This is a genomic window from Streptomyces sp. NPDC005423, from assembly GCF_040606415.1.
In the GTDB taxonomy this organism is placed as follows: Bacteria; Actinomycetota; Actinomycetes; order Streptomycetales; family Streptomycetaceae; genus Streptomyces.
The window spans coordinates 112,496-197,467 of record NZ_JBEXET010000008.1 but is presented as its reverse complement, the minus strand read 5'-3'; the positions used below and the strand labels follow the sequence as shown (position 1 = coordinate 197,467).

Here is an 84,972-nt window from a genome sequence, read left to right as displayed (position 1 = left end):
AGGTCGGGGTTGTGCACCTCGACACCGGCCGGCGGCGCGATGTCGGCGGCGGTGACCAGACCCGGGCCCTGCTTGCGCAGGTACATCACGACCGGCTCGTCGTGCTCCGAGGAGACGACCAGCTGCTTGATGTTGAGGATGAGGTCGGTGACGTCCTCCTTGACACCCGGCACGGTGGTGAACTCGTGCAGGACGCCGTCGATCCGGATGCTGGTGACAGCGGCGCCGGGGATCGACGAGAGGAGTGTGCGACGCAGGGAGTTGCCGAGGGTGTAGCCGAATCCCGGCTCCAGCGGCTCGATCACGAACCGGGAGCGGAACTCGTCGACGACCTCTTCGGTCAACGAGGGACGCTGAGCAATCAGCATGTTGCGATCCTTCAGTCAGGGGCGCCCGCTATTTGACGCCCTGCTCACCGGGCGGCAGCCCGGTGTCGTTCCTGCCGCAAGGCTACGGGCGGCACGGCCCCGAAAGGCCGTACCGCCCGGAACCCGAGACAACCGTGCGTCAGACGCGGCGGCGCTTGGGCGGACGGCAGCCGTTGTGCGGGGTGGGGGTGACGTCCTGGATCGAGCCGACCTCAAGACCGGTCGCCTGAAGCGAACGGATGGCCGTCTCGCGACCCGAACCCGGGCCCTTCACGAAGACGTCGACCTTGCGCATGCCGTGCTCCTGCGCGCGGCGGGCGGCCGACTCGGCGGCCATCTGCGCGGCGAAGGGGGTGGACTTGCGCGAGCCCTTGAAGCCGACGTGGCCGGCGGAGGCCCAGGAGATCACGTTGCCCGAGGGGTCCGTGATCGAGACGATCGTGTTGTTGAACGTGCTCTTGATGTGCGCGTGGCCGTGAGCGACGTTCTTCTTTTCCTTGCGGCGCACCTTCTTGGCAGCGCCCTGACGACCCTTGGGGGGCATCTATAACTCCTACGGGGAGGTGGTCGGTCCTACAGCGAAGACCGCTGATGAAGCGTTGTCCGCTGAGGACTACTTCTTGCCCGGCTTCTTCTTGCCGGCGATGGCGCGACGCGGGCCCTTGCGGGTGCGAGCGTTCGTGCTGGTGCGCTGACCGCGGACGGGCAGACCTCGACGGTGACGCAGACCCTGGTAGCAGCCGATCTCCACCTTGCGGCGGATGTCGGCCTGCACCTCGCGACGGAGGTCACCCTCGGTCTTGATGTTGGCGTCGACGTACTCACGGATCGCGACGAGCTGCTCCTCGGAGAGGTCGCGAACACGGGTGTTGGGGTCGATGCCCGTCTCGGCCAGCGTCAGCTGGGACAGCGTCCGGCCAATGCCGAACACGTAGGTGAGGGCGACCTCCACACGCTTTTCGCGCGGGATGTCGACACCGGAAACGCGTGCCATTCAATGGCTCCAGTTGATCTTCGGAGGTCTTCCGCAGCACCAGACCCCCGTCGCCCGCTCCGCGCTGCCCGGAGGGGCGGTCGGAAACGAAGGGCGAACCGGGTCCCCGGCCTCCGAGCCGGGGGTATCAGACGCCAACGGCGCCCGGATCCTGCGTATGAACATGCTTTGCTCGCGTCGCGCGAATCCCTGCGAACAGATGCAGAGGGACGGTCCTGCGTCAGCCCTGGCGCTGCTTGTGGCGCGGGTTCTCGCAGATGACCATGACCCGACCGTGACGGCGGATCACCCTGCACTTGTCGCAGATCTTCTTGACGCTCGGCTTGACCTTCATGGGGTGAGGTTCTCCGGGTCAGTTGCCTGCGGCCCCGCTCGCGCGGAACCCGGGCAAGATCTACTTGTAGCGGTAGACGATCCGGCCGCGCGTGAGGTCGTACGGAGACAACTCCACCACGACCCGGTCGTCAGGGAGGATACGGATGTAGTGCATACGCATCTTGCCGCTGATGTGCGCCAGGACCTGGTGGCCGTTCTGGAGCTCAACCTTGAACATGGCGTTCGGAAGAGACTCGACGACAGTGCCCTCGATCTCGATGGCACCTTGCTTCTTGGCCACGCTTCGCCCTTCGAATCGACTACCTTGATCGACTCCAGTGCATTCCCTGACGGGCGCATGCGGACATGCGGGTGCACGAGAGCCGACGAGTCAGTCTACGTCAGCACATCCTGAAAGACGAATCGAGGAAGGATGCCCCGCCCGCATGATCCTTAAGCGGGCGGGGCCGACGCGCTCACGATCCCGGCCCGGCCGACTTCGCCGCACCGCCGTCCGGAGCCGACACGGACAACGGGCCTCTGCGCGGGTCCGCACACCCAGGGCGCCCCACCTGCTTCGGGCAGCGGAAGCCGTCGTTACGCCAGCGGGTCCGGGGCCGCGCTGATGCCGTACTCCGCCAGCTTCGCCCTGCCGCCGTCCGGGGCCGTCAGGACGAGCGGGCCCGCCTCCGTCAGAGCGATCGAGTGCTCCCAGTGCGAGGACCACGTGCCGTCGGTCGTGATGACCGTCCAGTCGTCGGAGAGGACCTCCGTCCTCGGGGTGCCCAGGGAGACCATCGGCTCGATGGCCAGGCAGAAGCCGGGGATCAGTTTGGGGCCCTTGCCGCGGCGCTTCTCGACGTAGTTCAGGAGGTGCGGGTCCATGTGCATCTCGGTGCCGATGCCGTGGCCGCCGTAGTCCTCGATGATCCCGTACTTGCCGCCGCCGGGCTTCGGCTGGCGGCGGATGTACGTCTCGATCGCGCGGGAGATGTCGACGAGGCGGTTGCCCGGCTTCATCGCCGCGATGCCGGCCCACATCGACTCCTCGGTCACCCGGGAGAGCTCGATCAGCTCAGGGGCGTGGCCGGAGCCGACGAAGGCGGTGTACGCCGCGTCCCCGTGCCAGCCGTCGATGATCGCCCCGCAGTCGACGGAGATGATGTCGCCGTCCTTGAGGACGACCTCGTCGGAGGGGATGCCGTGCACGACGACCTCGTTCACGGAGGTGCAGATCGTCGCCGGAAAGCCGCCGTAGCCAAGGAAGTTGGGCTTGGCGTCGTGGTCCGCGAGGACCTTGCGCGCGACCTCGTCCAGATCCTTCGTGCTGGCACCAGGCACCGCTGCCTCACGCGTCGCCGCGTGAATGGCGGCCACGACCAGCCCCGCCTCACGCATTTTGGCGATCTGCTCGGGGGTCTTGATCTGCACCATGGGGGTCTGCGCTCTCCGTCTTCCGCGTCCAACCGTTTACGTACACAACAGTACGGCCGCGACGCCCCTGCGGGCACCGCGGCCGTACAGTCCGACGACTACTTGTCGGTGCCCTCGCGCTTCAGCGCCTCCAGCGCCCGCTGCGTGACGTCGTCCACCGGACCGAGCGCCGAGATCGTGACCACCAGGCCCTGGGCCTTGTAGTAGTCGATGATCGGCTCGGTCTGCGTGTGGTAGACCTCCAGCCGGGTGCGGACGGTCACCTCGGAGTCGTCGTCACGCTGGTACAGCTCGCCGCCGCAGACGTCACAGACGCCTTCCTTCTTGGCCGGGCTGTACGTCTCGTGGAAGACGTGGCTGGAGTCCTTGCGGCAGATGCGGCGACCGGCGATGCGCTTGACCACCTCTTCCTCGGGGACCTCCAGGTCGAGCACCGCGTCCAGCTTGATGCCCTCGGTCTTCAGCAGCTCGTCCAGCGCCTCGGCCTGCGACACGTTGCGCGGAAAGCCGTCGAGGAGAAACCCGTTCTCCGCGTCGGCCTGCTCCATGCGGTCCTTGGCCATCGCGATGGTGACCTCGTCCGGGACCAGGTTGCCCGCGTCCATGTACGACTTCGCCAGTTTGCCGAGCTCGGTCGCCTGGCTGATGTTGGCGCGGAAGAGGTCGCCCGTGGAGATGTGCGGAATGTGCAGCGTCTTGGCGAGGCGCACAGCCTGCGTTCCCTTACCGGCGCCCGGCGGCCCGACGAGGACGATTCGCATCAGCGGAGGAACCCTTCGTAATTGCGCTGCTGGAGCTGGCTCTCGATCTGCTTCACCGTCTCAAGACCCACACCCACGATGATCAGGATGCTGGTCCCGCCGAACGGGAAGTTGCCGGTCGCCCCGAAACCGACCAACGCCATCGTCGGGACGAGAGCGATCAGACCCAGATACAGCGAACCCGGCCAGGTGATCCGGTTGAGTACGTAGCTCAGGTACTCGGCGGTCGGCCGGCCGGCCCGGATGCCCGGGATGAAGCCACCATACTTCTTCATGTTGTCCGCGACTTCCTCGGGGTTGAACGAGATGGCCACGTAGAAGAAGGCGAAGAAAACAATCAGCAGGAAGTAGCTGATCAGGTAGATCGGATGGTCGCCCTTGGTCAGGTTCGTCTGCACCCAGGTCTTCCAGCCGGACGTTCCGCCGGAGAACTGGGCGACCAGAGCCGGGATGTAGAGCAGCGACGACGCGAAGATGACGGGAATCACACCCGCCTGATTGACCTTCAGCGGAATGTAGGTAGAGGTTCCGCCGTAGGACCGGCGGCCGATCATCCGCTTCGCGTACTGGACCGGAATGCGGCGCTGGGCCTGTTCGACGAAGACGACGAGGCCGACCATGACCAGGCCGACCAGGATGACGGTGCCGAACTCGATCCAGCCGCCGGCCAGCGTGCCCTGCTTCTTGATGGTCCACAGCGCGGACGGGAAGGTCGCGGCGATCGAGATGAACATCAGGATCGACATGCCGTTGCCGATACCGCGGTCGGTGATGAGCTCACCGAGCCACATCACGACACACGTACCCGCCGTCATGACGACGACCATGGTGATGGTGCTGAAGATGGCACGGTCCGGGACGATGCTCGTCGCGACCGTGCAGCCGGAGAAGAGGGCGCCGCTGCGGGCGGTGGCCACCAGGCCGGTGCCCTGCAGAATGGCCAGCGCCACGGTCAGATAGCGCGTGTACTGAGTGATCTTCGTCGTACCGGCCTGGCCCTCTTTCTTGAGGGCCTCCAGCCGGGGAATCACCACGGTCAGCAGCTGCAGAATGATGCTCGCCGTGATGTACGGCATGATGCCGAGCGCGAAGACCGTGATCTGCAGCAGCGCACCACCGGAGAACATGTTGACCAGACCGAAGAGGCCCTGGTTGCCGGAGGCCTCGGTCACACACTGCTGTACGGCCGTGTAGTTGACGCCGGGGATCGGAACGTGGGTACCGACCCGGTAGACCACGATGATGCCGAGCGTGAAGAGCAGCTTCTTGCGCAGGTCGGGCGTCCTGAACGCCCGGGCGAACGCGGTGAGCACGGTGCCTCCTGCGACCCCCGCGCCAGTGCGTCAAGGGTGACGGTCTTGAGGTTCGACGAATACGGAAGTGAACAGTGCAGGCCACCTTACCGGCGACACTGCCCCCGTGGAACGACCAACCGGGGATACCCCGTTATGGGGTATCCCCGGTCGGGATCGCTTACGTCACCGCGCTCAGATGAGCTCGTTGACGGTACCGCCCGCGGCGGTGATCTTCTCCTTGGCGGAGCCGGAGACGGCGTCGACCGACACCTGCAGCGCCACGGCGAGTTCACCCTGGCCGAGGACCTTGACGAGGCTGTTCTTGCGAACGGCGCCCTTGGCGACGAGTCCCTCGACGGTGACCTCGCCACCCTCCGGGTACAGCGCGCCCAGCTTGTCGAGGTTCACGACCTGGTACTCGGTCCTGAACGGGTTCCGGAAGCCCTTGAGCTTGGGAAGACGCATGTGGAGAGGCGTCTGGCCACCCTCGAAGTGCTCCGAGACCTGGTAACGGGCCTTCGTGCCCTTGGTACCACGACCTGCCGTCTTACCCTTCGACGCCTCACCACGACCCACACGGGTCTTGGCGGTCTTGGCGCCCGGGGCAGGACGGAGGTTGTGGATCTTGAGCGGCTTGTTCTCCGCCATGATCAGTCGACCTCCTCGACCGTCACGAGGTGGCGGACGGTGTGCACCATTCCGCGGAACTCGGGACGATCATCCTTGACCACCACGGTGTTGATCCCCTTGAGACCAAGCGACCGAAGGGTGTCACGGTGGTTCTGCTTGCTGCCGATGTACGACTTCGTCTGCGTGACCTTGAGGCGAGCCATTACGCACCCGCCCCGGCACGTGCACGAAGGAGAGCCGCGGGGGCGACGTCTTCGAGGGGCAGACCGCGGCGGGCCGCGATCTCCTCGGGACGCTGCAGGCCCTTGAGGGCCGCCACGGTCGCGTGCACGATGTTGATCGCGTTGGAGGAGCCGAGCGACTTCGACAGGATGTCGTGCACGCCGGCGCACTCGAGCACAGCACGCACCGGACCACCGGCGATAACGCCGGTACCGGGGGAGGCAGGCTTGAGCAGGACGACGCCCGCGGCCTTCTCGCCCGTGATCGGGTGCGGGATGGTGCCCTGGATACGGGGGACCTTGAAGAAGTGCTTCTTGGCCTCCTCAACACCCTTGGCGATGGCGGCCGGCACCTCCTTGGCCTTGCCGTAACCGACACCCACGGTGCCGTCACCGTCGCCCACCACGACGAGCGCGGTGAAGCTGAAGCGACGGCCACCCTTGACAACCTTGGCGACGCGGTTGATCGCGACTACGCGCTCAACGTACGCGGTCTTCTCGGCGGCAGCAGCGCCGCCGTCACGGCCCTTCCGGTCCCGCCGCTCGCCGCCACCGGCACCGCTTCCACGGCGCTGGGGTCCAGCCATTGGATTACCTCTCTCTGTTTCCGCTAGCTACGCAGCAACACTCAGTCGCTGCCGCGACGGGCGGCTTAGAACTTGAGTCCGGCTTCGCGGGCGGCGTCCGCCAGGGCGGCGATGCGCCCCGCGTACTGGTTGCCACCACGGTCGAATACGACAGCCTCGACGCCGACGGCCTTGGCGCGCTCGGCGACCAGGGCGCCGACCGACTTGGCCTGCGCGGACTTGTCGCTCTCGCCGCCGCGGATCGAGGTGTCCAGGGTCGACGCCGACGCCAGGGTGTGACCCTTGATGTCGTCGATGACCTGGGCCACGATGTGGCGGTTGGAGCGGGTCACGACCAGGCGCGGACGCTCAGCCGTACCGGAGATGTGCTTCCGGATGCGGACGTGACGACGCTTGATGGCAGCACGCTTGTAAGCGTCGCCCTTAGCGATCTTCGTACCGTATGCCATGGCTTACTTACCCGCCTTTCCGACCTTGCGCCGGATGACTTCGCCCTCGTACTTGACACCCTTGGCCTTGTACGGGTCGGGCTTGCGCAGCTTGCGGATGTTGGCCGCAACCTCGCCGACCTTCTGCTTGTCGATGCCCTCGACCTGGAAGCGGGTCGGGGTCTCCACCTTGAAGGTGATTCCCTCGGGGGCCTCGACCGTGATCGAGTGGCTGTAGCCGAGAGCGAACTCGAGGTTCGATCCCTTGGCCGCCACGCGGTAACCGACACCGCTGATCTCGAGCTTCTTCACGTAACCCTCGGTCACGCCGGTGATCATGTTCGCCACCAGCGTGCGGGACAGGCCGTGCAGGGCCTTGTTCTGACGCTCGTCGTTGGGGCGGGTGACGTTGAGAACGCCGTCCTCACCCTTGGCGATATCGATCGGCGCAGCGACGGTGTGGGTCAGCGAGCCCTTGGGGCCCTTGACCGCGACCGTACGGCCGTCGATGGTGACGTCCACGCCGGCGGGAACCGTGATGGGGAGCTTGCCAATACGCGACATAGCTGTTTCCTCCGTTCCCTTCCGCTACCAGACGTAGGCGAGAACTTCTCCGCCTACGCCCTTCTTGCCGGCCTGCTTGTCGGTGAGGAGCCCGTGCGACGTGGAGATGATCGCCACGCCGAGGCCACCCAGCACCTTGGGCAGGGAGGTGGACTTCGCGTACACCCGGAGACCGGGCTTGGAGATCCGCTTGATGCCCGCGATGGAGCGCTCACGGTTCGGGCCGAACTTCAGCTCGAGAACGAGGTTCTTGCCGACCTCGGCGTCCTCGACCTTCCAGCCCGTGATGAAGCCCTCCTGCTGGAGGATCTCCGCGATGTGAGACTTGATCTTCGATGCCGGCATCGTCACAGAGTCGTGGTATGCCGAGTTCGCGTTCCGCAGACGCGTAAGCATGTCTGCGATCGGATCAGTCATGGTCATGAATTGGCCTTCGGCCTCTCTCGCCGGGGTTTCCTGGTGCGCCATCCCTCTCCCCGATCCGAGACGGGGCGGGTGCGGCGCGGTGGACCTACGGCGTAGTAAGTCGTCTGGGCGTCAGGCGCCCAACCCTCCTAGCCTAAGCCATGGAGAGGTGGGCACCTGACCGAACCCTTTACTTACCGAGAGCTTCGGGAGTCCGGATTACCGGACTACCAGGAGCTCTTGGTCACGCCCGGCAGCTCGCCACGGTGAGCCATCTCACGAAGGCACACGCGGCAGAGGCCGAACTTGCGGTACACGGAGTGCGGGCGGCCGCAGCGCTGGCAGCGGGTGTAGCCGCGCACACCGAACTTGGGCTTACGAGCAGCCTTGGCAATCAGAGCCTTCTTCGCCATCTCGCTTACGCCTCCTTGAAGGGGAAGCCGAGGTGACGGAGAAGGGCACGGCCTTCGGCGTCGTTGGTCGCCGTGGTCACCACGGTGATGTCCATACCCCGGACGCGGTCGATCTTGTCCTGGTCGATCTCGTGGAACATGACCTGCTCGGTCAGACCGAAGGTGTAGTTGCCACGACCGTCGAACTGCTTGGGAGACAGACCACGGAAGTCGCGGATGCGCGGAAGCGCGAGCGACAGGGTGCGGTCCAGGAACTCCCACATGCGGTCGCCACGGAGCGTGACGTGGGCACCGATCGGCTGACCCTCACGCAGCTTGAACTGCGCGATGGACTTGCGGGCCTTGGTCACGGCCGGCTTCTGACCGGTGATCGTGGTGAGGTCGCGGATCGCGCCCTCGATCAGCTTGGAGTCGCGGGCGGCGTCGCCCACACCCATGTTGACCACGATCTTGACGAGGCCGGGGATCTGCATGACGTTCTCGTACGAGAACTCCTCACGCAGCTTGCCCGCGATCTCCTCGCGGTACTTCGTCTTGAGACGCGGAGTGGTGGTGGTAGTCATCAGATGTCCTCACCCGTCCGCTTGGCAACGCGAACCTTGTTGCCCTCGTCGTCGAAGCGGTAACCGACGCGCGTGACAACCTTGTTGCCGTCCTTCTCCACGACGAGCTGAACATTGCTCACGTGAATCGGGGCCTCGGTGGTCACGATGCCGCCGGCCTGGGAACCGCTGGCGGTCGGGCCGGCCTTGGTGTGCTTCTTGACCCGGTTGACACCCTCGACCAGGACGCGCTCGTCGCGCGGGTAAGCGGCAATGACCTTGCCCTGCTTGCCCTTGTCCTTACCGGTGATGACCTGAACCAGGTCGCCCTTCTTGATCTTCATGCTTACAGCACCTCCGGAGCCAGCGAGATGATCTTCATGAACTTCTTCTCGCGCAGCTCACGCCCGACCGGGCCGAAGATGCGGGTGCCACGAGGGTCGCCGTCGTTCTTCAGAATGACGGCGGCGTTCTCGTCGAAGCGGATGTACGAGCCGTCCGGACGGCGGCGCTCCTTCACGGTGCGAACGATGACCGCCTTGACGACGTCACCCTTCTTCACGTTGCCACCGGGGATCGCGTCCTTGACGGTGGCGACGATGACGTCGCCGATGCCCGCGTAGCGGCGACCGGAGCCACCGAGCACACGGATGCAAAGGATTTCCTTCGCACCAGTGTTGTCGGCGACACGCAGTCGCGACTCCTGCTGGATCACGTCTATCTCCTGATCGTCTGCCGGTTCCCGGCAGGGGCCTCAGTGCGAGGACCCCTGCCGAGCCTGGCGGAACTGACCTGCGGGATTGGTCCCGCAGGGCGTTTTCATGGAATTCGCTTGCGCGAATTGCCTACTTGGCCTTCTCGAGGATCTCGACGACGCGCCAGCGCTTCGTCGCGGACAGCGGACGCGTCTCCATGAGGAGGACGCGGTCACCGACGCCTGCGGCGTTCTGCTCGTCGTGGGCCTTCAGCTTGTTCGTACGGCGGATGACCTTGCCGTACAGGGCGTGCTTCACCCGGTCCTCGACGGCGACGACGACAGTCTTGTCCATCTTGTCGCTGACGACGAGACCCTCACGGGTCTTGCGGAAACCGCGGGTGGCGGTCTGCTCTTCAGTCACGTTGCTCTCGCTCATCAGGCGCTCTCCACCGTCTCGATGCCCAGCTCGCGCTCACGCATCAGGGTGTAGATCCGCGCGATGTCCTTGCGGACGGCCTTGAGCCGCCCGTGGTTTTCGAGCTGACCGGTTGCCGCCTGGAAGCGGAGGTTGAACAGCTCTTCCTTGGCTTCGCGGAGCTTGTTGAGAAGCTCCTCGTCACCCAGTTCGCGCAGCTCGGACGCCTTGGTACCGACCGACATCACGCTTCACCTGCCTCGCGCTTGACGATCCGGCACTTCATCGGCAGCTTGTGGGCTGCGCGAGTGAGGGCCTCACGGGCGATCTTCTCGTTGGGGTAGGACAGTTCGAACATGACCCGACCCGGGTGCACGTTCGCGATCCACCACTCGGGCGAACCCTTACCGGAACCCATGCGGGTCTCGGCAGGCTTCTTCGTGAGCGGGCGGTCCGGGTAGATGTTGATCCAGACCTTGCCGCCACGCTTGATGTGGCGGGTCATCGCGATACGGGCGGCCTCGATCTGGCGGTTCGTCACGTACGCCGGCGTGAGGGCCTGAATGCCGTACTCGCCGAACGAAACCTGCGTACCGCCCTTGGCCTGACCACGACGCTTGGGGTGGTGCTGCTTGCGGTGCTTGACCCTACGGGGGATCAGCATGTCGGTCAGGCCTCCGTTCCACCGGTAGAAGAGGGCGCAGCCTCGGCCGGAGCGGCAGCCGCCGGAGCCTCGGCCTTGGGGGCCTCGGCGGCGGGAGCCGACTGCGGCTTACGACCGCGACCGCCGCGCTCGCCACCACGGGCACCACCGCGGGCCGGGCGGTCGGCGCCGCCACGGGCCGGGCGGTTGCCGGCGCGGGCAGCGGCGTTCTCGGCGCGGACCTCGGCGATGTTCTTGACGTCGCCCTTGTAGATCCAGACCTTCACACCGATACGGCCGAAGGTCGTCTTGGCCTCGAAGAAGCCGTAATCCACGTTCGCGCGGAGGGTGTGCAGGGGCACACGGCCCTCGCGGTAGAACTCCGAGCGGGACATCTCGGCGCCGCCGAGGCGACCGCCGCACTGGATCTTGATGCCCTTGGCGCCGGCCTTCATGGCGGACTGCATGCTCTTACGCATGGCCCGACGGAAGGAGACGCGGGAGGACAGCTGCTCGGCGACGGCCTGGGCCACCAGCTGAGCGTCCGTCTCCGGGTTCTTGACCTCGAGGATGTTCAGCTGGACCTGCTTGCCGGTCAGCTTCTCCAGGTCACCGCGGATACGGTCGGCCTCCGCGCCGCGGCGGCCGATGACGATGCCCGGGCGGGCGGTGTGGATGTCCACCCGCACGCGGTCACGGGTGCGCTCGATCTCCACCTTCGAGATGCCGGCGCGCTCCATGCCGGACGTCATCATCCGGCGGATGGCGACGTCTTCCTTGACGTAGTCCTTGTACAGCTTGTCGGCGTACCAGCGGGACTTGAAGTCCGTGGTGATGCCGAGCCGGAACCCATGCGGGTTAACCTTCTGGCCCATTACCGGGTTCCTTCCTTGCTGCTGACGACCACGGTGATGTGGCTGGTCCGCTTGCGGATCCGGTAGGCACGGCCCTGGGCCCGCGGACGGAACCGCTTCAGGGTCGGACCCTCGTCGACGTACGCCTCGGAGATGACAAGGCTGCCGGCGTCGGTGTGGTCGTAGTTGTGCGCGGCGTTGGCAATGGCGCTGTCAAGCACCTTGCCGACCGGCACGCTCGCGGCCTGCGGGGCGAAACGCAGGACCGCCTGAGCCTCCGTGGCATCCATGCCACGGATAAGGTCCACCACGCGGCGGGCCTTCATGGGCGTGACGCGGATGTACCGCGCCTGGGCCCTGGCTTCCATGGTTGTCCTTCCAGTGTCTGTCATGGTCATTCCACCCCGCTGCTAGCGGCGCTTCGACTTCCGGTCGTCCTTGACGTGACCCCGGAAGGTGCGCGTCGGCGAGAACTCGCCGAGCTTGTGGCCGACCATCGACTCGGTGACAAACACCGGAATGTGGGTCTTGCCGTTGTGCACCGCGATCGTGTGACCCAGCATGGCCGGGATGATCATCGAGCGACGGGACCAGGTCTTGATGACGTTCTTGGAACCTGCTTCGTTCTGGGCGTCCACCTTCTTGATCAGGTGGTCGTCGACGAAGGGCCCCTTCTTGAGACTGCGCGGCATCTAAACCCGCTCCTAGCGCTTCTTGTTCGTCTTGCGGCGGCGGACGATGTACTTGTTCGAAGCCTTCTTCGGCGAACGAGTACGACCCTCCTTCTGACCCCACGGGGAGACCGGGTGGCGACCACCGGAGGTCTTGCCCTCACCACCACCGTGCGGGTGGTCGACCGGGTTCATCGCCACACCGCGAACGGTCGGGCGGACGCCCAGCCAGCGCTTGCGGCCGGCCTTACCCCAGTTGATGTTGCTCTGCTCGGCGTTGCCGACCTCGCCGACCGTGGCGCGGCAGCGCTGGTCGACCAGGCGGATCTCACCGGAAGGCATGCGGAGGTGGGCCATCGAGCCCTCCTTCGCGAGCAGCTGCACGGAGGCACCGGCGGAGCGGGCGAACTTGGCACCGCCACCAGGACGGAGCTCGATCGCGTGGATCGTGGTACCGACCGGGATGTTGCGGAGGGCCAGGTTGTTGCCCGGCTTGATGTCGGCCCCGGGACCGTTCTCCACCCGGTCGCCCTGCTGCAGGTTGCGCGGGGCGAGGATGTAGCGCTTCTCGCCGTCCGCGTAGTGCAGCAGCGCGATGCGCGCGGTGCGGTTGGGGTCGTACTCGATGTGCGCGACCTTCGCCGGCACGCCGTCCTTGTCATGGCGACGGAAGTCGATGACACGGTAGGCGCGCTTGTGTCCGCCACCTTGGTGGCGAACGGTCACACGACCGGCGTTGTTACGGCCGCCCTTGCTGTGCAGCGGGCGGACCAGCGACTTCTCCGGCGTGGACCGCGTGACCTCGACGAAGTCGGCGACGCTGGAGCCACGACGGCCCGGCGTAGTCGGCTTGTACTTGCGGATTCCCATTTCTCAGTCCTCGTCCGATATCGGACGATCCGACCCGCTTACGCGGACGGACCGCCGAAGATGTCGATACGGTCGCCCTCGGCGAGGGTCACGATCGCGCGCTTGGTGGAGGCACGCTGACCGAACCCGGTCTTCGTGCGCTTGCGCTTGCCCTGGCGGTTGATCGTGTTGACCCCGGTGACCTTGACCGAGAAGACCGCCTGGACGGCCTGCTTGATCTGGGTCTTGTTGGCGCCCGGGGCGACGATGAACGTGTACTTGCCGTCGTCGAGGAGCGCGTAGCTCTTCTCGGAGACGACCGGCTTGAGCAGTACGTCACGGTGGTCCGTGAACGACTTGCTCAGCGGCGTCTCGACGGTGTTCTTGCCCTCGGTCTCGTGGCGCTTCGCCTTGGCGAGGCGCGCGACCTTCTTGGCCTTGGCGGCCTTCGAGGCGATGCTCGGGTGACGCGTAGCCATCAGGCGTCGCTCCCTTCGGTGTCAGTGTTCAGCTCGGCACTCGGCGTGCCGGACACGAAGGACTCGAAAGCGGCCTGGGTGAAGACCACGTCGTCCGAGACGAGAACGTCGTACGTGTTCAGCTGGCCCGGCTCCAGGATGTGGACCTGGGGCAGGTTGCGGGCGGACAGCCACGCGGCCTCGTCGGCACGGTCGATGACCAGGAGCAGGTTCTTGCGCTCCGAGATCTTGCCGAGCAGCGACCTGGCGGCCTTCGTGGACGGGGAATCGCCCTCGAGGACGCCGGAGACGACGTGGATGCGAGCGTTGCGGGCTCGGTCGGTGAGGGCGTGGCGCAGGGCCGCGGCCTTCATCTTCTTCGGGGTCCGCTGCGAGTAGTCACGCGGCACGGGACCGTGCACGACGCCACCACCGGCGAACTGCGGCGCACGGGTAGAGCCCTGGCGCGCACGGCCGGTGCCCTTCTGACGGTAAGGCTTCTTACCGCCACCCCGCACCTCGCCGCGAGTCTTGGTCTTGTGCGTGCCCTGGCGGGCAGCGGCCAGCTGCGCGACGACAACCTGGTGAAGCAGCGGGATGCTGATCTTCTCGACGTCGAAAATCTCCGCGGGGAGTTCGACCGTCCCGGTCTTGTCGCCTGCCGGCGAAAGGATGTCAACAGTGCTCATCGGTACCTCAGGCCCCCTTGGCCGCGGTGCGGACCAGGACGAGGCCGCCGTTCGGACCGGGAACCGCGCCCTTGATGAGCAGCAGACCCTTCTCCGCGTCAACGGCGTGGACGGTCAGGTTCTGGGTGGTGACCCGCTCGTTGCCCATGCGACCCGCCATGCGGAGGCCCTTGAACACACGGCCCGGGGTGGCACAGCCACCGATGGAGCCGGGAGAGCGGTGCTTGCGCTGGGTGCCGTGTCCGGCGCCGAGGCCCTTGAAGTTGTGACGCTTCATGACACCGGCGAAGCCCTTGCCCTTGCTCTTGCCGGTCACGTCCACCTTGACGCCGGCCTCGAAGGTCGCGGCGGTGATCTCCTGGCCGAGGGTGTACTCGCTGGCGTCAGCGGTACGGATCTCGACGAGGTGACGACGGGGAGTGACGTCGGCCTTGGCGAAGTGGCCCTTGAGGGGCTTGTTCACCTTGCGCGGGTCGATCTCGCCGAAGGCGATCTGGACCGACTCGTAGCCGTCGGAGTCATTCGTACGGACCTGGGTGACGACGTTCGCGCTGGCCTTGACGACGGTGACGGGAACAACACGGTTGTTCTCGTCCCACACCTGCGTCATGCCGAGCTTCTCGCCCAGGATGCCCTTGATCTGCTTAGCCATTCTCAGATCACCGCCCCTAGAGCTTGATCTCGATGTCGACACCGGCCGGGAGGTCGAGTCGCATCAGAGAGTCAACGGTCTTGGGAGTCGGGTCGAGGATGTCGATCAGGCGCTTGTGCGTGCGCATCTCGAAGTGCTCGCGCGAGTCCTTGTACTTGTGCGGCGACTTGATGACGCAGTACACGTTCTTCTCAGTGGGCAGCGGCACCGGGCCCGCGACCGACGCACCAGTGCGCGTCACCGTCTCGACGATCTTCTTCGCCGAGGAGTCGATGACCTCGTGGTCGTAGGCCTTGAGCCGGATGCGGATCTTCTGTCCCGCCATGGCTACTCAGTAGTCCTGTCTCTCGTACGCTCTGGAACCCGGTGTTTCCCTGGTCTCCGCCGACCCACGCGGTCGGGTGTGTCGCGCTTCCGCCGACACAGATGTCCTGCTTCTGGACATCCCTGCTGGGAATGCGCGGCCCTTCCGGAACCGCAGGCCGAGGGCGAGAAGCCCACCGGATGCCTGGCCGGCGCCGCACTGACACTTCCCGAAAGATTCCCGTACGTCCGTCCCAGCGCTGCCCTGGGGGCAGTTGGAACGACGAGTACTGTGGGACTCGCTTCCGGTCCTCCCGGCGGGAGGCGCGCAGCATCGACAACTCGACCGAGCAACTCCGACAGTCTGCCATAAGCCCCGGGGGGCTGGCCAATCGGAGCGGAGACAATACCCCCGGAGTGACGTAGGTCAAACACGGGCGCGACTCGGCTCCGCCGACTGCCGGACGCTACCTGCACCCCAACGTCCTGAGCGTCGCCGGGAAGTAGGCCCGCATGAACCGCTCGATGTCCCCGCGGTGCGTCTGATCCGTCAACTTGATCCGCGGCACCTGAAGAGTCAGCGTGAAGTACTCCCCGCCGTTGGTCTTACAGGGCGCGATGGAGATGGCACCGTCCGTACCGACGAGGGTCTTGTAGGCAAAGTCGATGCCGCGTGGTTGCCTGACTCCCGAGATCGACCCGGTGCCCGTCGCCAGGTACATGAGGTCTCTTGCGGTGTCATCCCATGAGAAGCGGAAGCTGAGAACGGGATCGCGTCCATCCAGAAGCACGCAGGGGGCGGTGATTGCCTCGGAACGATCGACGCGGGTGAACTCGTGCAGGTCATCCGTGGATGTCACGAGCGGGCGGGTGACCGTGGGGTCGACGGGCGTGCCGCAAATAGTTCTTGGGAGCGCATGATCAGCGGAGGCTCCACAGGACACCGTAAGGATGGAAAGAGTCAACGCGACCAAGGACCAGCGAACGTTCACTTGGCTTGCTCTCCGGACATACCAGCCGCCTGCGCAATTCCGTCTCGTGCGGATCTGCTGATCTCAAGTTTGGGGTCGTAGTACGAGTTCCCGTCCGTGTGACGGGTCTTCTTCCACTCATCCGCAAGTGCCATTAGTTGGCCGTTCCTCTTGCTGTAGGCCTGGACGTTCGTGTCCGCCTGCTGGTCATCCAGCCTCTTCTGCTCGTCCGCGAGCCACCGCTCCGTCACATAGTCGAATCCGACCTGCACATCACTGCTCCCCACGGGCAGATAGCTGATCGCCTTGTCGAACATCGGCTTGGTCGCGAACTCCGCTGTCTTGGGATCGCCCGCGGCCTGCACCCGGGCCTCTTCCAGGAAGCCGACGGTCCGGCCGGCCCGGGTCAGGGAGTCGGTGGTGTGGGAGTGGTCGCGGTGGATGTCCGTGACGATGGAGTGGTTGAGCCCACCGTTCAGCACCCCGTACGCGCCCTCGTCCTTGGATACCTGCTTGACGACCTCGAACAACTGCTCCTGTTTGAGGGGCGAATGGGCGATGTCCACCTCACTCATGGCCGCATGCACCTTGTCCCCGTAATTGACCAGCACATTGGCCATCGGCTTCCGCAGTGAGGGCGGGAAGTCGTCGCCGCTGTCGGCCAGGTGTCCGAACGCCGATCGGAACACCGCCTCGTTCGCCTTGTCGTGGGCGACGAAGTGGGCGTGCCGGTCGGCCGGGTCGATTCCCGTGGCGGCAGCCTGGAGCGCCGCCCCGAACCCCGCCCGGTCGTCCGCGTCGGGGCCGGCCCGGTATTCCGCCGCCTTCGGCCCGTCGTGTTCGTGGAGGACGACGTTCCAGTCGCGGTCCTTCATGAGGTACTTCATGTGGTCGCCGGAGTTGAGGTAATGCGCCGCCGTGTCCGGGCTGTGGCTCATGAGGCCGAGCATTCCGTCCACGGGGTCGTTGGCGAACCAGCCGCCCCGTCGGCCGCCGTACTCCGTCTTCAACCGCCAGATTCCCGGTTCCCGTTTCTCCGTCGTGATCATGTCGTCGGTGAGGTCTTCGAGCATCGCCGGCGCGTACCCGTGCCCCTTCTGCATGAGCGTGACCAACGACTGGTAGCCGAGGGCCTTGTCGAGGTGGAGTCCCTGGGCGTCCGTCGCGTACCGTTCCGCGCCCACCTTCCGCATCCCGGCCCGCCACCGCCGGTACCACGCGGACTTCGTGTCCCTGGTGGCCGTGGCGAGGGCGTCGGCGAGGCCCCTCTCGATCGTGGAGCAGTCGCCGCCCCGGTCACCGGCGGGACCGTGGATCATGTCGTTCAGCTCGTTCGTGAGCCGGATCGTGCCGTCCGCGCCCAGCCCGTCCAGGACCGTCCGTGAGAACACCTCGTCGTCGCTGTTGTCGCGCAGCAGCCGTTCCAGCTCCGACAGTTCCTTGCCCGACAGGTGTTCACCCCGGCCGAGGCGCGCGAGGACGCCCTGCGCGTCTTCGGCCTCGTAGCGTTCGATGTCGCCTGTCGCTCGGCCGTTGAAGCCCCGGCCGCCGGCGATCACGTCGGAGTCGAGCACGACCGCGGCCAGGGCGACCCGGACGCCCGTGTCCGCGTCCGTCACCTCCCGCACCGCCCGGTCGATGCGTTCCTGCCAGTGGTGCGCGTCGTGCGCCGGGGCGCCGGGCGGTCTGGCCGGCTCGGCGCCGGAGTGGGGGTCCGGCGCCGGGGCCGGGCTCACCACCCCCGCCTCGGACACCCGCATCCCGGCCGCCAGCGCCTCCCGCCGTGCCGCCTCCACCCGGCCCCGGCCCTCCACGAACTGCTGGTGGGCGTCGCGGAGCAGCGACGCGACGGCCTTGGCCTCGGTCTGCGCGTACTGGAACTCCCTGAGCGTGATGTCGAACCGCGCGTGCGCGGCGTCCGCGCTCAGCCCCGTCCAGGAGGGGCGCACGGAGACGCCGTACACGTCCCGCCGGTACGCCGTCTCCTGCCGCCCGAACTCGCCCGCCATCCCGTCCCAGCGCTCGGCCGCCGTGGTCAGCGTGGCGAGGTCGGTGCTCATGATCTCGTGGTAGGTCGGCATGCGTCTGGTGACCCCGGCGTCTCAGTACCGGTCCAGCGCGGACGTCCGCCGCAGCGTCGACCCCACCGCCAGGTCCGTGCTCGTGAGTACGGCGTTCCCGCCGCGCAGCGCGTCCTTCTCCGCACCGAGCCGGTCCATCAGGTTCTTCACCTGGTCCGTCCAGGTCCCGTGCGCCTTCTTCAGGGCCGGCGACGTCAGCCAGCCGTCCCCGTCCTTCGGGCCGAACGCCTTCACCGCGGCCCCCGTCTCCTCGTCGGCCCAGCCGCCCGCGTCGCGGGTGTCCGGCTCGATGTGATCCTGGACGGCCCGTGCCGCCGCCCGCTTCTCAGCCGGCGAGGACGCCAGATCCGGGGAAGCCGCTCCGTTGGGTCCCGTCACGGGAGACGCCCGCCCTTCGCCGTACCGCACCTGTCGGATCCCCAGCGGACCCCGTGCCTTCAACCGACGGACCCGGCCGTTCGTCACGGAGTCTTTCCGCGCCGTCGCGTTGACGCGCCCCTCCCCCCGCCGGCCGTGGCGGGGAACAGCAAAGAGGCCCGTACGACCGAAGTCGTACGGGCCTCTTCGAGACCTACCGGTCAGAGACCGGACGGGTCAGTCCGAGATCACTTGTTGATCTTGGTGACCTGGCCGGCGCCCACCGTGCGACCACCCTCACGGATGGCGAACTTCAGGCCCTCCTCCATGGCGACGGGCTGGATGAGCTCCACCTTCATCTCGGTGTTGTCACCCGGCATGACCATCTCGGTGCCCTCGGGGAGGGTCACGACGCCGGTCACGTCCGTCGTACGGAAGTAGAACTGGGGACGGTAGTTGTTGAAGAACGGCGTGTGACGGCCGCCCTCGTCCTTGGACAGGATGTACGCCTGCGCCTCGAACTCCGTGTGCGGGGTGACCGAGCCGGGCTTGATGATGACCTGGCCGCGCTCTACGTCCTCGCGCTTGATGCCACGGAGCAGCAGACCGACGTTCTCACCGGCCTGGCCCTCGTCGAGCAGCTTGCGGAACATCTCGATGCCGGTGACCGTGGTGGTGGTCTTGTCCTGCTTGATGCCGATGATGTCAACGGTCTCGTTGACCTTCAGGACACCACGCTCGATACGGCCGGTGACGACCGTACCGCGACCGGTGATCGTGAAGACGTCCTCGACGGGCATGAGGAACGGCTTGTCGACGTCACGCTCGGGGGTCGGGATGGACTCGTCGACGGCGGCCATCAGGTTCAGGACCGACTGGCCCCACTCCTTGTCGCCCTCGAGCGCCTTGAGCGCCGAGACCTTGACGACCGGCAGGTCGTCGCCCGGGAACTCGTACTCGGAGAGGAGCTCACGGACCTCGAGCTCGACGAGCTCCAGGATCTCCTCGTCGTCCACCATGTCGGCCTTGTTCAGGGCGACAACGATGTAGGGAACGCCGACCTGGCGGGCCAGGAGCACGTGCTCCTTGGTCTGCGGCATCGGGCCGTCGGTGGCGGCGACCACGAGGATGGCGCCGTCCATCTGCGCCGCACCCGTGATCATGTTCTTGATGTAGTCCGCGTGACCGGGGCAGTCGACGTGGGCGTAGTGACGCGTCTCCGTCTGGTACTCGACGTGCGCGATGGAGATCGTGATACCGCGCTGGCGCTCCTCGGGAGCCTTGTCGATCTGGTCGAAGGCCGAGGCCTCGTTCAGGTCGGGGTACGCGTCGTGCAGCACCTTGGTAATGGCGGCCGTGAGGGTCGTCTTACCGTGGTCGATGTGACCGATGGTGCCGATGTTGACGTGCGGCTTAGTCCGCTCGAACTTCGCCTTCGCCACTGGGGCCTCCTGTGTGGTTCTGGTACGCCTTACTCATCGGCGCCAGGTGATCTTTGCTGGGATGCCGCCCGCCGGGGTATTCGCCCGGTTTCCGGGGACGATCTCTCGTCCCTCTGCCGGTCTTCGCACCCCGGCGGTCGGTGTCAAGCCTAAAGCGTGTAAACGGGGTGTGTTACTCGCCCTTGGCCTTCGCGATGATCTCCTCGGCGACGTTCCTGGGAACCTCGGCGTAGGAGTCGAACTGCATCGAGTAGCTTGCGCGACCCGAGGTCTTGCTGCGGAGGTCGCCGACGTAGCCGAACATCTCCGAGAGGGGCACGAGGCCCTTCACGACGCGGGCACCGGCCCGCTCCTCCATGGCCTGGATCTGGCCACGGCGGGAGTTGATGTCGCCGATGACCTCGCCCATGTAGTCCTCGGGCGTGGTGACCTCGACGGCCATCATCGGCTCAAGGAGCACGGGTGACGCCTTGCGGGCGGCCTCCTTGAAGGCCTGCGAGCCGGCGATCTTGAACGCGAGCTCGGAGGAGTCGACCTCGTGGTAGGCACCGTCGAGAAGCGTGACGCGGACGCCCGTCATCTCGTACCCGGCGAGGATGCCGAACTGCATGGCCTCCTGCGCACCGGCGTCGACCGAAGGGATGTACTCCTTCGGGATACGGCCACCGGTCACCTTGTTCACGAACTCGTACGAGGCGTCGCCGCCCTCGATGGGCTCGATCGCGATCTGCACCTTGGCGAACTGACCGGTACCACCGGTCTGCTTCTTGTGGGTGTAGTCCACGCGCTCGACGGCCTTGCGGATCGTCTCGCGGTAGGCGACCTGCGGCTTGCCGACGTTGGCCTCGACCCGGAACTCACGGCGCATACGGTCGACCAGCACCTCAAGGTGCAGCTCGCCCATACCACCGATGATGGTCTGGCCGGTCTCCTCGTCCGAGTGGACCTGGAAGGACGGGTCCTCCTCGGCCAGACGCTGGATCGCGACGCCGAGCTTCTCCTGGTCGCCCTTGGACTTGGGCTCGATGGCGACCTGGATGACCGGGGCCGGGAAGTCCATGGACTCCAGGATCACCGGCTGCTTGTCGTCGCAGAGCGTCTCACCGGTCGTGGTCTGCTTCAGACCCATCACGGCGACGATGTCGCCGGCGCCCACCGACTCGATCTCCTCACGCTTGTTCGCGTGCATACGGTAGATCTTGCCGATGCGCTCCTTCTTGCCCTTGACGGAGTTCAGCACGGCGGTGCCGGACACCAGGCGGCCCGAGTAGACCCGGACGAAGGTGAGCTTGCCCAGGTGCGGGTCGCTCATGATCTTGAACGCGAGGGCGGAGAGCGGCTCGTCGTCGGACGGCTTGCGCTTGACGACCAGCTCCGGGTCCTTGACGTCGTGGCCCTCGATGGCCTCGACGTCCAGGGGGGAGGGAAGGTAGCGCACGACCGCGTCGAGCAGGGGCTGGACGCCCTTGTTCTTGAACGCGGTGCCACAGAACACCGGGGTGACGGTGATGCTGTCGGACTTGCCGGACGCGATGGTGATGCGACGGATCGCGGCGTACAGCTGCTCCACGGAAGGCTCCTGGCCCTCCAGGTACAGCTCCATGATCTCGTCGTCGTTCTCGGCGACGGTCTCGACGAGCTTGCCGCGGTACTCCTCGGCAGCCTCGGTGTGGGTGGCCGGGATGTCGACGACGTCGTACATCTCGCCCTTCTCCGCCTCGGCGGACCACACGAAGGCCTTCATCGTGACCAGGTCGACGACGCCCTTGAAGTCGGCCTCGGCGCCGATCGGGAGCTGCATGACGATCGGCGTCGCGCCCAGGCGGCCGCTGATCATGTCGACGCAACGGTGGAACTCGGCACCGGTCCGGTCGAGCTTGTTGACGAAGCAGATGCGCGGGACGCCGTAGCGGTCCGCCTGACGCCAGACGGTCTCGGACTGGGGCTCGACACCGGCGACGCCGTCGAACACCGTCACGGCGCCGTCGAGCACGCGCAGCGAACGCTCCACCTCGACGGTGAAGTCGACGTGGCCCGGGGTGTCGATGATGTTGATGGTGTGGTCGACGTCCTCAAGCGGCCAGTGACAGGTGGTGGCAGCGGAGGTGATCGTGATGCCACGCTCCTGCTCCTGCTCCATCCAGTCCATGGTGGCGGCGCCGTCGTGGACCTCACCGATCTTGTAGGACACACCGGTGTAGAACAGGATCCGCTCGGTGGTGGTCGTCTTGCCCGCGTCGATGTGGGCCATGATCCCGATGTTGCGGACCTTGGCCAGGTCAAGTGAAGTGGTAGCCATAAGGCTTCGGTCTTCTCTCGGTCTCGATGTGGGGAGCGACTACCAGCGGTAGTGCGCGAAGGCCTTGTTGGACTCGGCCATCTTGTGGGTGTCCTCGCGCTTCTTGACGGCCGCACCGAGGCCGTTCGAAGCGTCCAGAAGCTCGTTGAGCAGACGCTCGGTCATGGTCTTCTCGCGACGGGCGCGGGAGTAACCGACCAGCCAGCGCAGCGCCAGGGTGTTGGCACGACCGGGCTTGACCTCGATCGGCACCTGGTAGGTCGCGCCACCGACTCGGCGGGACTTGACCTCAAGCGTGGGCTTGATGTTCTCCAGCGCGCGCTTCAGCGTGATGACCGGGTCGTTGCTGGTCTTCTCGCGCAGGCCCTCCATGGCGCCGTACACGATGCGCTCGGCGGTGGAGCGCTTGCCGTTCAGCAGCACCTTGTTGATCAGCGACGTGACAAGAGGAGAACCGTAGACCGGGTCGATGATGACCGGGCGCTTCGGGGCAGGGCCCTTACGAGGCATTCTTACTTCTCCTTCTTGGCGCCGTAGCGGCTGCGGGCCTGCTTGCGGTTCTTGACACCCTGGGTGTCGAGCGAACCACGGATGATCTTGTAGCGAACACCGGGCAGGTCCTTCACACGGCCGCCGCGCACGAGCACGATCGAGTGCTCCTGCAGGTTGTGTCCCTCGCCCGGAATGTAAGCGGTGACTTCGATCCCGCTGGTCAGACGCACACGCGCGACCTTACGCAGGGCCGAGTTCGGCTTCTTCGGGGTGGTCGTGAACACACGCGTGCAGACGCCACGACGCTGGGGCGAACCCTCTAGCGCGGGCGTCTTGTTCTTCTCGACCTTGTCCTGCCGGCCTTTCCGGACCAGCTGCTGGATCGTAGGCACTACTTCTCCGGTTTCTGTGTGCCGAATGGTGAAGCTAACCTGGAACGTCGCCGACCCACGCGGTCGGGTGTGTCGAATCACGCAGCATTCCGCGGCGAAGCGGAAGGGGCGCGGATTGCGGTGGCCGGTGACGACCCCCTAGTGCGGTTGAAGGCACGCACGGAGGCCAGGGCACACCCCAGGCACAAGGTCTGAGCGTACCTACCTCATTCGCTGCGGTCAAAACAAATGCGCGGCGCCGACCGAGCGGCACGGCCCGGGACGAAGCCCCGACACCCCCGGCGATCTTCGAATCTACGGCGCGGAGGGCCTCTGCGGGGACCCGGCCGGCCGGTCAGTGGGACGACGCCGCCACCACGACCAGGAAGACCAGCAGCACCGACCAGCCGGCCACCGCGAGCCAGCCGAGGACCAGCCCGGTCAGCGCGAACCCGTCCCCGCCCTCACCGGTCCGCCGGATCTCCCCGCGGGCGGTGTGACCGAGGATCACCGCCGGAAGGCCCGTGGCACCCCCCGTCACGAGCGTCAGGACGCCGCATACCATCGCGCCGATCGCTTTGCTGTTGGTCGGCGCCAGAGGAGCCGGCAGGAAGGTCGGGGGCACCGGCTGGAAGGCCGCCTGCTGCCCCTGGAAGGCCGCGGACTGTGGCACCGGCCCCTGGGGCAGGTCGGCCACCAGCAGGCTCAGCTCGCCCACCGTGCGCGCCTCGTAGGCCCGCGTGATCCGCTTCTCCAGCTCCTCCTGGCGCAGCCGGCCCTCGCCGAAGCCCGCTCTCAGCACATCCACGGCCCGCTCCCGGTCCGCGTGCGAGGCGAGCATCGCCCCCGCCCCGCCCTGATCCTGCCAGGGCCGCCCCTGCCCGGGTCCCTGCCACTGTGTCGGATACGACACGGAACACCTCCCCCGGTGTGCCGGAGACCGAATGCCTTCATCATGCTCCAACGCACCGAAAACCACACCGGTTCCCCGGCAACGCCGAAGGGCGGCCACCCCGTTCGTACGGGGTGGCCGCCCTTCGACCACAGGCTGCTCGCCTACTGGTTGTACGGACCGTAGTCGTAGTCCTCCAGCGGGACGGCCTGGCCGGAGCCGGTGCCGAACGGGGAGTAGTCGATGTCGTCGTAGCCGACGGCCGAGTACATCGCCGCCTTGGCCTCCTCGGTCGGCTCCACCCGGATGTTGCGGTAACGGGACAGACCCGTACCGGCCGGGATGAGCTTGCCGATGATGACGTTCTCCTTGAGGCCGATCAGGGAGTCGGACTTGGCGTTGATCGCCGCGTCCGTCAGCACCCTGGTCGTCTCCTGGAAGGACGCCGCCGACAGCCAGGACTCCGTGGCCAGCGAGGCCTTGGTGATACCCATGAGCTGCGGACGACCGGAGGCCGGGTGACCGCCCTCCTGGACCACACGACGGTTCTCCTGCTCGAAGCGGGAGCGCTCGACCAGCTCGCCGGGCAGCAGCTCGGCGTCGCCGGACTCGATGATCGTCACCCGGCGCAGCATCTGCCGGATGATGATCTCGATGTGCTTGTCGTGGATCGACACACCCTGCGAGTTGTAGACCCGCTGGACCTCGCCGACCAGGTGGACCTGGACGGCACGCTGACCCAGGATGCGCAGCACGTCGTGCGGGTTGGTGGCACCCACGGTGAGCTTCTGGCCCACCTCGACGTGCTCGCCCTCGGACACCAGGAGCCGGGCACGCTTCGAGATCGGGAACGCCGTCTCGTCGCTGCCGTCGTCCGGGGTGACGACGATCTTCTTGGTCTTCTCGGTCTCCTCGATCCGGATGCGGCCCTGGGCCTCGGAGATCGGGGCGACACCCTTCGGCGTACGAGCCTCGAAGAGCTCGACGACACGGGGCAGACCCTGGGTGATGTCGTCACCGGCCACACCACCGGTGTGGAAGGTACGCATCGTCAGCTGGGTACCGGGCTCACCGATGGACTGGGCGGCGATGATGCCGACCGCCTCACCGATGTCGACCAGCTTGCCGGTGGCCAGCGAACGGCCGTAGCACATGGCGCAGGTGCCGACGGCCGACTCGCAGGTCAGGACCGAGCGCGTCTTGACCGTCTCGATGCCGTGCCTGACCAGCTCGTCGATGAGGACGTCGCCGAGGTCGGTGTTGGCCGGGGCCAGCACCTTGCCGTCGACGGTGATGTCCTCGGCCAGCGCACGTGCGTACACGCTGGTCTCGACGTTCTCCGCCTTGCGCAGGACACCGTCCGCGCCGCGCTCCGCGATGTTGAGCTTGAGGCCGCGGTCGGTGCCGCAGTCCTCCTCGCGGATGATGACGTCCTGGGAGACGTCGACGAGACGACGGGTGAGGTAACCCGAGTCGGCGGTACGCAGAGCCGTGTCCGCCAGACCCTTACGGGCACCGTGGGTCGAGATGAAGTACTCCAGCACCGACAGGCCCTCACGGAAGGAGGCCTTGATCGGACGCGGGATCGTCTCGTTCTTGGCGTTCGACACCAGACCGCGCATACCGGCGATCTGACGCATCTGCATCATGTTTCCTCGGGCACCCGAGTCGACCATCATGAAGATGGGGTTCGTCTTCGGGAAGTTCGCGTTCATCGCCTCGGCGACCTCGTTGGTCGCCTTGGTCCAGATCGCGATGAGCTCCTGAGTGCGCTCTTCCTTGGTGATCAGACCGCGCTCGTACTGCTTCTGGACCTTCTCGTCCTGCGCCTCGTAGCCCTTGACGATCTCCTTCTTCGCCTCGGGAACGACGATGTCGGAGATGGCCACGGTGACGCCGGAGCGGGTGCCCCAGTAGAAGCCGGCCGCCTTCAGGTTGTCGAGCGTCGCCGCCACGATGACCTTGGGGTAGCGCTCGGCCAGGTCGTTGACGATCTCGCCGAGCTGCTTCTTGCCCACCGAGTAGTCGACGAACGGGTAGTCCTCGGGCAGCAGCTCGTTGAAGAGCGCGCGGCCCAGGGTCGTACGCAGCCGGAAGGGGTCACCCTGCTGCCACTCGCCCGCGGCGGAGCCGCTGTCGGACGCGGCGCCCTCCTCGCGCACCGGCGGGGTCCAGCCGCGCGGCGGGATGGTGCCCACCGGGAAGCGGATGTCGACCGCCGACTGCAGCGCCAGCTCACCGGCGTCGAACGCCATGATCGCCTCGGCCGTGGAGCCGAAGGACCGGCCCTCGCCCTTGACGTCACGCAGCTCGCCGTCCGTGGTCAGGAAGAACAGACCGAGGACCATGTCCTGGGTCGGCATCGTGACCGGGCGGCCGTCGGCCGGCTTGAGGATGTTGTTCGAGGACAGCATCAGGATGCGGGCCTCGGCCTGCGCCTCCGCGGAGAGCGGCAGGTGGACGGCCATCTGGTCACCGTCGAAGTCCGCGTTGAACGCGGTGCAGACGAGCGGGTGGATCTGGATGGCCTTGCCCTCGACCAGCTGCGGCTCGAAGGCCTGGATGCCGAGGCGGTGCAGCGTGGGCGCACGGTTCAGCAGAACCGGGTGCTCGGCGATGACCTCTTCCAGGACGTCGTAGACGACCGTGCGGCCGCGCTCGACCATCCGCTTGGCGCTCTTGATGTTCTGCGCGTGGTTCAGGTCGACCAGGCGCTTCATCACGAACGGCTTGAAGAGCTCCAGCGCCATGGCCTTCGGCAGACCGCACTGGTGCAGCTTCAGCTGCGGACCGACGACGATCACGGAACGCGCGGAGTAGTCCACACGCTTGCCGAGCAGGTTCTGACGGAAACGACCCTGCTTGCCCTTGAGCATGTCGGAGAGCGACTTCAGCGGACGGTTGCCGGGGCCCGTGACCGGGCGGCCGCGACGGCCGTTGTCGAAGAGCGCGTCGACGGCCTCCTGGAGCATGCGCTTCTCGTTGTTCACGATGATCTCGGGCGCGCCGAGGTCGAGAAGCCGCTTCAGGCGGTTGTTGCGGTTGATGACGCGGCGGTACAGGTCGTTCAGGTCGGAGGTCGCGAAGCGGCCACCGTCCAGCTGCACCATCGGACGCAGGTCCGGGGGGATGACCGGGACGCAGTCCAGCACCATGCCCTTGGGGCTGTTGCTGGTCTGCAGGAACGCGGAGACGACCTTCAGCCGCTTCAGCGCACGGGTCTTCTTCTGGCCCTTGCCGGTACGGATGATCTCGCGGAGGCGCTCGGCCTCCTCCTCCAGGTCGAAGGACTCCAGGCGCTTCTGCAGCGCCGCGGCACCCATCGAACCGTCGAAGTACGTGCCGAAGCGGTCACGCAGCTCGCGGTAGAGGAGCTCGTCCCCCTCCAGGTCCTGGACCTTGAGGTTCTTGAACCGGGTCCAGACCTCGTCCAGGCGGTCGATCTCGCGCTGCGCACGGTCGCGCAGCTGCTTCATCTCGCGCTCGGCACCCTCGCGCACCTTGCGGCGCACGTCGGCCTTGGCGCCCTCGGCCTCCAGCTCGGCCAGGTCGGTCTCGAGCTTCTTGGCACGGGCCTCGAGGTCGGAGTCGCGGCGGTTCTCGACCTGCTGACGCTCCACGGAGACATGCGCCTCCAGGGAGGGCAGGTCGCGGGTGCGGCGCTCCTCGTCGACGAACGTGATCATGTACGCGGCGAAGTAGATGACCTTTTCGAGGTCCTTCGGCGCGAGGTCGAGGAGGTATCCCAGACGCGACGGGACGCCCTTGAAGTACCAGATGTGAGTGACGGGAGCGGCGAGCTCGATGTGGCCCATCCGCTCACGGCGCACCTTGGCGCGAGTGACCTCGACGCCACAGCGCTCACAGATGATGCCCTTGAAGCGGACGCGCTTGTACTTGCCGCAGTAGCACTCCCAGTCCCGGGTCGGACCGAAGATCTTCTCGCAGAAGAGTCCGTCCTTTTCGGGCTTGAGGGTGCGGTAGTTGATGGTCTCGGGCTTCTTGACCTCGCCGTGGCTCCACTGACGGATGTCGTCAGCGGTGGCCAGACCGATCCGGAGCTCATCGAAGAAGTTGACGTCGAGCACTATGCGTCAATCCCTCTCAGGGTTGTAAGTCTTGGGGTCTGATACGGGGGTCCTGGGGCCGGCGGGCCTTGGGCACCGTTTCCACGGGTGGCCAAGGGCCCGCCGAACTCCCGTCAGACCTCTTCGACGCTGCTCGGCTCGCGCCGGGACAGGTCGATGCCGAGCTCCTCCGCTGCGCGGAAGACATCCTCGTCGGTGTCACGCATCTCGATGGACATACCGTCGCTGGACAGCACCTCCACGTTCAGGCAGAGCGACTGCATCTCCTTGATCAGCACCTTGAAGGACTCGGGGATGCCGGGCTCGGGGATGTTCTCGCCCTTGACGATGGCCTCGTAGACCTTCACGCGGCCGGTGACGTCGTCGGACTTGATGGTGAGCAGTTCCTGCAGCGCGTAGGCCGCGCCGTAGGCCTCCAGGGCCCACACCTCCATCTCGCCGAAACGCTGGCCACCGAACTGCGCCTTACCACCCAGCGGCTGCTGGGTGATCATCGAGTACGGGCCGGTCGAACGGGCGTGCAGCTTGTCGTCGACCAGGTGGTGCAGCTTGAGGATGTACATGTAGCCGACCGAGATCGGCTCCGGGAACGGCTCGCCGGAGCGGCCGTCGAACAGCGGCGCCTTGCCGGTCGGGAGCACCATGCGCTCGCCGTCCCGGTTCGGGATCGTGTGCTGGAGCAGGCCGGCGAGCTCGTCCTCGCGCGCACCGTCGAAGACGGGGGTCGCGACGTTCGTGCCCGGGTCGACCCGGTCGGCACCGATGACCTGGAGGCGCTGCGCCCAGTCCTCCGCGAGGCCGGAGACGTCCCAGCCGCGGCTGGCGAGCCAGCCGAGGTGAATCTCCAGGACCTGTCCCGGGTTCATTCGGGACGGGACACCCAGCGGGTTGAGGATGATGTCGACCGGAGTGCCGTCCTCCAGGAACGGCATGTCCTCGATCGGCAGGATCTTCGAGATGACGCCCTTGTTGCCGTGTCGGCCGGCGAGCTTGTCACCGTCGGTGATCTTGCGCTTCTGCGCCACGTACACGCGCACCAGCTGGTTCACACCGGGGGGAAGCTCGTCGCCCTCCTCGCGGTCGAAGACGCGGACGCCGATGACCTTGCCGATCTCACCGTGCGGCACCTTCAGCGAGGTGTCGCGCACCTCGCGCGCCTTCTCACCGAAGATCGCGCGGAGCAGGCGCTCCTCCGGGGTCAGCTCGGTCTCGCCCTTGGGCGTGACCTTGCCGACCAGGATGTCACCGGCGACGACCTCGGCACCGATCCGGATGATGCCGCGCTCGTCGAGGTCGGCGAGGACCTCTTCGGAGACGTTCGGGATGTCCCGGGTGATCTCCTCCGGGCCGAGCTTGGTGTCACGGGCGTCGACCTCGTGCTCCTCGATGTGGATCGAGGAGAGGACGTCGTCCTGCACGAGGCGCTGCGACAGGATGATCGCGTCCTCGTAGTTGTGACCCTCCCACGGCATGAACGCGACCAGCAGGTTCTTGCCGAGCGCCATCTCGCCGTTCTCGGTCGCCGGGCCGTCGGCCAGGACCTGGCCGGCGACGACCCGGGCACCCTCGTCCACGACAACCTTCTGGTTGACGGAGGTGCCCTGGTTGGAGCGGGAGAACTTGTGCAGGCGGTACGTGGTGTACGTGCCGTCGTCGTTGGCGGTGGTGATGTAGTCCGCGGAGACCTCCTGGACCACACCGTCCTTCTCCGACTTCAGGACGTCACCGGCGTCGACCGCGCAGCGGTACTCCATGCCGGTGCCGACCAGCGGCGCCTCGGACTTGATGAGGGGCACGGCCTGACGCATCATGTTCGCGCCCATGAGGGCACGGTTGGCGTCGTCGTGCTCCAGGAACGGGATCATCGCGGTCGCGACCGACACCATCTGGCGCGGGGACACGTCCATGTAGTCGACGTCGTCACCGGGGACGTAGTCGACCTCTCCGCCACGACGGCGGACCAGGACGCGGGACTCCTCGAAGCGGAACGCCTCCGTCAGCGGCGCGTTGGCCTGCGCGATGACGAAGCGGTCCTCTTCGTCGGCCGTCAGGTAGTCGACCTCGTCGGTGACGACACCACCGGTGACCCGGCGGTACGGCGTCTCGACGAAACCGAAGGCGTTGACCCGGCCGTAGGAGGCGAGCGAGCCGATCAGGCCGATGTTCGGGCCTTCCGGGGTCTCGATCGGGCACATGCGGCCGTAGTGCGAGGGGTGCACGTCACGGACCTCGAAGCCGGCCCGCTCGCGGGAGAGACCACCCGGGCCAAGAGCCGACAGGCGGCGCTTGTGGGTGAGACCCGACAGCGGGTTGTTCTGGTCCATGAACTGCGACAGCTGGCTGGTGCCGAAGAACTCCTTGATGGAGGCGACGACCGGCCGGATGTTGATCAGGGTCTGCGGCGTGATCGCCTCGACGTCCTGGGTCGTCATCCGCTCGCGGACGACACGCTCCATACGCGCCAGACCCGTACGGACCTGGTTCTGGATGAGCTCGCCCACGTTGCGCAGACGGCGGTTGCCGAAGTGGTCGATGTCGTCGGTCTCGACAACGATCGAGGTGCCGTTGTCACCAACGGTCTCGGTCTCACCGGCGTGCAGCTTCACCAGGTACTTGATCGACGAGATGATGTCCTCGACGGTCAGGACGCCGGCGTTCAGCGGGGCCTCGCCGCCCAGCTTCTTGTTGACCTTGTAACGGCCGACCTTGGCGAGGTCGTAGCGCTTGGGGTTGAAGTAGAGGTTCTCAAGAAGCGTCTGCGCGGCCTCGCGGGTCGGGGGCTCGCCCGGACGCAGCTTGCGGTAGATGTCGAGCAGCGCGTCGTCCTGGCCCTGGGTGTGGTCCTTCTCCAGGGTGGCGCGCATGGACTCGTACTCGCCGAACTCCTCGAGGATCTGCTCGGTGGTCCACCCGAGCGCCTTGAGCAGGACGGTGACGGACTGCTTGCGCTTGCGGTCGATGCGCACACCGACCATGTCGCGCTTGTCGATCTCCATCTCCAGCCAGGCGCCCCGGGAGGGGATCACCTTGGCCGAGAAGATGTCCTTGTCAGACGTCTTGTCGATGGAGGAGTCGAAGTAGACGCCCGGCGAACGGACCAGCTGCGACACCACGACACGCTCGGTGCCGTTGATGACGAAGGTGCCCTTGTTGGTCATGAGCGGGAAGTCGCCCATGAAGACCGTCTGGGACTTGATCTCGCCGGTCTCGTTGTTGGTGAACTCAGCCGTGACAAAGAGGGGGGCCGCGTACGTGAAGTCGCGGTCCTTGCACTCGTCGATGCTGTTCTTCGGAGGTTCGAAACGGTGGTCGCGGAAGGTCAGCGACATCGACCCGGAGAAGTCCTCGATCGGAGAGATCTCCTCGAAGATCTCCTCCAGACCGGACTTGGTGGGGACGTCCTGACCCGACTCCAGAGCCGCCTCGACCCGACTCTGCCAGGCGGTGTTGCCGAGCAGCCAGTCGAAGCTCTCGGTCTGCAGTGCGAGCAGGTTCGGAACCTCAAGGGGCTCCTTGATTTTTGCAAAAGAGATGCGCAGCGGGGCGGTGCTGGCGCCGTTGTTCGTATTCGCGGTCGAGGCAGTGCGCGAGGCGGCCAAGAGGGGGTCCTTCCGAGGGCTCGGACTCACTACGCGCGTACCGGCCCCTCACAGAGGCACAGCGACACGGGCGTCCCCGACTGGCCGAAAGGCCTGGTCGGAAATGGTCCGGTCATCGATGCTCAAGTGAGGGCGAGCCCCTGGTGACGGGCAGGGGACAGCTTACAGGCAGCGCAAAGGGTCAGTGTAGCCACTCGGCACACTGATGTCCAGTGCGGGTTTTCTGACACCCTCGTTGTTCTCGACACCTGCGCAAGCCCACGCCCTCAATGCACGTTGATACTGCCCTCTTCGTCGCCGATCCATGCCTCGGATCCGGATCGTTGTGACGACGCGTCCTGAGAATTGCGCGCTACGTGCGGTTCGTCAAGGCCTGTCTTGCCGAACCGGGTGCCGGCGTCGTCACGTTGCAGCCTGCCACCAGGGGCACTCAAGGGCACGATGAAGATCACCATACTCCGCGCCCCACCCGGAGCAAGGCCCTCGACGCCCGACCCCCCGAACGCCGAAGAGCGACCACCCGGATGGATGATCGCTCTTCGGTGCGTTCGCGTTACAGCCCCTGTCGAGGGCCGTGGCGGCGCGCTGAGGCCCGTACGAGCCTCAGAAGGTGTTACTTGACCTCGACCGACGCGCCGGCGGCCTTGAGGGACTCGGCAGCCTTCTCGGCGGCCTCCTTGGCGACCTTTTCGACGACGGGCTTCGGGGCGCCGTCCACGAGGTCCTTGGCTTCCTTCAGACCCAGCGAGGTCAGCTCACGCACGACCTTGATGACCTGGATCTTCTTCTCGCCGGCACCGGTGAGGATGACGTCGAACTCGTCCTGCTCCTCCGGGGCGTCCGCGACGGCGGCCGGGCCGGCCGGGGCGGCGGCGACCGCGGCGGCGGCGGTGACGTCGAACTTCTCCTCGAACGCCTTCACGAACTCGGCGAGCTCGATGAGGGTGAGGGTCTCGAACTGCTCGAGCAGCTCTTCCTGGGACAGCTTCGTCGCCATGGGGGCGATCCTTCCACTTAATTCGGCAGGTGCCGGATGTACTTGTCGGCGGGCGTACGTTCGGCCCGCGTCGACCACCGCGTCAGGCGGCGGTCACTGATGCGAGCCGAGTTACTCGGCACCGCCCTGCTCGGCCTGCTCCGCCTGCTTGGCACGAAGCGCCTCCGCGGTGCGGACGAACTTCGAGGGAAGCGCCTTGAGGAGCGAAGCGGTCTGCGACTGCTTGCCCTTGAAGGCACCCGCCAGCTTGGCGAGCAGAACCTCGCGGGACTCAAGGTCCGCAAGCTTCTTGATCTCGTCGGCGGACAGCGCCTTGCCGTCAAGGACACCGCCCTTGATGACGAGGTTGGGGTTGTCCTTGGCGAAGTCACGAAGACCCTTCGCCGACACCACCGGGTCACCGGTGACGAAGGCGACTGCCGTCGGCCCGTTGAACAGGTCGTCGAGCGTGGAGATCCCGGCCTCGTTGGCCGCAATCTTGGTCAGCGTGTTCTTCACCACGGCGTACTGGGCGTTCTCACCGAGCGAACGACGCAGCGTCTTGAGCTGCGCCACGGTGAGACCCCGGTACTCGGTCAGCACGGCAGCGTTCGAGCTGCGGAACTGCTCCGCGAGCTCGGCCACCGCGGCAGCCTTGTCGGGCCTTGCCATAGAGCGTCGGCCTCCTTCCGGGTGATGAGGACCGCTCGGAAGAGTCCGAGGAAAACGAAACGCCCCGGCGCAGGCGCACGGGGCGTAGCTCGACCGGGCGGATTCCGTGGGAACGGAACGTCTCCGGGAGCACATCCACTAACACCTGCGCGGGTCGTCCGCAGTTCAACGGATCCTTCGGTCACCGCGCCCTCTCACGAGCACACGGCAACGACCAGCGGTCTTTGGCTTCTGGAGCAGAGTACGTGAACCCAGCACAGCCAAGCAAATCCGCCCGTACGGCCCTGCTCCGGACGTCAGGAGCTGGTGCCGGAGCCCGTCGCGCCGTCGCCGCTGTCCGGGGTGAGGCCCTGGGCCTTCAGCAGTTGCTTGAAGTCCTCGGTGTCGCTCGCCGGGGGCTTCTGGGCGGAGACCTGCACGCCGTAGTCGCTGTAGTAGGCGGTCTGGGTCATCCGGCCGGCCGACATGTCAGCCTTCTCGACCTTCTTGACCAGCAGGTCCTGGCCGTTGACCCAGATGTCCACGGTCTCGGTGGTGACGCCGGCCTGGGTGAGCTGCTTCCTGAGGGCGGCGAGCTGGCTCGCGGAGAGGCTGGAGCTCCGGGTGGCGAGGTCGGCCACGTCGACATTGCCGGAGTAGTGCGTGGTCCGCTGGCCGCGCACGGTCTCCTGGCCCACCCTCTTGACGTCCCCGGAGGCCAGCAGAAGCTTCACCGACTGGTTGGGCGTGGTGTTCTGCATCTGGTCCTTGAGGTACGCGCCGGAGCTGCCGCCGAGGCCGGCGAGGTCGTCGTACGCGTACCGGATCCAGTGCTTGCCGCCCGCCTGCTCCGCGAACTTGTCGCCCATTTTGGCGTAGTAGGCGTCGGACAGGTAGCGGGCCTCCATCGAGGTGCTGCCGGTCCTGGCCATCGTGTCGGCCATCGTGCCGCCGGTGTAGTCGATGGTGAGGGTGCCGCGGATGCCGTCGCCCCAGCCGAGGTTGCCGTCGGCCGTCATGGACATCAGGGAGCCCAGCACGGTCGTGGACTCGACCTTGGCGGAGTCGGCCTTGTCGGTGGAGCGCTCGGCGGTGCGCAGCGCGGCGATCGGGCTGACCCGGGTCGCGGCCTTGTGGGCCGTCTTGTCGTCGCCGGAGGACCCGTCGGACCCCGAGGAGCCGCACGCGGCCACCGCGGTCAGAGCGGTCGCCGCCGCTATCGAGAAGCCCACCCGGCGCACGGTCCTGCTGTTCATACGTCCCCCTATGCGTTCGCTGTGCCCGAAACGCTAGCGCAGCGCACTGACACTCCCTAGAGGACGAGGACGGGCCCCGCAGCCAGAAGGTTGCGGGGCCCGTTCGTGGGACGCGTACGTCGACGCGGCTACCGGGGTGAGCGGAGGGCTCAGACGGTGGCCGGGTCCTCGGCGACGAGGAGGTTGCGGGTGCGGTTGGGGTCGACCGGAACGCCGGGGCCGATCGTCGTGCTGATCGCGGCCTTCTTGATGTAGCGACCCTTGGCGGCGGACGGCTTCAGACGGAGGATCTCGTCCAGCGCGGCGCCGTAGTTCTCCACCAGCTTGTCGTCGTCGAAGGACGCCTTGCCGATGATGAAGTGCAGGTTCGAGTGCTTGTCGACGCGGAACTCGATCTTGCCGCCCTTGATCTCGTTGACGGCCTTGGCGACGTCCGGGGTCACGGTGCCGGTCTTGGGGTTCGGCATGAGACCACGGGGACCGAGCACTCGGCCGAGGCGGCCGACCTTGCCCATGAGGTCCGGGGTGGCGACGACGGCGTCGAAGTCCAGCCGGCCCTTCGCCACCTCGTCGATGAGTTCGTCGGAGCCGACGATGTCGGCGCCCGCGGCGGTCGCGGCCTCGGCACGGTCACCGGTCGCGAAGACCAGGACCCGGGCGGTCTTACCGGTGCCGTGCGGGAGGTTCACGGTGCCGCGGACCATCTGGTCGGCCTTGCGCGGGTCGACACCCAGACGGAAGGCGACCTCGACGGTGCCGTCGAACTTGGAGGTGGAGGTCTCCTTGGCGAGACGGACGGCCTCGAGCGGGGCGTAGAGCTTCTCCCGGTCGATCTTGGCGTCCGCAGCGCGGAGAGACTTGCTGCGCTTGCTCACTACTGCTCCTGGGGGTTCTGAGGAGGCGTGGTGCGGGCCGAGCAGGCCCTGCCACGGGTGCTTACGGGGGTGGAGGTCAGCCCTCGACTGTGATGCCCATGGAACGGGCGGTGCCGGCGATGATCTTCGCGGCGGCGTCCAGGTCGTTGGCGTTGAGGTCGGGCATCTTGGTGGTGGCGATCTCGCGGACCTGCGCCTGGGTGATCTTGGCGACCTTGGTCTTGTGCGGCTCGCCGGAGCCCTTCTCCACGCCCGCGGCCTTGAGGATCATCTTCGCGGCCGGCGGGGTCTTGGTGATGAAGGTGAAGGAGCGGTCCTCGTAGACCGTGATCTCCACCGGGATGACCCAGCCGCGCTGCGACTCGGTCGCCGCGTTGTAGGCCTTGCAGAACTCCATGATGTTGACGCCGTGCTGACCCAGCGCGGGGCCGACCGGCGGAGCCGGGTTGGCGGCACCGGCCTGGATCTGGAGCTTGATGAGCCCCGTGACCTTCTTCTTCTTGGGAGGCATGCTCTCCGGGTCCTTTCGGTTCGGGTCCGCCCCCACCCAGGTCGCGACCCGGATGAAGGCATACCGCACAACGATAACGGGTATGGCTGTGCGGCCAAAAACCGCGCAGGTCAGACAAGCTGTGTCAGCTCGCCCGACCTGCGCGGAAGCGGTACGTCCAGAAGGTGTTAGTTCTTCTGGATCTGGTCGAAGGAGAGCTCGACCGGGGTCTCGCGGCCGAAGATCTCGACGAGGCCCTTGACCTTCTTCGAGTCGGCGTTGATCTCGTTGATGGTCGCCTGGAGCGTGGCGAACGGGCCGTCGGTGACGGTGACCGAGTCGCCGACCTCGAAGTCCAGCACCTGGACCTCGACCTTGCGCTGCGGAACGGGCTTGCCCTCGGCCTCGGCGGCCTCGCGGGCGGCCTTCTCCTCGGCCTCCGGGGCGAGCATCTTGACGATCTCGTCCAGGGTCAGCGGGTACGGGTCGTAGGCGTTGCCCACGAAGCCGGTGACGCCGGGGGTGTTGCGGACGACGCCCCAGGACTCGTTCGTCAGGTCCATGCGGACCAGGACGTAGCCCGGGAGCTTGTTCTGCTTGATCGTCTTGCGGTCGCCGTTCTTGATCTGGACGACCTCTTCCTGCGGCACCTCGGCCTGGAAGATGTAGTCCTCGACGTTGAGCGAGACGGCACGCTGTTCGAGGTTGGTCTTCACGCGGTTCTCGTAACCCGCGTAGGTGTGGATGACGTACCACTCGCCGGGGAGGGCGCGCAGTTCCTCGCGGAGGGCGACGACGGGGTCCACGGGCTCGGCCGGCTCGGCCTCCTCCTCGACCTCGTCGGTCGCGTCGTCGGCCTCGCCCTCGGCGGACTCGGCGTCCTCGGTCGACTCGGTGACCTCTGCGTCGGCCTCGGTGGTGTCCGCGGCGTCTTCTGCGTCCGCGGAGGCCGCGGCGTCCTCGTCCTCGACGTCCTCGACGCGTACAGCGGCCTCCTCGGCGGGCTCGCCCGCGGCGGCGTCGGCAGCCTCGACCTCGTCCAGGTCCTCGTCCGCGCCCTCGACGATGTCGAGTTCGTCATCCACGGACTCGTCCGGCTCGACGGCCTCGTTCAGGTTCGGGTCAGACACGGTGGCTGCTTCTTCCTGGATACATGGGGGTGGAACACGCGAAAGGGGCGCCGGTCAGGGCGCCCTTCGCTCTCGGCCTCAGCCGAAGACGTACTTCGCGGCGTGATTGAGTCCATAGTCAATCACGGTCACCAGACCGATCATGATGACAACGAAGACGATCACGACCGATGTGTACGTCGTCAGCTCGTTGCGCGTGGGCCAGACGACCTTGCGGAGTTCCGCGACGATCTGGCGGTAGAAGAGGGCGAGCCGCTTCAGCGGGCCCTTCTTGGCGCGCTTGCCGCCCTTGCGGGCCTTCTTGCTGGACTCGGGCACCTCGTCCTGGGCATCAGGCATGTCGATGGAGCCCACGGCGTCCGCCATTCGTCCTCACCTGTTCCCGGGTCGTGGCCGTGCCGCGCCCGGTCTGAGCCGCACGGCGGTGCATTGCTGTACGTACATGCGCACACATCCTGGCGAAGGTGTGTGAAGCAGGGCCGGAGGGACTTGAACCCCCAACCGCTGGTTTTGGAGACCAGTGCTCTACCAATTGAGCTACGACCCTTGGTGGTGTCCCCCAACGTACCGCATCCGCCCGAGTGCTCGGTGTGCACCAAGTGGGCGCGGCTGCTGAAGGCCAACGAGGTGAGAGTGTACGTGTTCCGGGGCCGGTCGTCGAACAGAAAGCGCCCGTAAGGGCGTGGGGGACGGAAGATCACCAGGCCGAGGCGGGATTCCGCACGGTTGTTCCATGCTGTGCCCGGTCCTGTTCAATCTGTGAAACCGGTGTGCCGGGGGTGTTACTGGTCTGAAACGATGACCCCATGAGCGCCTCAACCCCTCCCACCGAGCGCCGGGTCTCCGCCCGAGTCGGCGCGATCTCCGAGTCCGCCACCCTCGCCGTGGACGCAAAGGCCAAGGCCCTCAAGGCCGCCGGGCGTCCGGTGATCGGCTTCGGCGCGGGTGAACCCGACTTCCCGACGCCGGACTACATCGTCCAGGCCGCGATCGACGCCTGCTCGAACCCGAAGTACCACCGCTACACGCCGGCCGGCGGTCTGCCCGAACTGAAGGCCGCGATCGCCGCGAAGACCCTGCGCGACTCCGGCTACGAGGTGGAGGCGGCGCAGGTCCTGGTCACCAACGGCGGTAAGCAGGCGATCTACGAGGCCTTCGCCGCGATCCTCGACCCGGGCGACGAGGTCATCGTCCCCGCGCCGTACTGGACGACGTACCCGGAGTCGATCCGGCTGGCGGGCGGTGTCCCGGTCGACGTGGTGGCGGACGAGACGACCGGCTACCGCGTCACCGTCGAGCAGCTGGAGGCGGCGCGCACCGAGAACACGAAGGTCCTCCTCTTCGTCTCCCCCTCGAACCCGACGGGCGCGGTCTACACCCGCGAGCAGATCGAGGAGATCGGCCGCTGGGCCGTCGAGAAGGGCCTGTGGGTCCTGACCGACGAGATCTACGAGCACCTCGTCTACGGGGACGCCGAGTTCCACTCGCTGCCCGTGGTCGTGCCGGAGCTGCGCGACAAGTGCATCGTCGTCAACGGCGTGGCGAAGACGTACGCCATGACGGGCTGGCGGGTGGGCTGGGTCATCGGCCCGAAGGACGTGGTCAAGGCGGCGACGAACCTCCAGTCGCACGCCACGTCGAACGTCTCCAACGTGGCCCAGGTCGCCGCGCTGGCGGCCGTCTCCGGCGACCTCACGGCGGTGGCCGAGATGCGCGAGGCCTTCGACCGCCGTCGCAGGACCATCGTGCGGATGCTCAACGAGATCGACGGCGTGCTCTGCCCCGAGCCGGAGGGCGCGTTCTACGCCTACCCGTCGGTGAAGCCCCTCCTCGGCAAGGAGATCCGCGGCCGGCGCCCCCGGGACACCGTCGAGCTGGCCGCGCTGATCCTGGAGGAGGCCGAGGTCGCCGTCGTCCCCGGTGAGGCGTTCGGCACACCCGGTTATCTGCGGCTGTCGTACGCCCTGGGTGACGAGGACCTCGTCGAGGGCGTGAGCCGGATCCAGAAGCTGCTGGCCGAGGCCACGGACTGACCGTACGCACGGTGAGCTGATGCGGCGGGTCGTCTCCCCGGGGAGGCGGCCCGCCGCTTCGCGCGAGCGTGACCATGGGGGAAAGTGGTACCGGGAGGGCCGGAAGGTGCGGCAGGATTCCCGGATGGAGCGTGTACGTGATGTCTCTGAGCTGCCGAAAGCCCATCTGCACCTGCACTTCACCGGGTCGATGCGGCCCACCACCGTGCTGGAGCTCGCCGACAAGTACGGCGTACGACTGCCCGACGCCCTCTCCGAGGCGCTGACCAGCGGGGAACCGCCGAAGCTACGGGCGACGGACGAGCGCGGCTGGTTCCGCTTCCAGCGCCTCTACGACGCGGCGCGGTCGTGTCTGCGGCAGCCGGAGGACATTCAGCGGCTGGTGCGGGAGGCCGCGGAGGAGGACGTCAGGGACGGTTCGGGGTGGCTGGAGATCCAGGTGGACCCGACGTCGTACGCGCCGCGTCTGGGCGGGCTGATCCCGGCGCTGGAGGTCATCCTCGACGCGGTGGACACCACGGCCCGGGAGACGGGGCTCGGGATGCGGGTGCTGGTCGCCGCGAACCGGATGAAGCACCCCCTGGACGCGCGGACGCTGGCGCGGCTGGCGGTGCGGTACGCGGACCGGGGCGTGGTCGGTTTCGGTCTCTCGAACGATGAACGCCGGGGCATGGCAAGGGACTTCGACCGGGCCTTCGCGATCGCCCAGGAGGGCGGGCTGCTGTCGGCCCCGCACGGCGGCGAGCTGGCCGGCCCGTCCTCGGTGCGGGACTGCCTGGACGATCTGCACGCGACCCGGATCGGCCACGGCGTCCGCGCGGCGGAGGACCCGCGGCTGCTGAAGCGGCTCGCCGACCGGGGCATCACCTGCGAGGTGTGCCCCGCCTCGAACGTGGCCCTGGGGGTGTACGAGAAGCCGGAGGACGTGCCGCTGCGGACCCTCTTCGCGTCGGGTGTCCCGCTGGCCCTGGGCGCCGACGACCCGCTGCTGTTCGGCTCCCGGCTGGCGGCCCAGTACGAGATCGCCCGCCGGTACCACGGCTTCACCGACGCCGAACTGGCCGAGCTGGCCCGCCAGTCGGTCCGGGGTTCGGCGGCCCCGGAGGACGTACGGCGCAAGCTGCTGTCCGGGATCGACGACTGGCTCAACGCGCCGGTCGTCTGACGCGGGCGGCCCCTGTCAGAGGCTGACGCCGACCGTCACCGGTTCGTTGACGAGGGTGATGCCGAAGGTGTCGTGGACCCCGGCGACGATCTCGCGGGCGAGGGCGAGCAGGTCCTCGGTGGTCGCCTCTCCCCGGTTGGTGAGGGCGAGGGTGTGCTTGGTGGAGATACGGGCGGGGCCGGTGCCGTAGCCCTTGGTGAAGCCCGCCTTGTCGATGAGCCAGGCCGCCGAGGTCTTGGTGTGGCCCTCCCCCGCCGGGTACGCGGGCGGTTCGGTGCCCGGGCCGAGCCGCTGGCCCACGCGCGCGTGGAACGCGGCGAACTGTTCGTCGGTGAGGATCGGATTGGTGAAGAAGGAGCCGGCCGACCAGGTGTCGTGGTCCTCCGGGTCGAGGACCATTCCCTTGCCGGCGCGCAGCGCGAGGACGGTCTCGCGGGCCTTCGCGAGCGGCACGCGCTCACCGGGCCCGACCCCGAGGACGCGGGCCGTCTCCGCGTACCTCACCGGCGCCGAGAGTCCGTCCGCGTCCTCCAGCCCGAAGCCGACCCGCAGCACCACGTAGCGCTCGGGGTCGGCCTTGAAGCGACTGTGGCGGTACGAGAAGGCGCACTCCTCGTTGGTGAGGGTGACCGTCTCGCGGGTCCTGCGGTCGTACGCGGTGACGTCGGTGATCGTGGCGGAGACCTCCTGGCCGTACGCCCCGACGTTCTGGATCGGGGTCGCGCCGGCCGAGCCGGGGATCCCGGCGAGGCACTCGACGCCAGCGAGACCGGCCTCCACGGTGCGGGCGACCGCGTCGGTCCACACCTCGCCGGCCGCCAGCTCCAGCCGGGTGCCGTCGAGCGTGCAGCCGCGGGTGGCGATGCGCAGGGCGGTGCCCTCGAAGCCCTTGTCACCGATGACCAGGTTCGATCCGCCGCCGATGAGCAGCAGCGGGGTACCGGTGTCGTCGGCCGCGCGGACGGCGTCGATCACCTCGGCGTCGGTGGTCGCGGTGATGAGCCGGGTCGCGGGGCCGCCCAGCCGGAAGGTGGTCAGCGGGGCGAGGGGGGCGTCGTGGAGTTCCTGCACGCGCCCAAGACTACGAGACGGCACTGACAGTCCCGGGAGCACCTGGTGGCACGGGCGCCGGCGTGCGCGCGTGGCGGGTGTTCAGTGTCCGGCGGTCTCCAGCACGGAGGCCGGTTCGACGGGGTCGGGCTCGGCCGCGGCGGTGGCGAGCTGCTGGGCGCGGCGTTTGGTCGGGATCACCAGGGCGGCGACTCCGGCGAGGGCCACGACCGCGGAGCCGGTGACCAGGGCGGGCCGCAGTCCGTCCACGAAGGCCTGGCCGGACTCGTAGCCGCCCTGGGCGGCGAAGATCGACGCCATGATCGCGACGCCGAGTGCGCCGCCCACCTCGCGCAGGGCGTTGTTGGCGCCGGAGGCGATGCCCTGCTCCTGCGGGAGGACGCTGGACATGACCAGGTTGGCGGCCGGGGCGAAGTACAGCGCCATGCCGATGCCGCTGATCACCAGGGCGGGCAGCTGGGCGCCGTAGGAGGCGTGGGCGGTGGCCACGACGGCCATCCAGCCGAGGCCGAGGGACTGGAGGAAGAGGCCGGCGGCAACGACCGGGCGGCCGCCGATACGGTCGGACAGGATGCCGGCGATCGGTGCGACGAGCATCGGCATACCGGTCCAGGGGAGCATCCTCAGGCCCGCCTCGGTGGGCGAGTAGCCGAGTACGCCCTGCATGTACTGGCTGAGCAGGAAGATCGACCCGAACATCCCGAGGAACATCAGCAGGCTCGCCGCGTTGATGCCGGCGAAGGCCCGGGAGCGGAACAGCCGCATCGGGAGCATGGGGTTCTTGGCGCGGGTGCTGTAGAGCACGAACCCGGTGAGCAGCACACCGCCGGCGAGGAGTCCGGTCAGGACGAGGGCGCTGGACCAGCCGTCGGCGGGCCCGCGGACCAGCCCGTAGACGATGCCGAAGAGGCCGCCGCTGGCGAGCAGGGTGCCGGGGACGTCGAGCGGGGCTCCGGAGCCGTGGGACTCGGCGAGGCGCAGCCTGGCGAGCGGCAGGAGGGCGAGGCCGAGCGGGACGTTCAGCCAGAAGATCCAGTGCCAGGACACGTGCTCGGTGAGGCTGCCGCCGATGAGGGGCCCGGAGGCGACGGCCAGTCCGTTGACGGCGCCCCATATGCCGTAGGCCATGCCGCGTTTGGCGACGGGGACGGCGGCGGTCAGCAGGGTCAGGGTGAGGGGCATCATGATCGCCGCGCCGACGCCCTGGACCGCGCGGGCGGCGATCAGGGAGTCGATGCCGGGTGCCATGGCCGCGGCGGCGGAGGCGCCGGTGAAGACGGTGAGGCCGACGAGGAAGAGCCGGCGGCGCCCGAACCGGTCGCCGAGCGCGGCGCCGAACATCAGCAGGACCGCGAAGGTGAGCGTGTAAGCGCTCACGGTCCATTCGAGGTCGTCCAGCGCCCCGCCGAGGTCCTTGCGGATGGAGGGCAGGGCGGTGGTGACGACGAGGTTGTCCAGGGCCGCCATGAACCCGGCGACGCTGGTGATGACGAGGGCCCAGACGGCTCCCCCGCGACGTTCTGGCTGCTCTGACATCGCTCTCCCAAAGGGCGATCGGTACCCATGATTAGTTATTGATGACTAACTTTCACGCTCATGAAAAACCACGGCAGACACCTCTTGCCGCTCCCCGCTACTTCTCCAGCCGGCCGGTCATCCGGGCCGAGGGATACAACCCTTCCCAGACCCGGTGCTCGGGCGGGAAACCCATGGCCGCCAGGGTGTTGATAAGCATTCCGTACGCCAGGAAGGTCGTGGTCTCGTTCACGTCCGACCCCAGCGGCTCGTGCACGACCTCCCAGAGCCTCATCCAGGCATCCCGTACGACCTCGCCGAACTCATGGTTGCCCTCCGTCTCGGCGGCGGCGACCGCGGTGTACGACTGCAACTGCATCTGGAGCTTCTCGGGATACTCCGTGATGAGCCGCACGTAGGCGTTGGCCATGGAATGCAGGGCGTCCTCGCCCCGCAGCCCCTCGGCCGCCTCCTGCACGACCTGGCGCACATCCTCGGCGCACCGCAGCGAGGCCGCGGCGAAGATCGCCTTCTTGCCCGGGAAGAGCCGGAAGAGATACGGCTGCGAGACCCCGACGCGCTGGGCGATCGCCTCGGTGGAGGTGCCGTAGTACCCGCGCTGCGCGAACTCCTTGATCGCCGCGCGAACGACGCTCTCGCGCCTCTCCTCTGCGCTCATCCTGACCATGCGACTAAGTTAGTGCTCAATCACTAACCAGGTCAAGAGGCGACACGCCATCACCCGGCACCTTCCACCCACCCCGCCCGTTCACATCGGTAGGGGACCATCCACACGTAAGAGGCGCCCTCCATAGAGAACGCCCCTTACCCCCAGTCCCTACGTCGGCACCCGGCACCCGCTCCGGCACCCGGTCGGCCGCTCAGGCCAGCCGCACGACCGCCCGGGACATGCCCAGCACCTTCTGGCCGGCGCTGGTCGCCGTGAGGTCGACGCGGACCGTGTTGTCGTCGAGCTTGACCGCGACCTTGCCGCTGACCTCGATGACCGCGCCCTGGTCGTCGTTCGGGACGACGACGGGCTTGGTGAAGCGGACGCCGTACTCGACGACCGCGCCCGGGTCGCCGGCCCAGTCGGTGACCACGCGGACCGCCTCGGCCATGGTGAACATGCCGTGCGCGATGACGTCCGGCAGCCCGACCTCCCGGGCGAACTTCTCGTTCCAGTGGATCGGGTTGAAGTCCCCGGAGGCGCCCGCGTACTGAACGAGCGTGGCACGGGTCACGGAGAAGGTCTGGGCCGGCAGTTCGGTGCCGACCTCGATGTCGTCGTACGCGATCTTCGCCGTCATGTCAGCCCTCCGCCGCCGCACGGGATACGAGTTTGGTCCAGGCGGTCACGACGTGCTCGCCGGTCTCGTCGTGGACCTCACCGCGGATGTCCAGGATGTCGTTGCCCGCCATGGACTTGATCGCCTCGATGGTCGAGGTGACCGTGAGCCGGTCGCCGGCGCGTACCGGGCGGGTGTAGGCGAACTTCTGGTCGCCGTGCACCACACGGCTGTAGTCCAGGCCGAGCTGCGGGTCCTGGACGACCTGGCCCGCGGCCTTGAACGTGATCGAGAAGACGAAGGTCGGCGGGGCGATCACATCGGGGTGCCCGAGCGCCTTGGCGGCCTCCGGGTCCGTGTACGCGGGGTTAGCGTCGCGCACCGCTTCCGCGAACTCACGGATCTTCTCCCGGCCCACTTCATAGGGGTCGGTGGGCGGGTAGGACCGCCCCACGAAGGACTGGTCGAGCGCCATGGCCCGGCACCTCCTGATGGTTCTGCTGCTGTTTGGGGGACGTTCTGCGGGACCGTCCGCTGTCACGGGCGGCCCCGACAGAACGACGCGAGGCCGCCCCCAGAATTCGGGGACGGCCTCGTGTACGAGCCTGATTTATCGCGTTTCGCGGTGCGCGGTGTGCGCATTGCAACGCGGGCAGTGCTTCTTCATCTCCAGTCGGTCCGGGTTGTTACGCCGGTTCTTCTTGGTGATGTAGTTCCGCTCCTTGCACTCCACGCAGGCCAGCGTGATCTTCGGGCGGACGTCGGTGGCAGCCACAGGAGTGCTCCTTGACGAACGGATGGGACTGAACGCATAACAGAGTAGCCGATCGAAGGACCGACCCCGCAATCGGCTACTGTCAGTAGCGGTGACCGGACTTGAACCGGTGACACAGCGATTATGAGCCGCTTGCTCTACCGACTGAGCTACACCGCTGTGATGCGATCGGATCCCGCCTTGCGACGGGAACCTCACACACCAGAGCCCCAATACGGAATCGAACCGTAGACCTTCTCCTTACCATGGAGACGCTCTACCGACTGAGCTATTGGGGCGAGCGATGAAGACATTACACGCTCGCCCGCCGTTCGCCCAAATCCATTTCGCGGCATCACCGCGGCCCGTTCCACGGCCTTCCCGACGGCCTCACGAGCCCCTTCCGCACGGCTGACCACACCGGTACGACTATTGCGCTCCTCCGCGCCGCGAGCGGATCACCGTCCTACGCTCGACTCACTCTGCGTGATCTTGCGCCCCCTTGCGCAGCCCGAGTCCCGAGCCCCCTGGAGCGCGCGATGCCCGACAGTCAACCGCAGCCGTCCCCCTCGCCGTCGGGGCCGTCGGGTTCATCGGGTTCGTCCGGTTCATCGGGTTCGCCGGGGTCCGCCGACCCGGCCGCGCTCCTGTTGTGCGGCGCCCGGCTGACCGACGGCCGGACCGTGGACGTACGGCTGGACGGCGGCCGTATCGAGGCGGTCGGCACGGCGGGGAGTCTGGCGACGGGCGGCACGCACGCGTGCGGCTCGCGGGTGGACCTCAACGGCTATCTCCTGCTTCCGGCTCCGGTCGAACCGCACGCGCACAGCGACACCGCTCTGTCGGCCGAGGGCGGCGGACCGGTGTCGTACGACGCGGAGGACGTCCAGCGCCGGGCCACGGAGGCCGCGCTGCTGCAACTCGGCCACGGGGCGACGACGCAGCGGGCGCACGTGCGCGTGGGGGACGTCCAGGGGCTCGGCGCGCTCACCGCCGTGCTGCGAGCGCGCCGGGCGTTGCGGGGGCTGGCGGAGCTGACGACGGTGGCGATGCCCCGGCTGCTGACCGGGGTGGCCGGCGCGGACGGGCTGGCGGTGCTGCGGGACGCGGTGAAAATGGGTGCCTCCGTAGTGGGCGGTTGTCCCGATCTGGATCCCGATCCGACGGGTTACGTGGAGGCGGTTCTCCAGGTCGCGTCCGAACACGGCTGCCCTGTCGATCTGCACACCGACGCGATGGAGCCGGCGCGTTTCGCCCGGCTCGTGGCCGTGGCGGGCGGGATGGGCGCCGGGGTGGCGTTCGGCCCGTGCGGGGGCCTCGGGCGGCTGCCGGTCGAAGTGGTCCAGCGGACGGCGGACCAACTCGCGGCGGCCGACGTCACGGTGATGTGCCTGCCGCAGGGCGGCTGCGGGGCCGTCGACCGGCGGGGCACGGCTCCGGTACGGCTGTTGCGGGCCGCCGGGGTGCGGGTCGCGGCGGGCAGCGGTGCCCTGCGTGACATGTCCAACCCGGTGGGACGCGCGGACCCGTTGGAGGCGGCGTACCTGCTGGCGTCCCGCCACGGGCTGCGGCCGGAGGACGCGTACGACACGGTGAGTTCGTCGGCACGGGCGGCGCTCGGGCTGCCCGAGGTGCGCGTGGAAGCCGGTTTCCCGGCCGAACTGCTCGCCGTACGCGGCGAACGGCTCGCGGGCGCGCTGTCGCTCGCGTACAGCCGGATCGTGGTGCACAAGGGGCGAGTGGTGGCGCGGACCAGCGCGGTACGGGAGTACTGCACCTCCGCGGCCGGGGCGGAGTTGGGGCTTCCTCGGCAGGGGCGCGGGGAGTTGTCGTGAGGTGCGTGTCGCGAGGTGCTGTCGGGAAGTGCGTGCCGTGAGGTGCATGTCGTGAGGTGCATGTCGTGAGGTGCGTGGCCGGTCGGATGTGAGCGGGTGGCAGGGGGATGCGCTCGGTGGGGCGCGCGATGGATCTTCGTGCGCCCGGCTCGTGCACCCGCGCCACGTGTGCGCATGGGTGGGACGCGCCCGTAGTCGTGCGGCGCGTGGGGCCGTCCGGGCGTACGGTCGAAGACATGCGCATTGTCATCGCTGGAGGTCATGGTCAGATCGCGTTGCGGCTTGAGCGGCTGCTCTCCGCGCGCGGTTACGAAGTCGCGGGGCTCATCCGCCGCGCCGAACAGGGCGACGCCCTGCGGGAGGCCGGTGCCGAGCCCGTTCTGCTCGACCTGGAGTCCGCCACGGTCGAGGAGGTCGCGGCGCGGCTGGAGGGCGCGGACGCGGCCGTCTTCGCGGCGGGCGCGGGCCCGGGCAGCGACGCGGCCCGCAAGGACACGGTGGACCGGGGCGCGGCCGTGCTGTTCGCGGACGCGGCCGTCCGGGCGGGTGTACGGCGCCATGTGGTCGTCTCCTCGATGGGCGCGGACGCGGCGCACCAGGGGGACGAGATCTTCGACGCGTATCAGCGCGCCAAGGGCGAGGCCGACGACCACGTTCGGGGCCTGGACGCCCTGGACTGGACGATCCTGCGCCCCGGCGCGCTGACGGACGACGCCGGGACGGGGCTCGTACGCCTGGAGGCCCACACGGGTCGCGGGCCGGTGCCGCGCGACGATGTGGCCGCCGTCCTCGCGGAGTTGGTGGACACGCCGGCGACCGCGGGTCTGACGCTGGAACTGGTCGGTGGTTCGACGCCGGTGTCCGTGGCAGTGAAGTCGGTGGCGGGGAACTGAGCCCACGCGCGGGCCGACCGGGGGTGCGTTGACCGGGCATGGCAACTGCCACGGCAACTGTCACGCGCCACGCGCCACCGGTCGGGCGGTCAGGCGGTCTGAGGCAGGCACTGGATCGGTCCGGGGCAGGGGCCGGACGGTCGGCGAGGCGTCGTGGAGTGGCCCAGGTTCCGTGCCAGCGACGGGAGTTCTAGAACAGGGGCATCTGGCCGGGGAAGTCAGGCACCACATACCCGTCCAACGCGGGCTGGGCCGCCCCGAGTTCCGCCTGGCGGCGTGAGCCCGGGCAGGAGACGAGTCCCCCGCTCTTCCGCGCGGCCGGCGGATCGTGTCGCGCGAACCGCCCCGCGACCACGGCGATTTCACGACGGCACTCGGGACAACTCCTGCGACGCGACGACATACGACCAGTGTGCCCCGGGGCCGTCCGTGCCTACCGGAGCCCCCAGCGCTGCGCCGGGGCTCCGCTGTGTGCCGGGGGATCCGAGTGCGCCAGGGCGCGCTCGGATCCCCCGCCGACTGGTCAACTGTGGGAGACGGTAAGGCCGTAGAAGGCGACCCGGGCGCCCTTGGTGGTGCTGTCGGAGGAGGACTGGTTGTACGAGCCTGCCTTGAAGTACTGCTTGTAGGCGTCGAAGGACGACGGGATGGCGTAGTGCGTGGTGGTTCCGTTGACCGTGAGGTCGATGGTGTGGCCGCCCGAGACGCCGATCGTGTAGCTCCAGGTCTTGCCGATCGCCACGTGGCCGACGGTGTGCGCTGTCTGGCCTCCGGAGGGCGAGTTCTCCGTGCCGAGGACGATGTCGCCGTTGGAGTGGTAGTACAGCTCCAGCAGCGGCTTGGTGGACGAGCCGCCGGTGCCGAGGTGGATCTGGCCGACGCAGACGTTCGAGGTGACGGATACGACCCTCAGCGTGGCGTTCAGCCGATGCGTGCCGCTGAGCGACCAGTCGGCGGCGGAACCGCTGCGGTTCATTTCCCGCAGTTCGGAGCGCGCGTAGTTCGAGTTCGGCGTGGTGACGCCCTTTTCCGGCGCCCAGAAGGTCATCGCTCCGTCACGGGTGTCCGTGTAGAAGTACGAGTCCTGGAAGCCGTCGGCCCCCTGGAGACGGGAGGACGAGATGGTCGTCGGCGAGCCCGGGGAGCCCACCGGCTCCTGGAGTTGCCACACCGACAGGTCGAAGTTCCCGCCGGGCGCGACGGACGGGTCCGCCAGCGGCGAGGCGATGACGTGGGGGGATGCGGCGGGCGCCGCGAGGGCGGGACCGCTCATGACGGCGGTCACGGTGAGGGTAGCCAGAGCGGTGAGCAGCGTACGCATGCGCATGGGGGTGCCTGCCTGTCGGCTCGATGGACGGGGGTGGCGACGCACGTGCCTCTCTACCGTTGTCCATACATGTGAACTCCGTATGCAAGCATGAACAAACGGTGTCGCGACAGTAGGACCGTGACGCGATCACGTCAAGGCTGGATACAGAGGCCGCCCTGAGATGTCCGGAAACGCCGAAGAGGTCTGTGATCAGCATTCCTGCTGATCACAGACCTCTTCGATCATGTGGCGGCGCCAGGGTTCGAACCTGGGTAGGCTAAGCCGGCAGATTTACAGTCTGCTCCCTTTGGCCGCTCGGGCACACCGCCAGGGTTGCTGCCTCTCGAACCGCTTTTCGGCGGTACTCCGTGGCAACGACGTAAACGATACCCGATGCGCGGGGGTGCTTCGCCACCCGATTGATCTGCGCTCGGAGCGGAGGGGGTGGCTAGGCTTATGCGGATGCGGCCCGGGACCGACACCGGGTTCGGCGGCAGCCCCCACCCGCCGGTACGCACCTCACACGCACCCGGACACAAGGAGCCACAGGACATGGCCGACTCCAGTTTCGACATCGTCTCGAAGGTCGAGCGGCAGGAGGTCGACAACGCCCTCAACCAGGCCGCCAAGGAGATCTCCCAGCGCTACGACTTCAAGGGCGTGGGAGCCTCGATCGCGTGGTCCGGCGAGAAGATCCTGATGGAGGCGAACTCCGAGGAGCGCGTCAAGGCGGTCCTCGATGTCTTCCAGTCCAAGCTGATCAAGCGCGGCATCTCGCTGAAGGCGCTGGACGCCGGCGAGCCCCAGCTCTCGGGCAAGGAGTACAAGATCTTCGCGTCGATCGAGGAGGGCATCTCCCAGGAGAACGCGAAGAAGGTGGCGAAGATCATCCGTGACGAGGGTCCGAAGGGCGTGAAGGCCCAGGTGCAGGGTGACGAGCTGCGCGTCAGCTCGAAGAACCGTGACGACCTGCAGGCCGTGATCGCCCTCCTCAAGGGCAGGGACTTCGACTTCGCGCTGCAGTTCGTGAACTACCGGTAGCTCCAGCTGTACCGGTGGGCTCACGGTCGGCTCGCTACGAGCGGTGCCGGTGCGGGAGAGGGCGGGTACCCCGGGGTATCCGCCCTCTCCCGCGTGCTGCCCGCTCCCCGCTGCTTGCCGAACTGGGCGCTCAGTTGCGCGAGTTGCCGAACAGGAGGCGGTACAGGATGAGGAGAACGAGCGCGCCGCCTATCGCCGAGACCCAGGTCGCGCCGTCATAGAAGTGCTTGGCGACCGGGTGGTCCAGCCAACGGGCCGATATCCAGCCCCCTATGAACGCACCCGCGACACCGATGAGGGTCGTACCGATGAAGCCGCCGGGATCGCGACCCGGCAGCAGGATTTTGGCGATGGCTCCGGCCAACAGTCCCAGGATGATCCAACTGATGATGCCCATGCCGTGAACCTGCCCTCTCACGCTGTGCCTGTGCTGTCCCGGCACTGTGGATCACGTCCGGTCAGGCTGTGGATGTGGAACTCGCGACGCGCTTGCTCGTTGTGTGGCTGCCGCGGGCTCTTCGTGTGTCTGCCGCGCGCTTGTCCGTGTGCGCGGCGGGCTTGTGGGACCCGCGCGCTTGGCCGTCTGGTGTTGGTTTGTGTCTTCGTCGCTTCCGCCGCGTCGATGGTCAGGACGTCGGGAAGGCGCGTGGTGGTTGCGGGGGCGGGCCAGCCGGGGTGACGAGGGGTGGGCGTGCCGGGTCGGGGCGCCGGGGTCGTCGCCGTACAGAGGCCGAGACCGAGCGGGCCTTGGTAAGAGTCATGTGCTTCGCTTCCGCCTTTCCGGTGGGAGCTCGGAGCATGAAGTCCGGTGTGCTGGGCGGGAGTTGTGGGACCGCGAGGGCGTACATGTCAGCAGCTGCTCGTTCTCTGTCATGGCTTCATGATGCGGCGCGCCACTGACAATCGGGCCGGCCTGTGGACAACTCGGCGGTTGTGGAAACGGCGGTTGCCCGTACGCGGTTCATACGGCGAGAACGGTGTGCGCCGCGGCGCGAGCGCGGGTGACGGACATGCAGGTGAGGTGGCCATCGACGCGACGATCGACGAGCGGCGTGGGGAGTTGGGAGTCAGGAGTTCCTCGGAGGTCGAGCCGGGTTTCCGCTGCGCCCTGGGGAAGGCCGTGAACAGAACCGGCTGATACTTCGGTGCCGGCCTCGCAGCCCTGGACGACTATCCGCGACGGCGCCGCTCTTCCTGGGCCACCGGGTGCCCGGCGCGGACGGCGGACCGGTGCCGGGCCACGCGCACACGGGCGGTCGCCCGGCACTCGTGCGTCCTCTGCGGGGCACCACTCACCGACGTCTCGGACGCCTTGTCAAAAGTCTCTTAAGGTAGCCGTCGTCCTACCGGGTCTGCTCGGCGTGCGACGGCAGGACGTACTTCGGTGCCCTCACCGCCGCGTCCCGTCAGCGGCCGGCGAACGGCTGGTCCGTACGCACGATTTCGCGGCCCAACGGGAGCAGCGAGACGGGGATGAGTTTGAAGTTGGCGATGCCGAACGGGATGCCGATGATCGTGATGCACATGGCGATGCCGGTCACGATGTGCGCCAGGGCGAGCCACCAGCCGGCGAGGACCAGCCAGAGGACGTTGCCCACGCAGGAGGGGGCGCCGGCGTCACGGCGCTCGATCGTCGTGTACCCGAAGGGCCACAGGGCGTAGACGCCGATTCGGAACGCGGCGAGGCCGAACGGGATGCCGATGACGGTGATGCAGAGCAGCGCGCCCGCGAGCAGGTATGCGAGGAAGAGCCAGAAGCCGCTCAGGACGAGCCAGATGACGTTCAGGATGGTTTTCACTGCGGGTGACCTGCCATCTTCTCTAGCCGGGCGATGCGCTCCGCCATGGGCGGATGGGTCGAGAACATCTTGGAGAGTCCCTGGCCCGGGCGGAAAGGGTTCGCGATCATCATGTGGCTCGCGGTCTCGATGCGCGGCTCCGGGGGCAGCGGGAGCTGCTTGGTGCCGATGTCGAGCTTGCGCAGCGCGCTCGCCAGGGCGAGCGGGTCGCCGGTGAGCTGGGCGCCGGACGTGTCGGCCTCGTACTCCCGGGAGCGGCTGATCGCCAGCTGGATGAGGCTGGCGGCGAGGGGGCCCAAGATCATGATCATCAGCATGCCCAGGATGCCGGGTCCGTCGTCGTCGCTCGAGCGGCCGATCGGGATGAGCCAGGCGAAGTTGACGAGGAACATGATCACGGAGGCCAGGGCGCCGGCTACCGACGAGATGAGGATGTCGCGGTTGTACACGTGGCTGAGTTCGTGTCCGATGACACCGCGCAGCTCTCGTTCGTCCAGGAGTCGCAGGATGCCTTCCGTGCAGCACACGGCTGCGTTGCGCGGGTTGCGGCCCGTCGCGAAGGCGTTGGGCGCCTCGGTGGGCGAGATGTACAGGCGGGGCATGGGCTGCCGTGCCTGGGTGGAGAGGTCGCGGACCATGCGGTAGAGCGCCGGTGCCTCGAATTCGCTTACCGGGCGGGCGCGCATCGCGCGTAGCGCCAGCTTGTCGCTGTTCCAGTACGCGTACGCGTTCGTGCCCAGCGCTACCAGGACCGCTACGACGAGGCCCGTGCGGCCGAAGAAGCTGCCGATGCCGATGATGAGTGCGGACAGTCCACCGAGGAGTACTGCTGTCCTGAGCCCGTTGTGCCGGCGGTGCACGGTACGCCCTCCAAGTCGTGCAGCAGGGGAATCCTTTGCTTGCTGATCGGTGATGTCACCGGCTGGGTGATGCCACGTCCAGTGGAACCTCCCGTACTGGTCAACGCCAGGCGAGGGGTGCTAGTTCCCTCGCGGGTGCGGCGCCGAGTGGCGTACGTCCGGGTGAAGGCGCTGGTGAGGGCACGCGCGCGTGCCGTCCGCGTGCCGCACGCGCGTGGCCGTAGGGAGTGCCGGGTGGTTCAGAACAGTCCGGTGCCGGCGAAGCGCAGGACCAGCTGCGGTGCCCCGGAGAGGACGACACCGAGGACCCCCGTCAGGGCGAGCGCGGCGGTGAGGGGGGCGGGGACGCGGTGCTTGAGCGTCTGCGTCTCGGGGGTGCGGAACAGCATCGCCGTCCACCGGAGGTAGTAGAAGAGCGCGATCACGACGTTGACGGCCATGACGACGGCGAGCCAGCCGAGTCCCGCGTCGACGGCCGCGGAGAACACGGTGACCTTGGCGAAGAGGCCGATGATGCCCGGGGGCAGGCCCGCCAGGCAGAGCAGGAAGAAGGCCAGGAGCAGCGCGGCGGCCGGATTCGACGCGTAGAGGCCCCGGTAGTCGCTGATCCGGTTGAGGGACCTGGTACGGCCCACGAGCGCGGCCACCGCGAACGCACCCAGGTTCACGGCGCCGTACATGAGGGCGTAGGCGACCGTGGAACCGATCGTCTTCTGGGCATCCTTTGTGTACGCGGCTGCGGCGATCGGCACCAGGAGGTAGCCGGCCTGGCCCACGGAGGACCAGGCGAGGAGCCGTACCGCGCTGTACGCGCGCGTGGTCTGCTGACGGAGCGCGCCGACGTTGCCGATGGTCATGGTGAGGGCGGCCAGTGCGGCGAGTGCCGGGCCCCAGACGTCGGCGTAGGACGGGAAGGCGACGACCGTGACGAGGATCAAGCCGGAGAAGCCGACTGCCTTGCCGACGACGGACAGGTAGGCGGCGATCGGAAGAGGGGCCCCTACGTAGGTGTCCGGTACCCAGAAGTGGAAGGGGACGGCGGCCGTCTTGAAGGCGAAGCCGACGAGGGTGAGGACGACGCCGGTCTGGGCGAGGGCGTGGAACTGGCCGTCGACGTGCTGGATGCGACTGGCGACCTGGGTGAGGTAGAGGGTGCCCGTGGTGGCGTAGACGAAGCTGATGCCCATGAGGCTCACCGCGGTCGCGGTGACCGAGGACAGGAAGAACTTGAGTGCCGCCTCGGAGGACCTCCGGTCGCCGTGCCGGATGCCCACCAGGGCGAACGCGGGCAGGGAGGCGACTTCCAAGGCGACGATCAGGGTCGCGAGATCGCGGGAGGCGGGCAGCAGGGCGGCACCGGCGGCGGAGCACAGCAGCAGGAACCAGAACTCCCCTTCCGGGACCTGCCTGTTGGCGTCCTTGAGGGCGGTGACCGAAAGGAGGGCCGCGAGGAGGGCGCCGCCGAGGACGAGGAACTGGATGACGAGGGTGAAACGGTCGGCCGCGTAACTGCATGCCTCCGGGTGGCCGGTCAGGCAGAAAGTGGTGCGGTCGCCGTCCAGGAGGGGCAGCAGCGTCAGGGCCGCGACGGTCAGCCCCCCGACCGACACCCAGCCGAGGAGGGCCTTCCTGGCATCCGGGAGGAACAGGTCGGCCACGAGGACGGCGAGGCCGACGGCCGCGGTGACGGTGGGCGGTGCGATGGCGAGCCAGTCGACGGACTGGACCACGGAGTGGGCCGGGGAGCTCATCGGGTGCCTCCTGCGAGGAGCTGCTGGACGGCCGGGTCGCTGAGGCCGAGAAGTGCCTTCGGCCACAGGCCGGCGGCGACGGTGAGGGCGACCAGCGGGGTCCAGGCCGCGAACTCGTACACCTGGACGTCGGCCAGCCGCGGGCCTCCATGCGGAGGGCTGCCCATGCAGACGCGGCGCACCACGACGAGCAGGTACGCGGCCGTCAGCAGGGTGCCGAGGGCCGCGACGGCCATGAAGGTGAGGAAGGCGGGGCGGTTGAGGCCGGCGGCGGGCTCGAACGCGCCGAACAGCGCCAGCATCTCGCCCCAGAATCCGGCGAGGCCGGGCAGTCCGAGCGAGGCGACGGCGGCGAAGGCGAGCAGGCCGCCGAGGCGCGGCGCCTTGCCGTAGAGGGCGGCGCCGGTCTCGTCGGCCAGGGTGTCGAGGTCGGTGGTGCCGGTGCGGTCCTTGAGGGCGCCGACCAGGAAGAAGAGGAGGCCGGTGATGAGGCCGTGGGCGATGTTGGCGAACAGCGCGCCGTTCACCCCGGTGGGGGTCATCGTCGAGATGCCGAGCAGGACGAAGCCCATGTGACCGACGGAGGAGTAGGCGATGAGGCGCTTGAGGTCGCCCTTCGCACCCCGCTTGGCGAGCGCCAGACAGGCCAGGGATCCGTAGATGATCCCGACGACGGCGAAGGCCGCGAGGTAGGGAGCGAAGGTGTGCATGCCGTCGGGGGCGACCGGCAGCAGGATGCGTACGAAGCCGTACGTGCCCATCTTCAGCAGGACGCCGGCCAGCAGGACCGAGCCGACGGTGGGCGCGGCGGTGTGGGCGTCGGGCAGCCAGCTGTGCAGCGGCCACATCGGCGTCTTGACCGCGAGCCCGATCCCGACCGCCAGTACGGCGATGACCTGCACGGATGTGGTCAGCGACCGGCCGTTGTCAGTGGCGAGTGCCACCATGTCGAATGTGCCCGCCTTGATTCCGATCAGGAGCAGGCCGAGCAGCATGACGACGGAGCCGAGCAGTGTGAAGAGGATGAACTTCCAGGCGGCCTGGGTCCGTCGTTCACCGCCCCAGCTGGCGATGAGGAAGTACATCGGGATGAGGACCGTCTCGAAGGCGAGGAAGAACAGGATCAGGTCCAGAGCGGCGAAGGTGGTGAGGGTGCCGGACTCCAGGACGAGCAGCAGGGCGACGAATGCCTTCGGGGACGGGCCCGGTGGCATCTTGAAGTAGGAGTAGAGCGCGCAGAGGAAGGTCAGCAGCGCGGTCAGGACCAGCAGGGGGAGCGAGATGCCGTCGATGCCGAGGTGGATGCGCACGTCAAGTGCGGGGATCCAGCTGATGTCCGTCGTGGCCTGCATCTTCGACGGATGGTCGTGGTCGAAGCCGAGCGCGAGGACGATCGCTGCGACGAGGATCGCGCCGCTCACCGTCACACCGTGCCGCAGTACGGCCTGCTCCGGTGACTTCCCCTTCAGCCCGGGCGGGGCGGGCAGGAGAGCGGCGACGGCGCCGAGGAGCGGTCCGGCGACGACGAACGCGAGAAGGAACTGCATCACGGACGCCTTGATATCGATCACGCCTGCTCACGCTCCCGTGGCGACGAGGAGGGCGGCGACCGCCAGGACGACGGTGCCGGCGAGCAGCGCGCTCACATAGGTCTGCACATTGCCGGTCTGGGCCCGCCTGACGGCGGCTCCCAGGAGGCGGGGCAAGACGCCCGCGCCGTGTACGTAGGTGTCGACGACCTCGCGGTCGAGGAACCGGACGAGACCCGCCGCGGCCAGTACCGGGCGGACGAACAGCGCCGCGTACACGGCGTCCAGGTGGAAGCCGGTGGCCGCGTGGCGGTGCAGCGGGCCGAGCAGGAGACGGCCCGGGTCCGCCGGGTCGGGGGCTGAGGCCACATCACCGTAGGCGGGCGTGTGGCTGGCGATGGCCTCGGCCTCTACCAGTCCGGCGTCGCCCTCGGGGCGGGCCGCGACGGCGCCCATGGGTGTGGAGTCCGCGAGGGCGGTGGTCTGCCGCCAGACGCCGTAGGTGACGATGCCGCCGACGAGGGCGACGCCGGTTCCGAGGACGGAGGTGGTGAGCTCCGGGGTCAGGCCGCGGCCGTCGAACCAGTCGGGCAGCACGCGGTAGGCGAGTGCGCCGAGGGCGAGGGAGGGGACGGCGAGCACCCACAGGACGGCGTTCATCGCCACCGGCTGCCTGCCGTGGTCGGGGGCTTCGACGCCCCGCCCGTGGAAGGCGAGCAGCCACAGCCGCATCGCGTACGCGGCGGTCAGCAGGGCGGCGACCAGGCCGGCCACGAGGACGATCCAGCCCGCGGCACAGGGGATGCGCGCGCTGCCTCCGGTGGATGCGTGTTCGGCGGCGCCGAGGACGGACTCCTTGGAGAAGAAGCCGCTGAACGGCGGGATCGCGGCGAGCGCGAGAAGCGCCAAGGTCATCGTCCAGAAGGCGCTCGGGACGCGGGCGCGCAGATGGCCCATGCGGGACATGGCGGCCAGCGAGTTGGTGCCGGCGGCGTGGATGACCACACCGGCCGCGAGGAAGAGCAGCGCCTTGAAGGCGCCGTGGGACAGGAGGTGGAAGACGGCGGCTCCGCGGTCGCCGACGGCGAGGGCGCCGGTCATGTAGCCGAGCTGTCCGATCGTCGAGTAGGCGAGGACGCGCTTGATGTCGTCCTGGGCGAGCGCGGCGAGACCCGAACCGGTCATCGCGACGGCGGCCATGACGGCGAGGACGACCATCGCGGCCGAGGAGGTCTCGAAGACAGGGAGGAGGCGGGCGACAAAGTAGACACCGGCGGCGACCATCGTCGCGGCGTGGATCAGCGCGGAGACGGGGGTGGGGCCCGCCATCGCGTCGGGGAGCCAGGTGTGCAGCGGGAACTGCGCCGACTTGCCCGCCACACCGGCCAGGAGCAGCAGGGCGATAAGGGTCGGGTGGTGCAGGCCGCCGCTCGCGACGGTGTCCAGGACCTTGGTGATCCGGAAGGAGCCGGCGTCGGTGGCGAGCGCGAACAGGCCGATCAGGAAAGGGACATCGCCGAGTTTGGTGACGAGGAAGGCCTTGATGGAGGCGGCGCGTGCCTCCGGGGTCTCCCAGTAGTGGCCGACGAGGAAGTAGGAGCAGATGCCCATGACTTCCCAGCCGACCAGCAGCACGATCAGGTCGCCGGAGTAGACGACGAGGAGCATCGCGGAGGTGAAGAGGGAGACGAGCGCGGCGTACGACGGGTAGCGGGGGTCGTCGCGCAGATAGGCCGTCGAGTAGATCTGCACGCAGGTGGCGACGGTGCCGACCAGGACGGCGACGAGGGCGGCGAAGCCGTCGATGTGCAGGGCGAGTTCGACGGGGACGGAGCCGGTCGGCGTGAGCTCGGTGGCGGCGTCGACGGCGTGACCGCCGCCTTGGCGGACGGCGACGACCACGGTGAGGACGAACGCGGCGAGCGTCGGCAGGACGGCGAGCGGGCGGACGAATCCCGGGGCGGTACGGCCCAGGAGCAGGCCGGCCGCGGCGCCCAGGAACGGAAGGAGGGGGACGAGGACGGCGAGGGTGGTCGTGGTCACGCGGGGGCCTCGGCCTTCTCGGCCGCGGTGGGCCCGGTGTCGTCACGGTCGCCGTCGGGGCCTTCGGGACGGTCCGGGCCGTCAGGTTGGTGGTTCTCGGCGGTGTCGCGGAGCCGGTCGATGTCCGAGGTTCCGCGGTTGCGGTGGACGGCGAGGACGATCGCCAGACCGATGCCGATCTCCGCGGCGGCGATGGCGATGGTGAACAGGGTCAGGGCCTGGCCGGAGTGCAGCTTCTCCTCGGCGGTGCGGCTGAGCCAGACGTCGAAGGCGACCAGGTTGAGGTTGACGGCGTTGAGCATCAGCTCGACCGACATCAGGACGAGGATGGCGTTGCGACGGGCGAGAACGCCGTAGACGCCGGTACAGAAGAGGAGGGCGGAGAGCACCGCGGGATAGACGAGGTGCATCAACGGGCCCCTTCCTGCTCGCTCGGAGGGTTGCCCGCATCGGGACCCTTCCACCCGATCGGGTGATTACGGGAATCCGGGACGGACGGGGAACTACCGGTCTCCGCTCGGGAGTTCACAGGGGGAGAGCTCGACTCCGCCTTCGCCTTGCGGGACAGGACGATCGCGCCGACCAGTGCCGCGAGGAGGAGGACGGAGAGGGCTTCGAAGGGCAGGACCCAGTTCTGGAAGAGGCTGGCTCCGGTGGCGGCGGTGGAGCCGGCGGCCGGCCCGTCCAGGTCGATCCAGGTCGCGCGGAAGGCGTCGACGACGACCCAGACCAGGGCGGCCGCGGCGGCGACGGCGACCGTGAGGGCGGCCCAGCGGTTGCCGGAGTCGGCGTCCGGGGAGCGGCCGATGGGGGCCTTGGTGAGCATCAGACCAAAGAGGAGGAGGACGACGATGGAACCGACATAGATGAGGACTTGCACCCAGGCGATGAACTCGGCGGTGAGCAGGAGGTATTCGACGGCGAGACCACCGAGGGCCACCACGAGCCACAGGGCGGCGTGCACCAGCTGCCGGGTGGTGACGCTGACGAGGGCGGCGCCGAAGGTGACCAGACCGACGAGGAGAAAGGCGATCTCGACACCGGTCGGGGAGAGAAAGCCGTGAGGGTGGGCGGAGGCGATGGTTGCCGGGGCGGCGACGGCGACGGCGGGGATCACGGCTGTCCCTCCGTCGGCTCGGTCGGCTCCTTGGGCTGCGCGGGCTCGGTTGGCTTAGCAGGCTCGGTCGGCCTTGGGGGCTCGGACTGCTTTGCAGGGTGGGTCGGCCTTGCGGACGCGGTCGACTCCGCGGACGCGGCCAGCTCCGCAGGCGCAGACGACTTTGCAGGCTTGGTCGACTCCGCAGGCTTGGTCGACTCCGCAGGCTGGGTCGGCCTTGCAGGCTCGGTCGGCTCCGCGGGCTTGGCCTGAGCAGCGTCTGTGACCTGCGTGGCCTGGGGAGCGGGGGACGCCTGTGGGGCCGGCGGGGCCTGTGGCGCCTGTGCGGCCGCGAGCTTCTCGGCGGTTTTGCGGGCGGCGGTGATCTCCTTGGGTTCCTCCGCGCCGGGGTCGAGGGCGGGCGGGGCCGGAACGGTCCACATCCACTCGCGGAGCTTGTCCCGTTCGTGGGTGAGTTCATGGATATCGGTCTCGGCGTACTCGAACTCCGGTGACCAGAACAGGGCGTCGAAAGGACAGACCTCGATGCAGATACCGCAGTACATGCACAGGGCGAAGTCGATGGCGAACCGGTCGAGGACGTTGCGGCTGCGTTCACGGCCACCGGGGGCCGCCGCGGGGACCGTCTCCTTGTGGGAGTCGATGTAGATGCACCAGTCGGGGCACTCGCGGGCGCACAGCATGCAGACCGTGCAGTTCTCCTCGAACAGGCCGATGACTCCGCGGGTTCGGGGCGGGAGGTCGGGCTGGGTGTCCGGGTACTGCTGGGTGACGGTCTTCCTCGTCATCGTGCGGAGGGTGACGGCCAGGCCCTTGGCAAGGCCGGAGCCGGGAAACGGGGTCACTGGAGGAACACCACCTTCACGGTGCCGGTGACGGCGATCTGGCCGAGGGAGAGGGGAACGAGGAGGGTCCAGGAGAGCTTCTGCAACTGGTCCTCACGCAGACGGGGATAGGTGACGCGAAGCCAGATGACGACGAAGGCGAGGATCGCGGTCTTCAGCAGGGTCCAGACCCAGCCGAGGCCGTCAGCGCCCCACGGGCCGTGCCAGCCGCCCAGGAAGAGGACCGTGGTCAGGCCGCACAGGACGACGATTCCCGCGTACTCGGCGAGGAGGAAGAGGGCGAAGCGGAGACCGGTGTACTCGGTGTAGGCGCCGAAGATGATCTCCGAGTCGGCGACCGGCATGTCGAAGGGCGGCCGTTGCAGTTCCGCGAGGCCGGCGACGAAGAAGACGAGGCCACCGACGAGTTGCCAGGGCAGCCACCACCAGTGGAAGGCGTCGACGATGCCGGGCAGCGAGACCGTGCCGGCCGCCATTGCCACGGAGGCGGCGGTGAGCAGCATCGGGAGTTCGTAGGCGAGGAGTTGAGCGGCGGTGCGCAGGCCGCCGAGGAGGGAGAACTTGTTGGCGGAGGCCCAGCCGGCCATGAGGGAGCCGAGGACTCCGATGCCCATGACGGCGAGGACGAAGAAGATGCCGGCGTCCAGCACCTGGCCGACGGCGCCCTCGCCCGGGCCGATGGGAATGGCGAGGAGGACGAGCAGATACGGGAGAAGAGCCACGGCGGGGGCGAGTTGGAAGACACGGCGGTCGGCGTCCGCCGGGACGATGTCCTCTTTCTGCACGAACTTCACGCCGTCGGCGACGAGTTGGGCCCAGCCGTGGAATCCGCCGGCGTACATGGGACCGAGGCGGCCCTGCATGTGGGCCATCACCTTGTGCTCGGTCTGGCCGACGATCAGAGGGAAGGTGAGGAAGACGACGAAGACGATCAGAAGGCGCAGGGTGACGTCGAGCGCGTCGTTCACTGCGAGCCTCCTGTAGGGGTGTCATCCGGCCGGGGCGGGGGCGGGGATTTGGGGGGAACTCTCGGGGTGGGGTCGGGAGCGGTTGCACGACGGGGTTCGGGGCGGTCGTCGGCGGGCGTCGCAGGTGCGCTGACGTCTTGATCGGGGGCGTCTGGGTCAGTCGCCCCCGGGTCGGTCGCCTGCGGTTCAGTCACCTCGGGTTCAGTCACCTCTGGAGCAGTCGTCTCCGGGTCGGTCGTCTCCGGGTCAGTCGCCTCCGGCTCAGTCACATTCGGGTCAGTCAGCTCGGGGTCGGTCACCTCGGGGCCGGTCTCGTCCGGGGTGGTCGCCTCTGCGCCCGTCGCGTTTCGGTTGGCGTCGTCCAAGGAGCCCTGCGCCGACGGTTCCTCAGTGACGGCCTTACCGGTGGGCGGCGGTTCCTCCGAGGGCGGTTCCTCCGTAGAAGGTTCCTCCGTGGGAGGTTCACCGGTCTGCGGGCGGTCGGCGGTTTTGGGCTCGTCGAAGGCCGGGCGGGCATGGTGCCAGGGGGCGTCCGGACGGCGGGGAGTCGTGGAGGGCGTCGGGGTGGTGGGTTCCGGTGCCTGGCCGCGTTGGGAGGCCGAGCCGGCGGACGCGCTGCGGGCGCGGCGTGGGCCGGATGGAGGTGTCGGCGTCCGGCCCTCTGCCACTGGCAATTGGCGCTCCGCCGGGGGGACTTGAGTCCCGGGCGCCGCGGACTGCACTTCGGGCGCGGGAGTCTGACTCGCCGAACCCTCGCTCGCGCTTCGAGCACGGCGGGGACCGGTCGGGGGCGTCGCGGGGGCGCTTTCCGGGGTCGGGGGTTGGCCTGCCGAGCCCTCTGAGGCTGCGCGGGTGCGGCGGGCCGGGCGGTCGGCCGGTGACCGGGTGGGGCGGTCACCCGGGGTTCGGGGTGCGCCGCGGGCGGGGCGGGCGGGGGCCGGCGGGAGTTGGCCCTTGAGGGGGCCCCATTCGTTCGGGTCGGGGACGCCCGGGGGAAGCATCTGGCGGCGCTTGGTGCCGCCGTGGTCCGACTCGCCGGGTTCCTTCGCGCCGGGCCACGCCTTGGCGACGCGGGCGGCCAGGACGAAGTCCTTGCGCAGCGGGTGGCCTTCGAAGGTCTCAGGGAGGAGGAGGTGGTCCAGAGCGGGGTGGCCCTCGAAGAGGACGCCGAACATCTCGTGCGTCTCGCGTTCGTGCCAGGCGGCACCGGCGTAGACGTCCACGGCGGAAGGGAGGGCCGGGGTTTCGTGCGGGACCGTCGTACGTACGAGAAGACGGCGGACCGGTGACAGGGCCGCGAGGTGGGCCGAGACGCGGAAGCCCGTGCCCGGTTCGTCGACCGCGCTCAACCAGTCGAAATAGGTGCAGCCCAGGTCGTCGCGGGCGGTACGCAGGGCAGCGAGCCAGGAGGTGGGCGGTACGTCGACGGTCAGGAGGTCGTAGGAGTGCTCGGCGGTGGCGTCCGTACCGAAGAGTTCCTCGGCGGAAGCGGGCAACCAGCCGACGGCGGTCATCGGGCTGCACCTGAAGCGGGGCCCGAGTCCGTTCCGGCGTCCGCAGCCGAGTCGGTGTCCGAGTTTGAAGTCGAAGCCTCATTCGTGTCCGGGGCCGAAGTCGCACCCGCGCCCCTGCTGTCGGTTTCGTCCCCGTCCACGCCGTCGGTCCCGTCTGTCGGGTCATCCGCCGGTGCCCGTAGCAAGCCGCTCTCCAGCTCACTCACGGATGCTCGCCGGGTCGTTCCGTAGCGCTCGTTCAGGGACTCTCGGGCGATCTTCTCCTGGAGTTTGAGGATCCCCTGGAGGAGGGCTTCGGGACGGGGCGGGCAGCCCGGGACGTAGACGTCGACCGGGATGATCTGGTCGACGCCCTTGGTGACGGAGTAGGAGTCCCAGTACGGGCCGCCGCAGTTGGAGCAGGCGCCGAAGGAGATGACGTACTTGGGCTCGGGCATCTGCTCGTAGAGGCGCCTGACGGCCGGGGCCATCTTGTCGGTGACCGTGCCGGAGACGACCATCAGGTCCGCCTGGCGCGGGCCCGGCGCGAAGGGGATGACGCCGAGGCGGATGAAGTCGTGGCGGGCCATCGACGCGGCGATGAACTCGATCGCGCAGCAGGCGAGGCCGAAGTTGAAGACCCAGAGCGAGTAGCGGCGGCCCCAGTTGAGGACGACCTTCATCGGCTCGGGGGCGAGGCGGGCGAGCGCGCCGAGCCGTTGCGGCTCCGAGAGGTCGACGGGGGCCGAGGCGGCGCGGGGCGTGGGGGTCACGTCCATGTCAGGACGCCCTTCTTGTATGCGTACAGCAGGCCCACGGTCAGGAAGCCGAGGAAGACGAACATCTCGACGAGGGTCGTCGCGCCGTAGCCCGGCGCGGCGAAGACCGTGGCCCAGGGGAAGAGGAAGATCGAGTCGACGGCGAAGATGACGTACAGGAAGGCGTACACGTAGTAGCGGACCTGGGTGTGGGCCCAGCCCTCGCCGACGGGGTCGACTCCGCACTCGTAGGTCAGGAGCTTTTCGGGGGTGGGGACGACCGGGCGCAGCAGGCGGCCCGCGCCGAAGGCGACGGCGACGAAGAGCACGCCGACGACGGTGAGCAGGCCCACGACCGAATAGGACCGGAAATAGTCCGCGGCGACCACGACGGTCGGCTCCCGCAACGTCTGCCCCAACGTCTCCGGCAACGTCCGCCCCTTACTCCCTGGCTACTGGCTACTGACCGCTGTCCGCGTGGTTCATGGGATCGCTGTGCACCCTGATGCGTCGATCTGTACGCACGGGAGTCTAGGCCCTGTCAAAGGAGGAGTAAGCAGGCCGTCGCGCCTCGGGATCTCGTCGGCGGACCGCCGGTTACAGGGGGGTGGGGTTTTCCCCAGGGTGTCCGGGCGGCCGACCTCATGGCGCGGGGGCCCGCCGCGCGGCACGCTGACCCGTATGACCGCACGCATCCTCTCCGCCGCCCCCACGCCCCCCGGTGACGGCGACCGTCTGCCCCCGGCGCGTTTCGCCTTCGACCGACACACATGGAAGGAGATAGCGCATCTGCTGGCCAACCTCCCCATGGCGGTGTTCGGCTTCGTCTATGTGATGACGGCGCTGTTCACCAGCACCATGCTCACCGTCACGGTGGTGGGTTTCCCGCTGCTCGCCCTGGCATTGATGGGCGCGCGGCTGATCGGGAAGTTCGAGCGCGGCCGGGCGAGACGGCTGCTCGGAGTGCGGATCGACGAGCCGAGCCCCTTGCCGTTGCGCAGGGAGAGCGGGGTCGTCCAGCGGCTGTGGATGGTGCTGAAGGATCCGGTCGCCTGGCGCACGGTGCTGTACGACGCGATGCGGCTGCCGTGGGGCGTCGTGACCTTCACCGTCACGCTGGTCTCGCTGTTCGTGCTGTGGCCGGTGCTGCCGTTCATCGCGCGCGGGCTGGCCAACGCGGACCGGGCGATGGTGCGCGGACTGCTGTCGCCCTCGGACGAGTTGGAGCGCCGTATCGCCGAACTGGAGTCGGACCGGGGGGTCGTGGTCGACACCGCGGCGGCCGATCTGCGGCGCATCGAGCGGGATCTGCACGACGGGGCGCAGGCCCGGCTGGTGAACCTGGCGATGGGGCTGGGCCTGGCGAAGGAGAAGCTGCTGGAGGGCCGGGCGGACGAGCAGGTGGCCGCGATGGTCGAGGAGGCGCACGGTGAGGTGAAACTGGCGTTGCAGGAGTTGCGCGATCTGGCGCGCGGGATCCATCCGGCGGTGCTGACGGACCGGGGTCTGGACGCGGCCCTGTCCTCCGTCGCCTCGCGCTGCACGGTGCCGGTGCGGGTGACGGCCGACCTCGGGGAGCGTCCGGCCGCGGCCATCGAGGGCATCGCCTATTTCACGGTCTCCGAACTGCTCCAGAACGTCAGCAAGCACAGCGGGGCCCGGTCCGCGTCGGTCGAGGTGTGGCGGACGGACGACCGGCTCCTGATCCAGGTGTCGGACGACGGCGGCGGCGGTGCGCGGCTGGACGGGGGGACGGGCATGCGAGGGCTCGCCGAACGGCTGGACGCGGTGGACGGACTCTTCGTGGTGGAGTCCCCGCCGGGCGGTCCCACGACGGTCACGGCGGAGCTGCCGTGGCGCGAGCGGACCGCCGACCAGGGCACGAGGTAGGGAAAACCCCCCACCGCAGAGACCGACGGACTCCATGGCCCACGCGACCGCGGCCGAGGAGGGTGGAGGTACGACAACGGACCCGGCCGGCCCGGAGAGCGAGGACACCGAGCAGAGCGGAGACGGCCGGCCACCCCGCCACACGCGCCGGCCACACGTACGCATGCACTCACGCACTCAGGCAGACACGCGCGCACCGCCGCACGGCATCACACGAGACGAGCAGAACAGGACCACGTCGATGGCCACGGAGTACGGGCACGGGCACGGGTACCGGGCGCACGGGACGATCGCCGGGGACCGGCCGCCGCATCGGCTGCCGGCCGGGCTGCGGGCGCCGTTCGAGGCACGCAGCCGGCGCGAGTTCGGCTATGTGCTGCTCAGCCTGCCCATCAGCGTCTGCCTGTTCGTCTACGCCGTCACGACGGTCGCCCTCGGGGCCGGCCTGCTGATCACCTTCCTCGGCATCCCGGTGCTGGCGGCGGCGCTCGCCGGCTGCCGGGGCATCGGCGCGCTGGAGCGGGTCCGGGCGCGCGCCCTGCTCGGCGTGGAGGTCGACGACCCCGAGCCGTTGCGGCAGAAGAAGAACGGCCTCCTCGGCTGGATGGGCGCCGTCCTCAAGAGCGGCGCGTCCTGGCGCCATCTGCTCTACGCGGTCCTGCACTTCCCCTGGGCGGTCTTCTCCTTCGTCGTCTCCGTCACCTTCTGGTCCTACGGCTGGGCCATGCTGACGTACCCGCTGTGGTTCTGGGTCTTCCCGGTCTACGCCGGCCAGGGCGGCCTCCAGCTGTACGGCGACGCGCAGCACCGCGTCTATCTGGACAACCCGTTCGAGATCACCGTGACGGCGCTGGTGGGACTGTTGATCACGCTGGCCACACCGTGGATCGTGCGGGCGCTGACGCTGGTGGACGGCTTGCTGGTGCGGGGGCTGCTCGGGCCGTCGCGGCTGGCGACGCGGGTCGTGGAGCTGGAGTCGGACCGGGGGGTCGTGGTCGACACGGCGGCGGCCGATCTGCGGCGCATCGAGCGGGATCTGCACGACGGGGCGCAGGCCCGGCTGGTGGCCCTGGCCATGGATCTGGGGCTGGCGAAGGAGAAGCTGGCCGAGGACCCGCAGGCGGCGGCGCGGATGGTGGGCGAGGCGCACGGCGAGGTGAAGACGGCGTTGCAGGAGCTCCGGGATCTGGCGCGCGGCATCCATCCGGCGGTGCTGACCGACCGGGGCCTGGACGCGGCCCTGTCCTCCGTCGCCTCGCGGTGCACGGTCCCGGTGCAGGTGGAGGTGGATCTGGCGGAGCGGCCGGCGGCGGCGATCGAGGGGATCGCGTACTTCACGGTCTCGGAGCTGCTGCAGAACGTCAGCAAGCACGCGCGGGCCACCTGGGCGGCGGTGGACGTGTGGCGGGTGGAGAGCCGGCTGCTGCTCCAGGTCGTGGACAACGGGGTGGGCGGCGCCGACGCCTCCGGCGGGTCGGGGCTGGCGGGCCTTGCGGGCCGGCTGAAGGCGGTGGACGGGATCCTGGTCGTCGACTCCCCCTCCGGCGGCCCGACCCGGATCACGGCGGAGCTGCCCTGGCGGGGGTGAACGCGGACCGGTACGGAAGCGGCGCGTCTGCCGTGCGCCCGGGGAACCGGGTTCACGGCATACGTGTGTGCCGGTGACTGTTCGGCTGTTGACCCGGTTCACAGCACGGGGTTGTGCGCCTTCGGCCCTCGTACGCGCCCCCGCTCCCCCGACCGCGCCCACGTACCTGCCCGCCGGCTTGCCAGCCGGTCCGCCGGCCTGCCCCCCGTCCCGCCGGCCCGCCGGGCCGCCCCCCGTCCCCCCCCTCCCCCCCGACCTGCCCGCCGCCCCGTCGGCCGACCTGCCCGGCTGCCCCTGCCCGGCTGCCCGCCTGCCCGCCGGGCCCCGTCCGATTTCCATGGACGGTGGGCACCGGATCCGAATGCTGGAATGCTGGACTTAGTCGTACGGGCGGCACGGGCGCGGCGGCGGGCCGTGGACGGAAGAGAAGCACGCTGTGGGGGGCCGAACATCGTGGAGGACAGGGTGCGGGTGGTCATCGCCGAGGATTCAGTGCTGCTCAGGGAGGGCCTGACCCGGTTGCTGACCGACCGCGGGCACGACGTCGTGGCCGGGGTGGGGGACGGGGACGCGCTGGTCAAGACGATCACCGAGCTGCACGCGCGGGGCGAGCTGCCGGATGTGGTGGTGGCCGACGTACGGATGCCTCCGACGCACACCGACGAGGGGGTGCGGGCGGCGGTGCAGTTGCGCAAGGCCCATCCCGGTCTCGGGGTGCTGGTGCTGTCGCAGTACGTGGAGGAGCGCTACGCCACCGAACTGCTGGCCGGTTCCAGCCATGGCGTGGGCTACCTGCTGAAGGACCGGGTGGCCGAGGTGCGCGAGTTCGTCGACGCGGTGGTGCGGGTGGCGAAGGGCGGTACGGCGCTCGACCCGGAGGTGGTCGCCCAGTTGCTCGGGCGCAGCCGTAAGCAGGATGTGCTGGCGAGGCTCACTCCGCGGGAGCGTGAGGTGCTGGGGCTGATGGCCGAGGGGCGGACGAACTCGGCGATAGCCCGGCAGTTGGTGGTCAGCGACGGCGCGGTGGAGAAGCACGTCAGCAACATCTTCCTGAAGCTCGGGCTGTCGCCCAGTGACGGGGATCACCGGCGTGTTCTGGCCGTGCTCACCTATCTCAACTCCTGACGAACTGACACTGTGTCAGGCGTCGAGTGGTGCGCCGGGTCAGGCACCGGACGGTTCGCCGTGCCGCTCGCCGTGCCGTGCGTCGAACCGTCCGAGGGGCGGGGAAATCCCGACAAGTCGCGGCGGCCGACTGTCTCAAAAAGCCGTCCAACGGGTGAATGACCCAAGGAAGGCGACCCTAACGGACGTAGGGTTGATTCTGCGTAGGCCGGCGGGACGGCCATGCCCGGACAGCGTCCTCGAAGGAGGTCCAGTTCAGTGACCAGCCAGGTCAGTAGTCCAGCGGAACAGGCCGACGAAGCCGACGAACCCATGGTGGGAGTGCAGCGCAAACCGGCGGGGACGAAGGATGTCCGGCGCTTGGACCGGGTGATCATCCGGTTCGCCGGTGACTCGGGTGACGGGATGCAGCTCACCGGTGACCGGTTCACGTCGGAGACGGCGTCGTTCGGGAACGACCTGTCGACGCTGCCGAACTTCCCGGCCGAGATCCGCGCCCCCGCAGGGACCCTGCCGGGGGTTTCCTCGTTCCAGCTGCACTTCGCCGACCACGACATCCTGACCCCGGGGGACGCGCCGAACGTACTGGTGGCGATGAACCCGGCCGCGCTGAAGGCGAACATCGCCGACGTACCGCGCGGGGCGGAGATCATCCTCAACACGGACGAGTTCACCAAGCGGGCGCTGGCGAAGGTCGGCTACGCGGCCAGCCCGCTGGAGGACGGTTCCCTCGACGGCTATCACCTGCATCCGGTGCCGCTGACGACGCTGACGGTGGAGGCGCTGAAGGAGTTCGGTCTGGCCCGCAAGGAGGCCGAGCGGAGCAAGAACATGTTCGCGCTGGGTCTGCTGTCGTGGATGTACCACCGGCCGACCGAGGGCACCGAGCGTTTCCTGAACACCAAGTTCGCCAAGAAGCCCGACATCGCGGCGGCCAACATCGCCGCTTTCAGGGCGGGTTGGAACTTCGGTGAGACGACGGAGGACTTCGCCGTCTCCTACGAGGTCGCGCCGGCCGCGTCCGCGTTCCCGCCGGGCACCTACCGCAACATCTCCGGGAACCTGGCGCTCTCCTACGGGCTCGTCGCCGCCTCCCGTCAGGCGGACCTGCCACTGTTCCTGGGCTCGTACCCGATCACCCCGGCCTCCGACATCCTGCACGAGCTGAGCCGGCACAAGAACTTCGGCGTACGGACCTTCCAGGCCGAGGACGAGATCGCGGGCATCGGCGCGGCCCTGGGCGCGGCCTTCGGCGGCGCGCTGGCGGTGACGACGACGTCCGGACCGGGGGTGGCGCTGAAGTCGGAGACCATCGGCCTGGCCGTCTCCCTGGAGCTGCCGCTGCTGATCCTGGACATCCAGCGCGGCGGCCCCTCGACCGGTCTGCCGACCAAGACCGAGCAGGCCGACCTGCTGCAGGCGATGTACGGCCGCAACGGCGAGGCCCCCGTCCCCATCGTGGCGCCCCGCACCCCGGCGGACTGTTTCCACGCGGCGCTGGAGGCGGCCCGCATCGCGCTCGCCTACCGCACCCCGGTGTTCGTGCTCTCCGACGGCTACCTCGCCAACGGGAGCGAGCCGTGGCGCATCCCGGAACTCGACGAACTCCCCGACCTGCGCGTCCAGTTCGCCCAGGGACCCAACCACACCCTGGACGACGGCACCGAGGTCTACTGGCCCTACAAGCGCGACCCGCACACCCTCGCCCGCCCATGGGCGATCCCCGGCACCCCCGGCCTTGAGCACCGCATCGGCGGCATCGAGAAGCAGGACGGCACGGGCAACATCTCCTACGACCCCGCCAACCACGACTTCATGGTCCGCACCCGGCAGGCCAAGATCGACGGCATCGACGTCCCCGACATCGAGGTCGACGACCCGCACGGGGCACGCACGCTGGTGCTCGGCTGGGGCTCGACGTTCGGCCCGATCACCGCCGCGGTACGCCGGCTGCGGGCGGCCGGCGAGTCGATCGCGCAGGCCCATCTGCGCCACCTCAACCCCTTCCCGCGCAACCTCGGCACGGTACTGAAGGGCTACGACACGGTCGTCGTCCCCGAGATGAACCTCGGACAGCTCGCCACCCTCATCCGGGCCGAGTACCTGGTGGACGCCCGCTCCCACAACCAGGTCAACGGCATGCCGTTCAAGGCCGAGCAGCTCGCCACGGCCCTCAAGGAGGCCATCGATGGCTGACCCCTCCCCGCGCGCCACGGACACGATCGAAGCGCTCGCCCTCGTCCCCAAGGCCGAGGGCCTGCAGTCGATGAAGGACTACAAGTCCGACCAGGAAGTGCGCTGGTGCCCCGGCTGCGGCGACTACGCCGTCCTCGCCGCCGTGCAGGGCTTCATGCCCGAACTGGGTCTGGCCCGGGAGAACGTCGTCTTCGTCTCCGGCATCGGCTGCTCCTCCCGTTTCCCGTACTACATGAACACCTACGGCATGCACTCCATCCACGGCCGCGCCCCCGCGATCGCGACCGGACTCGCCGCCTCCCGGCGGGATCTGAGCGTGTGGGTGGTCACCGGTGACGGCGACGCGCTGTCCATCGGCGGCAACCACCTCATCCACGCCCTGCGCCGCAACGTCAACCTGAAGATCCTGCTCTTCAACAACCGGATCTACGGCCTCACCAAGGGCCAGTACTCGCCCACCTCCGAGGTCGGCAAGATCACCAAGTCGACGCCGATGGGCTCCCTCGACGCCCCTTTCAACCCCGTCTCCCTCGCCCTCGGCGCGGAGGCGTCCTTCGTCGCCCGGACCATCGACTCCGACCGCAGACACCTCACCGAGGTGCTGCGCCAGGCCGCCGCCCACCCCGGCACCGCGCTGGTGGAGATCTACCAGAACTGCAACATCTTCAACGACGGCGCCTTCGACGTGCTGAAGGACCGCCAGAGCGCGCAGGAGGCGGTGATCCGCCTGGAACACGGGCAGCCGATCCGCTTCGGCACCGACCTCACCCAGGGCGTCGTTCGGAACCCGGCCACCGGCGACCTCGAAGTCGTCACGGTGACCGCGGAGAACGAGGCCGACATCCTCGTCCACGACGCCCACACCCCCTCCCCCACCACCGCCTTCGCCCTCTCCCGCCTCGCCGACCCCCACACCCTCCACCACACCCCCATCGGCGTCCTGCGCGCAGTCCAACGCCCGGTCTACGACGCCCAGTTGACGGAACAGCTCGACACCGCCATCGAGCAGAACGGCAAGGGAGACCTCGCCGCCCTGCTGGCCGGCGGGGACACCTGGACGGTGGCGGGCTGACGCCCCTGCCGGCGTCGCCGAGGGCCCGGGTGCGGTGGCGCACCCGGGCCCTCGGCGTCGGCGTCGGTCAGGTGCGCGCCTTCGCCTCGTCGTACGCCTCCCGCGCCTTCTCCACCTGCGCCATCCGCTCCTGCGTCCACAGGGCCAGCCCCCGCACCTGTTCGGCCGCCTCGCGGCCCAGAGCGGTGAGGGAGTAGTCGACGCGCGGGGGGATGACCGGTCTGGCGTCGCGGTGGACGAGGCCGTCCCGTTCGAGGGTCTGGAGGGTCTGGGTCAGCATCTTCTCGCTGACGCGGCCGATCGCCCGGCGCAGTTCGCCGAAGCGGTAGGGGCGGTCGAGCAGTTCGATCAGGACGAGGACGCCCCACCGGGACGTCACATGCTCCAGGACCAGGCGGTGGGGGCACATCCCCTCGCCCGCGACGTCGTACGCGCTCACGTTCTTGGTACTTACGGCCATGCCAGTACCTTACTTCAAAGTGGGTACTTTCGCTCAGTTAGCGCAGGTCCTATGGTTAGCGCTAACGCACCCCACAAGGAGTTTCCTCATGAGCATCGTCGTCACCGGAGCCACCGGACACCTCGGCCGTCACGTCGTGGAGCAGCTGCTGGAGAAGGTTCCGGCCGAGCAGATCACCGCCGTCGTGCGCACCCCGGAGAAGGCCGCCGACCTCGCGGCCCGCGGAGTACGGACAGCGGTCGCCGACTACAACGCCCCCGAGACCTTCGACGGCCTCTTCGCCGCCGGGGACAAGGTGCTGCTGATCTCCGGCAACGAGTTCGACAAGGGCCGCGTCGGGCAGCACACGGTCGTCATCGAAGCCGCCAAGGCCGCCGGCGTCGCGCTCCTCGCCTACACCAGCGCCCCGGGCACCCTCACCGCCGCACTCGCCGACGACCACAAGGCGACCGAGGAGATACTGCTCGCCTCCGGTCTGCCCTACGCCCTGCTCCGCAACGGCTGGTACAACGAGAACTACACCGAGAACCTCGCCCCCGCCCTGGAGCACGGCGCCGTCGTCCAGGCCGCCGGCGACGGCCGGGTCGCCTCGGCGGCGCGCGCCGACTACGCCGCCGCCGCCGTCGCGGTGCTGACCGGTGAGGGCCACGAGAACAAGACGTACGAGCTCAGCGGCGACACCGCCTGGACCTTCGCCGAGTACGCCGCCGCGCTGAGCGAGCACTCCGGCAAGGAGATCGCGTACACCTCCGTCCCGGTCGAGGCCTACGCCTCCATCCTGACCGGCGCCGGAGTGCCCGCGCCGCTCGCCGCGATCCTGGCCGGCGTGGACGCCTCCATCGAGAAGGGCGAGCTGGGCGTCGTCACCGGCGACCTGTCCCGGCTGACCGGCCGTGCCACCACGCCGATCACCGAGTCCATCGTCTCAGCGCTCAAGGGCTGACCGCCCCGTGGGGTACCCCGGGGGTGCCCCGGCCCGCGCGCCCTCGCCTCCGCACCCTTGCCTGCCTACGCCCGCCTGTCATGACCGTATGCCGATACGCGCATGACAGGCGGGGGCGCCCGGAGCTACCTTCGTGCTGCCGTGAAACAGAGCGGCCAGGCGCGAGGAGGGACCCGTGAACGGGAAGCCGAAGGGCGAGCGGCACACAGGACTGCTGAACGGCTTCGCGGCATACGGCATGTGGGGCCTCGTCCCGCTCTTCTGGCCCCTGCTGAAGCCGGCCGGGGCCGCCGAGATCCTCGCCCACCGCATGGTCTGGTCGCTCGCGTTCGTCGCCGTCGCGCTGATCGTGCTGCGCCGCTGGGCGTGGGCCGGGGAACTGCTGCGCCAGCCAAGCAAGTTGGGGCTCGTGACCGTCGCCGCCGCGGTCATCACCGTCAACTGGGGCGTCTACATCTGGGCCGTGAACAGCGGCCACGTCGTCGAGGCCTCGCTCGGCTACTTCATCAATCCGCTCGTCACCATCGCCATGGGCGTGCTGCTGCTGAAGGAACGGCTGCGGCCCGTGCAGTGGACCGCGGTCGGCGTCGGTTTCGCGGCGGTGCTCGTCCTGACCATCGGGTACGGACAGCCGCCCTGGATCTCCCTCTGCCTGGCGTTCTCCTTCGCGACCTACGGCCTGGTGAAGAAGAAGGTCAACCTCGGCGGGGTCGAGTCGCTGGCCGCCGAGACCGCGATCCAGTTCCTGCCCGCGCTCGCCTATCTGCTGTGGCTCTCCGCGCACGGGGGCGCCACCTTCGGCAGCGAGGGCTCCGGACATGCGGTGCTGCTGGCCTCGACCGGGCTCGTCACGGCCCTCCCCCTCGTCTGCTTCGGCGCCGCCGCGATCCGGGTGCCGCTGTCGACACTGGGGCTGCTGCAGTATCTGGCGCCGGTGTTCCAGTTCCTCCTCGGGGTCTTCTACTTCCACGAGGCGATGCCGGCCGAACGGTGGGCGGGCTTCGCGCTGGTCTGGCTCGCACTGTCGCTGCTGACCGCCGACGCGTGGCGCTCCGCGCGCAGGCACGGTCGGGAGCGGCGGGCCGGAGTGACCGACGCGACCGGGGTGCCCCACGTGACCGACGCGACCGGAGCGGCCGGGGTGGCCGCCGTGACGCACGTGGCCGACGCGACCCCCGTGGCCGAGTGACCGGCACCACCGGGGTAGCCGGCACGACCGGTGTGGCCGCGGTGCGCGTGGGCCGGAGGAGTTTTCGTTGGGACGGTGTGTGCGCGGGTACGGCGAGTGGGGGGTGTGGCGGCGAGGGTGTGCTGGGTTGCTCGGGTGCGGCGTTCTCAACTCGTGGGCGGGTCGGACTATTTACGGGCGGCGCGTTCCGTGAGGCGGGTCATCCGGGCGCGGGCGGCGTCCAGTTGGTCGCTCTCTTCGGCCGCGGGGCCCTCCTCGGCGGCGAGTTCGGCCCACAGCCCGATCAGCTCGCCGCCCAGGCGCAGGCCCTCCTCCGGGTCGCGTACGGCGCGCCAGGCCGAGGCCGCGCTCTGGATGTCGCCGTAGGCGGCTTCCGTGTCGTCCGTCCGGCGGTGGATGCGGGCGACGTCGAGGCAGAGCCGGAAGGCGCGGACCGGTTCGCCGGCCAAGTAGGCGATGTAGGCGCTGAGTTCACGTAGCCGCAGCACTTCGGTGTGCTCGGGCCCCAGGGTGCGTGACGCCTCCTCGACGGCCTGCTCCGCCAGCCCGGCCGCTGTGTCGATCCGCCCCGCCCTGACGGCCTCGTTGATCCGTCCGACCGGCTCGGCGAGCAGCGCCGAGCCGCCGCCGTCCAGCGGCCCGTCCCCCAGTACCGCCTCGGCCACCGCGTCGAAGCCACGGACCGGAGTCGGCTTCACGTCGGATTCGAGTTCGCGGGGCAGCAGCGCGGGGTCGGGGATCAGCGCGCGGACGGGGGCAGGGGCGGGGTCCAGGGTGGGGACCGGTCCCGGTGAAGGCGCGGGCGTGGGCGTGGATGTCGAGGTGCCGTCCATCGAGGGCGGCGGGCCGAACGCGCCCGTCGGGGGTGCGACCGAGCCGGGGGGCGTGGCCCGGGGCGGCTCCGGGACGGTGTGCAGAGGGAACGTCGGGGGTGTCCCGGCCGTCCGCCCCCGCACCGTGCGCAGCCTGTGGGTCGGCGCGGACTCGACCCCGCCCGTGGCCGACGGCTCGGGGAGCGTGCGCATGACGCGGGTCGCCCAGTCGTCGGAGTTCCGCGGTTCCAGGGGCGCGGGGGGTGCGGGGGGCGCGGGCGCCGGGCTCGGCGGGAGGGTGGGGTAGGGGTCCGCCGTGAAGTGGCTGGAGCCGTCCGGGGCCATCCGGAGCGGGACGACGTAGCCGATGCGGTCGTCGCGGATCGTGGCGAGGACCGGGTGGCCGGCGGCGACGGCGATGCGGTGCAGATGGTTGAGGACCGCGTGCTGGATCTCCTCGCCGGGCGCCACGGTGACGGGCACGCCGCCGATCGAGGCGCCGCCCACGCCGGGACCGTCCACCGGCACGCGGACGTCGAACGGCGATGGGACGGCGACGTCCGCCGGCAGCCCGGCGCGCTTCTGTTCCCGCTTCTTCTCGCGGCTGAGTCGAGACATTGGTTCCCTCACTCGGATGCGCCGGAAAGCCCACCGACGGCAGGTGCGGGTTCCATGGTGCCCCCTCCCGCCGACGGGGTTCGGCCCCCGGCGCCAAGATCCGTCCGTACCCGTACTGTTGAGTCTCTCCGCCCGCCGCCGGTGCGCGCGTCACCACGGCGTCACAGCCTCGTCCCAGGCGCTCACGCCCGTCGCGTACGGGTGCGCGCCCCGGCCAGGACCGGCGGGGCGACGAGGAGGGAGAGCGACATGGGGACAGACGTACGCCTGGGGCCGGAGATCTGGCTCCGTGGACCGGTCGGCGCGGACGTCGGCACCGGTGCGCCGGCCCGGACTCCCGGCGTGCCCGGCGGTTCCCCGGTCACGGCCCGGCGTTTCTCCTGGGTCGGCACCCACGGCGGCTCCGGCGCCACCACCCTCGCGGCCGTCTACGGCGGTCACGACTGCGGACGCGGGTGGCCCGGCCCGGAGGATCCCGCGTCCGTGCTGCTCGTCGCCCGGACGCACGCGGCGGGCCTCGACGCGGTCTCCCGTGCACTGGAACTGTTCCGTCGGCGCGAGGTGCCGGCCGGGCTGGATCTCGACGCGGTCGTTCTCGTGGCGGACGCGCCGGGCCGGCTGCCACGTCCGCTCGCCGCGTACGTCAGGGCGGTCGAGTCGGTCATCGATGTGTACCGCGTGCCCTGGGTGCCGGCCTGGCGGCTCGGCGTCCGCGCCGGTGGCCCCCCGCGCGAGACCGAACCGCTGGCCCGCCTCACCGGGGCGCCGACCGGGCGACACTGAGTCCTGGCCGCGGCCGGCACCCACCTCGGCCGAAAAAGCGTGTCACTTAACGCCTGAGTGTCACATTTTTTCGGCCACCACCCCCTCCCTCCTCCCCTCCCTTCCCTCTGTCTCTTCTCCCTCCGCCTCACGTCTCCGCGCACGGCACCCATGGACAGATGCTTGTACGTGCATATAATGCATGCACGTGTATTTGTCGCAAGCCGATTACCTGGGGGACCCATGACCCGCCGTTTCCTCTTCGTCCTGGGCAGTGCCCGGCGCGACGGCAACACCGAGTCGCTCGCTCGCCGCGCGGCCGAACAGCTGCCCGCCGACGTCGAGCAGCGGTGGCTGCGGCTCACCGAGCATCCGCTGCCCGACTTCGTGGACATCCGGCACGACGGGCCCGTACAGCCGGCCGAGGACGAGAACGTCCGGCTGCTCCTGGACGCCACCCTCGCCGCGACGGACATCGTGATCGCCTCGCCGGTGTACTGGTACTCCGTCTCCGGCCTCACCAAGCGCTACCTGGACTACTGGTCCGACTGGCTGCGCGTCCCCGGCGCCGACTTCCGGGCGACCCTCGCCGGACGCACCCTGTGGGGCGTCTCCGCCCTCGCCGACGACCGGGCCGAGGTGGGCGACCCGCTGACCGGCACGCTCAACAACTCCGCCGCGTACCTGAGGATGCGCTTCGGCGGAGTGCTCTTCGGCAACGGCAGCGCACGCGGCGACGTACTGAAGGACACGGAGGCGCTGGCGCGGGCCGCGACCTTCTTCGCCCGGGAGCCGGCCCCCGCCCGCTTCCTCTACGAGCACGAGCGGGACGCCCCGTCCGTGCCCACCGCGGTCTGACGCGCCGAGCGGTCCTCCCGGCCGTCCCCCGCTACGCGGTGATGTCCTTCGTCGTGAACCTCGCCCACGCGGCCGATCCGAACACCGCCGCGTACAGAACCTGGAGGCCCAGGTTCTTGACCAGGTCGTCCCAGTAGACGGGGTCGCGCATGAGGTCGGCGAAGGAAAGCCAGTAGTGGGAGAAGAAGTACGGCTGGAGCGCGTGCAGTTGAGGAATCTGGTCGAGGATCTGGACGGTGATCAGCAGACCCACCGTCGTCGCCATCGCCGCGATGCCGCTGTTGGTCAGGGTGGAGACGAACAGGCCCAGAGCCGCCACCCCGGTCAGCGAGGCCGCGACCACGAGCGCGATCAGCAGGGCGCGGCCGAGTCCGTCGGCGAGGCTGATCCGGGTGCCGGAGATCGTCGTCAGCTCGCCCAGCGGGAAGAGCAGGGCGCCCACCGTGAGCGCCGAGACCGCCACCACCACCGTCGCCACCAGGCAGAACGTCATCGTCGTCGCGTACTTGGTGAGCAGCAGGCGGGTGCGGCCGGCCGGGGCGACCAGCAGGTAGCGCAGGGTGCCCGCGCTCGCCTCGCCCGCTATCGCGTCGCCCGCCACGACCCCGATCGCCATCGGCAGGAAGAAGGGGAGGGTGGCGGCGAGCGCGGTGAAGACCAGGAAGAGGCCGTTGTTGGTGATCTGCGCGATGAACGCCGGTCCCCCGCCGTCGCCGCCGCCGGGGCGCGAACCGCCCCCGGTCTCCAGCTTGACCGCGATCCCGACCAGTACCGGCACGGCGGCCAGCACGCCCAGCAGGGCGAGCGTGCGCCAGCGGCGGAACGTCGTCAGCAGTTCGCTGCGCAGCAGTCCGAAGGTCCACAGGACGCGGGGCGCGCGCGGCGCCGCCTCAGCCCGCGACATCGAAGCCCTCCCCGGTGAGTGCCACGAACGCGTCCTCCAGGGAGGCCCGTTCGACGCCGAAGGCGCGGACCCGGACGCCCGCCCCGACCAGTGCCGCGTTCACCTCGGCGAGGTCGCGGTCCGGTGGTTCGCCCGTCACCCGGTCCTCCGTGACGACCACGTCGGCGGCGCCCTGCTCCTTGAGCACCCGGGCCGCGTCCACGGTGTCGGGTGTCGTCACGGAGAGCCGGCCGCGGGTACCCGCCGCGAGCTCGGCCACGGAGCCCTGGGTGAGCAGTCGGCCCCGGGCCATCACCGCCGCGTGCGTGCACACCTGCTCGATCTCGTCGAGGAGGTGGGAGGAGAGGAAGACGGTCGTGCCGTCCGAGGCCAACTCCCTGATCAGGGAACGGATTTCGCGCATTCCCTGCGGGTCGAGGCCGTTGGTCGGCTCGTCCAGGACCAGCAGTCTGCGGGGCTGGAGCAGCGCCGCCGCGAGGGCCAGCCGCTGCTTCATGCCGAGGGAGTAGGCCTTCGCGCGCTTCGCCGAGGCCGCCGTGAGGCCGACCCGGTCCAGCGCGGCGGCGACGCGGGTGCGCCGGGTGCGGGGGTCGGCGGTCGGGTCGGCGGCGTCGTAGCGCAGGAGGTTGTCCCGGCCGGAGAGGAAGCCGTAGAGGGCCGGGCCCTCGATCAGGGCGCCGACGTGGGGCAGGACCGTGCGGGCGGAGCCGGGCATGGGGCGGTCCAGGACGCGGGCCGTGCCCGAGGTGGGTGCGATCAGGCCCATCAGCATGCGGATGGTGGTGGTCTTGCCCGAGCCGTTGGGGCCGAGGAAGCCGAAGACGCTGCCCGCCGGGACGGTCAGGTCGAGACCGTCCACGGCGAGCTGTCCGCCGCGGTAGCGCTTGGTGAGGCCGCGGGTGGCGATCACGCCCGCGCCCGAGGTGGCCTCCTCGGGCTCCGGTCGCGTGGCGGACCCCTCGGCCATCGGCTCCCTCGATTCCCTCAACTCATGGGCGTCGTACGGTACTCACTTCGCCGCGTCGGCCGCCTTCACCAGCGCGCTCTTGTTCACCGCTCCCACGTACACCGTGCCGTCGTCCGTGACGAGGGCGTTGACCAGGCGGGTCGAGAAGACCGTGCCCGAGCCGAACTTGCCCTTGACCTGGTCGCCGAGCGAGCCGAGGAAGCCGCCGAGGTCACCGCCGCCGGACGAGGCGCCGGACGGGATGCCCTGGCCGCCGGTGTCGAGGACGGCGACCGAGTTCCAGCCCTTGCCGAGGACCTTGAGGCCGTCGGGGCCCTTGCCGAGGTCGCCCTTCGAGCCCTTGGACGGCGCGGGAGCCTTGGACGGCGCGTTGGCGGAGTCGGGGACCTTGGCGGCGTGGTCTCCCTCGGTGACCTTCGCGCCCTTGGGCGTGGTGAAGTCGAAGGTCGAAGCGGCCGGCCTGGCGAAGCTGATCCGGGTGAAACCGGCGTCGACGACGGCGGCGCCGCCGCTCGCCGGGGTCAGCGTGAACTTCAGCGGCAGGCCCGTCCTGGCGTCCACCGCGACACTGATCGCGCCGACCGTGGTACCCGACTGCCTGGGCTTGATGAGGAGCTTGTAGGCGTCCCGGCCGGCCACCTGCTCGGTACCGTCGACGGTGACGGAGGTGGTGGCGTCGACCGCCTTCAGGGCCTCGTTGGTGAGGTCCTTGGGAGTGGCGGGGACGTCGTCCCGACGGCCGGTGCTGCCGCTGCCCTCGGCGGCGGTGGAGTGGTAGACCTCGTTGGATCGGCTGTCGTAGCCCCAGACGTCCTTGCCGTTGTGGATGAGGCTGTACTCGGCGGCGCTCTCCAGGAGGGAGACCTTCTGCCGGTCCGGGCCGTCGGCGGCGACGCGCAGGGTGTGGGAGCCGGAGGCCAGCTCGGTGAGCTTGGCCGTCGGGTCGGCGGAGGAGCCGTCGCCCCGCTTCGTGGCGCCCGACATCAGGCTGTTCTCCAGGCCGCCGAGGTTGGGCAGGCCGAGGTCGGTGCTGATCCGTACGGTGCCGGACAGCTGCTGGACGTCCGACTTGGCGATCTTCTCGATGAGCTGCTGGGCGCTGATCTTCGGCAGGTCCGGGTCGCCCGAGGCCGCGAGCGCCGGGACGAGCCCGATCGTCGCCGCCGCGACCCCCAGCACGGTGACCGGCACGACGTACCGCGCCGCCTTGCGCCGGCGTGCCCCGAGGTCGTCGACCTCCGTGGTGTCCGTGCCGTCGTCGGTTTCGTACGGTGCCATGTCTGCCTTACCTCCGTCGTCGGCGGCGGCTGTGGGTCTCCGCAGCGATCCCCTCAGCCGCCATTCTCACCCGAATCGGTGAGGAGTGGTGTTTTCCGCTGTCTCCATCTCACCAAATTCGCGGAGTCCAAGCGTCAGACCGGGGAGCCAACTCCGCGTACGCCTGGGGGATGACACGGGGAGGCGGCGCCGCCCCCGACCCGTAGGGGTTGCCCGGGCCGAACGGTGAAGGCGCCGCCTGTGCACGGCAGTTGATCAGCCCTGCACGAACACGTAGTCCGCGTGGTACGGCACGCCGACGATCGCGCCCGGAGTGCAGGAACCGGCCGGGGCGACGCCGCCGACGGTGTTCAGGCGCAGGACCGCGGCGGTGCGGGAGAGGAGCCCGTGCGCGGCGCCGGACCGGGTGGCGGCGAGTTCCACCTCGGGGATGTTGCCGGTGCCGTTCGGCGTCTTGGCTACGACGGTGCCGGTGACGGCGCTGCCGTCGGGGGCCACCCACTGCGGGACGCCGGAGTTGGGCTGGACGTAGGAGTGGGCGATGCCCTTTTCGAGGGCGGCGCTGACGTCCCGCTGGGCGAAGGCATAGCCGCCGGCGTCGGTCGGCTTGCATTCGTAGATCTGCTGCCCTTCGACTACGGGCGCCTGGAAGCTGCCCAGGACGTGCCGGAAGTCGACGGGGGTGCTGACGTGGTGGAGCCGGCCGTGCAGGGCGCCGGCCGAGGAGCCGGTCGTGGTCAGGTCGGCGGAGAACGCACCGGGGTCGGTCGTCAGCGTGCCGAGGAGAGCGGCGTCCGTGACCTCGACGGTGCCGGTGACGGTGTGGCCGGCGCTGTGGCGCAGCAGTGCGCCGAAGTCGATCGTGACGTCACCGGCGGCGTTCCCGTCGCCCTGGTGGATGCGGAGCGCGGCCGGGCGGCCGGTGCCGTGCCAGGTGACCGCCACGGAGACCCGGTCGCCCTCCACCCGGACGAATTCGAGCGCGGTAGCGCCCTCGTCGGCGCCCCGGAGACTGGCGGCGAGGACCGTACCGCCCCCGGACGGGTCTTCCTGGGCGTACGACGGGACGGCTCCGGCGGCGGCACCGGCCACGGCCGTCAGCCCGATGACCGCGGCGGTCAGACTCTTGCGGCTCTTCGCGAAGGTGGCGTTCCTACCCATGATTCCTCTGTCTCCCGCATCCCCACCGGCGACCCCTGCGCCGGCTTCTGGGCATGACTACGGAGCGGGCCTGACGGGAACCTCACTCCGAGCGGGTGACCTGGATCACATGGGGGCGGATGCGGCCGGCCGGGTCAGCCGGCGCGGTGGACCACCGCGTCGCACATCTCGGTCAGGGAGGTCTTCGCGTCGCACTCCGGGAGGGGGGCGAGGGCCGCCCGGGCGTCCTCGGCGTAGCGGACGGTGTCGCGGCGGGCCTGCTCCAGGGCGGGGTGGGCCCGCAGCAGGGAGAGCGCCTCGGCGTGCCGGGCGTCGTCGGTGAGGTCGGAGTCGAGCAGCTCGCAGAGGGCGAGGTCCTCGGCCAGGCCCAGCCGGGCGGCCCGCTCGCGCAGCAGGAGCACCGGCAGGGTGGGGATGCCCTCGCGCAGGTCCGTACCCGGGGTCTTGCCGGACTCGTGGCCGTCGGACGCGATGTCGAGGACGTCGTCGGCGAGCTGGAAGGCGACGCCGAGCCGCTCGCCGTACTGGGTGAGGATGTCCACGACCGTGTCGTCGCAGCCGGACATCATCGCGCCGAACCGGCAGGAGACCGCGACCAGGGAGCCGGTCTTGCCGCCGAGGACGTCGAGGTAGTGCTCGACCGGGTCGCGCCCGTCGGTGGGTCCGGCCGTCTCCAGGATCTGGCCGGTGACCAGGCGCTCGAACGCCTCGGCCTGGACCCGCACCGCCTCCGGCCCGAGGTCGGCCAGGATGTGCGAGGCGCGGGCGAAGAGGAAGTCTCCGGTGAGGACCGCCACCGAGTTGCCCCAGCGGGTGTTGGCGCTCTGCACCCCGCGGCGCACGGCCGCCTCGTCCATCACGTCGTCGTGGTACAGCGTGGCGAGGTGGGTCAGTTCGACGACGACCGCCGACGGCACGACACCGGGTGCGAAACGGTCGCCGAACTGGGCGGCGAGCATCACCAGCAGCGGACGGAACCGTTTGCCGCCCGCGCGCACCAGGTGCTGCGCGGCCTCCGTGATGAAGGGGACCTCGCTCTTGGTGGCTTCGAGCAGCCCCTCTTCGACGGCCGCCAATCCGGCCTGGACATCGGCTTCCAGAGCCTGGTCCCGCACGCTCAGCCCGAACGGCCCGACGACGGTCACGAGGGGTCTCCTGTCTGCTGGTGTCTCTGGGCGGTCACACGGTTTGTCGATAGGTCGCTGCCAGCACTCAAGTCAGCGTATCCGGTCAGCTTTCGATCACCCATGCCACCCACCCCGGCCAGGCGGGGTGGTATCGGATCACGACCGGTATGTTTTTGATCACCTGATAACAGTGGACAAATACCGATCGAAAAGGAAATGCCGCTTTCCATCGCTCCCGCGAATCTGGGCCATGCCGTCACCCGCGACAGGCGGTTGGCAAGGATTAACTGCTATTGCCCGATTTGCCGGTTCTCACCTTCCCGTGACTTGGGTCACGCGTTTCCGTGCGTGACCCGTGCGCCGACCCGTCCTCGTTCTTCCTTGCGCCTCTTGCCAGTTGACTCATGGCTGACGCAAAGGATCAAGTACCTCATAGACCCCGGACCAAGGTCAAAAGGGGTGAGGTGTGATTCCGCCACTTGTTCCCGACATGTTCTCTCGCATACGTTCCCGGCCTGTCGAGCGGAACGCCGAATCCTGCCGCCGCCCGGCATCCCAGTCACGAACTACTCGCACGGCAGGAGCGGGGGACCCAGGTAAGTCGCCGGACCGGCCGTGAGGCCGGACCGGCTCGGGGTTGAGCCACGTCCGCGAGGACGCGGCCGGGCACCTCCCAGCCCGAACCCGACAGCTCACCTCGCAGGCGACGGAGAGGAACCTCGACATGCCCGGAACCGCCCAGTCCCGACGCGCCCGACTCGTCCGCACCCTGGCCGTCGCCGGCAGCGGTGCGGCCGTGCTCGCGCTGCCGATCATCGGCGCGACCACCGCCTCGGCCGCCACCACGGCCACCACGACGGCCACCACCGCGTCGGCCACGACGTACTCCAACAACCTCGACGGCTGGATCCGCGAATCGCTCGCGATCATGGCGCAGAAGGGGATCCCGGGCACGTACGACGGCATCTACCGCAACGTGATCCGCGAGTCCTCCGGCAACCCGCTGGCCATCAACAACTGGGACTCCAACGCGGCGGCCGGCACCCCGTCGAAGGGGCTCCTCCAGGTCATCGACCCGACGTTCAACGCCTACCACGTGGCGGGCACCTCGTACGACCCCTACGACCCGGTCGCGAACATCACCGCCGCCTGCAACTACGCGGCCGCGGTGTACGGCTCGATCGACAACGTGTACGGCGCGTACTAGGAGTTCCGGCTCTCAGGCCCCCGGGAACAGTCCTTCGAGGACGACGGCGATGCCGTCGTCCTCGTTCGACATGGTGATCTCGTCGGCCACGGCCTTGAGTTCGGGGTGCGCGTTGGCCATCGCGACACCGTGGGCGGCCCAGTCGAACATCGGGATGTCGTTGGGCATGTCGCCGAAGGCGACGGTCTCCGCCGGGCCCAGGCCCAAGTGCCGGGCGGCCAGCGCCAGTCCGGTCGCCTTGGTGATGCCGAGTGGCTGGAGTTCGACGGTGCCGGGGCCCGACATGGTGACCGACACCATGGAGCCCACCACCCCGCGCGCCGTCGACGCCAACTCGTCGTCGGGCAGGAACGGGTGGCGCAGCAGCACCTTGCTGATCGGTTCGCACCACAGGTCGTCGCGGCGGCCCACCCGCACGGCCGGCAGCGTCGGGTGGGGCATCCGGTAGCCGGGCTCGATGAGGGTGAGACCGTCCACGCCGTCCTGGTCGACGGCCGCGTACACCTGGCCGACCTCGGCCTCGATCTTGCCCAGCGCCGTCTCCGCCAGCTCCCGGTCCAGGGTGACCGACCAGAGCAGACGGTGCGCGCCGGCGTCGTACAGCTGCGCGCCCTGTCCGCACACCGCGAGCCCCGTGGCACCCAGGTCCTCCAGGAGCGGTCGCACCCTCGGCGCCGGCCGGCCCGTGACCACGAGGTGCCGGGCACCGGCCGCCGCCACCCGCGCGAGCGCGGCCAGGGACCGGTCGGAGAGCGTGTCGTCGTCACGCAGCAACGTGCCGTCCAGGTCGGTGGCGATGAGCGAATATGCGTGGGGAGCGGCCATGATCAGAGAATACGGTCGGAAAGCCCCCCCGACTCGACGTGAACCGGACGGCTGACGGCGCTACGCCGACTCCCGGATCACGAGCTCCGTGGGCAGGATCACGCCCGCCGTGTCCTCGCCGGCTATCTGTGCCAGGAGCATGCGGACCATCTCGGCGCTGATGCGCTCGTAGGGCTGGCGCATGGTGGTGAGCGCGGGGGTGACGGCGGTGGCTGCGGCCGAGTCGTCGAAGCCGCCGACAGCGATGTCATCGGGGACCGAACGCCCGGACTGCTGAACGGCGTTGACCACGCCCTGGGCCATGAGGTCGGAGGCGACGAACACGGCGTCCAGCTCGGGGGCGCGCGCCAGCAGACGGCGGGCCGCTTCCTCGCCGCCGCTGCGCCGGTAGTCGCCCTCGGTCACCAGCGCCTCGTCGTAGGGCAGTCCCGCTTCCAGGAGTACGTCCCGGTAGCCGGCCAGCCGGTCGGTGCCGCCGGGGGTGTCCAGCGGGCCGGTGATCATGCCGATGCGGCGGCGGCCGGTGCTGAGGAGGTAGCGGACCATGTCACGGGCGCCGTCCCGGTCGGCGGCGGCGACGTAGCCCACCTTGGAGCCGAGGCCGAGCGGCTTGCCGCAGGCCACCAACGGGATGCCGGCGTCGCGCAGTTCGGCCGCGACCGGGTCGCCGCTGTGGCTGGAGACGAGCAGCACCCCGTCGACGTGGCCCGAGGTGATGTACCGGGTCAGCCGGCGCCGGTCGTCCCGCGAGGAGGCGAGCATCA

Annotated in this window: 91 protein-coding genes, 4 tRNA genes, 1 pseudogene and 1 riboswitch (1 of these 97 running past the window's edge); of the genes and pseudogenes, 15 read left to right on the top strand and 81 right to left on the bottom strand. The window is 68.9% G+C overall.

What is annotated here, in order from left to right; translation table 11 throughout:
* The 48 genes and pseudogenes from ABZT12_RS12965 to ABZT12_RS12730 form a co-directional block, all read right to left on the bottom strand.
* Positions 1 to 368, bottom strand: a pseudogene (locus ABZT12_RS12965) (DNA-directed RNA polymerase subunit alpha); the annotation flags it as partial.
* 139 nt (positions 369 to 507) lie between these two features.
* Positions 508 to 912, bottom strand: a complete 405-nt coding sequence (gene rpsK, locus ABZT12_RS12960; protein WP_003956432.1) for a 30S ribosomal protein S11 — start codon at positions 910 to 912, stop codon at positions 508 to 510.
* A gap of 69 nt (positions 913 to 981) precedes the next feature.
* Positions 982 to 1,362 (bottom strand): 30S ribosomal protein S13, encoded by a 381-nt coding sequence (rpsM, locus tag ABZT12_RS12955; protein ID WP_280878449.1) that lies wholly within the window; start codon positions 1,360 to 1,362, stop codon positions 982 to 984.
* 220 nt (positions 1,363 to 1,582) lie between these two features.
* Entirely contained in the window at positions 1,583 to 1,696 is a 114-nt protein-coding gene (gene rpmJ, locus ABZT12_RS12950) for a 50S ribosomal protein L36 (RefSeq protein WP_003998809.1), read from the bottom strand.
* Positions 1,697 to 1,756: 60 nt separating this feature from the next.
* Entirely contained in the window at positions 1,757 to 1,978 is a 222-nt protein-coding gene (infA, locus tag ABZT12_RS12945; protein ID WP_003948620.1) for a translation initiation factor IF-1, read from the bottom strand.
* 296 nt (positions 1,979 to 2,274) lie between these two features.
* Complete coding sequence (map, locus tag ABZT12_RS12940) at positions 2,275 to 3,111, bottom strand: type I methionyl aminopeptidase (RefSeq protein WP_356381878.1); 837 nt, start codon at positions 3,109 to 3,111, stop codon at positions 2,275 to 2,277.
* A 98-nt stretch (positions 3,112 to 3,209) separates the two neighbouring features.
* On the bottom strand, positions 3,210 to 3,872 hold the full coding sequence (locus ABZT12_RS12935; protein ID WP_356381875.1) for an adenylate kinase: 663 nt from the start codon (positions 3,870 to 3,872) through the stop codon (positions 3,210 to 3,212).
* Positions 3,872 to 5,185, bottom strand: a complete 1,314-nt coding sequence (gene secY, locus ABZT12_RS12930) for a preprotein translocase subunit SecY (RefSeq protein ID WP_356381873.1) — start codon at positions 5,183 to 5,185, stop codon at positions 3,872 to 3,874. Before secY ends, ABZT12_RS12935 begins: the two co-directional genes overlap by 1 nt.
* A 174-nt stretch (positions 5,186 to 5,359) precedes the next feature.
* Complete coding sequence (gene rplO / locus ABZT12_RS12925; RefSeq protein ID WP_356381870.1) at positions 5,360 to 5,815, bottom strand: 50S ribosomal protein L15; 456 nt, start codon at positions 5,813 to 5,815, stop codon at positions 5,360 to 5,362.
* A 2-nt stretch (positions 5,816 to 5,817) separates the two neighbouring features.
* Entirely contained in the window at positions 5,818 to 6,000 is a 183-nt protein-coding gene (gene rpmD, locus ABZT12_RS12920; protein WP_326721203.1) for a 50S ribosomal protein L30, read from the bottom strand.
* On the bottom strand, positions 6,000 to 6,605 hold the full coding sequence (gene rpsE / locus ABZT12_RS12915) for a 30S ribosomal protein S5 (protein WP_006376045.1): 606 nt from the start codon (positions 6,603 to 6,605) through the stop codon (positions 6,000 to 6,002). The genes rpmD and rpsE overlap by 1 nt, the downstream gene beginning before the upstream one ends.
* Positions 6,606 to 6,670: 65 nt before the next feature.
* Positions 6,671 to 7,054 carry a 50S ribosomal protein L18 gene (gene rplR, locus ABZT12_RS12910; RefSeq protein WP_356381866.1) on the bottom strand — a complete coding sequence of 128 codons (384 nt, stop codon included), beginning with the start codon at positions 7,052 to 7,054 and terminating at the stop codon, positions 6,671 to 6,673.
* 3 nt (positions 7,055 to 7,057) lie between these two features.
* Complete coding sequence (rplF, locus tag ABZT12_RS12905) at positions 7,058 to 7,597, bottom strand: 50S ribosomal protein L6 (protein ID WP_356381863.1); 540 nt, start codon at positions 7,595 to 7,597, stop codon at positions 7,058 to 7,060.
* A gap of 24 nt (positions 7,598 to 7,621) precedes the next feature.
* Positions 7,622 to 8,020 carry a 30S ribosomal protein S8 gene (gene rpsH / locus ABZT12_RS12900; protein ID WP_013001411.1) on the bottom strand — a complete coding sequence of 133 codons (399 nt, stop codon included), beginning with the start codon at positions 8,018 to 8,020 and terminating at the stop codon, positions 7,622 to 7,624.
* Positions 8,021 to 8,229: 209 nt separating this feature from the next.
* The gene (locus ABZT12_RS12895) at positions 8,230 to 8,415 is read right to left on the bottom strand and encodes a type Z 30S ribosomal protein S14 (protein WP_003948630.1); all 186 of its coding nucleotides are present in this window, start codon (positions 8,413 to 8,415) and stop codon (positions 8,230 to 8,232) included.
* 5 nt (positions 8,416 to 8,420) lie between these two features.
* Positions 8,421 to 8,978 carry a 50S ribosomal protein L5 gene (rplE, locus tag ABZT12_RS12890; RefSeq protein WP_311571685.1) on the bottom strand — a complete coding sequence of 186 codons (558 nt, stop codon included), beginning with the start codon at positions 8,976 to 8,978 and terminating at the stop codon, positions 8,421 to 8,423.
* Positions 8,978 to 9,301, bottom strand: coding sequence for a 50S ribosomal protein L24 (gene rplX / locus ABZT12_RS12885; protein WP_037747982.1), 324 nt, complete (start codon positions 9,299 to 9,301; stop codon positions 8,978 to 8,980). Before rplX ends, rplE begins: the two co-directional genes overlap by 1 nt.
* A gap of 2 nt (positions 9,302 to 9,303) precedes the next feature.
* Positions 9,304 to 9,672 carry a 50S ribosomal protein L14 gene (gene rplN, locus ABZT12_RS12880; protein WP_003998823.1) on the bottom strand — a complete coding sequence of 123 codons (369 nt, stop codon included), beginning with the start codon at positions 9,670 to 9,672 and terminating at the stop codon, positions 9,304 to 9,306.
* A gap of 130 nt (positions 9,673 to 9,802) precedes the next feature.
* Positions 9,803 to 10,090 carry a 30S ribosomal protein S17 gene (gene rpsQ / locus ABZT12_RS12875; protein ID WP_356381857.1) on the bottom strand — a complete coding sequence of 96 codons (288 nt, stop codon included), beginning with the start codon at positions 10,088 to 10,090 and terminating at the stop codon, positions 9,803 to 9,805.
* Positions 10,090 to 10,314, bottom strand: a complete 225-nt coding sequence (rpmC, locus tag ABZT12_RS12870) for a 50S ribosomal protein L29 (protein WP_280878457.1) — start codon at positions 10,312 to 10,314, stop codon at positions 10,090 to 10,092. The genes rpsQ and rpmC overlap by 1 nt, the downstream gene beginning before the upstream one ends.
* Entirely contained in the window at positions 10,314 to 10,733 is a 420-nt protein-coding gene (gene rplP / locus ABZT12_RS12865) for a 50S ribosomal protein L16 (RefSeq protein WP_010986348.1), read from the bottom strand. The genes rpmC and rplP overlap by 1 nt, the downstream gene beginning before the upstream one ends.
* 5 nt (positions 10,734 to 10,738) lie before the next feature.
* The gene (rpsC, locus tag ABZT12_RS12860; protein WP_356381853.1) at positions 10,739 to 11,587 is read right to left on the bottom strand and encodes a 30S ribosomal protein S3; all 849 of its coding nucleotides are present in this window, start codon (positions 11,585 to 11,587) and stop codon (positions 10,739 to 10,741) included.
* Positions 11,587 to 11,934, bottom strand: coding sequence for a 50S ribosomal protein L22 (rplV, locus tag ABZT12_RS12855; RefSeq protein ID WP_006604878.1), 348 nt, complete (start codon positions 11,932 to 11,934; stop codon positions 11,587 to 11,589). The genes rpsC and rplV overlap by 1 nt, the downstream gene beginning before the upstream one ends.
* 42 nt (positions 11,935 to 11,976) lie before the next feature.
* A complete protein-coding gene (gene rpsS, locus ABZT12_RS12850; RefSeq protein WP_010986346.1) occupies positions 11,977 to 12,258 on the bottom strand; it encodes a 30S ribosomal protein S19 in 282 nt (93 codons plus the stop codon).
* Positions 12,259 to 12,270: 12 nt separating this feature from the next.
* Positions 12,271 to 13,107: a 50S ribosomal protein L2 gene (gene rplB, locus ABZT12_RS12845; protein WP_007494772.1), complete on the bottom strand. Its 837-nt coding sequence runs from the start codon at positions 13,105 to 13,107 to the stop codon at positions 12,271 to 12,273.
* Between the two features lie 38 nt (positions 13,108 to 13,145).
* Positions 13,146 to 13,565, bottom strand: a complete 420-nt coding sequence (gene rplW, locus ABZT12_RS12840) for a 50S ribosomal protein L23 (protein WP_356381849.1) — start codon at positions 13,563 to 13,565, stop codon at positions 13,146 to 13,148.
* Positions 13,565 to 14,233, bottom strand: a complete 669-nt coding sequence (gene rplD, locus ABZT12_RS12835; RefSeq protein ID WP_356381846.1) for a 50S ribosomal protein L4 — start codon at positions 14,231 to 14,233, stop codon at positions 13,565 to 13,567. Before rplD ends, rplW begins: the two co-directional genes overlap by 1 nt.
* Before the next feature lie 7 nt (positions 14,234 to 14,240).
* Entirely contained in the window at positions 14,241 to 14,885 is a 645-nt protein-coding gene (gene rplC / locus ABZT12_RS12830) for a 50S ribosomal protein L3 (RefSeq protein ID WP_356381843.1), read from the bottom strand.
* A 16-nt stretch (positions 14,886 to 14,901) separates the two neighbouring features.
* Positions 14,902 to 15,210: a 30S ribosomal protein S10 gene (gene rpsJ, locus ABZT12_RS12825; RefSeq protein ID WP_003948644.1), complete on the bottom strand. Its 309-nt coding sequence runs from the start codon at positions 15,208 to 15,210 to the stop codon at positions 14,902 to 14,904.
* Between the two features lie 445 nt (positions 15,211 to 15,655).
* Complete coding sequence (locus tag ABZT12_RS12820) at positions 15,656 to 16,048, bottom strand: hypothetical protein (RefSeq protein ID WP_356381840.1); 393 nt, start codon at positions 16,046 to 16,048, stop codon at positions 15,656 to 15,658.
* Between the two features lie 128 nt (positions 16,049 to 16,176).
* Positions 16,177 to 18,219: a hypothetical protein gene (locus ABZT12_RS12815; RefSeq protein ID WP_356381837.1), complete on the bottom strand. Its 2,043-nt coding sequence runs from the start codon at positions 18,217 to 18,219 to the stop codon at positions 16,177 to 16,179.
* Between the two features lie 42 nt (positions 18,220 to 18,261).
* Complete coding sequence (locus ABZT12_RS12810) at positions 18,262 to 18,618, bottom strand: hypothetical protein (RefSeq protein WP_356381834.1); 357 nt, start codon at positions 18,616 to 18,618, stop codon at positions 18,262 to 18,264.
* A gap of 227 nt (positions 18,619 to 18,845) precedes the next feature.
* The gene (tuf, locus tag ABZT12_RS12805) at positions 18,846 to 20,039 is read right to left on the bottom strand and encodes an elongation factor Tu (RefSeq protein ID WP_356381831.1); all 1,194 of its coding nucleotides are present in this window, start codon (positions 20,037 to 20,039) and stop codon (positions 18,846 to 18,848) included.
* Between the two features lie 172 nt (positions 20,040 to 20,211).
* A complete protein-coding gene (fusA, locus tag ABZT12_RS12800; protein ID WP_356381828.1) occupies positions 20,212 to 22,338 on the bottom strand; it encodes an elongation factor G in 2,127 nt (708 codons plus the stop codon).
* Positions 22,339 to 22,377: 39 nt separating this feature from the next.
* On the bottom strand, positions 22,378 to 22,848 hold the full coding sequence (rpsG, locus tag ABZT12_RS12795; RefSeq protein ID WP_005481264.1) for a 30S ribosomal protein S7: 471 nt from the start codon (positions 22,846 to 22,848) through the stop codon (positions 22,378 to 22,380).
* A 2-nt stretch (positions 22,849 to 22,850) separates the two neighbouring features.
* Positions 22,851 to 23,222 carry a 30S ribosomal protein S12 gene (gene rpsL / locus ABZT12_RS12790; protein WP_003948652.1) on the bottom strand — a complete coding sequence of 124 codons (372 nt, stop codon included), beginning with the start codon at positions 23,220 to 23,222 and terminating at the stop codon, positions 22,851 to 22,853.
* Between the two features lie 334 nt (positions 23,223 to 23,556).
* The gene (locus ABZT12_RS12785; protein ID WP_356381825.1) at positions 23,557 to 24,114 is read right to left on the bottom strand and encodes a DUF1707 and DUF4190 domain-containing protein; all 558 of its coding nucleotides are present in this window, start codon (positions 24,112 to 24,114) and stop codon (positions 23,557 to 23,559) included.
* 143 nt (positions 24,115 to 24,257) lie between these two features.
* A complete protein-coding gene (locus ABZT12_RS12780) occupies positions 24,258 to 28,181 on the bottom strand; it encodes a DNA-directed RNA polymerase subunit beta' (protein ID WP_356381822.1) in 3,924 nt (1,307 codons plus the stop codon).
* Positions 28,182 to 28,294: 113 nt separating this feature from the next.
* Complete coding sequence (gene rpoB / locus ABZT12_RS12775; protein ID WP_356381819.1) at positions 28,295 to 31,780, bottom strand: DNA-directed RNA polymerase subunit beta; 3,486 nt, start codon at positions 31,778 to 31,780, stop codon at positions 28,295 to 28,297.
* 266 nt (positions 31,781 to 32,046) lie between these two features.
* Complete coding sequence (locus tag ABZT12_RS12770; RefSeq protein WP_356381816.1) at positions 32,047 to 32,235, bottom strand: hypothetical protein; 189 nt, start codon at positions 32,233 to 32,235, stop codon at positions 32,047 to 32,049.
* Between the two features lie 158 nt (positions 32,236 to 32,393).
* Complete coding sequence (rplL, locus tag ABZT12_RS12765) at positions 32,394 to 32,777, bottom strand: 50S ribosomal protein L7/L12 (RefSeq protein ID WP_356381813.1); 384 nt, start codon at positions 32,775 to 32,777, stop codon at positions 32,394 to 32,396.
* A 111-nt stretch (positions 32,778 to 32,888) separates the two neighbouring features.
* Positions 32,889 to 33,428: a 50S ribosomal protein L10 gene (gene rplJ / locus ABZT12_RS12760; RefSeq protein WP_356381810.1), complete on the bottom strand. Its 540-nt coding sequence runs from the start codon at positions 33,426 to 33,428 to the stop codon at positions 32,889 to 32,891.
* Between the two features lie 296 nt (positions 33,429 to 33,724).
* Positions 33,725 to 34,663, bottom strand: a complete 939-nt coding sequence (locus tag ABZT12_RS12755; RefSeq protein ID WP_356381807.1) for a hypothetical protein — start codon at positions 34,661 to 34,663, stop codon at positions 33,725 to 33,727.
* 149 nt (positions 34,664 to 34,812) lie between these two features.
* On the bottom strand, positions 34,813 to 35,538 hold the full coding sequence (gene rplA / locus ABZT12_RS12750) for a 50S ribosomal protein L1 (protein WP_356381804.1): 726 nt from the start codon (positions 35,536 to 35,538) through the stop codon (positions 34,813 to 34,815).
* A 76-nt stretch (positions 35,539 to 35,614) separates the two neighbouring features.
* The gene (gene rplK / locus ABZT12_RS12745; protein ID WP_095748118.1) at positions 35,615 to 36,049 is read right to left on the bottom strand and encodes a 50S ribosomal protein L11; all 435 of its coding nucleotides are present in this window, start codon (positions 36,047 to 36,049) and stop codon (positions 35,615 to 35,617) included.
* Positions 36,050 to 36,216: 167 nt separating this feature from the next.
* Positions 36,217 to 37,158 carry a transcription termination/antitermination protein NusG gene (nusG, locus tag ABZT12_RS12740; RefSeq protein WP_356381800.1) on the bottom strand — a complete coding sequence of 314 codons (942 nt, stop codon included), beginning with the start codon at positions 37,156 to 37,158 and terminating at the stop codon, positions 36,217 to 36,219.
* Positions 37,159 to 37,236: 78 nt separating this feature from the next.
* Complete coding sequence (secE, locus tag ABZT12_RS12735) at positions 37,237 to 37,524, bottom strand: preprotein translocase subunit SecE (RefSeq protein ID WP_356381797.1); 288 nt, start codon at positions 37,522 to 37,524, stop codon at positions 37,237 to 37,239.
* 108 nt (positions 37,525 to 37,632) lie between these two features.
* Positions 37,633 to 37,705 (bottom strand) — tRNA-Trp (locus ABZT12_RS12730).
* Positions 37,706 to 37,964: 259 nt separating this feature from the next.
* On the opposite strand from ABZT12_RS12730, the gene ABZT12_RS12725 reads away from it, so the two are divergent.
* Entirely contained in the window at positions 37,965 to 39,191 is a 1,227-nt protein-coding gene (locus ABZT12_RS12725) for a pyridoxal phosphate-dependent aminotransferase (protein ID WP_356381794.1), read from the top strand.
* 124 nt (positions 39,192 to 39,315) lie between these two features.
* Positions 39,316 to 40,356 (top strand): adenosine deaminase, encoded by a 1,041-nt coding sequence (locus ABZT12_RS12720; RefSeq protein WP_356381791.1) that lies wholly within the window; start codon positions 39,316 to 39,318, stop codon positions 40,354 to 40,356.
* Positions 40,357 to 40,371: 15 nt separating this feature from the next.
* Here ABZT12_RS12720 and ABZT12_RS12715 read toward each other — a convergent pair whose 3' ends face one another.
* From ABZT12_RS12715 to ABZT12_RS12680, 8 genes are all read right to left on the bottom strand, one after another.
* A complete protein-coding gene (locus ABZT12_RS12715) occupies positions 40,372 to 41,427 on the bottom strand; it encodes a UDP-N-acetylmuramate dehydrogenase (RefSeq protein ID WP_356381788.1) in 1,056 nt (351 codons plus the stop codon).
* Between the two features lie 81 nt (positions 41,428 to 41,508).
* A complete protein-coding gene (locus ABZT12_RS12710) occupies positions 41,509 to 42,963 on the bottom strand; it encodes an MFS transporter (RefSeq protein ID WP_356381785.1) in 1,455 nt (484 codons plus the stop codon).
* Between the two features lie 97 nt (positions 42,964 to 43,060).
* Positions 43,061 to 43,630 carry a helix-turn-helix domain-containing protein gene (locus ABZT12_RS12705; protein ID WP_356381782.1) on the bottom strand — a complete coding sequence of 190 codons (570 nt, stop codon included), beginning with the start codon at positions 43,628 to 43,630 and terminating at the stop codon, positions 43,061 to 43,063.
* Between the two features lie 193 nt (positions 43,631 to 43,823).
* Positions 43,824 to 44,252, bottom strand: coding sequence for a MaoC family dehydratase (locus tag ABZT12_RS12700; protein ID WP_356381779.1), 429 nt, complete (start codon positions 44,250 to 44,252; stop codon positions 43,824 to 43,826).
* A gap of 1 nt (position 44,253) precedes the next feature.
* Entirely contained in the window at positions 44,254 to 44,706 is a 453-nt protein-coding gene (locus tag ABZT12_RS12695; RefSeq protein ID WP_356381776.1) for a MaoC family dehydratase N-terminal domain-containing protein, read from the bottom strand.
* A gap of 135 nt (positions 44,707 to 44,841) precedes the next feature.
* The gene (gene rpmG, locus ABZT12_RS12690) at positions 44,842 to 45,006 is read right to left on the bottom strand and encodes a 50S ribosomal protein L33 (RefSeq protein ID WP_003948671.1); all 165 of its coding nucleotides are present in this window, start codon (positions 45,004 to 45,006) and stop codon (positions 44,842 to 44,844) included.
* Between the two features lie 86 nt (positions 45,007 to 45,092).
* Positions 45,093 to 45,165: transfer RNA gene (locus ABZT12_RS12685), tRNA-Met, on the bottom strand.
* Positions 45,166 to 45,211: 46 nt separating this feature from the next.
* Positions 45,212 to 45,284, bottom strand: a tRNA-Thr gene (locus ABZT12_RS12680).
* A gap of 240 nt (positions 45,285 to 45,524) precedes the next feature.
* On the opposite strand from ABZT12_RS12680, the gene ABZT12_RS12675 reads away from it, so the two are divergent.
* Together ABZT12_RS12675 and ABZT12_RS12670 are read left to right on the top strand one after the other, a co-directional pair.
* On the top strand, positions 45,525 to 46,820 hold the full coding sequence (locus tag ABZT12_RS12675) for an amidohydrolase family protein (RefSeq protein WP_356381773.1): 1,296 nt from the start codon (positions 45,525 to 45,527) through the stop codon (positions 46,818 to 46,820).
* A 236-nt stretch (positions 46,821 to 47,056) separates the two neighbouring features.
* Entirely contained in the window at positions 47,057 to 47,713 is a 657-nt protein-coding gene (locus tag ABZT12_RS12670; RefSeq protein ID WP_356381770.1) for an SDR family oxidoreductase, read from the top strand.
* Between the two features lie 190 nt (positions 47,714 to 47,903).
* On the opposite strand, the gene ABZT12_RS12665 is transcribed toward ABZT12_RS12670, so the two are convergent.
* The 3 genes from ABZT12_RS12665 to ABZT12_RS12655 all read right to left on the bottom strand — a co-directional run bounded on the left by ABZT12_RS12665 (position 47,904) and on the right by ABZT12_RS12655 (position 49,351).
* Entirely contained in the window at positions 47,904 to 48,116 is a 213-nt protein-coding gene (locus tag ABZT12_RS12665; protein ID WP_356381766.1) for a hypothetical protein, read from the bottom strand.
* A gap of 120 nt (positions 48,117 to 48,236) precedes the next feature.
* On the bottom strand, positions 48,237 to 49,040 hold the full coding sequence (locus ABZT12_RS12660) for a polysaccharide lyase family 7 protein (RefSeq protein ID WP_356381763.1): 804 nt from the start codon (positions 49,038 to 49,040) through the stop codon (positions 48,237 to 48,239).
* A gap of 229 nt (positions 49,041 to 49,269) precedes the next feature.
* Positions 49,270 to 49,351: transfer RNA gene (locus tag ABZT12_RS12655), tRNA-Tyr, on the bottom strand.
* Positions 49,352 to 49,574: 223 nt separating this feature from the next.
* Here ABZT12_RS12655 and ABZT12_RS12650 point away from each other — a divergent pair.
* On the top strand, positions 49,575 to 50,063 hold the full coding sequence (locus tag ABZT12_RS12650; RefSeq protein WP_356381760.1) for a YajQ family cyclic di-GMP-binding protein: 489 nt from the start codon (positions 49,575 to 49,577) through the stop codon (positions 50,061 to 50,063).
* Positions 50,064 to 50,193: 130 nt separating this feature from the next.
* Here ABZT12_RS12650 and ABZT12_RS12645 read toward each other — a convergent pair whose 3' ends face one another.
* The 13 genes from ABZT12_RS12645 to ABZT12_RS12585 form a co-directional block, all read right to left on the bottom strand.
* The gene (locus ABZT12_RS12645) at positions 50,194 to 50,460 is read right to left on the bottom strand and encodes a GlsB/YeaQ/YmgE family stress response membrane protein (RefSeq protein ID WP_356381757.1); all 267 of its coding nucleotides are present in this window, start codon (positions 50,458 to 50,460) and stop codon (positions 50,194 to 50,196) included.
* 1,009 nt (positions 50,461 to 51,469) lie between these two features.
* The gene (locus ABZT12_RS12640) at positions 51,470 to 51,862 is read right to left on the bottom strand and encodes a YccF domain-containing protein (protein ID WP_356381754.1); all 393 of its coding nucleotides are present in this window, start codon (positions 51,860 to 51,862) and stop codon (positions 51,470 to 51,472) included.
* On the bottom strand, positions 51,859 to 52,722 hold the full coding sequence (gene htpX / locus ABZT12_RS12635) for a zinc metalloprotease HtpX (RefSeq protein ID WP_356381751.1): 864 nt from the start codon (positions 52,720 to 52,722) through the stop codon (positions 51,859 to 51,861). The genes ABZT12_RS12640 and htpX overlap by 4 nt, the downstream gene beginning before the upstream one ends.
* A 239-nt stretch (positions 52,723 to 52,961) precedes the next feature.
* Complete coding sequence (locus ABZT12_RS12630) at positions 52,962 to 54,473, bottom strand: NADH-quinone oxidoreductase subunit N (RefSeq protein ID WP_356381748.1); 1,512 nt, start codon at positions 54,471 to 54,473, stop codon at positions 52,962 to 52,964.
* The gene (locus ABZT12_RS12625; protein WP_356381745.1) at positions 54,470 to 56,044 is read right to left on the bottom strand and encodes an NADH-quinone oxidoreductase subunit M; all 1,575 of its coding nucleotides are present in this window, start codon (positions 56,042 to 56,044) and stop codon (positions 54,470 to 54,472) included. Before ABZT12_RS12625 ends, ABZT12_RS12630 begins: the two co-directional genes overlap by 4 nt.
* 6 nt (positions 56,045 to 56,050) lie before the next feature.
* Complete coding sequence (locus ABZT12_RS12620; RefSeq protein WP_356381742.1) at positions 56,051 to 58,045, bottom strand: NADH-quinone oxidoreductase subunit L; 1,995 nt, start codon at positions 58,043 to 58,045, stop codon at positions 56,051 to 56,053.
* The gene (gene nuoK / locus ABZT12_RS12615; RefSeq protein ID WP_356381739.1) at positions 58,042 to 58,455 is read right to left on the bottom strand and encodes an NADH-quinone oxidoreductase subunit NuoK; all 414 of its coding nucleotides are present in this window, start codon (positions 58,453 to 58,455) and stop codon (positions 58,042 to 58,044) included. The genes ABZT12_RS12620 and nuoK overlap by 4 nt, the downstream gene beginning before the upstream one ends.
* The gene (locus ABZT12_RS12610; RefSeq protein ID WP_356381736.1) at positions 58,455 to 59,162 is read right to left on the bottom strand and encodes an NADH-quinone oxidoreductase subunit J; all 708 of its coding nucleotides are present in this window, start codon (positions 59,160 to 59,162) and stop codon (positions 58,455 to 58,457) included. The genes nuoK and ABZT12_RS12610 overlap by 1 nt, the downstream gene beginning before the upstream one ends.
* Positions 59,159 to 60,007, bottom strand: coding sequence for a 4Fe-4S binding protein (locus tag ABZT12_RS12605; protein WP_356381734.1), 849 nt, complete (start codon positions 60,005 to 60,007; stop codon positions 59,159 to 59,161). The genes ABZT12_RS12610 and ABZT12_RS12605 overlap by 4 nt, the downstream gene beginning before the upstream one ends.
* Positions 60,004 to 60,975: a complex I subunit 1 family protein gene (locus tag ABZT12_RS12600; RefSeq protein WP_356381732.1), complete on the bottom strand. Its 972-nt coding sequence runs from the start codon at positions 60,973 to 60,975 to the stop codon at positions 60,004 to 60,006. Before ABZT12_RS12600 ends, ABZT12_RS12605 begins: the two co-directional genes overlap by 4 nt.
* On the bottom strand, positions 60,972 to 62,489 hold the full coding sequence (locus tag ABZT12_RS12595) for an NADH-quinone oxidoreductase subunit C (protein ID WP_356381729.1): 1,518 nt from the start codon (positions 62,487 to 62,489) through the stop codon (positions 60,972 to 60,974). The genes ABZT12_RS12600 and ABZT12_RS12595 overlap by 4 nt, the downstream gene beginning before the upstream one ends.
* On the bottom strand, positions 62,486 to 63,247 hold the full coding sequence (locus ABZT12_RS12590) for an NADH-quinone oxidoreductase subunit B family protein (protein WP_356381726.1): 762 nt from the start codon (positions 63,245 to 63,247) through the stop codon (positions 62,486 to 62,488). The genes ABZT12_RS12595 and ABZT12_RS12590 overlap by 4 nt, the downstream gene beginning before the upstream one ends.
* Positions 63,238 to 63,633, bottom strand: coding sequence for an NADH-quinone oxidoreductase subunit A (locus tag ABZT12_RS12585; RefSeq protein WP_356381903.1), 396 nt, complete (start codon positions 63,631 to 63,633; stop codon positions 63,238 to 63,240). Before ABZT12_RS12585 ends, ABZT12_RS12590 begins: the two co-directional genes overlap by 10 nt.
* Before the next feature lie 274 nt (positions 63,634 to 63,907).
* Between ABZT12_RS12585 and ABZT12_RS12580 the strand changes: the two genes are divergently transcribed.
* The 5 genes from ABZT12_RS12580 to ABZT12_RS12560 all read left to right on the top strand — a co-directional run bounded on the left by ABZT12_RS12580 (position 63,908) and on the right by ABZT12_RS12560 (position 71,097).
* The gene (locus tag ABZT12_RS12580; protein WP_356381723.1) at positions 63,908 to 65,116 is read left to right on the top strand and encodes a sensor domain-containing protein; all 1,209 of its coding nucleotides are present in this window, start codon (positions 63,908 to 63,910) and stop codon (positions 65,114 to 65,116) included.
* 241 nt (positions 65,117 to 65,357) lie between these two features.
* Positions 65,358 to 66,704, top strand: coding sequence for a sensor domain-containing protein (locus ABZT12_RS12575; protein WP_356381720.1), 1,347 nt, complete (start codon positions 65,358 to 65,360; stop codon positions 66,702 to 66,704).
* A 465-nt stretch (positions 66,705 to 67,169) separates the two neighbouring features.
* Positions 67,170 to 67,829, top strand: a complete 660-nt coding sequence (locus tag ABZT12_RS12570) for a response regulator transcription factor (RefSeq protein WP_356381900.1) — start codon at positions 67,170 to 67,172, stop codon at positions 67,827 to 67,829.
* Positions 67,830 to 68,087: 258 nt separating this feature from the next.
* Positions 68,088 to 70,025: a 2-oxoacid:acceptor oxidoreductase subunit alpha gene (locus tag ABZT12_RS12565; protein WP_356381717.1), complete on the top strand. Its 1,938-nt coding sequence runs from the start codon at positions 68,088 to 68,090 to the stop codon at positions 70,023 to 70,025.
* Positions 70,018 to 71,097: a 2-oxoacid:ferredoxin oxidoreductase subunit beta gene (locus ABZT12_RS12560; RefSeq protein ID WP_356381714.1), complete on the top strand. Its 1,080-nt coding sequence runs from the start codon at positions 70,018 to 70,020 to the stop codon at positions 71,095 to 71,097. Before ABZT12_RS12565 ends, ABZT12_RS12560 begins: the two co-directional genes overlap by 8 nt.
* 67 nt (positions 71,098 to 71,164) lie before the next feature.
* On the opposite strand, the gene ABZT12_RS12555 is transcribed toward ABZT12_RS12560, so the two are convergent.
* Positions 71,165 to 71,557, bottom strand: a complete 393-nt coding sequence (locus tag ABZT12_RS12555) for a helix-turn-helix domain-containing protein (protein ID WP_356381711.1) — start codon at positions 71,555 to 71,557, stop codon at positions 71,165 to 71,167.
* A gap of 88 nt (positions 71,558 to 71,645) precedes the next feature.
* On the opposite strand from ABZT12_RS12555, the gene ABZT12_RS12550 reads away from it, so the two are divergent.
* Together ABZT12_RS12550 and rarD are read left to right on the top strand one after the other, a co-directional pair.
* Positions 71,646 to 72,500 carry an SDR family oxidoreductase gene (locus ABZT12_RS12550; protein WP_356381708.1) on the top strand — a complete coding sequence of 285 codons (855 nt, stop codon included), beginning with the start codon at positions 71,646 to 71,648 and terminating at the stop codon, positions 72,498 to 72,500.
* A gap of 175 nt (positions 72,501 to 72,675) precedes the next feature.
* A complete protein-coding gene (rarD, locus tag ABZT12_RS12545; protein ID WP_356381705.1) occupies positions 72,676 to 73,689 on the top strand; it encodes an EamA family transporter RarD in 1,014 nt (337 codons plus the stop codon).
* Positions 73,690 to 73,856: 167 nt separating this feature from the next.
* Here the strand turns inward: rarD and ABZT12_RS12540 are convergent, their stop codons facing one another.
* Positions 73,857 to 75,119, bottom strand: a complete 1,263-nt coding sequence (locus ABZT12_RS12540) for a tetratricopeptide repeat protein (RefSeq protein WP_356381702.1) — start codon at positions 75,117 to 75,119, stop codon at positions 73,857 to 73,859.
* 249 nt (positions 75,120 to 75,368) lie between these two features.
* On the opposite strand from ABZT12_RS12540, the gene ABZT12_RS12535 reads away from it, so the two are divergent.
* Together ABZT12_RS12535 and ABZT12_RS12530 are read left to right on the top strand one after the other, a co-directional pair.
* Positions 75,369 to 75,902 (top strand): DUF6668 family protein, encoded by a 534-nt coding sequence (locus tag ABZT12_RS12535; RefSeq protein ID WP_356381699.1) that lies wholly within the window; start codon positions 75,369 to 75,371, stop codon positions 75,900 to 75,902.
* A gap of 222 nt (positions 75,903 to 76,124) precedes the next feature.
* Positions 76,125 to 76,739 (top strand): NAD(P)H-dependent oxidoreductase, encoded by a 615-nt coding sequence (locus ABZT12_RS12530; RefSeq protein WP_356381696.1) that lies wholly within the window; start codon positions 76,125 to 76,127, stop codon positions 76,737 to 76,739.
* 31 nt (positions 76,740 to 76,770) lie between these two features.
* Here the strand turns inward: ABZT12_RS12530 and ABZT12_RS12525 are convergent, their stop codons facing one another.
* The 5 genes from ABZT12_RS12525 to ABZT12_RS12505 all read right to left on the bottom strand — a co-directional run bounded on the left by ABZT12_RS12525 (position 76,771) and on the right by ABZT12_RS12505 (position 82,194).
* Positions 76,771 to 77,643, bottom strand: coding sequence for an ABC transporter permease (locus ABZT12_RS12525; protein WP_356381693.1), 873 nt, complete (start codon positions 77,641 to 77,643; stop codon positions 76,771 to 76,773).
* Positions 77,630 to 78,610, bottom strand: coding sequence for an ABC transporter ATP-binding protein (locus ABZT12_RS12520; RefSeq protein ID WP_356381691.1), 981 nt, complete (start codon positions 78,608 to 78,610; stop codon positions 77,630 to 77,632). Before ABZT12_RS12520 ends, ABZT12_RS12525 begins: the two co-directional genes overlap by 14 nt.
* Before the next feature lie 42 nt (positions 78,611 to 78,652).
* The gene (locus tag ABZT12_RS12515; protein ID WP_356381689.1) at positions 78,653 to 79,888 is read right to left on the bottom strand and encodes a DUF2092 domain-containing protein; all 1,236 of its coding nucleotides are present in this window, start codon (positions 79,886 to 79,888) and stop codon (positions 78,653 to 78,655) included.
* 255 nt (positions 79,889 to 80,143) lie between these two features.
* A complete protein-coding gene (locus tag ABZT12_RS12510) occupies positions 80,144 to 81,049 on the bottom strand; it encodes a DUF3455 domain-containing protein (RefSeq protein WP_356381687.1) in 906 nt (301 codons plus the stop codon).
* Between the two features lie 134 nt (positions 81,050 to 81,183).
* Entirely contained in the window at positions 81,184 to 82,194 is a 1,011-nt protein-coding gene (locus ABZT12_RS12505) for a polyprenyl synthetase family protein (RefSeq protein WP_356381685.1), read from the bottom strand.
* Positions 82,195 to 82,694: 500 nt separating this feature from the next.
* A riboswitch (cyclic di-AMP (ydaO/yuaA leader) is annotated at positions 82,695 to 82,897 on the top strand.
* A gap of 3 nt (positions 82,898 to 82,900) precedes the next feature.
* On the opposite strand from ABZT12_RS12505, the gene ABZT12_RS12500 reads away from it, so the two are divergent.
* Positions 82,901 to 83,383: a transglycosylase SLT domain-containing protein gene (locus tag ABZT12_RS12500; RefSeq protein WP_356381683.1), complete on the top strand. Its 483-nt coding sequence runs from the start codon at positions 82,901 to 82,903 to the stop codon at positions 83,381 to 83,383.
* Between the two features lie 12 nt (positions 83,384 to 83,395).
* Here ABZT12_RS12500 and ABZT12_RS12495 read toward each other — a convergent pair whose 3' ends face one another.
* Both ABZT12_RS12495 and ABZT12_RS12490 read right to left on the bottom strand, forming a co-directional pair.
* On the bottom strand, positions 83,396 to 84,208 hold the full coding sequence (locus tag ABZT12_RS12495; protein ID WP_356381681.1) for an HAD family hydrolase: 813 nt from the start codon (positions 84,206 to 84,208) through the stop codon (positions 83,396 to 83,398).
* 60 nt (positions 84,209 to 84,268) lie between these two features.
* Positions 84,269 to 84,972, bottom strand: partial view of a LacI family DNA-binding transcriptional regulator gene (locus ABZT12_RS12490; RefSeq protein ID WP_356381679.1) — the 3' portion only. 325 nt of this gene lie beyond the right edge of the window; only the last 704 of its 1,029 coding nucleotides appear in the window; the start codon falls outside the window, past its right edge — the gene reads right to left on this strand; it ends in the stop codon at positions 84,269 to 84,271.

Bases quoted from the DNA above. Each gene is read 5' to 3' on its own strand.
- rpsK (WP_003956432.1), bottom strand. From the start codon at position 912: ATGCCCCCCAAGGGTCGTCAGGGCGCTGCCAAGAAGGTGCGCCGCAAG.
- rpsM (WP_280878449.1), bottom strand. From the start codon at position 1,362: ATGGCACGCGTTTCCGGTGTCGACATCCCGCGCGAAAAGCGTGTGGAG.
- rpmJ (WP_003998809.1), bottom strand. From the start codon at position 1,696: ATGAAGGTCAAGCCGAGCGTCAAGAAGATCTGCGACAAGTGCAGGGTG.
- map (WP_356381878.1), bottom strand. From the start codon at position 3,111: ATGGTGCAGATCAAGACCCCCGAGCAGATCGCCAAAATGCGTGAGGCG.
- ABZT12_RS12935 (WP_356381875.1), bottom strand. From the start codon at position 3,872: ATGCGAATCGTCCTCGTCGGGCCGCCGGGCGCCGGTAAGGGAACGCAG.
- rplO (WP_356381870.1), bottom strand. From the start codon at position 5,815: ATGGCGGAGAACAAGCCGCTCAAGATCCACAACCTCCGTCCTGCCCCG.
- rpmD (WP_326721203.1), bottom strand. From the start codon at position 6,000: ATGGCTCGCCTCAAGGTCACGCAGACGAAGTCGTACATCGGCAGCAAG.
- rpsE (WP_006376045.1), bottom strand. From the start codon at position 6,605: ATGGCTGGACCCCAGCGCCGTGGAAGCGGTGCCGGTGGCGGCGAGCGG.
- rplR (WP_356381866.1), bottom strand. From the start codon at position 7,054: ATGGCATACGGTACGAAGATCGCTAAGGGCGACGCTTACAAGCGTGCT.
- rplF (WP_356381863.1), bottom strand. From the start codon at position 7,597: ATGTCGCGTATTGGCAAGCTCCCCATCACGGTTCCCGCCGGCGTGGAC.
- rpsH (WP_013001411.1), bottom strand. From the start codon at position 8,020: ATGACCATGACTGATCCGATCGCAGACATGCTTACGCGTCTGCGGAAC.
- ABZT12_RS12895 (WP_003948630.1), bottom strand. From the start codon at position 8,415: ATGGCGAAGAAGGCTCTGATTGCCAAGGCTGCTCGTAAGCCCAAGTTC.
- rplE (WP_311571685.1), bottom strand. From the start codon at position 8,978: ATGACTACCACCACCACTCCGCGTCTCAAGACGAAGTACCGCGAGGAG.
- rplX (WP_037747982.1), bottom strand. From the start codon at position 9,301: ATGAAGATCAAGAAGGGCGACCTGGTTCAGGTCATCACCGGTAAGGAC.
- rpsQ (WP_356381857.1), bottom strand. From the start codon at position 10,090: ATGAGCGAGAGCAACGTGACTGAAGAGCAGACCGCCACCCGCGGTTTC.
- rpmC (WP_280878457.1), bottom strand. From the start codon at position 10,314: ATGTCGGTCGGTACCAAGGCGTCCGAGCTGCGCGAACTGGGTGACGAG.
- rplP (WP_010986348.1), bottom strand. From the start codon at position 10,733: ATGCTGATCCCCCGTAGGGTCAAGCACCGCAAGCAGCACCACCCCAAG.
- rpsC (WP_356381853.1), bottom strand. From the start codon at position 11,587: ATGGGCCAGAAGGTTAACCCGCATGGGTTCCGGCTCGGCATCACCACG.
- rplV (WP_006604878.1), bottom strand. From the start codon at position 11,934: ATGGAAGCCAGGGCCCAGGCGCGGTACATCCGCGTCACGCCCATGAAG.
- rpsS (WP_010986346.1), bottom strand. From the start codon at position 12,258: ATGCCGCGCAGTCTCAAGAAGGGGCCCTTCGTCGACGACCACCTGATC.
- rplB (WP_007494772.1), bottom strand. From the start codon at position 13,107: ATGGGAATCCGCAAGTACAAGCCGACTACGCCGGGCCGTCGTGGCTCC.
- rplW (WP_356381849.1), bottom strand. From the start codon at position 13,565: ATGGCTACGCGTCACCCGAGCATCGCCTCGAAGGCCGCCAAGGCCAAG.
- rplD (WP_356381846.1), bottom strand. From the start codon at position 14,233: ATGAGCACTGTTGACATCCTTTCGCCGGCAGGCGACAAGACCGGGACG.
- rplC (WP_356381843.1), bottom strand. From the start codon at position 14,885: ATGGCTAAGCAGATCAAGGGCATCCTGGGCGAGAAGCTCGGCATGACG.
- rpsJ (WP_003948644.1), bottom strand. From the start codon at position 15,210: ATGGCGGGACAGAAGATCCGCATCCGGCTCAAGGCCTACGACCACGAG.
- ABZT12_RS12815 (WP_356381837.1), bottom strand. From the start codon at position 18,219: ATGAGCACCGACCTCGCCACGCTGACCACGGCGGCCGAGCGCTGGGAC.
- fusA (WP_356381828.1), bottom strand. From the start codon at position 22,338: ATGGCTACCACTTCACTTGACCTGGCCAAGGTCCGCAACATCGGGATC.
- rpsG (WP_005481264.1), bottom strand. From the start codon at position 22,848: ATGCCTCGTAAGGGCCCTGCCCCGAAGCGCCCGGTCATCATCGACCCG.
- ABZT12_RS12770 (WP_356381816.1), bottom strand. From the start codon at position 32,235: ATGGTGATCTTCATCGTGCCCTTGAGTGCCCCTGGTGGCAGGCTGCAA.
- rplL (WP_356381813.1), bottom strand. From the start codon at position 32,777: ATGGCGACGAAGCTGTCCCAGGAAGAGCTGCTCGAGCAGTTCGAGACC.
- rplJ (WP_356381810.1), bottom strand. From the start codon at position 33,428: ATGGCAAGGCCCGACAAGGCTGCCGCGGTGGCCGAGCTCGCGGAGCAG.
- ABZT12_RS12755 (WP_356381807.1), bottom strand. From the start codon at position 34,663: ATGAACAGCAGGACCGTGCGCCGGGTGGGCTTCTCGATAGCGGCGGCG.
- rplK (WP_095748118.1), bottom strand. From the start codon at position 36,049: ATGCCTCCCAAGAAGAAGAAGGTCACGGGGCTCATCAAGCTCCAGATC.
- secE (WP_356381797.1), bottom strand. From the start codon at position 37,524: ATGGCGGACGCCGTGGGCTCCATCGACATGCCTGATGCCCAGGACGAG.
- ABZT12_RS12725 (WP_356381794.1), top strand. From the start codon at position 37,965: ATGAGCGCCTCAACCCCTCCCACCGAGCGCCGGGTCTCCGCCCGAGTC.
- ABZT12_RS12720 (WP_356381791.1), top strand. From the start codon at position 39,316: ATGGAGCGTGTACGTGATGTCTCTGAGCTGCCGAAAGCCCATCTGCAC.
- ABZT12_RS12710 (WP_356381785.1), bottom strand. From the start codon at position 42,963: ATGTCAGAGCAGCCAGAACGTCGCGGGGGAGCCGTCTGGGCCCTCGTC.
- ABZT12_RS12705 (WP_356381782.1), bottom strand. From the start codon at position 43,630: ATGGTCAGGATGAGCGCAGAGGAGAGGCGCGAGAGCGTCGTTCGCGCG.
- ABZT12_RS12700 (WP_356381779.1), bottom strand. From the start codon at position 44,252: ATGACGGCGAAGATCGCGTACGACGACATCGAGGTCGGCACCGAACTG.
- ABZT12_RS12695 (WP_356381776.1), bottom strand. From the start codon at position 44,706: ATGGCGCTCGACCAGTCCTTCGTGGGGCGGTCCTACCCGCCCACCGAC.
- ABZT12_RS12675 (WP_356381773.1), top strand. From the start codon at position 45,525: ATGCCCGACAGTCAACCGCAGCCGTCCCCCTCGCCGTCGGGGCCGTCG.
- ABZT12_RS12670 (WP_356381770.1), top strand. From the start codon at position 47,057: ATGCGCATTGTCATCGCTGGAGGTCATGGTCAGATCGCGTTGCGGCTT.
- ABZT12_RS12665 (WP_356381766.1), bottom strand. From the start codon at position 48,116: ATGTCGTCGCGTCGCAGGAGTTGTCCCGAGTGCCGTCGTGAAATCGCC.
- ABZT12_RS12660 (WP_356381763.1), bottom strand. From the start codon at position 49,040: ATGCGCATGCGTACGCTGCTCACCGCTCTGGCTACCCTCACCGTGACC.
- ABZT12_RS12650 (WP_356381760.1), top strand. From the start codon at position 49,575: ATGGCCGACTCCAGTTTCGACATCGTCTCGAAGGTCGAGCGGCAGGAG.
- ABZT12_RS12645 (WP_356381757.1), bottom strand. From the start codon at position 50,460: ATGGGCATCATCAGTTGGATCATCCTGGGACTGTTGGCCGGAGCCATC.
- ABZT12_RS12630 (WP_356381748.1), bottom strand. From the start codon at position 54,473: ATGAGCTCCCCGGCCCACTCCGTGGTCCAGTCCGTCGACTGGCTCGCC.
- nuoK (WP_356381739.1), bottom strand. From the start codon at position 58,455: ATGCACCTCGTCTATCCCGCGGTGCTCTCCGCCCTCCTCTTCTGTACC.
- ABZT12_RS12595 (WP_356381729.1), bottom strand. From the start codon at position 62,489: ATGACCGCCGTCGGCTGGTTGCCCGCTTCCGCCGAGGAACTCTTCGGT.
- ABZT12_RS12590 (WP_356381726.1), bottom strand. From the start codon at position 63,247: ATGGACGTGACCCCCACGCCCCGCGCCGCCTCGGCCCCCGTCGACCTC.
- ABZT12_RS12580 (WP_356381723.1), top strand. From the start codon at position 63,908: ATGACCGCACGCATCCTCTCCGCCGCCCCCACGCCCCCCGGTGACGGC.
- ABZT12_RS12575 (WP_356381720.1), top strand. From the start codon at position 65,358: ATGGCCACGGAGTACGGGCACGGGCACGGGTACCGGGCGCACGGGACG.
- ABZT12_RS12560 (WP_356381714.1), top strand. From the start codon at position 70,018: ATGGCTGACCCCTCCCCGCGCGCCACGGACACGATCGAAGCGCTCGCC.
- ABZT12_RS12555 (WP_356381711.1), bottom strand. From the start codon at position 71,557: ATGGCCGTAAGTACCAAGAACGTGAGCGCGTACGACGTCGCGGGCGAG.
- ABZT12_RS12550 (WP_356381708.1), top strand. From the start codon at position 71,646: ATGAGCATCGTCGTCACCGGAGCCACCGGACACCTCGGCCGTCACGTC.
- ABZT12_RS12540 (WP_356381702.1), bottom strand. From the start codon at position 75,119: ATGTCTCGACTCAGCCGCGAGAAGAAGCGGGAACAGAAGCGCGCCGGG.
- ABZT12_RS12535 (WP_356381699.1), top strand. From the start codon at position 75,369: ATGGGGACAGACGTACGCCTGGGGCCGGAGATCTGGCTCCGTGGACCG.
- ABZT12_RS12530 (WP_356381696.1), top strand. From the start codon at position 76,125: ATGACCCGCCGTTTCCTCTTCGTCCTGGGCAGTGCCCGGCGCGACGGC.
- ABZT12_RS12525 (WP_356381693.1), bottom strand. From the start codon at position 77,643: ATGTCGCGGGCTGAGGCGGCGCCGCGCGCGCCCCGCGTCCTGTGGACC.
- ABZT12_RS12520 (WP_356381691.1), bottom strand. From the start codon at position 78,610: ATGGCCGAGGGGTCCGCCACGCGACCGGAGCCCGAGGAGGCCACCTCG.
- ABZT12_RS12515 (WP_356381689.1), bottom strand. From the start codon at position 79,888: ATGGCACCGTACGAAACCGACGACGGCACGGACACCACGGAGGTCGAC.
- ABZT12_RS12510 (WP_356381687.1), bottom strand. From the start codon at position 81,049: ATGGGTAGGAACGCCACCTTCGCGAAGAGCCGCAAGAGTCTGACCGCC.
- ABZT12_RS12500 (WP_356381683.1), top strand. From the start codon at position 82,901: ATGCCCGGAACCGCCCAGTCCCGACGCGCCCGACTCGTCCGCACCCTG.
- ABZT12_RS12495 (WP_356381681.1), bottom strand. From the start codon at position 84,208: ATGGCCGCTCCCCACGCATATTCGCTCATCGCCACCGACCTGGACGGC.